This is a genomic window from Caenimonas aquaedulcis (assembly GCF_015831345.1).
In the GTDB taxonomy this organism is placed as follows: domain Bacteria; phylum Pseudomonadota; class Gammaproteobacteria; order Burkholderiales; family Burkholderiaceae_C; genus Ramlibacter; species Ramlibacter aquaedulcis.
The window spans coordinates 568,118-681,483 of record NZ_JADWYS010000001.1 but is presented as its reverse complement, the minus strand read 5'-3'; the positions used below and the strand labels follow the sequence as shown (position 1 = coordinate 681,483).

The window sequence follows — 113,366 nt, the reverse complement described above, 5'->3', positions numbered from 1 at the left end:
TCACGTTGCCCAACATCAAGTGGGGCCTGATCTATGGCGTGATCCTGTGCAACGCGCGCGCGATGGGCGAGTTCGGCGCGGTGTCGGTGGTGTCCGGGCACATCCGGGGGCAGACCAACACGATGCCGCTGCACGTGGAGATTCTGTACAACGAGTACCAGTCGGTCGCGGCGTTCGCGGTGGCATCGCTGCTCGCCTTGCTGGCGCTGGTGACGCTGGCGATCAAGTCGGTGGCGGAGTGGCGGCAGGAACGCGAGATGCGGGCGGCGAATGAAGCGCCCCCAGAAAATCCCGGAGTGACATCATGAGTATCGAAATCCGCAATGTCAGCAAGCAGTTCGGCGACTTCCATGCGCTGCGCGATGTCTCGCTGGACATCGAATCCGGCGAGCTGATCGCGCTGCTCGGCCCGTCGGGCTGCGGCAAGACCACGTTGCTGCGCATCATCGCGGGGCTGGAGACGGCGGACGCGGGCAGCATCCTCTTCTCGGGCGAGGACACGACCTCCGTGCACGTGCGCGAGCGCCAGGTCGGCTTCGTGTTCCAGCACTATGCGCTGTTTCGCCACATGACGGTGTTCGAGAACGTCGCCTTCGGCCTGCGCGTCAAGCCGCGCGGGCAGCGGCCGGGCGAAGCGCAGATCCAGAAGAAGGTGCATGACCTGCTCGGCCTGGTGCAGCTCGACTGGCTGGCCGACCGGTTTCCCTCGCAGCTGTCCGGGGGGCAGCGCCAGCGGATCGCATTGGCACGTGCGCTGGCGGTGGAACCCAAGGTGCTGCTGCTCGACGAGCCTTTCGGCGCGCTCGATGCCAAGGTGCGCAAGGAACTGCGCCGCTGGCTGCGTCGCCTGCACGACGAGCTGCACGTCACCAGCATCTTCGTCACGCACGACCAGGAAGAGGCCCTCGAGGTCGCGGACCGCGTCGTGCTGATGAACGCCGGCAAGATCGAGCAGGTCGGCTCGCCCCAGCAGGTCTGGGACCACCCGGCCAGCCCCTTCGTCTACGGTTTCCTCGGCGACGTGAACACCTTCCACGGCCGCGCCCACCAGGGCGAGGTGCACATGGAGGGCATCCAGTTCGACGCGCCCGAACACGCCGACGCGCAGAACGCCAAGGCCTTCGCCTATGTGCGCCCGCACGACCTCGACGTGCAGCGCTATTCGCCGGGCGAGGGCCTGGACGCCGAGGGCCGCCCGCGCGGGATCGTGGTCCAATTGAGCCGGGCCATCGTCGTCGGGCCGATCGCGCGGCTGGAACTTATTCCCGCCAACGACCACCAACCGGCGGGGAGTGGGCCCGAGAGCCAGGACGCCATCATCGAAGCGCAGATTCCCGCGCAGTTGTTCAACGAGATGGCGTTCAAGGAGGGCGAGACGCTGGTGGTGACGCCGCGCCGCGCCCGTGTGTTCGTCGAAGGCGCCTGACACCGGGCGTCGCGGGGGAAGTGAATTGATCGATTGGTTGGATACCTCGCCGCGGCGCGTGCTGGGCCTCGTCGCGGCGGCCTGCGTCGCCATGCTGGCCTTCGGGCTGTACCTGCAGCACGTCGTGGGGCTGGAGCCCTGCCCGATGTGCATCGTCCAGCGCTACGCGCTGGTGCTGGTGGCGTTGGCGGCAGGGCTCTCCGCATCGTTTCCCAGGCGCGGCGCCTGGGTCGCGGGCAGCGCCGTCATGCTGGTGGCCGCGGGCTTCGGCGCCTTCGTCGCGGCGCGCCAGAGCTGGCTGCAGTGGTACCCGCCCGAGACCGCCTCCTGCGGGCGCGACTTCTACGGGATGATCGAGACCTTCCCGCTCAAGCGCGCGATCCCGCTGATCTTCAAGGGCTCGGGCGATTGCACCAAGATCGACTGGACCTTCCTCGGCGGCTCGATCGCCAACTGGTCCTTCCTGTGCTTCTGCGCCTTCGCGCTCGTGGCGCTGTGGCTGCTGGCACGCCTCGTGAAGCGCAGCGACCCCGCGCCCCTGCTACAGGGCTGACGGGTAGGTTTCCGGGGGCTCCCAGGACGGCCAGGACTCGCCGGGATCCAGCGGCTCGAGCGCGCGGGTTTCATCGATGTGGATCATCGCGTCGAACTGCCCGCCCAGGCGGGTCATGAAGTAGTGGCTTTGCCGCTCCGTCTCCGGGCGGTAGATCACCCCGATCGCGCGCTGCAGGCGCTGCTTCGCATCGACCAGGTCGCGCAGCGCCGCGTTCCCGCGCAAGGGCAGCAGGAAGCGCGCTTCCCCGGTGCGATGGAAGATGTCTTCCCAGCTGTCCGGCAGGCCATCGCGCACGCGCTTGCGCTGCGGGGGCTCGTCCCAGTCGGACGTGGCCGTGACGCTGCCGCGGTGCGTGCTGAACCCGATGAGCACCGCGTCCTGCCCCATGCGTTCGCGCATGAGCTGACCGACGTTCCATTCGCCCATCTCCCCCATCTCCGTGGCGGCGGCGTCGCCCAGGTGCGAGTTGTGGGCCCATACGGCGATGCGCGGCGGGACGTTCGCGTCGGTCAGGTGCCGGCGCAGCGCCACCAGCGTCTCCACCATGTGGCTGTCGCGCAGGTTCCACGAAGACACGCGGCCGCGGAACATGGTGCGGTAATACTCCTCGGCATTGCGCACGAGGCGCGCGTTCTGCTGCGCGAAGAAGGCCTCGTCGCGCTCCATTCCCGCGACGGGCGCGAACCGCGCGACGAGGCTGTTCATCGCGCGCAGCTGCTGCACCGCCTCGTCCTCGCAGCTCGGCGTGAGACCGTAGCTCGCGCCGTAGCCGTAGGCCTGGCTGTCCTCGCGCGCGTGGTCGAAGCAGGCGTAGCGCGCCTTCGCGCGGCGTGCTTCCTCGGGATCGACGCGCGCAAGGTAGGCCAGCACGGCCTGGATCGAGCCGAAGAGGCTGTAGAGGTCGATGCCGTAGAAGCCCACCTGGTCGTGGCCGGGGCGCGAGCGGTTGTAATCGCGCAGCCATTCCACGAAATCGCGCACTTCGGTGTTTCGCCACATCCAGGCGGGGAAGCGCTTGAAGCCCGAGAGCGCCGCGTTCGCGTCCACGTCGTCCGTGGCGCCGCGCACGTACCGGTTGACGCGCCAGGCATCGGGCCAGTCGGCCTCCACCGCGATGGCGCCGAATCGCTTCTCGGCGATGAGGCGCTGCGTGATGCGGATGCGTTCGGCATAGAACTCGTGCGTGCCGTGCGACGCCTCGCCGATCAGCGCGAAATGGGCATCCCCGATGAGCGCGAGCAGCGGATCGTAGTCGTTCGCGGCCCCGCGCAGCGGCACCAGGTGCCCGCGAAGCCGTGCCGCGACGCCGCCGTCGAGGTGGGAGGGCGGATTCATGACAGACATGGGACCACCTTCAATGCGGCGCGGCGCGGTGCTCGCGCCGCGCGCTGTCCAGCAGGCTCCGCACTTCGTCGTCGGTGGCCTGCGGAAATGACCGGTACCAGGCGCCCACGGCATGGAACGGCATGGGCGTCGCGGCGCAGACGAGCTCGTCCACCAGCGGGCGGAGTTCCTCGCAGGACTCTTTCGCGCCCACCGGCACGGCGATCGTGATGCGCAGCGGATGCTGCTGGCGTATCGCTTCCACAGCCGCGCGCATCGTGGCGCCGGTCGCCAGCCCGTCGTCGACCACGATCACGTCCCGGCCGCGCAGCGATATCGCGGGCCGCTCGCCGCGATAGAGCAGTTCGCGCCGGCGCAATTCGTCCTGCTCGCGCGCCACGACACGGGCGATCGCCTCGGGCGGCACGTCGATCCCGGGCAGGGGGTTCATCACACGGATGCCGCCGCTGGCGATGGCGCCCATCGCGTATTCCTCGTGACCGGGAAAGCCCAGCTTGCGCACGACGAAGATGTCCAGCGGGGCGTGAAGTGCGCGGGCCACTTCGGCGGCCACCGCAACGCCACCACGCGGCAGGCCCAGCACCAGCAGGCCGGGCCGCTCGCGCCAGTTCATCAGGCGCTGGGCGAGCGCGCGCCCCGCCTCGGCGCGGTCGGCAAAGGGCACGCGGGCCTCGTCCATCCGGCCAGTTTAGGCGCTGCCGCGCCGGTTGTCAGGCGGCTTTTCCGGGCTGAAGAACGCCCTTGAGCTCCACCCCATTTCCCTCCGGATCGCTGAGGTACAGCGACGGGCCTTCCCCCTCCGCGCCGTAGCGTTTCCCGGATTCGCCTGGCGTCACGCCTTGGCTCGTGAGCCAGCCGCGCAGCGCTTCGAGGTCGAAGGGCGCGATGCGCAGGCAGAAGTGGTCGACGTTGCGGCCCTCGACTCCGGGCCCGGCGCCGCCCGCACGCCCGAGCTTGCCGTCCAGCGGGACCAGGTCGATCAGCGACGAGCCGGCGCGCACCTGGTAGAGCCCGAGCGGTTCCTGCACCTTCTCCATCGTGCAGCCGAGCACGTCCACATAGAAGCGGAGCATAGTCTGCAGGTCGCGCACGCGCAGCACGATGTGGTCCAGCCCGTGGAGGGTGAAGGGCGGCTTCGTCACCACGGCCTCACAGCTTCTTGACGAACACCATGCTCTTGCGGTCCCAGTTGTACTTGCGCTTGCGCGCCTCGGGGAGCCACTCGGGCTCCGCCTGCACGAACCCGCGCTTGAGGAACCAGTGCATGGTGCGGGTGGTGAGCACGAAGATGCTTTGCAGCCCCATCCCCCGCGCGCGCTGCTCGATGCGCTTGAGGATCTTTTCCCCGTCGCCCTGGCCCTGGCTCTGCGGTGACACGGTGAGCGCCGCCATCTCGCCGGTCTTGGCCTCGGGGTAGGGGTACAGCGCCGCGCAGGCGAAGATCACGCCGTCGTGCTCGATGATCGAATAGTTGGCGACGTCGCGCTCGATCTCCGTGCGGTCCCGCTTGACGAGCGTGCCGTCCTTCTCGAAGGGTTCGATCAGCTGCAGGATGCCGCCCACGTCGTCGGCGGTGGCCTCGCGCAGTTCCTCGAGCTTCTCGTCGACGACCATCGTGCCGATGCCGTCGTGCACGTACACCTCCAGCAGCATCGAGCCGTCGGTGGAGAAAGGGATGATGTGGCTGCGCTCCACGCCCGCCTTGCAGGCCTTCACGCAGTGCTGCAGGTAGAAGGCCGTGTCGGTCGGCTGCTGCGCGCTCGGCAACTGGGACAGGAGCCGTTCCGCCGCGGCGAGCGGCAGCTCGGTGTCGATCGGGTTGTCCTCGCTTTCCGGCTCCAGCGGCTTCACGCGGATGCCGGGGATTTCCGTGAGGAAGATCAGCTTGTCGGCCTGCAGCGCGATGGCGATGCTGGTCGCGACCTCCTCCATCGTGAGGTTGAACGCCTCGCCGGTCGGCGAGAAGCCGAAGGGCGACACCAGCACCATCGCGCCGAAATCGAGCGTGCGCGTGATACCGCCCACGTCCACCTTGCGCACCAGTCCCGAATGCCGGAAGTCCACGCCGTCCACCACGCCCACCGGTCGGGCGGTGATGAAGTTGCCCGAGATGACGCGCACCGTGGAGCCCGCCATGGGCGTGTTGGGCAGGCCCTGGCTGAAGGCGGCCTCGATCTCGTAGCGCAGTTGCCCCGCGGCCTCCTGGGCGGAGTCGAGCGCGACTTCGTCGGTGATTCGCATGCCATGCGAGTACTTCGCCTCGTGCCCCTTGGCCTTGAGCTGCTCGTTGACCTGCGGGCGGAAGCCGTGCACGAGGACGATCTTCACGCCCATGCTCTGGATCAGCGCGAGGTCCTGCGCGATGTGCTGCAGCTTGCCCGCCGCAATGGCCTCGCCGGCCATTCCCACGACGAAGGTCTTGCCCCGGTGCATGTGGATGTAGGGCGCCACCGAGCGGAACCAGGGCACGAAGGTGAAGTTGAAGACCGTGGACATCGGGGAAAGTGTACGGCAAGCACCCGATTGTCAGCACGGGGCCGCGCGGGTAAGGTGGCCCCCCATGGACGTCGTCGCGGTCGGGTTCTGGGGAGGGTATTTCGGGAGTGTGGGCCTCATGCTGGCGGGCTCGCTCGCCGCGTTCGCGCGCTCGCAGCAGCGCGTCGCGCTCACCGCGGCGTTGTCGGGCCTCGTCTCCACGCTCTTCGTCGTCGCGTACCTGGGCTGGCTGCCGATCTCCGATCCCGCGGTGGAGGCGCGGCTGCTCGCGCACGTGGCGGTCGCCACCTCGGTCATCCTCGGCCTCATGCTGCTCGCGATGCTGGGGCTGCTGCGCAACCCGGCGACGGCGCGGATCGCGCGCGTGTCGATGGTCTCGGGCGCGGCCCTCGTGCTCGGCGCCGGCTGGATGATGGACCCGCACGCCGCGCTCGCCATGGGTTCCATCGCCGCGTTCACCGTCGGCGTCGCGATGCTCGTGACCTGCGTGCGCAGCGCACGCCGCGGCGACAGGCTCGCCTGGGTCGCCGTCTCGGGCGTGTCGTTCATGCTGATCGCGGTGAGCGGCCTGTCCTGGATCGCACTGAACCGCGACACGGTGCCCTGGCCGGTGCATGCGGTGAGCGCGGTGGCCGGCATGGCCTACCTGTCGATGATGGCGACGGCCTTGTGGAACCGTTACTCCTACCTCATCGAGCTGCGCGAGGTGGTGACGCACGGCGCGAGCTACGACCCCATCACGCGCATGCGCACGCACGCCGAGACCGGCCAGATGGTGGGCCTCGCGTTCTTCCGCCAGCACGACGACGCGTCCCGCGCGGTCGGCGTCATCGTCGTGTCCATCGGCAACCTCTACACGCTGGAGAACCTGCACGGACGTACGGCGCTCAACCATGCGCTCTTCGTGTGCGCGAGCCGCCTGCGCCGCTGCGTGCCGGGCGACGTGGAGATGGGGCGCATGGGCGACGACGGCTTCCTGCTGCTGGTGCGCGGCGCGGCGCAGGCGCCGCGCCTCATCGAGCTCGGGCGGCTGGTCGCCAACCGGCTGGCGCGGCCCGTGGTGCTCAGCACGAGCGCGTCGCCCGCCGGTCTCGAAGCCGGGGAGGCGCATTGGGAAGCGCAGGTGGGGGTCGGCGTGCTTGCGGCGAGCCCGCAGGTGCGCCCCTCGGCCGCCGTCGCGCTGGCACGCGCCATGTCGCGCACGGCCTGGAGTTACGCCAGCCGCATCGCGTGGCGCGACCCGGAGACCGGCCGCGTCGCGGAGCTGCCCACCGATTGATCCTGTTCCGTTGCCCAGCACAACGGCAAGCCAGACGCGATAATCGAGGGCTTTGGACCCCGCTGTCTTGACGTCCCTGAACATCACGTTTCCCGAATCCCTGCCGGTCTCCGGCAAGCGCGAAGAGATCATGGCCGCGATGGCCGCCAACCAGGTGGTGATCATTTGCGGCGAGACGGGTTCGGGCAAGACCACGCAGATCCCCAAGATCGCGCTCGCGATGGGTCGCGGCAAGCTGAACGCGCCCCCCGGGCAGGGCCGCCTCATCGGTCACACGCAGCCGCGCCGCATCGCGGCGTCCAGCGTCGCCAAGCGCATCGCCGAGGAACTGAAGACGCCGCTGGGCGAGGTGGTCGGCTTCAAGGTGCGCTTCCAGGACAGGCTGTCGCGCGACGCCTCGGTCAAGCTCATGACCGACGGCATCCTGCTCGCCGAGACGCAGACCGACCCGCTGCTCAAGGCCTACGACACCATCATCATCGACGAGGCGCACGAGCGCAGCCTCAACATCGACTTCCTGCTGGGCTACCTGCGCGAGATCCTGCCGCGCCGGCCGGACCTGAAGGTCGTCGTCACCTCGGCCACCATCGACGCGGACCGCTTCGCGCAGCACTTCGGCTCCGCCAGGGGCCCCGCGCCGGTGATCTACGTGTCCGGCCGCATGTTCCCGGTGGAACAGCGTTGGCGTCCCTTCGAGGAGTCGCGCGAATACGGCCTGAACGAGGCGATCGCCGACGGCGTCGACGAGCTCTGGGCCGGCGGCGGTGGCGGCGATATCCTCGTCTTCCTGCCGGGCGAGCGCGAGATCCGCGAGGCGGCCGACCACCTGCGCAAGCACCTGGCGCACAAGCCGCTCACGCGCAACGCGGAAGTGCTGCCGCTCTTCGCACGGCTGTCGCAGGCCGAGCAGGACCGCATCTTCGACAGCCACAGCGGCCGGCGGATCGTGCTCGCGACCAACGTCGCGGAGACCTCGCTGACCGTGCCAGGCATCCGCTACGTGATCGACGCCGGCACGGCGCGAGTTAAGCGGTACAGCTTCCGCAGCAAGGTGGAGCAGCTGCTGGTCGAGCCGGTGAGCCAGGCGGCGGCCAACCAGCGCGCGGGCCGTTGCGGACGCGTGGCGGACGGCATCTGCATCCGCCTCTACGACGAGAAGGACTTCGCGGGGCGACCGCGCTTCACCGACCCCGAAATCCTGCGTTCCTCGCTCGCGGGCGTGATCCTTCGCATGAAGTCGCTGCGGCTCGGCTCGGTCGAAGACTTCCCGTTCATCGAGGCGCCGGCCCGCCGCGCGATCGCGGACGGCTACCAGCTGCTCAACGAGCTGGGCGCGGTCGACGATGCGAACGAGCTCACCGCGATGGGCGCGGAACTCGCGAAGCTGCCCCTGGACCCGCGCGTCGGCCGGATGATCCTGGAGGCACGCGAACGCGGCGCGCTCGACGAGGTGCTCATCATCGCGTCGGCGCTGTCGGTGCAGGACGTGCGCGACCGGCCGATGGACATGCAGACCCAGGCCGACCAGCAGCACGCGAAGTTCGACGACGAGAAGAGCGAGTTCTCCGGCTACATCCGCCTGTGGCAGTGGCTGGACCAGGCGCGCGGCGGGCATGGGGAGCACAAGCTGTCCAACCGCCAGTACGAGCAATTGCTGCGGCAGAACTTCATCAACATCCGCCGGGTGCGCGAATGGCGGGACATCCACAGCCAGCTCCATACCGTGGTGGCGGAGCACAAGTGGCGGCTCAATACGCAGCCCGCGAGCTACGAGGACCTGCACAAGGCGATGCTGTCCGGGCTGCTGGGCAACGTCGGCTACAAGCTGGAGGAGGAAGAGGTCTACCTCGGCGCGCGCGGCATCAAGTTCTACCGCCATCCGGGCGCGCACCTGAAGAAGAAGCCGGGCCGGTGGATCGTCGCCGCCGAACTGGTGGAAACCACGCGCTTGTTCGGGCGGGGCCTCGCCAACATCGAACCGCTGTGGATCGAGCAGGTCGCGGGGCACCTGCTCAAGAAGCAATTGCTCGACCCGCACTGGGAGAAGAAGGCCGCGGAGGTCATGTCGCTGGAGCGCGCGACGCTGTACGGGCTCGTGATCTACAGCGGGCGGCGCGTGCCGTTCGCGCGCGTGGATGCGCAGGGCGCGCGCGAGATCTTCATCCGCGAAGGCTTGGTCGCAGGGCAGTGGGAGACGAAGCTGCCATTCCTTGCGGCCAACCAGAAACTCGTGAAGCAGGTCGAGGAGCTGGAGCACAAGTCGCGCCGGCAGGACGTGCTGGTGGACGAGGAACTGATCTACGCCTTCTACGACAAGTTCATCCCGCAAGGCGTCTTCAGCGGCGCGACCTTCGAGCGCTGGTTCCGGGACGCGAGCCGAACCGACCCGCAACTGCTCAAGCTCACGCGCGACGAGCTGATGCGGCACGAAGCGGCGGGCATCACGACCGACGCGTTCCCCAGGACGATCCGCCTGGGCGGCATCGACTGCGCGGCCACTTACCTGCACGAGCCCGGAGATCCACGCGACGGGCTGACGGTGACCGTGCCGCTCTTCGTGCTGAACCAGGTCAGCGAGGACCGCGCGGAGTGGCTGGTGCCCGGCATGCTCAAGGACAAGATCCAGGCGCTGCTCAAGAGCCTGCCGCAAAAGCCGCGCTCACGCTTCGTCCCATTGCCGGAATCCGCGGCGCGCCTCGCACAGGAACTCTCGCAGGTGGAAACCTGGGCCGTGGGCTCGCTCACCGACGCGCTGCTCAAACGCGTGCGCGACGCGACGAGCCTTGACGTGAAGCGCGCGGACTTCAAGCTGGACATGCTGCCGGCGCACCTGTTCATGAACTTCCGGGTCGTGGATGAACATGGCAGGCAGATGGGGACCGGGCGCAACCTGGGCGGGTTGAAGGCGGAGCTGGGTGCGCAGGCGCGTGGGGCGTTTCAAGCCCTGGCGGGCATGAAGGCTGTCGCTCCCTCTCCCTCTGGGAGAGGGGGGGGTGAGGGCAATCGGTCGGCCGCAAGCCCTCACCCCAGCCCTCTCCCGGAGGGAGAGGGAGCAAAACCAAAGGCCGTGGCCGCCGCCCAGCGCTACACCGCCTGGACCTTCGGCGAACTGCCCGAGCTCATGGAAGTGCGCAAGGGCGGCACGAGCCTTGTCGGCTTTCCCGCGCTCGTCGACCAGGGCGACGCGGTCGTCATCGAGGTCTTCGACGAACCCGAGGTCGCCGCGGAGAAACACCGCACCGGCCTCAGGCGGCTCTTCGCGCTGCAGATCCGCGACGCGCTCAAGTACCTGGAGAAGAACATCCCGGACCTCCAGAAGATGGCCGTCGCGTTCATGCCGCTGGGGACGATGGAGGAATTGCGCGAGCAGATCGTCGACGTCGCGCTCGAGCGCGCGTTCCTGCTCGATCCGCTGCCGACGAACGAGGCGGATTTCAAGCGGCGGGTAGAGGAGGGACGTGGGCGTTTGACCTTGATCGCCAACGAGGTCGCGCGGCTGGCGTCCGCGATCCTCGCCGACTTCGCCGCGGCGACGCGCAAGATCAAGGACACCCGCGGCCATCCGGATGCGACAGCCGATGCCGCGCAGCAACTGCAGCGGCTCGTGCCCAAACGCTTCCTGTCGGCGACGCCCTGGGCGCAACTGCAGCATATGCCGCGCTACCTGAAGGCGATCACGCTGCGGCTGGACAAGCTTCGCACGGATGCGGCGCGCGACACGGCGCGCATGGCGGAACTGCGGCCGCAGGAGCAACGCTACTGGCGGCTGGTGGCCGAGCGCAAGGGCGCGGTCGACGACCGCATGCGGGAGTTCCGCTGGCTGCTGGAAGAATTGCGCGTCAGCTTCTTCGCGCAGGAACTGCGCACGCCACAGCCTGTCAGCGTCAAGCGCCTGGACAAGCTGTGGGGGCAGGTGAACAGCTAGGCTGGACCGCTCAGATCTTGCCCATCAGCAGCAGCACGACCAGGATCAGCACGACGAGGCCGAGGCCACCCGAGGGACCGTAGCCCCAGCTGCGGCTGTGGCCCCAGGTGGGCAGCGCGCCGACGAGCAGCAGGATCAGGACGATGAGAAGGATCAACGAGATGGACATGGTTCACTCCCTTTATGTTTGGTGAGAGCTGATCGTTGCACCCGGCCCCCCACGGCTGGGCCGGAAGCCGCCACCGATGAGTGTCAGGCGCGTTCCCGCCGCGCTGTGGGCGGCAAGCTCGTCAGGGGACAGGGCCGAGTTGAAATCCTTGTGCTGTGGATTGCCGCGCCCATGGAGACTTTGGTCCTCGGTACAAAGCCGGGGTGGCAGAGCTGGCCCGCTTGGTCTACCTTGGGGCATGGACCGACGCAGTTTCATCGAGTCTTGCACCGCGGGCGCCGCCTGCATGACGGCCGCCGCGGCGATGCCCGTCATCGCGGCGGATGCACGGGCCAAGCCGTACCAGCGAGCGCTCCTCACGACCCCGCTGGGCGACCCGCTCAAGGCATCCAGCCTGAAACCGCTCACCAACTACGTCTTCCACTATCCCTTCGAGGCGACGCCCGTTTTCCTGCTCGACCTGGGCAAGCCGGCCCTACCGCAGTCGCTCAGCACGCGCAACCGCGACGCCTATGCCTGGCCGGGCGGTGTAGGGCCTGGGCGCAGCATCGTCGCCTTCTCGGCGATCTGCGCGCACCAGCTCGTGTATCCCACCAAGGACGTGAGCTTCATCAGCTTCCGGGACAAGCGGGCCAAGCGCGGCGTACAGGATTCGCTGATCCACTGCTGCGCGGACCATAGCCAGTACGACCCGGCACGCGGCGCCGAAGTGCTGTCGGGCCCCGCGACGCAGCCGCTGTGTGCCGTGCTGCTCGCGCACGACCGCAAGGCCGACACGCTGACGGCCTACGCCACGTTGGGCGGCGAACTTTTTGACGATTTCTTCAGGAAGTACGCCGCCAAGCTGAGCCTGGACGTCGGCCCGAAGGCGCGCAACGCCGTCAGCGGCCAGGCCGTCGTGACCGAGCTGGCGAAGTTCTGCCGCAATCCGGTGCAGTGCTGAAAGCCTAGAGCCGCGCCAGCCGGTCCAGCGCGGTGCGCAGCGTCTCGTCCTTCTTCGCGAAGCAGAAGCGCACCACGCGCTGGTCGAACCCGTTGCCGTAGAAAGCGGACAGCGGGATCGCGGCGACGCCGATCTCGGTGGTGAGCCACTTGCAGAATTCCGCCTCTGGCAGGTCGCTGACGGCGGAGATGTCCACGCACTGGAAGTAGCTGCCCTCGCTGGGCAGCAGCTTGAACTTCGTGCGTGCCAGGCCCTCGCGGAACAGGTCGCGCTTGCGCTGGTAGAAGGCGGGCAGCTCGAGGTAGGGCGTCGGGTCCGCCATGTAGGAGGCGAGTGCGTGCTGCACCGGCGTGTTCACCGTGAACACGTTGAACTGGTGGACCTTGCGGAACTCCGTCGTGAGCGGGGCGGGCGCGGCAACGTAGCCGACCTTCCAGCCGGTCACGTGGTAGGTCTTGCCGAAGCTCGAGACGATGAAGGCGCGCGCCGCCAGCCCGGGGAAGCGCGCGGCGCTCTGGTGGCCGTCGCCGTCGAACACCATGTGCTCGTACACCTCGTCGCTGATCAACAGCACCTCGGTGGGCGCGAGGAGTTCCTCCAGCCGCAGCATGTCCGCGCGCGACCACACGGTGGCGCTGGGGTTGTGCGGGCTGTTGACGAGGATCGCGCGGGTTTTCGGGTTGATCGCCGCGGCGATCCTGTCGAAGTCGGGACGGAAGGTGCCGGGCACGAGCGGCACGCGCACGACGGTGCCGCCGGCGAGTTCGATGTTGGGCACGTAGCTGTCGTAGCAGGGCTCCAGCACGATCACTTCGTCGCCCGGGCGCACCACCGCGAGGATCGCCGTGATGATCGCCTGCGTCGCGCCGGCGGTGACCGTGATCTCGGACGCGGGGTCGTAGCGGCGGCCGTACATCGAGCCGATCTTCGCGGAAACTGCTTCGCGCAGGGATGGCACGCCGGTCATCGGCGGGTACTGGTTCAGGCCCTGCGTCATCGCATCGGTGACGGCCTGCACGAGTTTCGGGTCGCAGTTGAAATCGGGGAAGCCCTGGCCGAGATTCACGGCACCGCGCTCGGCGGCGAGCGTGGACATGACGGTGAAGATCGTGGTGCCCACGGCGGGCAGCTTGGTCTGGAGGGCGGGAGTGTGGGGTGTCATTGGAATACCGACGGTGTCACATGCCGAAGTCGTCGATCTGGCCGCTCATGTGCTTGGCGATGAGGTTGCGGTCCAGCCGGTCGGAGAGAAGCTCCGCGAATTTATAGACGAAGTTGCGCAGGTACGCGCTGCGCTTGAAGGCGACGCGCGCCACGTTCTGGCCGAACAGGTGGCCGAGCGGCCGCACCGCGAGGTCGCTGTTGCTGCCGTCGTCGCGCACCGCCATCTCGGCGACGATGCCGATGCCCAGGCCGAGGCGCACGTAGGTCTTGATGACGTCGGAGTCGATCGCCTCCAGCGCGATGCGCGGCGTGAGCTTCTTCGTCGCGAACGCGCTGTCGATGCGCGTGCGGCCGGTGAAGGACGGGTGGTAGGTGATGATCGGCTCGGCCGCGAGGTCCTCGAGGTGGATGCGCTCCTTCTTCGCGAGCGGGTGCGCGAGCGGCAGGACGAGCACGTGCTGCCACTCGTAGCAGGGCAGGGTGACGAGTTCCTGGTAGTCGGAGAGCGACTCGGTCGCGATGCCGATCTCCGCGATCTCGTCGATCACCATGCGCGCCACCTGGTCGGGCGAGCCCTGGTGCAGGCTGACGTTCACCTTGGGGTACGCCTCGCGCAGCTTCGCCACGGGGACCGGCAGCACGTAGCGCGCCTGGGTATGTGTGGTGGCGATGGAGAGCGTGCCGCTGTCCTGCGCGCTGAACTGCTCGCCGATGCGCTTCAGGTTGCCCACCTCGCGCATGATGAGCTCGATGCTCTTGAGGACGTGCTGGCCGGGTTCTGTGACGCGCTTGAGGCGCTTGCCGTGGCGCGCGAAGATCTCGACGCCCAGTTCCTCCTCCAGCTCGATGATGGCCTTGGACACGCCGGGTTGGGACGTATGCAGCGCCTTGGCCGCTTCCGTGAGGTTCAGGTTGCGGCGCACCGCCTCCTGCACGAATCGGAACTGATGGAGGTTCATGCCGAAATTCTTCTAAGGAAGAAAATCATTATGCCTCAACTGTACTAACGCGGCACAGGGTGCCGCGACGCAATCACTCGAACGCGATGGTCGCCAGCAGGTCCAGCACCCGTGGATCGTCCCCGATGGCGCGCTGCAGCTCGAAGTGGATCTGCGAGTGCGCATCGCGCAGCTCCTGCAGAAGCGCCGGCAGGTCGCGGCGGGCATGCGTGCCGGTGCCGAGAAACATGGGGACGATGCTGATCGTGGTGCGGCCGGCGGCGACGAGCGCCGCGGCGGCTTCGGGGAGCTTCGGCGTGTCGAATTCCAGGTAGGCGCAGCGCACCGGTACGGTCGGATGGCGCTTGGCCAGGCGCGCGGCGACGGCCTCGATGGGACCGCGCCAGAGCGGGTCGCGCGAGCCGTGGCCGAAGAGGATGATGGCTTTGGCGGCGGGCTGCGTCATCGTCGTAACACCAGCCACCCGAAGGCGCCCAGCGAGAACATGGTGTAGATGAGGCCCGGCGCCGCGGCGGTGAGCCAGGGCTGCCAGTTGCGCAGGTTGCCGATGTAGCCGAACACGTTGTTCAGCAGGAAGAAGCTGATGCCGATCAGCACGCCCACGAACACGTAGCTCGTGATCCCGCCCGCACGGAAGTGCAGGTAGGCGAAGGGCAGGGCCAGTACCACCATCACGATGCAGCTGAGCGGATAGAACACCTTGCGCCAGAACTCGATCTCGTAGCGCTGGGAGGTCTGCCCGTTGGCTTCGAGGTGGCGGATGTACTGGAAGAGGTCGATCGTGCTCATGCGATCGGGCTTGAGCAGGGCTACCGACACCATCTCGGGCGTGATCTCGGTCGGCCAGCGCAGCGTGGGGAACTTCGTGCTCTCCACCCGGGCCACTTCGTCCGAATTCGAACTGAACTCGTTGCGGTCGGCGTTCTGCAGCAGCCACGCGCCGTCGTCGGCGAACTTCGCCTGCGGCGCCTGCGTGACCGACACGAGGAAGCCGCGCGAATCGGATTCGAAGATCCGGATGCCCTGCATGTCGCCCTCGGGGCTCAGCGCCTTCACGTTGACGTTGTACGTGTGATAGGGCTGCTTTTCCTTCAGCCACGCGCCGGTCTGCCCGATGCTGATGCGCCCTTCGAGGCGCGCCTTCAGGAGCTGCGCGGTGCGGTCCGCGATGGGGGAGAGGTAGTCGCCCATGGCAAAGGTGAAGACCGTGAACATCAGCCCGAGCGCGAGCAGCGTGCGCAGCGCCCGCCAGGGCCCCAGCCCGCTCGTGCGCAGGATGGTGTATTCCGAGCTTTGCGCGAGCCGCGCCATGACGAAGATGCTGCCGATCAGCACGGCGATCGGCAGGAGTTCGTACAGGTGGTTCGGGATCATCAGCGTCACATACGCGAAGGCCTGCGTCAGCCGGTACGCCCCGCCGCCCCGGCCCACGTTGGGCAGGTCGTCCACGAAATCGAAGAAGAAGAAAAGGGCGAGGAAGCCGACGGCGACGAAGGCCACGGAGGCGACGACTTCGCGGTAGATCAGGCGGCGGATGGTCTTCATGCGGGCGCCTCCGCGCGGACCCGGGGCTTGCGCAGCGCCCAGCTGTTGTGCTGCTTGGCGAGCCAGAGCAGGCCGAACGCGAGAACGCCGCCGTGCAGCGCGATGAGGAATCCCCAGAAGCTCACCTGGCCGCCCGCGATCCAGCTCTGCCCGAGGTTGAGCAGGTTGTAGTAGACGACGAAGGCGAAGAGCGCGAAGACCAGGTTTCCGCTGCGGCCGGCGCGCGGGTTGACGCTGGAGACCGTCACCGCGATCACGACGAAGTTCAGCCCGGCGAGCGCAAGCCCGAGGCGCCAGGCGAGCTCGCCCAGGTTGATGCGGTTGGGTTCGGTGGCCAGCGAGAAGGTCGAGCGCGCCTTGGCCGGCGCGTCGTCGCGCGCGGTGAGCTCGCTGATCCCGATGCGGTTCGCGTACTCCTCGAACTCGCTGATCCTGATTTCCGTGGTGCCGCTCGTGCGCTCCAGCCGCTGGCCGTTCGCGAGCACCAGGAACTGCGCCTCGCCGATGGTCTCGATGTGGCCGCTGCGCGCCGAGGTCACGGTTTCCTTGCCGCGCTCGTTGGTGGAGATGAAGATGTTCTTGCCCGACTTGTTGTCCGGGGTGTCCTTGTCCAGGAAGAACACGCGGTTGCCGCTCGCGGACTCCTGGAACTGGCCCGGCGCGACGCGCTCGAGGTCGCCGCGCTTGCCGTAGCGGTCCTTGAGGTCCTGCGTCTGCTGGTTGGCCCAGGGCCACACGACGAGCGCGAGCAGGGCGACCACCAGGAGCACCGGCCACGCGAAGCGAAAGAGCGGCGAGAGGAAGGCCGAGAGGCCGCGGCCGGCGGAAAACCAGATCACCATCTCGCTGTCGCGGTACATGCGCGAGAGCGTGCCCACGATGGCGATGAAGAGGCACAAGGTGAGGATGGTCGGCAGGTAGCCCAGGACGGTGTAGCCCATCACCATCATCACTTCCTGCGGGTTGACGGAGCCGCGCGTCGCCTGGCCGAGCGTGCGTATCAGCGTCATCGTCATGACGATGGTCACCAGCACCACCAGGGTCGCGCCGAAGCTGCGGGCGAGTTCCTTGCGCAGGGAGGAATGGAATAACATCGGCGCGATCGGAATTTCTTCGAAAGAAAACAGCGGATTATGGACTTCGAACTCAAGACCCTGGGACTCCCGGCCGCCGCCGGCGAGAAATGCGACGCGCTCGTGATGTTGGTCCCGGACGCGTTCAAGCCCGGCAAGGACGTGCTGTCGCGCCTGGCGGGCGATGCCGTCAAGGCGCGCGACCTCGACACCAAGGCCGGCAAGCTGCTGCAGGCCTACCGCAGCACCGGCGTCGCGGCGCCGCGCCTCGTGCTGGCCGGCTGCGGCGACGCCTCGGGCCGCAAGGTCCACACCGCCGTGGTGGCGGCGATGGGAGCGCTGCGCACCTCGGGCGCCAAGCGCCTCGTGATCTGCATGCCGGAGGGCGCGAAGGACGACGCCGTGCGCGCCGCGGTTCTCGCGACGGCCGAGTCGAGCTACGTGTATGTCGCGACGAAGTCCAAGCCCGAGGGCCGCGAACTGCGGCGCGTGGTGATCGGCGTGTCCGACGCCGCGCCCCGCAAGGTCGCGTTCGCCGCGGCGACCGCGGCGGCCAACGGCATCGAGTTCGCGCGCGAACTCGGCAACCTGCCGCCCAACCACGCCACGCCGACGCGCCTGGGCGAAGAGGCGAAGAAGCTCGCCAAGGCCCACGGGATGCAGTGCGAGGTGCTGGGCCCCAAGGAAGTCGCCAAGCTCGGCATGGGCTCCTTCATGGCGGTGGCCCAGGGCTCGGAGGAGCCGCTGCGCTTCATCGTGCTCAAGCACATGGGCGGCTCTCCCGGCGACGCGCCGGTGGTGCTGGTGGGCAAGGGCATCACGTTCGACAGCGGCGGCATCTCCATCAAGCCGGCGCAGGACATGGACGAGATGAAGTTCGACATGGGCGGCGCGGCGAGCGTGCTCGGCACCTTCCGCGCCATCGGCGAGCTCAAGCCCGCGGTGAACGTGATCGGCATCATCGCGAGCTGCGAGAACATGCCCAGCGGCCGCTCGATGAAGCCCGGCGACATCGTGAGGAGCATGAGCGGGCAGACCATCGAGATCCTCAACACGGACGCCGAGGGCCGCCTGATCCTGTGCGATGCGCTCACCTACGCGGAGCGTTTCAAGCCCCGCGCCGTGGTGGACATCGCCACGCTCACCGGCGCGTGCGTGGTGGCGCTCGGCGCCGTGCGCAGCGGCCTGTTCTCCAGCGACGACGCGCTGGCGCAGGCGCTCTCGCAGGCCGGCGATGCCGCGATGGACCCGTGCTGGCGCATGCCGCTGGACGACGAGTACGGCGACGGCCTCAAGAGCAACTTCGCGGACGTGGCCAACGTGGCCGGCCGCGCGGGCGGCGCCGTGACTGCGGCGAAGTTCCTGCATCGCTTCACCGCCGCCTACCCGTGGGCGCACCTGGACATCGCGGGCACGGCGTGGAAGAGCGGCGGGGCGAAGGGCTCCACCGGCCGCCCCGTGGGCCTCCTGTTCCAGTACCTGCTGGACCAGCAGAGCACGGCGCCGGCCAAGTCCGCGAAGGCGGCCAAGCCAACCGGCAAGTCCGTCGGCAAGCCCGCCAAACGCAAGTAGCCTTGCGATGACGGACGTCATGTTCCACTTCAACGCGCCCGACAAGCTCGGGCACGCGTGCCGCCTGCTGCGCAAGGCGGTGGGCTCGGGCGCGAAGGTGGTCGTGACGGGCGAGGCCGGCCTGCTGCGCGAACTCGATGCCGCGCTGTGGACGTTCTCGCCGCTGGAATTCATCCCGCACTGCCTGGGCAATGCGCCGGCCGCCGTCCTGTCCGCATCGCCCGTCGTGCTGACGCAGGCGGCGCGCACGGCGCCCCACCACCAGGTCCTGGTGAACCTCGGCGCCACGGTGCCCGAGGGCTTCGAGCGCTTCGAGCGGCTCATCGAGGTCGTCACCGTGGATGAAGAGGACAGGGGCCGGGGCCGCGAGCGCTGGGCCTATTACAAGGACCGCGGCTACGCGATCACCCGCCACGACCTGTTGTCGAAGGAAGCGGCCTGATGGCGCAGCGGTCCCCGCCCCGGTTCGTGCCGACCCTCACCGAGGTGGTGAGCCCGCAGGTCGAAACGCGCGCGACGGCCGCCTCGGGCCTGAGCCAGGAGCAGGTGATCCAGCGCGTGATGCAGCGCATCGACATCGCGCTCGAGCGCAAGCTGCGCGAGGCGATCGCGCAGACGGTGCTGGAGCAGACGCGCTCCATCGCCCCCGTGCTGCGCGAGGAGATCGAGGCTGTCGTGCGCGAGACAGTGGCCCAGGCCTTCCTCGATGAGCTCGGCCCCACGCCCTGAGCGCGGCGCCGCATTAGCTGCCTTGAGACGCCGCAAATCCGCCTTATCGGCTGCCGACCGGACATTTCCCTATGGCCCGGGTGCGGAAATTGCGATATGTTCGCGCCCGTTGAGCCTTCGATTAATTCTCAACCTTTTTCCTACTCTGGAGATCTCTATGCAAATGAAACTAAAACTGACGGTGGTGGCAGCGCTCGCATCCTTCGCGGGCTTCGCGGCGGCGCAGGATGTGCAGGTCGTCAAGATCGGCCACGTCGCCCCCGTCTCCGGCGCGCAGGCCGCGTACGGCAAGGACAACGAGAATGGCGCCCGCATGGCCATCGAGGACCTGAACGCGCAGAACATCGTGATCGGCGGCAAGAAGATCAAGTGGGAACTGGTCGCCGAAGACGACGCAGCCGACCCGAAGCAGGGCACCGCCGCCGCACAGAAACTGTGCGACGCGAAGGTCGCCGGCGTCGCGGGCCACCTGAATTCGGGCACGACGATTCCCGCGTCGAAGGTCTACAACGACTGCGGCATTCCGCACATCACGCCCTCGGCCACGAACCCCAACCTGACCAAGCCCGGCTACAAGACGACCTTCCGCCTGCTGGCCAACGACAACGCGCTGGGCGCGGGCCTCGCGTTCTACGCCGCCGATGGCCTGAAGCTCAAGACCGTCGCCGTCATCGACGATCGCACCGCATACGGCCAGGGCGTCGCCGAAGTGTTCAAGAACACCGCCAAGTCCAAGGGCATGACGGTGGTCGACGAGCAGTTCACGACCGACAAGGCCGTCGACTTCATGGCCATCCTGACCGCCATCAAGGCCAAGAACCCCGACGCCGTGTTCTACGGCGGCATGGACCCGCAAGCCGGCCCGATGCTGCGCCAGATGGAACAGCTCGGCCTCACGAAGCAGAAGTACTTCGGCGGCGACGGCATCTGCACGATGGACCTGATCAAGCAGGCCGCGGGCGCCAAGACGCTGGAGAACGTGATCTGCGCCGAAGGCGGCGCGTCGCTCGACAAGATGCCTTCGGGCAAGGCCTGGAAGGCCAAGTACGACGCGAAGTACCCGGGCCAGTTCCAGGTCTACAGCCCGTACGTCTATGACGCCGTCATGGTCCTCGTGGACGCGATGAAGCGCGCCAAGAGCGTCGACCCGAAGGTCTACACCGCCGAGATCGGCAAGACCAACTACAAGGGCGTGACGACTACCGTCCAGTTCGAGCCGAACGGCGAATTGAAGAACCCCGCCATGACGCTTTACACGTACAAGGACGGCAAGAAAATCGCCCTGAACTGATCGTTCCGGCGTGATCGCGAAAGCCGCCTTCGGGCGGCTTTTTTCGTTGTAAGCACCTGTAGTTTCCATGCCCTTGTTGGTGTAGGCATCCTCCTACAGCCCGCGCCGGTATTGGGTTTGCGGGCCATCCCCTCGCGCGCGCGGTTGTGATGAGCCATCGAACACAGTACCCTGCGCGCACTTGTTGAAGAGTTGAAAGACGCGCGCGCCCCGGCTGTGGGCGGTCGCGCGCCTGACCTATTGATCGGGGGCTGATATGGAAGTAGTGGCGAAATTGCCGACGGCGGATCAACGCGACAGCGAACTCAAGGCGATCCTCAAGGCGCTCGGCGCCTTCAGGCGGGGCGAGACAGGGGTCACCCTGCCGACCGAATGGGACGGCGTCTACGGAAAGATCGCCGCCGAGTTCAACGAACTCAGCGCGCAGACCGCGCGCACGTCGCAAAAGTTCAAGGCGATCGAATCCGGCCCGCGCGCGGGCACCAAGCCTCGCCGCGTGCCCGACGACAAGCTCTCGGGCTTCTGGCAGGCCGACGTCGGCGCCGTGAATTCGGTGCTCGACGAAATGGACGTGCTAGCCGACCACACGCGCACCTTCCTCGGCGCCCTCACCGACCTCAAGAAAGGAAGCATCTCGGCGCAGCTTCCCCAGGATTGGTCGGGTGTCTTCGGCAAGGTGGCCGACACCTTCAACGACGTGGTCGCGGAGAACGTGCGCATGTCGCACGAGCTCGCGCGCCTGTCGCGCGTGGTCGGCAAGGAGGGCAAGCTCAAGGAGCGGGCGCTCGTGCCCAATGCGAGCGGCTTCTGGCGCGACTCCGCCGAATCGATCAACTCGCTCATCGCCGACCTGGTGCACCCGACGTCCGAAGTGGCGCGCGTGATCGGCGCGGTGGCGCAGGGCGACCTGTCCAAGTCCATGGCACTGGAAGCCGACGGCCGGCCGCTGGAAGGCGAGTTCCTGCGCACCGCGATGATCATCAACAAGATGGTGCAGCAGCTGGGCACCTTCTCCGCCGAAGTGACGCGCGTGGCGCGCGAGGTGGGTACGGAAGGCAAGCTGGGTGGCCAGGCCGACGTGCAGGGCGTGGCCGGCACGTGGAAAGACCTGACGGACTCCGTGAACTTCATGGCCGGCAACCTGACCGCCCAGGTGCGCAACATCGCCGACGTGACGAAAGCCGTGGCGGCGGGGGACCTCTCCAAGAAGATCACGGTGGACGTGAAGGGCGAGATCCAGGAGTTGAAGAACACGATCAACACCATGGTGGACCAGCTGCGGTCCTTCGCCTCGGAAGTGACGCGTGTGGCACGCGAAGTGGGTACCGAAGGAAAGCTGGGCGGCCAGGCCGACGTGCAGGGCGTGGCCGGCACGTGGAAGGACTTGACCGACTCCGTGAACTTCATGGCCGGTAACCTGACCTCCCAGGTGCGGAACATCGCGGACGTGACGACCGCCGTGGCGGCGGGCGACCTGTCCAAGAAGATCACGGTGGACGTGAAGGGCGAGATTCTCGAGCTGAAGAACACGATCAACACGATGGTGGACCAGCTGCGGTCCTTCGCGTCGGAAGTGACACGGGTGGCCCGCGAAGTGGGTACCGAAGGAAAGCTGGGCGGCCAGGCCGACGTGCAGGGCGTGGCGGGCACGTGGAAGGACTTGACCGACTCCGTGAATTCCATGGGCTCGAACCTCACGGCCCAGGTGCGAAACATCGCCGACGTGACGAAGGCGGTGGCGGCGGGCGACCTCTCGAAGAAGATCACGGTGGACGTGAAGGGCGAGATCCTCGAACTGAAGAACACGATCAACACGATGGTGGACCAGCTGTCCTCCTTCGCGTCGGAAGTGACGCGCGTGGCGCGCGAAGTGGGTACCGAAGGCAAGCTGGGCGGCCAGGCCGACGTGCAGGGCGTGGCAGGCACCTGGAAGGACTTGACGGACTCCGTGAACTTCATGGCCGGTAACCTGACCTCGCAGGTGCGGAACATCGCCGACGTGACGACCGCTGTGGCGGCAGGCGACCTGTCCAAGAAGATCACGGTGGACGTGAAGGGCGAAATCCTGGAGCTGAAGAACACGATCAACACGATGGTGGACCAGCTGTCCTCGTTCGCTTCGGAAGTGACGCGGGTGGCGCGCGAAGTGGGTACCGAGGGCAAGCTGGGCGGCCAGGCGGACGTGCAGGGCGTGGCGGGTACCTGGAAGGACCTGACCGACAACGTGAACTTCATGGCCGGTAACCTGACCTCGCAGGTGCGGAACATCGCGGACGTGACGACCGCCGTGGCCGCCGGTGACCTGTCCAAGAAGATCACCGTGAACGTGAAGGGCGAGATCCTCGAGCTGAAGAACACGATCAACACGATGGTGGACCAGCTGTCCTCGTTCGCTTCGGAAGTGACGCGGGTGGCGCGCGAAGTGGGTACCGAGGGCAAGCTGGGCGGCCAGGCCGACGTGCAGGGCGTGGCCGGCACCTGGAAGGACTTGACCGACTCGGTGAACTTCATGGCCGGCAACCTGACGTCGCAGGTGCGGAACATCGCGGACGTGACGACGGCCGTGGCGGCCGGTGACCTGTCCAAGAAGATCACCGTGGACGTGAAGGGCGAAATCCTCGAACTGAAGAACACGATCAACACCATGGTGGACCAGCTGCGGTCCTTCGCGTCGGAAGTGACGCGGGTGGCCCGCGAAGTGGGTACCGAAGGCAAGCTGGGCGGCCAGGCCGACGTGCAGGGCGTGGCCGGCACGTGGAAGGACTTGACCGACTCGGTGAATTCCATGGGCGGCAACCTGACGGCCCAGGTGCGGAACATCGCGGACGTGACCAAGGCCGTGGCGGCCGGAGACCTGTCCAAGAAGATCACGGTGGACGTGAAGGGCGAAATCCTGGAGCTGAAGAACACGATCAACACCATGGTGGACCAGCTGTCCTCCTTCGCATCGGAAGTGACGCGCGTCGCGCGCGAAGTGGGTACGGAAGGCAAGCTGGGCGGCCAGGCCGACGTGCAGGGTGTGGCGGGTACGTGGAAGGACCTCACCGACAACGTGAACTTCATGGCCGGTAACCTGACCTCGCAGGTGCGCAACATCGCGGACGTGACGAAGGCCGTGGCGGCCGGTGACCTCTCCAAGAAGATCACGGTGGACGTGAAGGGCGAAATCCTGGAGCTGAAGAACACGATCAACACGATGGTGGACCAGCTGCGATCCTTCGCCTCGGAAGTGACGCGGGTGGCCCGCGAAGTGGGTACCGAAGGAAAGCTGGGCGGCCAGGCCGACGTGCAAGGCGTGGCCGGTACCTGGAAGGACCTGACCGACAACGTGAACTTCATGGCCGGTAACCTGACGTCCCAGGTGCGGAACATCGCCGACGTGACGAAGGCCGTGGCCGCCGGTGACCTCTCAAAGAAGATCACCGTGGAAGTGAAGGGCGAAATCCTGGAGCTGAAGGCGACGATCAACACCATGGTGGACCAGCTGCGGTCCTTCGCTTCGGAAGTGACGCGGGTGGCGCGCGAAGTGGGTACCGAAGGAAAGCTGGGCGGCCAGGCCGACGTGCAGGGCGTGGCGGGCACCTGGAAGGACCTGACCGACAACGTGAACTTCATGGCCGGCAACCTGACTTCCCAGGTGCGCGGTATCGCGAAGGTGGTGACCGCCGTGGCCAACGGCGACCTCGAACAGAAGCTGACCGTGGAAGCCAAGGGCGAAATCGCCGCGCTAGCCGACACCATCAACTCCATGACGGACACGCTCGCGACCTTCGCCGACCAGGTGACGTCCGTCGCGCGCGAAGTGGGCGTGGAGGGCAAGCTGGGCGGCCAGGCCAAGGTGCCGGGCGCATCGGGCACCTGGAAAGGCCTCACGGAGAACGTGAACCAGCTCGCGGCCAACCTCACGACGCAGGTGCGAGCCATTGCGGAAGTGGCCACCGCCGTGACGCAGGGCGACCTGACGCGATCCATCACGGTGGAGGCCCTGGGCGAGGTGGCCGCGCTGAAGGACACGATCAACGAGATGATCCGCAACCTGAAGGACACGACGCAGGTCAACACCGAGCAGGACTGGCTCAAGACCAACCTCGCCAAGTTCTCCCGGATGCTGCAGGGCCAGAAGGACCTGGTGGCCGTCGGTCACCTGATCCTGTCCGAGCTCGCGCCCGTGGTGGGCGCGCAGCAGGCGGAGTTCTACGTGCTGCGCTACACGCACGAGCAGCCCAAGCTGCGCCTGATGGCGAGCTACGCATCGGACGGCCACGGCTCCTACGGCAAGGAAGTCGACCTGGGCCAGGGCCTGGTCGGCCAGTGCGCGTACGACCGCAAGAAGATCCTGCTCACCTCGTCGATCCCGGAAAGCCTGCGCATTTCGTCCGGCCTCACGGAAGTGGCGCCGCTCAACGTGCTGGTGCTGCCCATCATCTTCGAAGGCCAGGTGCGCGGCGTCGTCGAACTCGCCTCGGTCGAGCGCTTCAACCCGACCCACCAGGCTTTCCTCGACCAGCTGACGGAATCGATCGGTATCGTGATCAACACGATCGAGGCCAACATGCGCACGGAAGACCTGCTCACGCAGTCCCAGTCGCTCGCGCAGGAATTGCAGAGCCGCCAGCAGGAGCTGCAGCAGACCAACGAGGAGCTGCAGGAAAAGGCCCGGCTGCTCGTCCACCAGAACCATGAGGTGGAGCGCAAGAACCAGGAAGTGGAGCAGGCCCGCCAGGCGCTGGAAGACAAGGCCAAGCAGCTCGCCCTGACCTCCAAGTACAAGTCCGAATTCCTCGCGAACATGTCGCACGAGCTGCGCACGCCGCTCAACTCGCTGCTGATCCTGTCGGACCAGCTGTCGAAGAACCCGGACGGCAACCTCTCGCCCAAGCAGGTGGAATTCGCCAAGACGATCCACTCGTCCGGCAACGACCTGCTGATGCTCATCAACGACATCCTGGACCTCTCCAAGATCGAGTCGGGCACGGTGGTGGTGGACGTCAACGAGCTGCGCCTTTCGGACCTGCAGCTGTACGTCGAGCGCACCTTCCGCCACGTCGCGGAGGCCAAGAACGTGGACTTCATGATCCACTCCGGCCTGAACCTGCCGACCTCCATGGTCACGGACGTGAAGCGCCTGCAGCAGATCCTGAAGAACCTGCTGTCCAACGCGTTCAAGTTCACGCACCAGGGCCACGTCACGCTGTCGGTGGAAGAAGCCTTCGCCGGCTGGACGCAGGACAACGAGGACCTCAACCGCGCCCAGCAGGTGCTGGCCTTCGCGGTGTCGGACACCGGCATCGGCATCTCCGGCGACAAGCAGCAGATCATCTTCGAGGCCTTCCAGCAGGCCGACGGCTCCACCAGCCGCAAGTACGGCGGCACGGGCCTGGGCCTCGCGATCTCGCGCGAACTCTCCAAGCTGCTCGGCGGCGAAATCCGCCTGTCCAGCGCGCCGGGGCAGGGCAGCACCTTCACGCTCTACCTCCCACTGGTCTACTCGGGGGTGCGCGGCTCGCGCCGCCCGGCGCAGATCACGGAAGCCCGCAACGACCCCGCCATCCCGCATGCCCGCCGCCCCGTGCGGCCCGAGATCGTCGAGGATGCCGTGGTGGTGGCCGACGAGGGCACGGTCGCCGCGAACGAGGCGGACGACGACCGCGACAGCATCCAGCAGGGCGACCTCGTCCTGCTGATCGTCGAGAACGACCTCGCCTTCGCGCGCTTCCTGCTGGACGCCGCGCGCGCCAAGGGCTTCAAGGGCCTGGTGACGGCGATGGGCGCCGGCGCGCTGACGCTCATGACCCAGTACAAGCCGTCCGCGGTGACGCTGGACATGTACCTGCCCGACATGGACGGCTGGCGCGTGCTCGACCGCATCAAGCAGGACATGGGGGCGCGCCACATGCCCATCTGCGTGATCTCCACCGACGACTCCAAGGAGCGCGCCTTCCGCTCCGGCGCGATCGCCTTCGTGGAAAAGCCCATCCAGTCCAAGGAAGTGCTGGACGCGATGCTCGACAAGCTGCAGTCGTACCTCGCGCGCCCGCAGAAGAACCTGCTGGTGGCGCTGAAGGACGTCGGGGCCCGCCGGGATTTCCTCGCGCAGGTCGAGGATGAGCAGATCCACGTGACGGTGGCCAAGAGCGCGGAAAAGCTGACCGAGGCGCTGGAGGAAAGCCGCTTCGACGCGGTGGTGCTGGAGGACGGCTTTCCCGGCGTCGAGCCGGGCGACGCCCGGCGGCTGCTCGCCGCGCAGGCGGAGATCGGCCCGCTGCAGCTGCTCATCTATCACGGGGGCGGCAAGGAAGCGGGCAAAATCCAGTGGCACTCGGACGATGCCATCAACGTGACCGAGGCGCACACGGTCACCAAGCTCTTCGACAGCACGCTGCTCGCACTGCACCACAATCTCGCGCGGCTGCCGGAGTCCAAGCGCGGGGCGATCAACGCGATCCACGAGTCGTCCAAGCCGCTGGCCGGCAAGCGCGTGCTCATCGTGGACGACGACATGCGCAACATCTTCGCGCTCGCCACCGTCCTGGAAGAGATCGGGATGGACATCGTCTGGGCGGACAACGGCCGGGACGCGATCACGCGGGTGGCGACCGACCCCCAGATCAAGGTCGTGCTGATGGACATCATGATGCCGGAGATGGACGGCATGGCGACGATGAAGGAGATCCGCAAGCTCCCGGCGGGCAAGAACCTGCCTATGATCGCTGTGACGGCCAAGGCCATGAAGGGCGATCGCGAAAAATGCATCGAAGCAGGCGCATGGGACTACCTCTCCAAACCGGTGAACACGCAGGATCTGCTGGCGGTCCTGCGGGCATGGCTGCACCAGTGATCACCAGCGCGGAAGCGACGGCGTCGCAGCAGCTGGGCGGGCAGGAGAAGGTCAACATCCTGGTGGTCGACGACCTGCCGGAAAAGCACGTCGTCTTCCGCAGCATCCTGGAGGAACTCGGCCAGAACGTGATCAGCGCGCGCTCGGGCAAGGAAGCGCTCAAGTTCATCCTGGAGATGGAGTTCGCCGTGATCCTGCTGGACGTCAACATGCCGGACATCGACGGCCTGGAGACGGCCAGCCTGATCCGGCAGTACAAGAAGTCCGCGCAGACCCCGATCGTCTTCATCACGGCGTACGTGGACGAGCGGCAGGCGGCCCGCAGCTACGAGCTGGGCGCGGTCGACTACATCCCGTCACCGGTCGTCCCCGACGTGCTGCGCTCCAAGGTGCGCGTGTTCGTCGAGCTTTTCCGCATGAACCGCCAGCTGCAGCAGCAGGCGGCCGCGCGCGAGGCGCTGGCGCGTTCCGAGGCGGCGCGCGAAGCCGCGGAACAGGCGATCGAGCGCTCCGATTTCCTTTCCCGGGCGAGCCAGTCGCTGTCGCGTTCGCTGAACCTCGAGGACACGATCCAGGCCTTGTTCCCGGTGGCCGTGCCCGTGCTCGGGGACCGCGCGACCTTCGTGCTGGCGACCGACGGGGTGCTCTCCCGCGTCGAACACTACCCGCCGGTGGAGGCCTCGGCACAGGAGATGCCCGCGGGCCTGCGCGCCGCGCTCGACACCGCGCTGGAGACCAAGGTCCTCGAGCGATGGGAAGAGGGCGGCCGGGCTTTCGCGGTCTGCCCGCTGCTCACCAACGGCAAATCGCGCGGCGCGCTCATCCTGGAAGCGCCCGCGGCGGCGATGGATTCGTCGCGCATCTCGCTGGCGCGCGACGTGGTCGCCCGCGCCTCGATCGCCCTGGAGAACGCGCGCCTGTACACGGCGGTGCAGGACGCGGACCGCCGCAAGAACGAATTCCTCGCGATGCTGGCGCACGAGCTGCGCAACCCCCTCGCGCCCATCCGCAATGCCGTGCACATCATGCAGGGCGATGACGTGACGCAGCCCACCATGAACTGGGCGCGCGACGTGATCGGCCGGCAGGCGGACCACATGGCCCGGCTGATCGACGACCTGCTGGACGTCTCGCGCATCGTGCAGGGCAAGGTGGTGGTCAAGCCCGAGAAGCTCACCCTGGCCTCGCTCGTGGAGCGTTCCATCGAGGCGAGCTCGCCCCGGGTCACGGGCCGCGACCAGACGCTGCACGTCGAGTTGCCCGAGGAGGGCGTGGTGCTGCACGGGGATGCGGTCCGACTGGCGCAGGTGCTGTCCAACCTCATCAACAATGCGTCGAAGTTTTCCGGGCCGGGCACGCGCATCGACCTGTCGGCGCGCTATGCGGCGGGCGAGCTCAAGCTCTCGGTCAAGGACCAGGGCGCCGGCATCGACGCGGGCTTCCTGCCGCACATCTTCGACCTGTTCGCCCAGGCGGACCAGTCGCTGGACCGCGCGCAGGGCGGCCTGGGCATCGGCCTCACGCTGGTGAAGCACCTGGTGGAACTGCATGGCGGCCATGTGGTGGCCCACAGCGACGGCGTGGGGCGGGGCACGGAAATCACCGTGACGCTCCCGGCCCAGCTCGAGGACGGGGCGGACGCGCCGTCCTCGGGGCCCGCGTCCCGCAAGGCCGCCGCGGAGGCGGCCAAGGCGCCGTCGCGCATCCTCGTCGTCGACGACCTCGCGGCCTCGGCCGAGACGCTCATGACCTTGCTGGAGATGGAAGGCTATGAAGTGCGGGTCGCCAACGAAGGGATGGAAGCCTTGCGCATCGCCGAGGACTTCCGGCCGGACGTGGTGCTGCTGGACATCGGCCTGCCGGGCATGAACGGCTTCGAGGTCGCGCATCGCCTGCGCCAGCAACCCGAGTCGCGCGATGCGCTCATGATCGCGCTCACCGGCTACGGCGAGGCGGAGAGCCGCACGCGCTCCGCGCAGGCGGGATTCGATTTCCATATGGTCAAGCCCGCGGACGTCAACCTGTTGCTGTCCCTGCTCGCCGATCCGCAGCAAGCGCGGCAGGCGAGGGCGGCAAGGGCGGCGTGACGCACTGCTACAATCGTGGGCTCGCAGGAGAGGTGGATGAGCGGTTTAAGTCGCACGCCTGGAAAGCGTGTGAGGGTTAATAGCCCTCCGCGGGTTCGAATCCCGCCCTCTCCGCCAAGACAAGGTCGCACGACCTCCCAGGAAGCCCCGAAAGGGGCTTTTTTTATGGCGATTTCGTGCCGCTGGATGGCCCTGCTGAGTCTCCTTCTTCCAACGCATGGGCACACATGCGCCGCACAGGCGATTAACATCGCCCGATGCCGCAACACCTGAAAGCCGCCATAGACGCCTGGCACATGGCCGATGCCGATGCGCGCGCCGCCGAGGCGCTCCTGAACCAGGCCTGGGAGCATCAGCTGCAACAAGGCACCCCCGTGCCTCCCGACCTGGTCGATGCGGTGAAGAAGGCGCGAAAGAAGGCCAACGAGCTTCTCAGCACGGCCACGGACCTCATGAGCCCCGACCACTCGAAGGGCAGGCCCTAGCCTTTCGCCGCTTCGCCGCCCGCCTGCGGTATTTCCATCCGCCGGGCTCTGTCTTAGACACACTAAGTGCCGCGCCGGCGCGTTGGGCACGCCTGCATTCGTGACTTTTTACCAACGCCCGGCCGCGGTGGCTGAGTGGCGCGCTTGACTGTCTGTCTAGATGTGTCTAATACTGTCCAGATGTTACTTAGACAGATATAGACGGACTTAGACAGACAACGGATGCCATGCTGACCAGCAAGGAAGTCATCGACCAGACGGGAATCTCCCGCGCGACCCTGAACAACTACATCAGTAGCGGGATCGTGCCGAGGCCCGAGGTACTGCCGCCGGGGCCCGACGACGGGGACGCTCCGCGCATCGGCTATTTCCCCGATGACGTCGTCGCGCGCATCCTGGAAATCCAGCGGCTGAAGGGATTGGGCTGGAGCCTGTCGCGCATCGCCGAACACCTCGCTTCGCCCGGAGCCGCGCCCGCGGTTGCGCCGGCCCGGGCTCCGCTCGTTGCGCCCCCCATGCCGCCCGCGGCGACGCGAGCTGCCCAGGCGCCGGCGCCCGAACGCGGTTCACCGCGCGCCCCCGTGTTGACGGCCGTGGCCGTGCTGGTCGCCCAGCTGGACAGCCCGCATCGCACCTGGGCCGCGCTGCCGCCCGACGAGTACTTCGAGCTGATCAGCCAGGTCTGGTCGGCGGTCGATCCCATCGTCCGCCGGCATCGCGGCGTCCATGGCCAGCATGCCAGCGACAGCATGGTCTGCTACTTCTTTCCCGATGCGTCCGGCAGCTACCTGTGGAACGCGCTGGGTGCATCGCTCGAGATCCGCGAAACGATGCAGGGCATCAGCCAGTCCTGGCTCCTGCGCAAAGGCTGGCCGCTGGACATCCGGCTCAACACCGGCATCGACGAAGGCCAGGAGTGGCTAGGAAATTTGAAGCCGTCGGCGCAGCCCGAGTTCGCGGGCCTCGCGGCCACCATCCGCCGGGCCAGGCGCCTCGCGGACTCGGCGCCCGCCGGCGCCGTCTGGGCGACCAAGAACCTGGTGGCCCGCCTCTCGGCGCGCGAGCGCAACCGGCTTCGTTACGGCGTGCGCCACCACACGGTGGAAGGCGGCGACAGCGTCGTCGTGCCATCGGTTTTCGAGACGCCGAGCGGCTTCGGGGATCTTCCGGCCGCCCCGACCGAATACATCGCCCGGGGACCGATCACGGAAATCCTGGGCATGGTCCCCGACGACGAGGGCGGCCCCATGGCCGCCCCGGCCCACTAGGAAGTTGCAGGAGTACGCGATGGGATGGTTCAAAACAAAATTCGGGAGCAGTTTCTTCGAGCTGTTTTCGACTTCGTCGCCCGCCAACCTGGAAGGGCCGGGCCAGCAGGTCACCATCGAAGACATCCGCCAGCAGATGCTCCTGCTGCTGGACGGCATCAACGAGCCGAACATCCTCAGGCGGGTGCGGTACTCGCTGGACGTGCAGGGGCTCTGGTACCTGCGCGGGGACCTGCTGGGCGTGCTCGCCAACCAATGGGGCGAAGCCGCGGCGCTGGAGAAGATCCACGCGCTGACGCCGATGTTTCGCGGCGCGTTGCCGCGGGGCATGACGTCGCGGCGCAGCTCGCTGAGCACGGGCCATACGGAGCACCCGGGCGACTCGCGCTAGCCGGCCGGCATCCTCTCAGGCCGCTTTCGTCCCCTGCACCATCTTCATCGCCGAGGTGATCAGGGCCGAGACTTCCGTCATGTTGCTCGGCACGATCAGGGTGGTGGTGGCGTCCGCCGCCACCCGGCTGTAAGCGTCGACCGCGCGTTCCGCGACCTTCAGCTGCACCGCCAGTTCGCCCCCCGGCTGGCGGATCGCGGCGGCGATGCGCTCGATCGCGCCGGCGGTCGCCTCCGCCACGGCGGTGATGGACGCGGCCTCGCCTTGTGCCTTGTTGATGATCGACTGCTTTTCGCCTTCGGAACGGGCAATGTAGGCCTCGCGCTCGCCGGTGGCGATGTTGATCTGCTCCTGCCGGCGGCCCTCGGAGGCGGCGATCAGGGCGCGCTTTTCGCGCTCGGCGGTGATCTGCGACTGCATCGCGTGCAGGATCTCCTTGGGCGGCGTCAGGTCCTTGATCTCGTAGCGCAGGACCTTCACGCCCCAGTTCAGCGCGGCTTCGTCGATCGCCTGGACCACCTGCGCGTTGATGATGTCGCGCTCCTCGAAGGTCTTGTCCAGCTCCAGCTTGCCGATCACGCTGCGCAGCGAGGTCTGGGCGAGCTGCGTGACGGCCACGATGTAATTGGACGAGCCGTAGCTCGCGCGCATCGGGTCGGTCACCTGGAAGTACAGGATGCCGTCCACCTGCAGCTGCGTGTTGTCGCGCGTGATGCAGATCTGGCTGGGGACGTCCAGCGGGATCTCCTTGAGGTTGTGCTTGTAGGCGACGCGGTCGATGAAGGGCACGACGAAATTCAGCCCGGGCGCCAGCGAGGCGTGGTACTTGCCCAGGCGCTCGACGACCCAGGCATTTTGCTGCGGCACGACCTTGACGGCGCGCGCCACGAAGATGATGGCGATGACGAAGATGATGATCGCGACGGTCATGGAGTCCCCTTTGTTGTTCAGATCTTTTCGACGACGAGGCGGCTGCCCACGACTTCGCGCACCCGGTGCGCGCCGGTCGCGGCGGTGCCCGGCGCGAACGGCACGACCGTCCAGTTGGCGCCGCGATAACGCACGGAGGCGGTGCCGTCCGGGTTCCAGGCGTCGACCTGGACCGTCTCGCCGACGTCCATGTTGACGTCGCGGTTGGCGGAGGCCGGGCCGGCCGGCTGGCGCGGGCGCAGCAGGTGCCAGGCGGTCACCGCGCCGCCGCCGACGACGGCGGCCACCACGAGCTGGACCGACGTCCCGGCGCCGGCATGGGCGGCGAGGGCCGCGGCAGCGAGGCCGATGGCCAGCATCAGCAGGTAGAAGGTGCCCGTCAGCAACTCGACGGCAACAGCCGTGCCGGCGAGCAGCCACCAGATGGTCGATTCAGCCATGGCCCCTCCTAGGGTCGTCTTGATGTGGCCTCATTTTGGGTCAATTCGCCTGTCGCGCAAGAAGCGGCCCGGTTATTTCATACACTTCGCGCTCGTTTGATTTTTTTCGCTGCTGGCGCCCGACCGGCCCAGCGAAAGGCCCGCCCATGAAGTTCCGCTTTCCCATCGTCATCATCGACGAGGACTACCGCTCCGAAAACTCCTCGGGCCTCGGCATCCGCGCGCTCGCGGCCGCCATCGAAGCGGAGGGTTTCGAGGTGCTCGGCGTCACGAGCTACGGCGACCTGTCGCAGTTCGCGCAGCAGCAAAGCCGCGCGAGCGCCTTCATCCTGTCGATCGACGACGAGGAATTCACGCCCGGGCCCGACCTCGACCCGGCGGTGCTGAACCTGCGCAAGTTCATCGAGGAAGTGCGCCGCAAGAACCTGGACGTGCCGATCTACGTCTACGGCGAGACCAAGACCTCCCGCCACATCCCGAACGACATCCTGCGCGAGCTGCACGGCTTCATCCACATGTTCGAGGACACGCCGGAGTTCATGGCGCGCCACATCATCCGCGAGGCCAAGAGCTACCTGGAAGGCGTGCAGCCACCGTTCTTCAAGGCCCTGCTGGACTACGCGGAGGACGGCTCCTATTCCTGGCACTGCCCGGGCCACTCGGGCGGCGTCGCGTTCCTCAAGAGCCCGATCGGGCAGATGTTCCACCAGTTCTTCGGCGAGAACATGCTGCGCGCGGACGTCTGCAACGCCGTGGAGGAGCTCGGCCAGCTGCTGGACCACACCGGGCCAGTGGCGGCGAGCGAGCGCAATGCGGCGCGCATCTTCAACGCCGACCACTGCTTTTTCGTCACCAACGGCACCAGCACCTCCAACAAGATGGTCTGGCACCACACGGTGGCGCCGGGCGACGTCGTGGTGGTTGACCGCAACTGCCACAAGTCCATCCTGCACGCGATCATCATGACGGGCGCGATTCCCGTCTTCATGAAGCCCACGCGCAACCACTTCGGCATCATCGGCCCGATCCCGCAAAGCGAGTTCGAGCCTGCCGCCATCCGCGCCAAGATCAAGGCGAACCCGCTCCTGCAGGGCGTGGACGCCGACAAGGTCAAGCCCCGGGTGATGACGCTCACGCAGTCCACCTACGACGGCGTGATCTACAACACCGAGACCATCAAGAAGATGCTCGACGGCTATGTGGACACGCTGCACTTCGACGAAGCCTGGCTGCCGCACGCGGCCTTCCACCCGTTCTACGGCGAATACCACGCGATGGGGCGCAAGCGGGTGCGCCCGCGCGAGTCGCTGACCTTCGCGACCCAGTCGACGCACAAGCTGCTGGCTGGCATCAGCCAGGCGAGCCACGTGCTGGTGCAGGATTCGCAGAACCGCAAGCTGGACCGGCACCTCTTCAACGAGGCCTACCTGATGCACACCAGCACCAGCCCGCAGTACTCGATCATCGCGAGCTGCGACGTCGCGGCCGCGATGATGGAGCCGCCGGGCGGCACCGCGCTGGTGGAGGAAAGCATACTGGAGGCGCTGGACTTCCGCCGCGCCATGCGCAAGGTGGACGAGGAATACGGCAAGGACTGGTGGTTCAAGGTCTGGGGACCGGACAAGCTGGTCGAGGAAGGCATCGGCCGCGCCGACGACTGGATCATCAAGGGCGAGGCCCGCACCGCCAAGTGGCACGGCTTCGGCAACCTCGCCGAGGGCTTCAACATGCTGGACCCGATCAAGTCCACCATCGTCACGCCCGGCATGAACCTGAACGGCAAGTTCGACAAGACGGGCATCCCGGCGTCCATCGTGACCAAGTTCCTCGCCGAGCACGGGATCATCGTGGAGAAGACGGGCCTCTACAGCTTCTTCATCATGTTCACCATCGGCATCACCAAGGGCCGCTGGAACACGCTGCTCACCGCGTTGCAGCAGTTCAAGGACGACTACGCGAAGAACCAGCCGATGTGGCGGATCCTTCCGGAGTTCTGCCAGCAGTACCCGCGCTACGAGCGCATGGGCCTCGCGGACCTCTGCCAGCACGTCCACGAGCTCTACGCCCGCTACGACATCGCCCGGCTGACCACCGACATGTACCTGAGCGACCTCACGCCCGCCATGAAGCCGAGCGACGCCTTCGCCTACATCGCGCACCGCAAGACCGAGCGGGTGGAGATCGACCACCTGGAAGGGCGCATCACCACCTCGCTCGTCACGCCGTACCCGCCGGGCATCCCGCTCTTGATCCCGGGCGAGGTGTTCAACAAGAAGATCGTGGACTACCTGAAGTTCTCCCGGGAGTTCAACTCCCAGTGCCCGGGCTTCGAGACGGACATCCACGGGCTGGTCGAAGAGGCGGACGCCCAGGGCGTCGTGCGCTATTACGCGGACTGCGTGAAGGCCTGAGCGGCGGGGCGGGCGGGGCGCCCGCCGCCCGCTCATCCACCGTTGCGGCAGTTCGTCGCGCCGCCGCGCAGTTCGTCGCAACGGGGGTGAAGTCCCGCGCCGGGCTCCCTACAGTCTCCCCATCGGACCACTTTCGAGGTCCCCCTGGAGGAGTTTCATGAGCCAATTCACCCGCGCCGCCCACCCCGCATTTTCGGGCTCCCGCCTGTCCGTCGCCGTCATGGAAGGCGGCATGATGGCCGCCGCCGCGGCCTTCACCGCCGCGATCTGGCTGGGCGTCGGCGCCTTCGCCGTGACGCCCGCGGCCGCCGACACCACGGTGGCGCAGGCGCCGGTGCACGTGACCCTGCCGACCGTCGTGGTGGTGGGTCGCCGCGACGTGGAGGCCACGCCGGTCGCCACCATGGCCGAAAACACCGCCGCGATTGCGGTTACGCTCCGCCAATGAACTCTCCGCGCACCGAATCCGGCGCAGCCCGCGGGTCGATGATCAGCTGGCTGGCGCGCCTGAATACCCAGGTGTCCCAATGGGCGTCGTCGATGTCCTGGTGGCGCCTGATCCTCCTCTTTCTCCTCCTGATCATCGCGGGCAGCATCCTCGCCGAGCTCCTGCACCTCAAGCACGACCGGGTGCGTGTCAGGGGCAGCGACCAGGAGATGGTCGTCACCATCGGCGGCAAGGACGGCATCCAGATCCGCGGCAAGGACGGCGGCCCGCTGATGATCCCGCCGCACCCGCCCGTCCCGCCCGGCGCCGGCAGCACCGACGCGTCCCCGCCGAGCGCCGCGCCCAAGAGCGCGTCCCCCGATGGCGACGAGGACGATGACGAGGACAAGCAGGTCGTGGTGGCCCGCAAGGTGATCACCGCCCGCGGCATCCTGGGCGACATCGGCAGCGCGTTGCTCGTGGTGTTCTTCGCGTACCTGGCCGCCGCCAAGATCGTCGTGCGCAAGGTGGCGCAGGCGGACGCCAAGGTGCGCACCGCCGTCGATGCGGCCGAGCGCGAGGCCATGGAGCGGCAGCTCGTGCAGGCCCGCCTGCAGGTGCTGCAGGCCCAGGTGGAACCGCACTTCCTGTTCAATACGCTGGCCGCCGTCGACTACCTGATCGAAACCGAGCCGAGCCGCGCCTCGAAGATGCAGAAGGCGCTCATCACCTACTTGCGCGGCGCGCTGCCGCAGATGCGCCAGGAGACCTCGACGCTGGGCCGCGAGATGCGCCTGATCCGGTCCTACCTCGAGCTGATCCAGATGCGCATCGAGGAGCGGCTGCGCGTGGAGATCGCGGTGCCGCAGGGGCTGGAGAGTGCGGACTTCCCGCCCATGATGCTGCAGTCCCTGGTGGAAAACGCGATCAAGCACGGCATCGAACCCAAGTCCGAGGGCGGTACCGTGCGGGTGGCGGCCGGCGTGCAGAACGCGCAGCTGTGGGTGGAAGTGAGCGACACCGGCGTGGGCGTGCCCGACGGGGAAATTCTCGATGGGCCGACCTCCGGCACCGGCATCGGGCTGCAGAACATCCGCGAGCGGCTCGCGGTGCTGTATCCCGGCAAGAGCCGCCTGATGTTGCGCTCGGACCCGAACACCGGCACGGTGGTGCGCATCACGGTGCCCTACAACGTGGCGCCCGAGGCTGCACGCATCGACGACGCCGAATTCGCAGGGAAAGCCGCATGAGTGCCGACGTTTCGCCGCCCCTGCGCGCCCTGGTCGCCGACGACGAGCGGCTCCTGCGCGAACAACTGAAGACCCGTCTGGCGCAGGTCTGGCCCGAACTGCAAGTGGTGGGCGAGGCGCGCGACGGCCAGGAGGCCATCGACAAGGCCGAGGAGTTGCGGCCGGACGTCGTCTTCCTGGACATCCGAATGCCGGCCATGACGGGCATCGAGGCCGCGCGCGAGATCGTGACGCTGCAGGGCTGGCAGGGCGAGATCGTGTTCGTGACCGCGTACGACGAATATGCCGTCGCCGCGTTCGAGCACGGCGCGCTCGACTACCTGCTCAAGCCCGTGGAGGCGGAGCGCCTCGCGCAGACCGCCGCGCGCGTGAAGGCGCGCATGCAGGCGCGCCGGGCCGAGGCGCCGGCGCTGGATGCCCCGCAACAGGAAGCCGCGCTGGACAGCCTGCTCGAGAAATTCCTGAGCGCGCAGCGGGCGATGGGCCGCGCCGGCGGCGCGGAGCCGCCGATGCGCTGGATCCAGGCAACGTCGGGCACCACCACCCGCCTCATCGACGTGAAGGACGTGCTGTTCTTCCGCTCGGACGAGAAATACACCCGCGTGCAGACGAAGGACCAGGAGGCTTTCATCCGCACGCCGATCCGCGAGCTCATGCCGCGGCTCGATCCCGAACAGTTCTGGCAGATTCACCGGTCCACGATCGTGAACCTGGGCTGTATCGCGGCAGTCACCCGTGACGATACCGGTCGGCAACGGGTGCAGATCAACGGGCACCCCGAGGTGCTCGAAGTCAGCCGCTCCTTTGCCCACCTGTTCCGCGCTTCCTGAGCGCGGGACAGGTGGCATTTTTTCGAATGAACTAGGGGGTCGCCGGCTCGGCGATCCCGCCGACGACATGGCTGAAGCCGCCGTCGACGTAGGTGATCTCGGCCGTGACGCCGCCCGCGAGGTCGCTCATCAGGAAGGCGGCGACGTTGCCGACGTCCTCGATGGTGATGTTGCGGCGGATCGGCGAGGCTTCCGCCACCACCGACAGGATCTTGCCGAAGCCCTTGATGCCGCTGGCAGCCAGCGTCTTGATCGGGCCGGCGCTGATGCCGTTCACCCGCATGCCCTTCGGGCCCAGCGATTCGGCCAGGTAGCGCACCGAGGCCTCCAGCGAGGCCTTCGCGAGGCCCATGGTGTTGTAGTTCGGCACGGTGCGGACCGCACCGAGGTAGGTGAGGGTGAGGAGGGCCGACTTCGGGTTGAGGTAGGGCAGGGCGGCCTTGGCCATCGCGGGGAAGCTGTAGGCGCTGATGTCGTGCGCGATCTTGAAGCCCTCCCGCGAAAGGCCCTCGAGGAAGTCGCCGGCGATCGCCTCGCGCGGCGCATAGCCGATGCTGTGCACGAAGCCGTCGAAGGTGGGCCAGGTGGCCGAGAGATCCTTGAAGAGCTGGTCGATCTGCGCGTCGTCGCCGACGTCGCAGTCGAAGATCAGCGTGGATCCGAAGTCCGCGGCGAACTCCGTGATGCGGTCCTTGAAACGCTCGCCGACGTAGCTGAACGCCAGCTCCGCCCCTTGCTCCTTGCAAGCCTTCGCGATGCCGTACGCGATGGAGCGGTTGGACAGAACGCCCGTGATCAACAACTTCTTGCCGGAGAGGAAGCCCATGGTTTTCCCGAATCAAAAAAATACCGGGCAGAATTGTCGCATGCGCTTCTGGCTTGTTTTATTGATGCTGCTCGCGGCCCGGTCGGTCACGGCAGCTCCCGGTTATGCGGTGTGGGGTACTTTCAAGTATGCGCCCGGATTCGACCACTTCGACTACGTGAATCCCGCCGCGCCCAAGGGCGGCGAGCTGCGCATGGTCGCGGGCTCGCGGATCTCGACCTTCGACAAGTACAACCCGTATACGTTGAAAGGCAACGCGCCGTCCTTCACCGGCGAGCTGCTGTTCGAGGGCCTCCTCGCGACGCCCTACGACGAGATCGGCGTGGGCTACGGCCTGCTCGCGGAAGACGTGGAGGTGCCGGCCGACCTCATGTCCGCGACTTTCCGCATCCGGCCTGAAGCGCGCTTCCACAACGGCGATCCCGTCAAGGCGAGCGACGTCAAGTACAGCTACGAGACGCTGATCTCGAAATACGCGACACCTTCGTACGCCACGCTGCTGGCGGACGTCGCCGGCGCGGACGTCATCGACGATCGCACCATCAAGTTCCGGTTCAAGAAGACGGACCGGCAGCTGCCGCTCGTGGTGGGTGGCATCCCGATCTTCAGCCCCAAGTGGGGGATGGAAAACGGCAAGCCCAAGCCCTTCGACCAGATCATCATGGACGTGCCGGTCGCCACCGGCCCCTACAAGATCGGCCCCGTGCGCTTCGGCAAGGACGTCACCTTCGTGCGCGACCCCAACTACTGGGCTCGCAACCTCGGCGTGCGCAAGGGGATGAACAACTTCGATCGCATCACGATCAAGATCTACCGCGACAACACCGCCCAGCTCGAGGCGCTCAAGGCGGGCGAGTTCGACCTGATGCAGTTCTTCTCCGCCGGCGACTGGACCCGACGGATGGACAGCCGCCGCGTGCGCAGCGGCGAGATCGTCAAGGAGGAGTTCAAGCACAAGCTGCCCGAGGGCTACTACAGCTACGTGCTGAACCTGCGCCAGCCCAAGTACCAGGACAGGCGCGTGCGCATGGCGCTCGAGCTCGCGATGGATTACGAGTGGATGAACGTGCACCTCTTCCGCGGTGCGTACAAGCGGGTGAAGGGCGTGTTCGGCAATACGGACTGCGAGGCAAATGGCTTGCCCTCGCCCAAGGAGGTGGCGCTGCTCGAGCCCTTCCGCTCGCAATTGCCGCCGGACGTCTTCGGCCCGATGGCCCTGCCGCCCAACACCGACCCACCGAATTCCCTGCGCGAGAACCTGCGCAAGGCGCAGGCGCTGCTGGCCGAGGCCGGGTGGAAACTGCGCGACGGCGCGCTGCGCAACGAGAAAGGCGAGCCCTTCGTCATCGAATTCCTCGACAGCACGGAGGCGCGCGGCGCAACCACGACGGCCGCCTGGCGCCGCGCGCTCGCGCAGCTCGGCATCGATTTCCAGCTGCGCGAGGTCGACTTCGCGCTCTGGCAGGAGCGGCTCGAATCGAACAAGTTCGACATGCTGAGCATCTCCTTTCCCGGCACGCACTTCCCGGGGTCCGACTACGCGGATCTCTTCGGGAGCAAGGCCGCCGACATCCCCGGGTCGGGCAACTACGGCGGCATCAAGAACCCGGCGATCGACGCGCTCGTGGCACGGCTCACCGTCGCGGACAACCGGGACGACTACCTCGCGGCGTGCCGCGCGCTGGACCGCACCATCGCCCATGGTCATTACCTGATCCCGGCCTGGACCACCACCGGCCGGCGCATCGCCTACAGCCCCTGGCGGCTGGTTCGCCCGCCGGTCGTGCCCGCGTACCCGCCCGAAGGCGTCCCCTACATGGACTGGTTCATGACCGTCTGGTGGGCGCGGATGCCGCCCCAAACCGCGAACTGACCGACACCATGGCCGCCTACATCCTCAAGCGCATCCTGCTGATGCTGCCGACACTCTTCGGTGTCCTGCTCATCACCTTCACCGTCACCCAGTTCGTGCCCGGCGGGCCCGTGGAGCAATACCTCGCCGAAGCCAGGCGCGTCGGCGGCGGCGGCGACACCTCGGCCTATCGGGGCGGGCAGGGCGTGAGCCCGAAGCGCATCGAGGAAATCAAGGCGCTGTACGGCTTCGACAAGCCGCCCGCGGAGCGCTTCTGGAAGATGCTCGGCCAGTACGCGCGCTTCGACCTGGGCCGCAGCTTCCAGCAGAACAAGCCGGTCGCGCAGCTCATCGTCGAAAAGCTGCCCGTCTCGATCAGCCTCGGGCTGTGGACCTTCTTCATCAGCTACCTCATCGCGGTGCCGCTCGGGGTGGCGAAGGCGGTGCGCGCCGGCTCGCGATTCGACTTCATCACGACGGTGCTCGTCCTGGTCGGCTACGCGATCCCGGGCTTCGTCCTGGGCCTCTTCCTGCTCGTGATCTTCGGCGGGCAGCTGGAGTGGTTCCCGCTGCGCGGATTGACGTCCTCCAACTGGGACGACCTGAGCTGGGGAGGGCGCATCGCGGACTACCTGTGGCACATCGCGCTTCCGGTGACGGCCATGGTGCTCGGAAGCTTCGCTGTCACCACGATGCTCACGAAGAATTCCTTCCTGGAGGAAATCCGGAAGCAATACGTGCTGACGGCGCGCGCCAAGGGCCTGAGCGAGCGGCGCGTGCTCTGGAAGCACGTGTTCCGCAACGCGCTGATCCCGATCCTCACCGGCTTTCCGGCTGCTTTTATCGGTGCGTTCTTCACGGGGTCGCTGTTGATCGAAACCCTGTTCTCGCTCGACGGGCTCGGCCTGCTGAGCTATGAGAGCGTGATCCGGCGGGACTACCCCGTGGTGCTGGGCGCGCTGTTCGTCTTCACGCTCATCGGCCTCGTCACGAAGCTGATCAGCGACCTGAGTTATGTCTGGGCCGATCCCCGTGTCAAATTCGATTGAACGTCCCGCCGCCAACAGCCCGGGCGCGCGCGCCTGGGGGCGCTTTCGCAGGAACCGCCTCGGCTTCATCAGCCTGGTCATCTTCCTGGCGATGCTGTTCGTCAGCCTCTTCGCCGAGGTGCTTTCGAACGACCGGCCGCTCGTTGTGCATTACAACGGCAGCTACTACTTCCCGATCGCGAAGGACTATTCGGAGAAGACCTTCGGCGGCGACTTCGAATCCACCGCCGACTACCACGACCCCTTCATCCGCAAGAAGATGTCCGAGCCCGGCAACTGGATGCTGTTCACGTTGAACCCGTATGGGTCGAAGACGCTCGCGTACTACTCGAAATACCCGTTCCCCAGCCCGCCTTCGGCCGAGAACTGGCTGGGCACCGACGAACGCGGCCGCGACATGGTGGCGCAACTCCTGTATGGTTTCCGGCTCAGCGTGCTTTTCGGGCTGGCGCTGATGGCGATCGGGCTCGTGCTGGGCGTCATCTCCGGTGCGATCCAGGGCTACTTCGCCGGAAAGATCGACCTGGCCTTCCAGCGCTTCATCGAAGTCTGGGAATCGATGCCGGAGCTGTACCTGCTGATCATCTTCAGCGCGATCTTCGCGCCGAGTGTGGCGCTGTTGCTGATCCTGCTGAGCCTCTTCGGGTGGACCAGCCTGTCGCATTACGTGCGCGCCGAATTCCTGCGCAACCGGCAGATGGACTATGTCCGGGCCGCGCGGGCGCTGGGCGTGGGCAACCAGCGCATCATGTGGCGGCACATCATGCCAAACAGCATGACGCCGGTCGTGACCTTCATGCCGTTTCGCATGAGCGCGGCCATCCTCGCGCTGACCTCGCTGGACTTCCTCGGCCTCGGTGTCCCGCCCGGCACGCCTTCGCTGGGCGAGCTCCTCCAGCAGGGCAAGCAGAACCTGGATGCCTGGTGGATTTCGCTGTCCACCTTCGGCGTGCTGGTGTTGACACTGTGCCTGCTCACCTTCATGGGCGACGCCTTGCGCGACGCGCTCGATCCCCGGAAGGCCGACCGATGAACCTGCTCGAAGTCAACAACCTGAGGGTCGCCTTCGCCGGCAAGGAAGTCGTGCACGGCGTGAGCTTCACCATCGCACCCGGCGAGAAACTCGCGCTGGTCGGTGAATCCGGCTCGGGCAAGACCGTCACGGCGCTCAGCCTGCTGGGCCTTGTGCAGAACGCCGACGTGACGGGGACCGCGCAGTTCACGGGCCTCGAGGGCGGCGCGGCGCGCGACCTCGTGGCGATGCCCGAGCGTGAACAGCGCGCGATCCGCGGCCGCGAGATCGCGATGATCTTCCAGGAGCCGATGACGGCGCTGAACCCGCTGTTTCCCATCGGCGACCAGATCGCGGAGGTGCTGCAGCTCAAGGAAGGCCTTACCAAGCGCGAAGCCTGGGATGCTGCGGTGGAGGCCTTGCGCGCGACCGGCATTCCGGAACCCGAGCGGCGCGCGATGGCGTATCCGCACCAGTTGTCCGGCGGCCAGCGCCAGCGCGCGATGATCGCGATGGCGCTTTCCGGCAGGCCCCGCCTGCTGCTCGCGGACGAGCCGACGACCGCGCTGGATGTGACCCTGCGCTCGCAAATCCTGGACCTGCTGGGCGACGTGCAGAAGCAGAACGGCATGTCGATGCTGCTGATCACGCACGACCTGAACCTGGTGCGCAAGTTCGCCGATCGCGTGGCCGTGATGGAGAACGGGTACCTGGTGGAGCAGGGACCGGTCGACGAAATCTTCGCCAATCCCCAGCACCCGTACACGCGCAAGCTGATCGACAGCCGCCCCGAACGCGATGTCGTGGAGGGCGATGCGCCCGCCGGCGCTCCCGTGATGGACGCGAAGGGGCTGCAGGTCGCCTATCCCGTCTCGCTGCCCGGGGTGAAAGGCTGGTTCCGCAAGGGCGAATTCGTCGCGGTGAAAAACGCCGGCTTCGCGATCCCGGCGGGCCGCACGCTCGGGGTGGTCGGCGAATCGGGTTCCGGCAAGTCCACCCTCGCGATGGCGGCGCTTGGCCTGATCCCGCATCGCGGCGAACTTGGCGTCGTCGGCCGGCAATGGGGCCCCGATGCCGCGGCAAACAAGGCGATCCGGCGGCTCGTGCAGGTGGTTTTCCAGGATCCGTTCTCATCCCTGTCGCCGCGCATGACAGTGGAGGAAATCGTGGGCGAAGGACTGCTCGTGCACGAACCCGGCCTGAAGATCGACGGCCGGCGCGAACGCGTGCTGCAGGCGCTGCACGACGTGGGCCTCACCGAATCCCAGTTCCCGGGCCTCCTGCAGCGCTATCCGCATGAATTCTCGGGCGGGCAGCGGCAACGCCTGGCCATCGCGCGTGCGCTGATCGTGGGCCCGCAGCTCCTCGTGCTCGACGAGCCCACCAGCGCGCTGGACGTGACGATCCAGAAGCAGGTGCTCAAGCTGCTGCAGCGGCTCCAGCGCGAGAAGGGCCTGAGCTACCTGCTCATCACGCACGACGTCGACGTGATCCGCGCGATGGCGCACGACGTGATGGTGATGAAGGACGGGGACATCCTCGAATCCGGGACGGTGGCGCAGGTGCTGGATTCGCCCCGCGAGGACTACACCCGCACGCTCGTCGCCGCCGCTTCCTGAGGACAGGGGATGGCCACCCGGGCTTCGACGACAATCCCCGAATCCGAGGTCGAACTCACGGCCATGCGGGCGCAGGGCGCGGGGGGCCAGAACGTGAACAAGGTGTCCAGCGCCATCCATCTGCGCTTCGACATCCCCAACTCATCCTTGGCGCCGGATCACAAGGAGCGGCTGCTGGCCCTGGCCGACCAGCGCATCACCCGGGACGGCGTGCTCATCATCAAGGCCCAGACGCATCGCAGCCAGGACATGAACCGCGCCGAGGCCTTGGGACGCCTGCAGGAACTGGTGGACAGCGTCGCCGAGCCGCCGCGCATGCGCCGCCCGACCAAGCCGACCTACGCGTCCAAAAGGAGGCGGCTGGAGTCCAAGAACCTGCGTTCGCAGGTCAAGGTCTTGAGGGGCCGGGTGGACGAGTAGCACAGGTGTTCGGGGGCCTGTAACCCCTTGCAAAACAAGGCGTTTCGAGGTACAATCCTTGCTTCACGACCAAACGGGCGGGTAATCACCGCCCGTTTTTTTTGGTCGATCGTTTATTGGCGCAACGCAAGTGCAAGGGGCATCCGAGGCAGTGGCATTCCAGGACATCGTGGAGCAGACGGTAACCGGTCTCGGTTACGACTTGGTGGAGATCGAACGCTCCGCCGGGGGCTTGCTGCGCATCACGATCGACCTGCCATGGAAGCCGGGCCAGCAGCAGTTCGTGAACGTGGAGGACTGCGAGAAGGTGACGCGGCAGCTGCAGTTCGCGCTGGAAGTCGAAGGCGCGGAATACAAGCGGCTGGAAGTGTCGTCGCCGGGGATCGACAGGCCGCTCAGGAGCGAGCAGGATTTCGAGCGTTTCTCGGGCGAACTGGTGGACATCACGCTGAAGGCGCCGATGGGCGCCGCGGCGGCCGGCCAGGTGGCCGCGAACCGCAAGAAGTTTCGGGGCCAGTTGTCGCGCGGAGAAGGCGCGGGCTGGCAGATCACGTGGAGCGACGAGCCGGAAGCAAAGCCGGGTCAGAAGGTGAGCGCCAAGCGGGTGCCGCCTCCGCTGCAGGTGTTGGGATTCACGCTGGACGAGCTGAAGGACGCGCGTTTGGCACCGATCGTTGATTTCAAGGGCAGGAAGCCCAGGCAGTTAGGAGAGTCGTGAAATGAATCGCGAAATGTTGATGCTGGTTGAAGCGATCTCGCGCGAGAAGAACGTCGAGCGCGACGTCGTGTTCGGTGCCGTCGAAGCCGCACTGGCGCAGGCCACCAAGAAGCTCTATTCGGGCGACGTGGACATCCGCGTGGCGGTGGACCGCGACAGCGGCAACTACGAGACCTTCCGCCGCTGGCTGGTCGTGCCCGACGAGGCGGGCCTGCAGAACCCCGACGCCGAAGAACTGCTGATGGACGCGAAGGAGCGCATCGCCGACGTCGAGGAGGGCGAGTACATCGAGGAATCGGTGGAGTCCGTCCCGATCGGCCGCATCGGCGCGATGGCCGCCAAGCAGGTGATCCTGCAGAAGATCCGCGATGCCGAGCGCGAGATGCTGCTCAACGACTTCATGTCGCGCGGCGACAAGATCTTCGTCGGCACCGTCAAGCGCATGGACAAGGGCGACATCATCGTGGAGAGCGGCCGTGTCGAAGGCCGCCTGCGCCGCGGCGAGATGATCCCCAAGGAGAACCTGCGAAACGGCGACCGCGTCCGCGCCATGATCATGGAAGTCGACCTGACGCTGCGCGGCGCGCCGATCATCCTGTCGCGTTCCGCGCCGGAATTCATGATCGAGCTGTTCCGCCAGGAAGTCCCCGAGATCGAGCAGGGCCTGCTGGAGATCAAGAGCTGCGCCCGCGACCCGGGCTCGCGCGCCAAGATCGCCGTGCTCTCGCACGACAAGCGTGTCGACCCGATCGGCACCTGCGTCGGCGTGCGCGGCACGCGCGTCAACGCGGTCACGAACGAACTGGCGGGTGAGCGCGTGGACATCGTCCTGTGGTCCGAGGATCCGGCGCAGTTCGTGATCGGCGCCCTGGCGCCCGCGAACGTGTCCTCCATCGTCGTCGACGAGGAAAAGCACGCCATGGACGTCGTGGTCGACGAGGAAAACCTCGCGATCGCGATCGGCCGCGGCGGGCAGAACGTGCGCCTGGCTTCCGACCTCACGGGCTGGAAGATCAACATCATGGATGCCAACGAGTCCGCCCAGAAGCAGGCCGAGGAAACCACGGTGCAGCGCGCCCTGTTCATGGAAAAGCTCGACGTGGACGAGGAAATCGCCGACATCCTGATCTCCGAGGGATTCACCAGCCTGGAAGAAGTGGCCTACGTGCCGATCCAGGAAATGCTGGAGATCGAATCCTTCGACGAGGACACCGTCAACGAATTGCGGTCGCGCGCCAAGGATGCGCTGCTGACCATGGAGATCGCGCGCGAAGAGAGCGTCGAGGAAGTCTCGCAGGACCTGCGCGACCTCGACGGCCTGAACCCCGCGCTGATCGCCAAGCTCGCCGAAGCCGGCGTGCACACCCGCGACGACCTGGCCGACCTGGCCGTCGATGAACTCACCGATATCACCGGCCAGTCTGCGGACGAGGCCAAGTCCCTGATCATGAAGGCTCGCGAGCACTGGTTTACCACTGCCACCGCGGCCCAAGAGTGATGTGATGGAAGGCACCAGAACACATGTCCAGTACTACCGTCGCCGAGTTCGCCAGCGAACTCAAGAAATCGACCGACACCTTGCTTGAACAACTTCGCAGCGCGGGCGTGGCCAAATCGGCCCCGTCCGACGCCCTGAGCGAAGCCGACAAGCAGAAGCTGCTCGGCTACCTGCAGGCCAGCCACGGCACCGCCACGCCCGAGCGCAAGAAGATCACGCTGGTGAAGAAATCCACCAGTGAGATCAAGCAGGCCGACTCGAGCGGCAAGGCCCGCACCATCCAGGTCGAGGTGCGCAAGAAGCGCACCTTCGTCAAGCGTGACGAAGGCTCCGACACGGCTGTCGTCGAGGCGCCCGAACCGGAGGTGCAGGAGCCCGTCGCCCACCAGATCGACGAAGCGGAATTGACCCGCCGCGAGGAAGAGGCGCGCCGCCAGGCCGAATTCATCCGCCGCCAGGAGGAAGAACTCGCCGAGAAGCGCCGCCTGCGCGAGGAGGCGGAAGCGCGCGAACGCGACGTCGCCGAGAAGGCCGCTGCCGCCCAGCAGGCCGAAGCTGCGAAGGCCGAGACCGGTGCGCAGCCGAAGTCAGCCGCGAAGGCTGTCGTGGACGAAGCCGCCACGGCCGTCGCCAAGGCGCAAACCGAAGCCCGCGAGAAGGCCGCTGCCGAATCGAAGGCCCGGGCCGACGAGGAAGCCGCGCGCGCCGCCGACCTGGGCGAGCGCCGCCGCAAGGCCGAGGCTGAAGCGGCCGCCATTCGCCAGATGATGTCGGCCCCCAAGAAGGTCCTGGTGCCCCATAAGGCACCCGAACCCGTGAAGCCGGTGGCCAAGGCCGACCCGGCCAAGCCGGGCGCCAAGGGCACGTTGCACAAGCCCGCGGTCGGCACCGGCACGGGCCGCCCGCCCGCGCCCGGCGCCGCGCCGGCGGCACCCGGCGGTGCTGGCAAGGAAGTCAAATCCGCCAAGCTGTCGTCCAGCTGGGCCGGCGATCCTGCCAAGAAGAAGGAAATCAAGACCCGTGGCGACAGCACCGGCGGCGTGGGCCGCAACAGCTGGCGCGGCGGGCCACGAGGCCGCCGCGACAGCCGCGACCACCGCGGGGGCGACGACCAGTCGCAAGCCGCACCGGTCGAAGCCCGCGTCATCGAAGTGCACGTGCCCGAGACCATCACGGTCGCGGAACTCGCGCACAAGATGGCGGTGAAGGCCGGTGAAGTGATCAAGGCGCTGATGAAGATGGGCCAGATGGTCACCATCAACCAGCCGCTGGACCAGGACACCGCGATGATCGTCGTCGAGGAAATGGGCCACAAGGCGGTCACCGCCGCGCTGGACGATCCGGAGGCCTTCACCGAGCAGGACGTCGGTGCCGCCGAGGGCGAGGCCCTGCCGCGCGCGCCGGTCGTCACAGTGATGGGTCACGTTGACCACGGAAAGACCTCGCTGCTGGACTACATCCGCCGCGCCAAGGTCGCCTCGGGCGAGGCGGGCGGCATCACGCAGCACATCGGCGCCTACCACGTCGAAACGCCGCGCGGGATGATCTCCTTCCTGGACACCCCGGGCCACGAGGCGTTCACCGCCATGCGCGCCCGCGGTGCGCAGGCGACGGACATCGTGATCCTGGTCGTGGCCGCGGACGACGGCGTCATGCCGCAGACCAAGGAAGCCATCAAGCACGCGAAGGCGGCCGGCGTGCCCATCGTGGTCGCGATCAACAAGATCGACAAGCCCGATGCCAACCTCGACCGCGTGAAGCAGGAACTGGTGGCCGAAGAGGTGGTGCCAGAGGAATACGGCGGCGAGTCGCCGTTCGTGCCTGTGTCCGCGAAAACGGGCGCTGGCATCGACGCGCTGCTCGAACAGGTGCTGTTGCAGGCCGAAGTGCTGGAGCTCAAGGCCCCGGTCGCCGCGATGGCCAAGGGCCTCGTGATCGAGGCGCAGCTGGACAAGGGGCGCGGCCCCGTGGCGACCGTGCTGGTCCAGTCGGGCACGTTGAACACCGGCGACGTGGTGCTCGCGGGCCAGACGTTCGGCCGCGTGCGCGCCATGCTGGATGAAAACGGAAAGTCGATCAAGTCCGCCGGACCCTCGATCCCCGTGGAAATCCAGGGCCTGACCGAAGTGCCGCAGGCCGGCGACGAGTTCATGGTGCTGACCGACGAGCGCCGCGCGCGCGAAATCGCGACCTACCGCGCAGGCAAGTTCCGCAATACCAAGCTGGCCCGCCAGCAGGCGTCCAAGCTGGAGAACATGTTCACCGACATGACCGCCGGCGAGGTGAAGATGGTTCCGATCATCATCAAGGCCGACGTGCAGGGCTCGCAGGAGGCGCTGGGGCAGTCGCTGCTCAAGCTCTCCACCGACGAGGTCAAGGTGCAACTGGTGTATTCCGCGGTGGGCGGCATCAGCGAGTCCGACATCAACCTGGCGATCGCCTCCAAGGCCGTGATCATCGGCTTCAACGTGCGGGCCGATGCCGGCGCGCGCAAGCTTGCCGAGAGCAACGGCGTGGACATTCGCTACTACAGCATCATCTACGACGCCGTGGACGAACTGAAGGTTGCGATGTCGGGCATGCTGGCGCCGGAAAAGCGCGAGGAAGTCATCGGTACCGCGGAAGTCCGCACCGTGTTCGTCGCGTCCAAGATCGGCACCGTCGCGGGTTGCATGGTCACCTCGGGCGCGGTCAACCGCTCGGCGCACTTCCGCCTGCTGCGCGACAACGTCGTGGTCTACACGGGCGAGGTCGATTCGATCAAGCGGATGAAGGACGACGTGCGCGAGGTCAAGGAAGGCTTCGAGTGCGGTATCAAGCTGAAGAACTACAACGACATCAAGGAAGGCGATCAGCTGGAGTTCTTCGAGATCAAGGAAATCGCCCGTACGTTATGACGGGTCAACGGACCGCCTGCGGCGGTCCGACCTTCTGCAAATATGGTCCGTAAAGCTGCCACCACGCCCAACCGCGCCTTCAAGGTCGCCGATCAGATCCAGCGCGATCTGACGGAGTTGATCGCGCGCGAGCTGAAGGACCCTCGCGTGGGCATGGTGACGATCCAGGCGGTGGAAGTCACGCCCGACTACGCGCACGCGAAGGTCTTCTTCAGCGTGCTCGTGGGCGACCCCGCGGAATGCGAGCTGGCGTTGAACCAGGCCGCGGGATTCCTGCGCAACGGCCTGTTCAAGCGTTTGCACATCCACACCGTGCCGACGCTGCACTTCCAGTTCGACCGCACGACCGAACGCGCGGCGGACATGAACGCCTTGATCGCCAAGGCGGTTTCCTCCCGCGCCAAAGAGGACTAGCCATGAACGCGCCACGCACCAGGGTGCAGCGGCGCCCTGTGCATGGGGTGTTGTTGCTCGACAAACCGCTGGGTCTATCCAGCAACAATGCCTTGCAGAAGTGCAAATGGCTGCTGCGCGCCGAGAAGGCCGGCCACACGGGCACGCTCGATCCGCTGGCCACCGGCGTGCTGCCGCTTTGCTTCGGCGCCGCGACCAAATTCAGCCAGCTGCAGCTCGAAGCGGACAAGACCTACGAAGCCACCATCCGGTTGGGCGTGAAGACATCCACCGGGGATGCCGAGGGCGACGTCATCGAACAGCGGGAAGTTCCCGCCATCGACGCCGCGGCGCTGGCACAGCTCGTGCAGCGTTTCAGCGGTGCGCAACGACAAATCCCACCGATGCACAGCGCATTGAAGAAAGATGGCAAGGCACTGTACGAGTACGCACGGGCGGGCGAGGAAGTGGAGCGCGAAGCGCGCAACGTGGTGATCCACGACTTGTCGCTGGCTCCCTCCGGCCCGAGCGAGCTGCGCATGGTCGCACGCGTCAGCAAGGGCACGTACATCCGCACGCTGGGCGAGGACATCGGCGCAGCGCTCGGCTGCGGCGGACACCTCACCTCGCTGCGGCGGACTGCGACAGGGCAATTCGAGATCGCCCGGTGCGTCACGCTCGACGCGTTCGAGGCGATGGACGAGGGCGCGCGCGTCTCGGCCCTGTTGCCCGTGGATTCGCTGCTCGAAGGACATACCCATGTCACCCTCGATCCGGACAATGCCGGACGATTCCTGAGCGGGCTGCGCCGGCGCGGCGATTGGCTGGATGCCGAGCAGGTGGCCGTCTACGGCGACAGTCCCCGCGCGCTTCTTGGCACCGCCCACGCGAAGGGCGGCGAACTCATTCCGGGCAGGCTCCTGAGCCCGCCCGAAGTCGAACAGATTCTGGAAAGCAACACATGACCAACAAGCAAATCCGCAACATCGCGATCATCGCGCACGTCGACCACGGCAAGACCACCATGGTCGACCAGCTCCTTCGCCAGTCCGGCACCTTCGCCGAACACGAAAAGGTGGTCGACACCGTGATGGACAACAACGCCATCGAGCGCGAACGCGGCATCACCATCCTGGCAAAAAACTGCGCGGTGAGCTGGAAGGGGACGCACATCAACATCGTCGACACCCCCGGCCACGCGGACTTCGGCGGCGAAGTGGAGCGTGCGCTGTCGATGGTGGACGGCGTCGTGCTGCTGATCGACGCGCAGGAAGGCCCGATGCCGCAGACGCGCTTCGTGACCAAGAAGGCGCTGGCCCTGGGCCTGCGTCCCATCCTCGTCGTAAACAAGGTGGACAAGCCGGGCGCGCGTCCGCAATACGTCGTCGACGCGGCTTTCGACCTGTTCGACAAGCTGGGCGCGACCGACGAGCAGCTCGATTTCCCCGTGGTCTATGCCTCGGGCATCAACGGCTGGAGCTCCATGGACGAAGGCGCGCAGGGCGAGCAGTGGGGCCCCGACATGTCGGCGCTCTTCGACACCATCCTCGCGCACGTGCCGCCGCACGAGGGCGATCCGCAGGCGCCTCTGCAGCTGCAGATCTCCGCGCTGGATTTCTCCACCTTCGTCGGCCGCATCGGCGTCGGCCGCATCCACTCGGGCACGGTCAAGCCCGGGATGGACGTGCTCGTGTTGGAAGGCCCGGAAGGTTCGGCCATCAAGGGTCGCGTCAACCAGGTGCTGACCTTCCAGGGTCTGGAGCGCGTGCAGGTGACCGAAGCCGGACCCGGCGAAATCGTGCTGATCAACGGCATCGCGGACATCGGCATCGGCGTGACCGTCACGGACCCCGTGAACCCCGCGCCGCTGCCCATGCTGAAGGTGGACGAGCCCACGCTGACCATGAACTTCTGCGTCAACACCAGCCCCCTGGCCGGAAGAGAGGGCAAGTACGTGACCAGCCGCCAGATCTGGGACCGCCTGCAGAAGGAACTGCAGCACAACGTGGCGCTGAAAGTCGCGGAAACCGACGAGGAAGGCATCTTCGAGGTGATGGGCCGTGGCGAACTGCACCTGACCATCCTGCTGGAAAACATGCGGCGCGAGGGCTACGAGCTCGCCGTCTCCAAGCCCCGCGTCGTCTTCAAAACGGTCAACGGCGAGAAGCACGAGCCGATCGAGCTCGTGACCGTGGACATCGAAGAGCAGCACCAGGGCGGCGTGATGCAGGCCCTGGGCGAGCGCAAGGGCGACCTCGTGAACATGGACCCGGACGGCCGGGGCCGCGTGCGCCTCGAATACCGCATCCCGGCGCGGGGCCTGATCGGCTTCACGAACGAGTTCCTGAACCTGACGCGCGGCTCGGGCCTGATTTCCAACATCTTCGACAGCTACGAAGCGCACAAGGGCGAGATCGGCGGCCGCAAGAACGGCGTGCTGATCTCCATGGACGACGGCGAGATCTTCAACTATGCCCTGGGCAAGCTGGACGATCGCGGCCGCATGTTCGTGCGCGCGAACGACCCGGTATACGAAGGCATGATCGTCGGCATCCACAGCCGCGACAACGACCTCGTCGTCAACGCGACCCGCACCAAGCAGCTCACCAACTTCCGCGTGAGCGGCAAGGAAGACGCGATCAAGATCACGCCGCCCATCATGGTCACGCTGGAATACGGCGTCGAGTTCATCGAGGACGACGAACTGGTCGAGATCACACCCAAGTCGATCCGCCTGCGCAAGCGCCACCTGAAAGAGCACGAGCGCAAGCGCGCATCGCGCGAAGTCGCGGCCTGAGAACGGCCCGGCAGCGGTGAGGTGAGGAAGCTTTCCCACGGACAGGCCGTGCTCGGCATGGTCGCGGTGACCCTGATGTGGTCGATCGCGGGCGTGACCACGCGCCACCTGGAGCAGGCGCGCGGCTTCGAGATCACCTTCTGGCGAAGCTTCTTCACGGTGCTGTCGCTGCTGGTGATCCTGCCCTTCTTCCAGGGGCGGGAGGTCTTTTCGCGCATCCGGCACGGCAGGGGCGCCTTCTGGCTTTCCGGACTGTGCTGGAGCGTCATGTTCACCGCGTTCATGATGGCGCTCACGATGACATCGGTGGCGAATGTGCTGGTGACGATGTCGCTCGGGCCCTTCCTCACGGCGCTGATCGCGCGCATCTTCATCGGGCACCGCATTCCCGTGCGCACCTGGGTGGCCATCGCCGTCGCGGGCGGCGGGATCGCCTGGATGTATGTCGCGGACGTTTCCGCGGGCTCTCTCGCCGGTACGCTCGTGGCGCTGTGCGTTCCACTCGCGGCCGCCATCAACTGGACCGTCACCCAGCGCTCGCACGCTCGTGGCGAAAACGTCGATCTCGTGCCCTCCGTTCTGGTCGGCGCCGTGATTTCATCGCTGGTGACCTTGCCGCTTGCGATCCCCTTCCAGGCTTCCGTGCACGACCTCGGTCTTCTGGGGTTGCTGGGGCTGGTGCAACTCGCCATTCCCTGCGCACTTTCCGTCGTGTGCGCGCGCGTGCTCGAGGCTCCGGAAGTTTCCTTGCTGGCGCTGCTCGAAGTGATCTTCGGGATCCTGCTGGCCTGGGCGGGCGCGGGCGAGGTGCCGGGCACGAACGTGCTGACGGGCGGCCTGCTGGTGATGGGTGCGCTGGTCGCGAACGAGGTCGTGGGCTGGCGACGCCGCGCCTGAATCTCAGCGCGTGCGCGATTTCATCGCGCGTTCGACTTCGCGCTTGCCTTCGCGGTCCTTGATGGTGGAGCGCTTGTCATGTTCGGCCTTGCCCTTGGCCAGCGCGATCTCGCATTTGACCTTGCCGTCCTTCCAGTGCAGGTTCAGCGGCACGAGGGTGTAGCCCTTCTGCTCGACCTTGCCGACGAGGCGCTTGATCTCTTCCTTGTGCAACAGCAGCTTCTTGGTTCGGACGGCATCGGGACTCACGTGGGTGGACGCGCTGCGCAACGGGTTGATCTGGCAGCCGATCACGTACAGCTCGCCATCCTTCACGACGACATACCCGTCGGTCAGCTGGACCTTGCCTTCGCGCAGCGCCTTCACTTCCCAGCCTTGCAGCACCATGCCGGCCTCGTATTTCTCCTCGAAGAAATAATTGAAGGCAGCTTTCTTGTTGTCGGCGATGCGACTCGCGGTGTCGGGTTTTTTGGCCATTCACTGACAGATTGTTAACCCCCACGGCTCGATAATCGAGCCTGCCCCGAAGGGGGCTTTGCACAGCTTGGGGCGGCCCGGCGCAGTGCAAGGGTGACAGCGTGTCGTCACTACAATGCCCGCGCGGCCCCGCATTCTCTATGAAAACCGTCCACAAATCCGTCCTCATCTGGTACAGCGCCGAGGAAATGTTCGCGCTGGTGACGGACGTCGCCCGCTATCCCGAGTTCCTGCCGTGGTGCGACCAGTCGAAGGTGCTGGAGCAGGATGCACAGGGCATGCGGGCCGAAATCGGCATTTCCTTCGGCGGCATCCACCAGAAGTTCACGACCCGAAACGATCATGAAGCCGGCCGCAAGGTGCGCATGAAGCTGGTCGATGGCCCGTTTTCGCAGCTGGATGGGGAATGGCGCTTTGTCCCGCTGGGTGAGGGCCAGCGGGCCTGCAAGGTCGAGCTGGACATGCGCTACGGTTTCGACAACGCAGCCTTGGGCGCGCTCGTCGGACCGGTCTTCGACAAGATCGCGGGGAGCCTGGTCGATGCTTTCGTCAAGCGCGCGGAGCAGGTCTATGGCTGAGTCGTCCTTCTTCGCGGTGACCCTCGTGTATTCGGCGGGGCCGCGGCAAGTGCGGGAATGGTCGCTGCACTTGGCCCAGGGCGCGACCGTGGGCCAGGCCATCGAAGCCAGTGGCCTGCGCGAAGAGTTTCCTGAGCTGCCGCAGGAATTGTCCCTGGGGATTTGGGGCCGCAAGGTGCCGCCGCAGCAAGCCTTGCGGGACGCGGACCGCGTGGAGATCTACCGGCCTCTTGGCGTCGATCCGAAGCTCGCGAGGCGCGAGCGGTTCCGCAAGCAGGGAGCCCGCGCGGCGGGGCTGTTTGCCCGCAAGCGCGCGGGCGCGAAGGCCGGCTACTGAACGAAGGTCAGGAGGCGGCCTTGCAGTCGCTGGCGATCACGCCGTCGAGTCGCTTGGCTTCCGCGGCGCGCTGGGCGTCATCGAGATATTCCTGCTCGCCTTTGGCGTTCATGCGCGAGATGCGAACGCCCGAATCGAAAGCCTGCTTGGAACGCTTGGCCCGCGCGCAGTTATCGGCGCGCATGCGCGCGAGTTCTTCCTCCTGCGCCTTCTTCTTGTCCGCCTCCGCGGATTCGGCGGCCTTCTTTTTCGCCTCGAGCTCCTTGTCCTTGCCACTCAGCTGCGGAGCGGGCGGCTTGGGGGGGGTGGCCGCCGAAGCCGCGGATGCTGGCTCCGTGGGCACCATCGAAATCGATTTGCCTTTCACGCCCGACGGTGCGCGCAGGATGTTCTTGGCAGGCAGGTCGGGTGGTGGCGCCTGGTCGCTGAAGACCTTGCGGCCGTCCTTGTCGATCCATTGCCACTGCGCCATGCCCGCGACGGGCACGAGGCAGGCGAGGGTGAGGAGGCAGGCGCGAATCGGTTTCATGGCGCGAGTGTAGCGCCCGGGCCCACGTGTGCGCTACAGGGGCGCGCGCGCCTGTGCGCACTTGGTCACGAAGGGATTCGCCGCCCGCACAGGGTTAGTACCGAGGGGACACGAGTACAATCCGTTTTTTGGAGCTTTGACATGCGCCTCTTAGGAAAAGCGCTCACCTTCGACGATGTGTTGCTGGTGCCCGCGTTCTCCCAGGTCCTGCCCAAGGACACCTCCCTCGCGACCCGTCTCTCCCGCAACATCACCCTGAACCTGCCGCTGGTGTCCGCCGCCATGGACACGGTCACGGAAGCGCGCCTCGCGATCGCCATTGCGCAGGAAGGCGGCATCGGCATCGTCCACAAGAACCTCACCCCGAAGCAGCAAGCCGCCGAAGTGGCGCGCGTGAAGCGCTACGAGTCCGGGGTTCTCCGCGACCCGGTGGTGATCACCCCCGAACATACGGTGCGCCAGGTCTCGGCGATGTCCGAGCAGCTGGGAATCTCGGGCTTCCCGGTGATCGACGGCGGCAAGGTTGTTGGCATCGTGACCGGGCGGGACCTGCGCTTCGAGACGCGCTACGACGTCCCCGTGAGCCAAATCATGACGCCCCGCGAGAAGCTCATCACGGTGCGCGAGGGGACGAGCGCCTCCGAGGCGAAGGCGCTGCTGAACAAGCACAAGCTGGAGCGCCTGCTCGTGATCAACGATGCGTTCGAGCTCAAAGGCCTGATCACCGTCAAGGACATCTTCAAGCAGACCAGCTTTCCCAACGCCGCGCGCGACAGCGCGGGGCGCTTGCGAGTGGGCGCGGCCGTGGGCGTCGGTGAGGGCACCGAGGAACGCGTCGAAGCCTTGGTCAAGGCCGGCGTGGACGCGATCGTGGTCGACACCGCGCACGGCCACAGCAAGGGCGTGATCGAGCGCGTGCGCTGGGTCAAGCAGAACTATCCGCAAGTGGATGTGATCGGCGGCAACATCGCCACGGGCGCCGCGGCGCTGGCACTGGCGGAAGTGGGAGCGGATGCGGTCAAGGTCGGCATCGGCCCGGGCTCCATTTGCACGACGCGCATCGTCGCCGGCGTCGGCGTGCCGCAGATCATGGCCATCGACAATGTCGCCACCGCGCTCAAGGGCAGCGGCGTCCCGCTGATCGCCGACGGCGGTATCCGCTATTCGGGCGACATCTCCAAGGCCATCGCGGCCGGCGCCAGCACGGTGATGATGGGCGGCATGTTCGCCGGCACCGAGGAAGCACCGGGCGAAATCGTCCTGTTCCAGGGCCGCAGCTACAAGAGCTATCGCGGGATGGGCTCCATCGGCGCCATGCAGCAAGGCAGCGCGGACCGCTATTTCCAGGAATCCTCCACGGGCAACCCGAATGCGGACAAGCTGGTGCCGGAAGGCATCGAGGGACGCGTGCCGTACAAGGGCTCGCTGGTCTCCATCGTGTTCCAGATGGCCGGCGGCGTCCGAGCCAGCATGGGCTATTGCGGTTGCGCCACGATCGAGGAAATGCGCAACAAGGCGGAATTCGTGGAAATCACGGCCGCCGGCATCCGCGAGAGCCACGTCCACGACGTGCAGATCACCAAGGAAGCCCCGAACTACCGAGCGGACTGAGGACGATTCTGGCCAGACTTGAAAATCTGGCACGAATATCCTAGAATTTGGCCAGAATCAAACTTCTGGCCAAATCATGCAGCGCACTGGCATCTTCGAAGCCAAGAACAACTTCTCCGCCTTGATCGAGACGGTCGAGCGGGGCGAGGAAGTCCGCATCACCCGCCACGGCAAGGAGGTGGTCCGCATGCTGCCCATGCGCCGCAAGCCGGTCATCACGGACGAGCAGATCACCCGCGAGCTCGACCAGATCGCCAGCCTCCACAAGACGATCAAGCCCGGCCCTTCCTGGCGCGAACTGCGCGAAGAGGGACGTCAGTCATGACCGCGTTCGTCCTGGACGCATCCGTGACCGCGGCGTGGCTCCTGCCCGACGAGGCCAGCGACCACACGCGGCGCCTCTACGCACGCATCCGCCGCGATGAAGTCGAACCCCAGGCCCCGGACCTTTGGCAATGGGAGTGCGCCAACATCGTCGCCAACGGCGTGCGGCACGGCCGCATACCCGCCGCGGCCGTGGAGGGCTTGTGGAGCGTGCTCGAGGCGATACGCCACCGCGTCGATCTGCACGAACTCGCGCCCGCGCAGCACAAGGCCGTGCTGGGGATGGCCATGGACGCGGGCCTGTCCGCTTGCGACGCCGGCTACATGTGGCTCGCGCGTTCCCTCAACCTGCCCCTCCTGACCTTCGACCGCAAGATGGCGTCTGCCGCGCCCGGCTGCGGCGTCAAGCTCCTCGACATCGCCACGATCTGAATCCCATGTCTCACCAGAAAATCCTCATCCTCGACTTCGGCTCCCAGGTCACCCAATTGATCGCGCGCCGCATCCGCGAGGCCCACGTCCTGAGCGAAGTGCATCCCTGCGACGTCTCCGACGACTGGATCCGCCAGTACGCCGCCGACGGCAACCTCAAGGGCGTGATCCTCTCCGGCAGCCACGCCAGCGTCTACGAAGACACGACGGACAAAGCCCCGCAGGCCGTGTTCGAACTCGACGTGCCCGTGCTCGGTATCTGCTACGGCATGCAGACCATGGCGCACCAGTTGGGCGGGAAGGTGGAAGGCGGCCACAAACGCGAGTTCGGCTCCGCCAGCGTCCGCGCAAGGGGCCATACGAAGCTGCTGGACGGCATCGCCGACTTCACCACGTCGGAGGGCCACGGCATGCTCGACGTGTGGATGAGCCATGGCGACAAGGTCACCGAACTGCCGCCGGGCTTCAAGCTCATGGCCAGCACGGACAGCTGCCCGATCGCCGGCATGGCGGACGAGGCGCGCCGCTTCTACGCCGTGCAGTTCCACCCGGAAGTCACGCACACGAAGCAGGGCAGGGCGATCCTGGAGCGCTTCGTCACCGGCATCTGCGGTGCGCGGCCCGACTGGGTCATGCGCGACCACGTGGCCGAAGCCGTGGAAGCCATCCGCAAGCAGGTCGGCGACGAGGAGGTGATCCTCGGCTTGTCCGGCGGGGTCGACTCCTCGGTGGCGGCGGCCCTTATCCACCGCGCCATCGGCGACCAGCTCACGTGCGTCTTCGTCGACCACGGCCTGCTGCGCCTGAACGAGGGGGACATGGTCATGGACATGTTCGCGGGCAAGCTCCACGCGAAGGTCATCCGCGTCGACGCGAGCGAAGCCTTCCTGGGCAAGCTCGCCGGCGTGAGCGAGCCGGAGGCCAAGCGCAAGATCATCGGGCGCGAGTTCGTCGAGGTGTTCAAGGCGGAGGCCGCGCGCCTGAAGGCCGGCCTGGACGGCACGCACAAGGGCGCGAAGTGGCTTGCGCAGGGGACCATCTACCCGGACGTGATCGAATCCGGCGGCGCCAAAAGCAAGAAGGCCGTGACGATCAAGAGCCACCACAACGTCGGCGGCCTGCCCGAACAGCTCGGCCTCAAGCTGCTGGAGCCGCTGCGCGACCTGTTCAAGGATGAAGTGCGCGAGCTGGGCGTCGCGCTGGGCCTGCCGCCGGAGATGGTGTACCGCCACCCCTTCCCCGGGCCGGGCCTGGGCGTGCGGATTCTCGGCGAAGTGAAGAAGGAGTACGCCGACCTGCTGCGCCGCGCGGATGCGATCTTCATCGAGGAACTGCGCAACCACATCGACGCGGAAACCGGCAAGTCCTGGTACGAGCTTACGAGCCAGGCGTTCACCGTGTTCCTGCCGGTCAAGAGCGTGGGCGTGATGGGCGACGGCCGCACCTACGACTACGTCGTGGCGCTGCGCGCGGTGCAGACCAGCGACTTCATGACCGCCGACTGGGCCGAGCTGCCCTACGCCCTACTGAAAAAGGTGTCCGGCCGCATCATCAACGAGGTGCGCGGGATCAACCGGGTCACTTATGATGTGAGCAGCAAACCACCAGCAACCATCGAATGGGAATGAGCCCGTGACGCGCGAAACGAACCCCAGCACCACGGTCGTTTTCGCGGATCTCACCGGCAGCACCGGCGTCTTCGAGGCGCTCGGCAATTCACTGGCCACCCAGGCCATCACCACGCTCACGCACTGGATCGGCAGCGTCTGCATCGCGCACGGCGGGCGCGTGGTCAAGACACTGGGCGATGGCGTGCTGGCCGTCTTTCCTGACGGCAGCTCCGCGATCCATGCCGTGGTGGAACTCCAGCGCATCCACAACCAGCGCCTGCAGGAATGGCCCAACAACCTGCGCATGCGCCTGCAGGTCGGCGTGGCCAGCGGGGAGGTGATCGAGGTCGACGGCGATTGCTACGGCGATGCGGTCAATGTGGCCTCGCGCCTGTCTGACCTGTCAGGCGCCGACCAGATCTGGGCCACCGATACCGTCATCTCCCAGGTGGACGACCCGGGGCCCGGCGTTCGCTTCCTGAGCCTGGGCGCGATCCAGATTCGCGGCAAGACCGAGCCGCGCGTGGTGTACCGCGCCGACTGGCAGGAAGATTCGGAAACCGTCAATCTCACCGCGCCCGCGGCGCTGGAGCACCTCCAGCCCGCGAAGAAGAAAGAGGCCGCGATCGAATTCTGCTGGCTCGACCAGCGTGCGACCTTTGCGAGCACGCAGATGCCGGTGCACCTGGGCCGGGTGGAAGAAGCGGAGTTCGTCGTGAACGACCAGCGCGTGTCCCGCCTGCACGTGCGCGTGGACTGGAAGAACGGCGGTTTCGTGCTCACCGACCTGAGCAGCTACGGCACCTGGGTGCGCTTCCAGGGCAGCCTGAGCGAGGTGGCGCTGCGCCGCGGCGAATGCCTGCTCCATGCCGACGGGGAACTCGCGCTCGGGGCCCCGTTCCATGACTTCACGGTGCCGACCGTGGCCTTCAAGCTCTCGAGCGCCCCCGCCTGAGCGGCTGCACAATTCGCGGATGTACCAGCCTCCCCACTTCAAATCGAAGGACCCGGCCCATGCGGTGCGGCTGATGCGCGAGCATCCCTTCGCGAGCCTGATCTCCATGGACGACACCGGCTTGCCCTTCGTCACGCACCTGCCCTTGCACCTTGAGGAGCGCAACGGCGACTTCGTGCTCCTGGGCCACTGCGCCAAGCCGAATCCCCACTGGCGTTACCTGCAGGCGCGGCCGCGCGCGGTGGTGACTTTCCTCGGGCCGCATGCCTACCAGTCGCCGAAGATCTATCCGGACCTTGCGCGGGTGCCGAGCTGGACGTACCTGGCGATCCATTGCACCGTCGATGCCACGCTGGTCGAGGATCCGCTCGCGAAGGATCGCCTGCTCAAGAAGCTGATCGGGGACCACGAGCCCCCTTACGCCGAACAGTGGCGAGGCCTGGGCGAGGAGTTCGCGCACAAGATGCTGGCCGGCATCGTGGGCTTCGAGTTGAAGGTCACCGAGTTGCAATGCAAGCTGAAGCTCAACCAGCACCGTCCCGAGTCGCATGCGGCGATGAAGGCGATCTATGAACGCGGCAACGAGAACGAGCGCGAACTCGCGTCCTGGATGGACACGCTCGGCATGACGGCCGCCGCACCCGCAGCAGGAGAAAGCACATGAGGATCGTCTTCGGAGTCTTGAGCCTGCTGGTCGTTGTCGCGATCGTGGGCGTGCTCGCCAAGAAACAACTCGGCGCCGTGGCGCCTGCGGCCCCGCCGGCCGCGGCGGCGGCGCCTGGCTCCATGCCGGCCCTCAGCGGAACGCCGCAGCAGCAGGTGCAGCAATTCCAGCAGGCGGTGCAGGGCGCCGTGCAACAGGCGCGTCCGCCGGCCGACGACACCAAGTGAGCGACGCGCGCTTCATGGCGCTGGCGCTGGAGCAGGCGCGCCTGGCCGGCGACAGCGGCGAGGTGCCCGTCGGCGCCGTGGTCGTGAAGGATGGCGTGGTGATCGGCACCGGTCGCAATGCGCCGATCGCCACGCACGACCCGACCGCGCACGCGGAAATCGCCGCATTGCGCGCGGCGGCCGCCGCCGTCGGCAACTACCGGCTGGACGGTTGCGAGCTGTACGTGACGCTCGAGCCTTGTGCAATGTGCGCGGGCGCGATGCTCCACGCGCGGCTGGCCCGGGTCGTGTACGGTGCGGCCGATCCCAAAACCGGCGCGGCAGGTTCGGTGACGGACCTGTTCGCGCAGCCGCGGATCAATCACCAGACACGCGTCGAAGGCGGTGTGCTGGCCTCGGAATGTTCGAAGGTGCTGGCAGGGTTTTTCGCGCAGCGCCGGGAGGACGCGCGCACGGCCGCCTCACCGCTGCGCGAAGACGCCTTGCGAACACCCGATGCACGATTCGACAAGCTGCCCGGCTACCCCTGGGAGCCGCACTACATCAGCGACTTGCCCGCCTTGGCTGGGCTGCGCATGCACTACCTCGACGAGGGTCCGCAGGATGCGCCCGTGACCTGGCTGTGCCTGCACGGCAACCCCGCGTGGAGTTACCTGTACCGGCGCATGATCCCGATCTTCCTCGCTGCCGGGCACCGCGTGATCGCCCCGGACCTGATCGGCTTCGGCAAGAGCGACAAGCCCAAGCGCGTGGAGGCGCACACCTTCAGTTGGCACCGCCAGGTGCTGCTGGAGTTCGTGGAGCGCCTGCAACTGCAGGACGTCGTGCTCGCAGTCCAGGATTGGGGCGGGCTGCTCGGACTGACGCTGCCGATGGAAGCGCCACATCGATACCGCGGCTTGCTGGTCATGAACACGGCCCTCGCGACCGGCGATGCCCCCCTCAGCCCCGGATTCCTCGCGTGGCGAGACATGTGCGCGAAAAATCCCGACTTCGACATCGCGCGCCTTTTCTCCAGGGGCAACCCGCACATGAGCGCCGAGGAGTGCGCCGCCTACAACGCACCGTTCCCGGACAAGGGCCATCGGGCCGCCACGCGGGCGTTCCCGCCCATGGTCCCCGAACACCCGGACTCCGATGGCGCGCCGGTGTCGCGCAGGGCCCGCGACTTCTGGGCGAACGAGTGGTCCGGCCGCACGATGATGGCCGTCGGCGCGCAGGACCCGGTGCTCGGCCTGCCTGTGATGCAGGCGCTCCGGGCCCACCTTCGCGGATGCGGCGAACCGATGGTGATCGGGGAGGGCGGGCACTTCGTGCAGGAACGCGGCGAGGCGATCGCGCAGGCGGCAGTGGGATACTTCCGGCCGTGAAGAAACATATCTACATCTACTCGCCCTCGAGCGCCGTGCGCGACAAGGCCGTCATCCGCCGCGGCGCCGCGCGGCTCAAGGCCCTGGGTTACGAGGTCGAACTCGATGAAGCCGCGCTCGCCACCCACATGCGGTTCGCGGGCGACGACGACACCCGGCTGGCCGCGATCGACCGCGCGGCGGCCAGCGGCGCGGACATCGCCCTCATCACTCGCGGCGGCTATGGACTCACGCGCCTGCTGCCGCGCATCAACTACAAACAGGTCGCCAAAGCCATCAAGGGCGGCACGCAGTTCGTGGGGCTCAGCGACTTCACGGCCTTCCAGAGCGCCGTGCTCGCGAAGACGGGCGCCGTGACCTGGTCGGGCCCGGCGCTCGGGGAAGACTTCGGCGTGGAGGGCGAACCGGACGACATCATGCAGTCGTGCTTCGAAGACCTGGTGAGCGGGCAGGGCGAAGGCACCGGTTGGCAGTTGCCGAAGTCGGAAGCGCAGGCCAAGGTACTCCAGCTGAAGGGCACCCTGTGGGGCGGCAACCTGTCCATCATCGCGTCGCTGGCCGGGACGCCCTGGATGCCCAAGGTCAAGGGTGGCATCCTGTTCCTGGAGGATGTGCACGAGCATCCGTATCGCGTGGAGCGCATGCTGACGCAACTCCTGTACGCGGGCGTGCTGAAGCAGCAGAAGGCCATTGTCCTGGGCCACTTCACCAACTACAAGCCGGCGCCGCACGACAAAGGTTTCCGGCTGCAGACGGTGGTGGACTGGCTGCGCAGCCAGGTCAAGGCGCCAGTGTTCACGCAATTGCCTTTCGGCCACGTCCCGACCAAGGTCGCCCTTCCCGTGGGCGCAACGGTGCACCTCGCGGTCGAGGGCAGGGATGCGTTCGTGTTGTGGGGGCACCGCCACTAGGCGGCCACAAAGTCAGCCCACGAGGGGGCTGGGGCGGGAATCCAGGCTGCCGGGCAGCAGCCCGCGGAACATCTCGGTGATGGATCCCACCTTCTGCCGGGCCGCGACTTCTCCGTGCATGGCTGCCAGGGCACCCATCAGGTCGCCGCGCAAGTACCACAGCGCCTGGATGTCGTTGGCGTAGCGGATGCGCCGCGTGATCTGCGGAAAGTGCCTCATCCCCGTCTCGCCGAGCACCTGGAGCATCGACTCGCGGATGTCCTCGGTGCCCCCGTCCATGACCGATTCGGACGGCGGAAGGGGGTTACCCAACAGGCCGTAGATACTGCTTCTAAGATTCGGTTTCAACCAACGCATTTGGACTTCTGGGTTCCCCTTCGGGATGACCAATCGTGATTGGGAATAACAAGTTAGTCCGACTCTAGCTCGGGCGCAAGGCGTTCCTGTGACGGATTGCACGGAAAACCTGCAGAGAAATCAACGAGTTAGTAACGAAAGGTGGAGCCGTTTCTGAATGTCACCGGGGCGGCCGGGTTTCCATGTACGCCTTCCCGCTCATCCCTCGATGGCAAAGCCGCTGATGGTGTACCTCAGCTCATCGTCGGCGGCACCTTTGATGTAGTCGATGTAGACCTCCCGGAACTCTCCGTGAGGGCTGCCGGCCACGAACCGGACCTGGAGCCCGCGAGCGTACGCGGCGTCTACCGTGGCATAGATGTCGGACATAGAGGGAATCCGCGCGAGATCGGCGGCGTCGACCGGGGTCCCGTCGGAGTAGACGGCCGAGACGACTTGTCCGTCGCGCACCATGACGACTCTGGCACCGCCCCTGGACGGGCACAGGCAGGCTTGGTCCAGTGTGAATCGATAGTCGGAAATGTGGGATGCCTGCCAAGAAGCTTTTGCCGCAATGTAGTCGCCGGGGAGCGGGTCATCTGCGGTGCCGCCTCCGCAACCGGCCACTGAAAGCAGAATCACAAAGGCCAGGATGTAATTTAACATAATATACATCGTATAAAATCACTGGTACGTCACGGTGAACGATGCGACAGCCGACACCGTGCCTGCAGTCACCGACCCGCCGCTTGGCTTGACGTACCCTGCGTAGTACTGGAACACGTTGGTGCCGTCGGTCAAGACAAAGACGTCGTCTTTCGTGGAGTCGATCGCGGTGAAGTCGCCCTTGAGAATCTGTACCCAGACGTTAGACGTCCCGGAGCTGCAGATGACCGTGGTGCTGCCGCCGCTGCAGGCGCTCGAGAATGCCCAAGTCAAATGCGCGGTGTAACCGGCGTTCCCCGCCTCCCCATTGTTTGCCGTGCTGATGCACGACGCGAGCGAGATTTGGAAGCGCGTCTTGCCGACCGCAGAGGAACTGCCCTCGACGCTAGAAGTGCTGACCTTGGGAAGCTGGACGGTTTGCGTACCGCTGAGGACACCGGCGCAGGCGGGAACGAAGATGGGGATGTTAAAAGTGCCCGATGTGGTGAAGACCCCGACGGTTGGGCACCCGCTGCCGCTGATGCACCCGATTCCTCCATAGTTGGCATTGGTGATGCTTTGAGTCCCACGGATCCTGCGCGTGCCCAAAACAAACCTGCCAGAGGACGTTGCGATCAACGTGCAATTCGCGAACTTGGCGCCTTGGGCAGCCACTTCGATATGCGCAGGAAAGATCGTTGTCGTCACCGGAGGGCAATCTCCCTGGGTGGTAAACGTGGGGCTACCGACCATTTGAATATTGATGCCCCTTGCCGTGGTTTGAAATTCGACCGAGGTATTTCCCCAGTTGAAAGTTGCCATCACGCCGCTGTTGATTACATTGTGGGAGTCACAATTCCTGATGGTGATGGTCATGGTGAATGGCCCACTCCCCAGCGGCGTGCCCGCGGGTGTTCCAGGCGGAACGGCGAGAGTGGTGGGGAGCCCCGTCATGGCGGTATCGACGCTTGCGCAATCTGTAGCCAGCACGGGCTGAGCGACCAGGGCCAGCAATGCCAGCGCAAACCTCACCAAGAGCCACCTCGCAGGTAGGGCCCGCTTTACCATCGAGTTCATGTGCGTAGGCGCCAGCGCGTCCATCGTGTGTCGAACTCGACGTTATCGAGGATCGGTCGCCCGGCCGATATGGGCCAGATGGCCGAAAGGTGACCTAGGGCCCAGCTGTTAAGCAACCATCAATGCTTGCAGAACAGGCAAGCGCTTCTGCGCAAACTCCCTCGCCTGCGCGGTCAACTCCGCCAGGTTCTCCGCTGGCGTGGCCAAGGGCTTGCCGTCCTTCACGACCTGCTGGGACTGCGACGAGATCACTGCCCAGGCGTCGCGAGCCCATTCCTCGGGTTGCTTCTTTCCGGCGAAAAGCGAGTTCAGGAACAGCTGGTGGAACCTCGGCGCGGAGATCCCGCCGCCGGTCACCGGGCTGGCCAAGCTGCCGACGTCGTTGCCCAGGGCCGCGCCGTCCACCAGATGCCGGTTCAGCTTGTCGCTCGTGGGCTTCATCCGCCCGGCGGCGTCGGACTCCACCGCGGCGTGGACGCTGCCTTTGCCCGACAACACCATGAGGGCCTGCACCAGCTGCGCGAGGCCTACGCCCCGCTGCGCCACGGCGGCCTCCAGCTGGCGGATCGACTTCGGCTGGTTGTCCGCCAGGGCATCGAGGATGGGCGGATAGATGTCCTCGCTCAGTACCAGCTCGCCTTGCGGGCTCGTCGCCTTCAAGGTCACTTCGGCGCGCGGCTGGAGCAAAACGACCAGTTGCTGGCGCACCCGTTCGACCTGCTCGGTCCCGGTGAGGCGCCGGGGCCCCTTGACCCAGTAGTCCTTGCGGAATCCCTGGTTGATGCAGAAATCCCGTACCGTCTGCTTGAAAGCGGGATCAGGGATCTCAGCCACGAGGGCCTGCTGCTCCGGCGACAAATTGATGGAGTCGACCTGTTCCAGGCAATTCGCCGAGCCGACAAAGGACAGCTTGGCCGGCTCCAGCCAGCGGGACATCCGCTGGAAGGACATCGGCTCCCAATCACGGTTGAAGTACTCGTGGGCCACGTAGTTGCGGTTGTGTGCCCCGATCTTCTTGAGCCGGTCGGCGACGCCCGGGTTGGCCCGCCCGAACGCCGTGTTGGCCGCCATCAGCTTGTCCGCGAAGGCCAGCGCTGCATCGATCCTGGGGATGCGGCCCTGGCCCGGGGCGCCCATCACTTCCGAATGCTGGACCAGCAATTCGCGCACCGGCAGCATCGCGGCCCAGCCGGGCTGCGTGTTGTAGCTGACATAGAGCACGCCGCCGACCTTCAATTTGCGCCGGACGAAATCGGTGATGACCGCGCGGTTCTCGTCGCTGATCCAGCTCCAGATGCCGTGCAGGGCGATGAAGTCCATGGCCGGCAGGTCGGGGCGGGCGCAGAACTCGGCGAAGGATTCGTCGAACAGTTGCGCCCTGGCGCCCGAGGCCTGCGCGAGCGACTGGGCGTAGTGCGCCTGGGACGGATTGAAGTCTGTTCCCCACCAGCGCCCGCCTCCCGCGGCTGCGTGCGCATTGATGCTGACGCCCTGGCCGAACCCCAGTTCGCACGCGGTTTCGACGGCGGGCGGCGCGAAGCCCGAAAACAGGAATGGAAGCCGGATGTTCAGGGGATTGAGCTCGGCGTAATAGCCGTAGGTGTAGCCGATATCGGCCACGTACCCGGAGGTCCAGTCGTCCGTCGTCACCATTTCCCTTTCGGTTGTGCGGCCCGGGCGGACGCCGAGAGGAGTTCCGCGGCGTCGCGGCGGTTGCCGCGTTGCGCGAAGTCCATCGCCGTGAGCCCGAGCTGGTTCTTCAACCCCGGATCGGCACCCGAGTCCAGGAGCAATTTCACCGCCTGGGGCGAGCCGTACTGGGCCGCCATCATGAGCGGTGTCGTTCCATTGGGCGACTCCGCGTCGATGTACGCATGGTTTTCCAGCAGCAGCTCGATGATGGCCAGGTGCCCGCCAGTCGCCGCATAGTGCAATGGCGTCCAGCCCGTCTTGTTCACGTCGGCATTGCGTTCGATGAGGAGTTTCGCGATGTCCAGGTGCCCTTTCAGTGCCGCCATCATCAATGGGCTTTCGTCCTGCGCTGTTCGCGATTCGACCTTCGTCGACGGCCACCGCGCCAGCACCGGGGTGACCTTCATGGAACCTTCGCGCAAGGCCGAAAACAGGCCGGTGAGGCCGTCCGGTCCGGGCGTGTTCGGGTCGAACCCGCGCTGCAGCAGGGCGGTCATCGCGCCCGGATCGTCGCGCTTGATGGCGATGAAAAAATCGTCGTACGAGCCTGCAATGGCCGCCGAAAATCCAATGAAAACAAGGCAATACGCAAGAAACTTCACGTGAGCTTTCATGCGCAAACCCCCTTGAAGAGGCGTTCGAAATTCGCGCTGGTGGCGGCGGCGATGTCCTCGACGGGGACCTGCCGAACCTGCGCGATCTGCATCGCCACGTGCGGTACGTAGGAAGGGTTGTTGGTTTTCCCGCGAAAGGGCACGGGCGCGAGGTAGGGGCTGTCGGTTTCGATCAGCAGGCGGTCCATGGGGACGAAGGCTGCCACGTCACGCAGGTCCTGTGCGCTCTTGAAGGTGAGGATGCCGGAAAACGAAATGTAGAAGCCGGCGTCGAGGGCCGCCCTGGCGACTTCGGCCGTTTCCGTGAAGCAGTGGAACACCCCGCCGGCGCTGCCGGCCGACCCGTCCTCGCCCTCTTCCTTCAGGATCGCGACAGTATCGGCGGACGCCGAGCGGGTGTGGATCACGAGCGGCTTGCCGGTCTGCCGTGCCGCATGGATGTGCGTGCGGAAGCGGGCCCGCTGCCAGTCCAGGTCGGACACGGCGCGGCCGCCCTTGCGCGCTTCCATCTCGTAGTAATCGAGACCCGTCTCCCCGATGGCAACGACCCGCGGGCGCCCTGCCCGCTCCACCAGGTCGGCAACCGTGGGTTCGGTCACGCCTTCGTTGTCCGGGTGGACCCCGACGGTCGACCAGAAGTTGTCGTAGCGCATGGCCAGCGCGTGCACATCCTCGAACTCCTCCAGTGTGGTGCAGATGCAAAGGGCGCGGTCCACGCCGGCCCGGGTCATGGCTTCGCGGATCTGCGGCAGTTGGTCGGCGAGTTCCGGGACGGTGAGGTGGCAGTGGGAGTCGACGTACATGGACAGCGAAGGGGTGGGCGCCGCGGCGGCTTGCGCAGCGCCGGCGCGCTCAGATGGTCTGCGTGGGGCGCTCGGACGCGAGGTGGCCGCCCAGGAGCTCTTCGATCTTGATCTTCAGCAGCCTGGACTTTTCGTCGGCGGGAAAACGAACGCCGACGCCCTGCGTCCGGTTGGCCGCGGCCCGGGCAGGGGTAACCCACGCGACCTTGCCCGCCACGGGGTAGCGCTGGGGATCGTCCGGCAGCGACAGGAGCACGTAGACGTCGTCGCCGAGCTTGTACTCGCGCGTCGTCGGGATGAAGACGCCGCCGTCCGCGAACAGCGGGATGTACGCGGCGTACAGCGCGGCCTTTTCCTTGATGGCCAGCTGGATGACGCTGGGACGCGGCGTGGAGTGCGGTGCGGTGCTCATGGCTTGCGGTTCAGTGCCTTGAGTTTAGGGCCGAGCGGGCCCCGCTCACAAGGGATTCGAGCATGAGTCCCGCATTGAAGGGATGCTCCACGGTGCGCGCGGTGCGCATGAGTTCGCGCGACCAGGCCGCCATGGCGCCGGCCGGGCCAGGCGCTGGAAGGTCCGCCGTTTCGAAAAAGCGAGGCGCCGCGCCGCAGGCCGTCGCGAGTAGGTCGTGGCAAAGCTTCTGCAGCGCATCGAGCGCCTGGGCCGGCGCCCAGCCCGACACCACGGAGACATCGCCGCGCGCAACCGCCTTGGGCAGGCGCGCCCACGCCGCGGGGTCGAGCCCAGCGCGGGCATAGGCCAGGGCATCTTCCGGCCGGCCCCCTGCCGCGCGCAGCAGCTTTTTCGCCACAGCGGGATCGACGTCCTGCCTTTGCAGCCAGGAAAGCGAGTCCTCTTCACCCGGCCAGACCATGGTGTGCGCCAGGCAGCGGCTGCGTATCGTGGGCAGCAGCTGGTGCGCGGCTTCGCTCGCCAGCACGAAGCGCAGGTCCCCGGCCGGCTCTTCCAGCGTCTTCAGGAGGGTATTCGCCGTGACGTGGTTCATGCGCTCCGCCGGGTACACGAGCACCACCTTGCCGCGCCCTCTTCCGCTGGTGCGCTGCGCGAATTCCACGGCGTCGCGCATTGCATCGACCCGGATTTCCTTGCTGGGCTTGCGGTCCTTCCCGTCGATCTCCTTTTGCGCCTTCTCGCCCAGCGGCCACTCGAGCTCCAGCATCAGGGTTTCGGGCATCAGCACGCACAGGTCCGTGTGCGCGCGCACGTCGAACGCGTGGCAGCTGGCGCAATGCCCACAGGCGCCTTGCGGTGTCGGTTCGTCGCACAGCCAAGCTCTGGCGAGCCGGATGGCGAGGCCGTATTGGCCGAGTCCCGAGGGGCCCTGCAGCAGCCACGCATGGCCGCGCTGGGCCAGGAGGCGCTCCGCCTGCGCGGCGATCCACGGCGGACCCGCGTTCACTTCAGCCATCCGCGCGCCTCCAGGCAGGCTTGCACGCTCTGCCACACCGCCTCGCGCGGCCGGTCGGCGGCGATGCGCTCGAACCGGCCGGGGTCGGCTTGCATGCGCGCCTCGTATCCGCTCGCGACCCGCCGGAAGAATTCGACGGGCTGCGACTCGAACTTGTCCGGGACGCGCGCGCCTGCGAGCCGCTGCGCCGCCGTCTCCGGCGCAAGATCGAACCAGAGCGTTACATCGGGTTGGCGCAGGCTGCCGGCGGGCAGGGCCTCGACCGCCTGCACCCAGCGCTCAAGCCCGTGCAGCACGTCGAGATCGAATCCCCGGCCCGCGCCCTGGTAGGCGAAGGTCGCGTCGGTGAAGCGGTCGCACAGCACCACGTCGCCGCGGGCGAGCGCCGGCTCGATCACCTGCAGCAGGTGGTCGCGCCGTGCCGCGAACATGACGAGCGCCTCGGTCAGCGGATCCATCGCTTCGTTCAGCGCCAGGGCGCGCAGCTTCTCGGCCAGCGGGGTGCCGCCGGGCTCGCGCGTCACGGTCACCTGCCGGCCCTGCGTGCGGAACGCCTGCGCGAGGCTCCCGACGTGGCTGGACTTGCCCGCCCCGTCGATGCCTTCGAAGCTGATGAAGACGCCCCTGGTCATGGGCGATTGCGCTGGTACTTGTTCACCGCGCGATTGTGCTCGTCGAGGGAGCCGCTGAACTGGCTCGTGCCGTCCCCCCGCGCGACGAAATACAGGGCCTTGCTTTCCGGCGGCTGCACCGCGGCCAGGAGCGATGGCTTGCCCGGCATCGCGATCGGCGTGGGCGGCAGGCCCGAACGCGTGTACGTGTTCCATGGCGTGTCGGTCTGCAGGTCCTTCTTGTGCAGGTTGCCGTCGAACGACGCGCCCAGGCCGTAGATGACCGTGGGATCCGTCTGCAGCGGCATGCCCGCGCGCAGCCGGTTGGTGAAGACCGACGCGACCATGCCGCGATCGGCCGCCTTGCCCGTCTCCTTCTCGACGATGCTCGCGAGGATCAGCGCCTCGTCAGGCGTCTTCACCGCGGCGCCGGGCGTGCGCTGCGCCCACGCGGCGGCCAGGCGCTTGTCCATGGCGCGCATCGCGCGGCGCAGCACGGCGATGTCGCTGGAGCCCTTGGCGAACGTGTACGTGTCCGGAAAGAAGCGCCCCTCCGGATGCACGCCCGGCCGGCCGAGCATGCTCATCAACGCGTCGTCGTTCAAGGCGCGCGAATCCTGCCTGAGCGCATCTTCCTTCGCAAGCGCCGCCCGCACCTGGCGGATGTTCCAGCCCTCGACGAACGTCACCGCCCGCAGCGACTCCTCGCCGCGTGCGAGCTTGGACAGCAACGTGACCGGGGTGATGCCCGATTCCAGCTCGTAACTGCCCGCCTTGATCTGCCGCCCCTGGCCCGACACGCGAAACCACGCGTACAGCAGGTCGGGATTCACGTCGACGCCCGCGTCCTTCACGGACTGCGCGACGCCGCGCGGCAAGGTGCCGGGCTCGATCGAGAGATCGACGGAAGGCGTGGCGAGGCGCAGCGGTTGATGCACCCACCACCAGCCCGCGACACCGGCTGCGATGGCGGCCAGCGCCGCGAGCAGGAAAACCGTCCCCAGGAATCTGCGCACCGGTTGCTGCCCCTATGCCATCTGTTGAATTGGAGCGACGATGATAATTCAGGCATGACTGATGCCCTGAATGGTGTAACACCGCTGAGCCACCTCGGCGTGATCGTGGTCGAGGGCGACGACGCCGCGACCTTCCTGCAAGGCCAGATGACGCAGGACTTCGCGCTCCTGGACATGGCCCATGCGCGGCTGTCCGCGTATTGCACGGCCAAGGGGCGGATGCAGGCGAGTTTCATCGGCATCCGGACCGCCCCCACGGCATTCCTGCTCGTGATGAGCCGCGACATCCTGGCGCCCACGCTGAAGCGCCTGTCCATGTTCGTGCTGCGCGCCAAAGCCAGATTGCGCGACGCAACGCCCGACCATGCGCTGTACGGTGTCGCCGGCGACGCAGTGACGCGGAACCTGCCGGCCGCCGGCGAGCCGTGGGACCGCATGGACATCGGCCCTGCAAGCTTCGTGCGCCTGTACCCGGCCGACGGCCAGGCGCGTGCCCTGGCGATCGCACCGGCTGGCAGTGCGCCGCCCGAGGGCGCCACGATGGACGAATCGCGCTGGCAATGGGGCGATGTGCGCGCGGGTGTCGCCACCATCACCGCGCCCATCGTCGAGGCACTCGTGCCGCAGATGCTGAACTACGAATCGGTCGGCGGCGTGAACTTCAAGAAGGGGTGCTACCCCGGGCAGGAAGTCGTGGCGCGCAGCCAGTTCCGCGGCACGCTGAAGCGCCGTGCTTGGCTTGCGCACGGCGACGCGCCTATGTCTGTGGGCCAGGAGCTGTTCCATGATTCGGATGCGGAGCAACCCTGCGGCGTGATCGCGCAGGCCGCTGCCGCGCCGGCGGGAGGCTGGGACGCCATCGTGTCCCTGCAATTGGCCGCCACGGCCGGCGGCGCCGTGACACTGGGCGCGCCCGACGGCCCGCGCCTGCTGTTGCAGCCGCCTCCTTACCCGCTGCTCGCCGACGTCTGAGGGCGCGGCGCGGCGGGCACCGCGCCCGGCACGCGCATCTTCGCTGCGTAGTCCGCCGGCATCTGCTGCAGCACGCCCTCGCGCCGCGCCGGCGGGATCAAGGCGAGGCCTTCCCGGTACGCGGCCACCGCCTTGTCCGGCGCCTTGGCGCGCAGCGCATACATGTCCCCGAGTTGAAGCCAGCCTTGCACCGCGCTCTGCGGCCAGCCTTCGATCTTCAGGCGCATCGCCCTATCGGCGAACGCGTAGTCCCCCGCACGATCCGCCAGCACGAAAGCGGCGCTCGCGAGGTCGAAGTCCACGATGCCCTGGCCGATCGACTCGCGTGCGCGCTGCAGGGCCTGCGCCTCTCGGCCCGTGCGGCTGAGCAGCACGACCTCGAGCGAGCGCACCGCCGGTGCATTGGGCTGGATGCGCTGTGCGCGCTCGAAGTAGCGCTGGGCGACGTCGGGCTGGCCGATGCTCAGGTACCCCCGCGCCACGTTCGCAAGGATCGCGACGACATTGGGCCGCGAGGACAGCACACTCTCCCAGATCCAGATGGCGTTCTTCCAGTCGCCCCAGCGCGCGAGCTCGTCGGCCACCATCGGCGTGATCTTGCGGTAGTGCGGATTGAGCGCGACGCCGTCCCGGATGAGCGCGAGCATCTCCTCCTTTTTCGGGTTCCAGCGCGGATCGTTCGGGTTCGCGGAGCCCGAGATCGTCAGGGCAATCTTGGTCGCCGAGACGATCTTGCGTTCGCTCTCGGCCGCGTGCAGCGTGATGTAGGCCGCGAGGGCCAGACAGCCGATGGCCGAGCCGATCAATGGATTCGCCATGGCCGGGTTCCAGCGCATGCGCATGGCGGACCAGCGACCCGCGATCCCGAGCCGCGCGTCCGACGCGGCGATGCCCGCGAGGCACAGCGAGAACAGGGCGCCGGTCGCGGCCATGCGCCACGGAAAACCCACGTTGCTCACGATCATCAGCGCGAGCAGGCTGCACAGGAACATCGCGCGCCACGGCGCATCGGCGCGTTCTTCGGGGGTGGCGGCCCTCCAGGTGCGCCACGCCGACACCGCCAGCCAGGCCGCCAGGCCGATGAGGAACAGCCATCCCGCGACGCCGTATTCCGCCAGCAACTGCAGGAATTCGTTGTGCACGTAGTAGTCCGTTTCGAGCTGCGTACCGGCGGCCTGGTACAACGGGATCTCGCTTTCCCAGGCGCCCGCCCCCACGCCCTGCAGCGGCCGGCGCTCGATAACGTTCATCGTCGCCTTCCACATCACCATGCGGATGCCCAGCGATGGGTCGCTGGCGGAGATCGACCCGGTGCGCTTGAAGCCGCGCTCCAGCGCCGTGAGTCCCCTGCCCTCCTCCGCGATGCGCGGATCGCCGGTCGGGATGGAGCCCAGCCCGGCCACGGTGCCGACAAGCAGGCCCGCAGCGAGCACGCGCAGTCCGCGGTTCCACTGGAACATGGCCAGCTGTCCGCGGGAGCGCCAGGCGATCGCAGGCAGCACGATGCCCAACTGCAGCCACAGCGCGATCAATGCGCTGCGCGTGCCCGTCATCAGGATGGCGGTGATCACGAATGCCGTGCTGGCGGCCAGCAGCGCGATCACCGAGCTCTTGCGCGCCCGCGCGAGGAGCATCGCCGAGAACGGCAGCGTGCACACTGCGAACTCGGCGAAAAAATTGCGGTTGACGAAGGTGGAGGCCGGGTGCGGGCCCTGGGGGAAGAAGCTGAACTCCGTCCAGAACTGCAGCGCCGCCCAGAGCGAGGTGAGGACGGCGCCGGCGTGGATGCCCCAGGCCAGCGTGGGCAGCCGGTCGCGGGCCAGCGTGTTGAGCCCGAGCCACGCGAGCAGGCTGAAGATGAACCAGCGGATCGACTCGACGCCGCCCAGGAAGGTATGTGACCAGGCCATGCTGCCCAGCGCGTAAGCCATGAGCAGCAGCGGCAGCCACAGCACGGCGTGCCAGCGCAGAGGGCGGCCGCTGCGGCGCAGGTCCCAGAAGAACATGAGCGCCGCGCCCAGCACCGCGATGGAGACGACGATGGACTTCAGCGTGTCCTGCAGCATCTCCTCGTTGGGCACGCCGATGGCCGGCGCCACGAACATCATCAGCGCGAACACGGCGACGATGCCCGCGCCGGCTTCGGGAGGGAGGTTCTGCGAGGGCGCGGCAGCGGGCGGCGCTGCAACGGCGGGGGCTGGACCTTCCGCCCGGGGCTTCCTCTTTCGCGCCATCGGTCAGCCCACCACGAGCGGGCGTGCCATCTCGATATGGGCGATGCCGGCTTCCTCGAAGGGTTCGCCGCGCGGCTTGAACCCCAGGCCCAGGTAGAAGTCTTCCGCGCTGCGCTGCGCGTGCAGCATGACTTCCCAGTCGCCGCGCGCGGACGCTGCTGTCATGAGCGCCTGCAGGACCTGCCGTCCGACCCCGGCGCCGCGCAAGGCACGGTGCACCGCCATGCGGCCGACGCGCGCGATGCCCGGTTCGTGCTGCAGCAGCCGCCCGGTGGCCACGGGCTGGCCGAGCCGGTTGTAGGCGACGGCGTGGAGGGCGACCGCGTCGCCATCGTCCCATTCCATCTCCGCCGGAATCTTCTGCTCCTGCACGAAAACCTCCGTGCGCAGGCGCCCCGCGTGTTCGCCGAGGTCTTTCCAGCGCCCGGTATCGACTCGGACCATGGCCTCGCCCGCCTCGTAGCCGAGCAGCGTTTCGCGCAGCGCCTGCGGGATCGGGCGCGAGGTCTGCGTCGCGGGATCGGCGAAGACGTAGATGAGCTCGCACGTGATGAGCAGCTGGTCGCCGCAGAAGATCGCACCGGTGAACGTCATCGACGAGTTGCCGAGCTTCGCGCACTTGAGCGCGACGTCCAGCCTGTCGTCCATGCGCGCCGAGGCGTGGAATTCGACCGTGGCCTTCTTCACGTAGAGATCGCCGCCCAGCTGGTGCATTGCCTCCTCGTACGGCAGGGCCAGCGCGCGCCAGTAGTCGGCGACGGCCGTGTCGAAGTACATGAGGTAGTGCGCGTTGAACACGATCTTCTGCATGTCCACTTCGGCCCAGCGGACCCGCAGGCGGTGGAAGAACCGGAAGTCTTGTCTTTTCATGGTGTCAGGGCGGACGCGAGGGCCCGCGCGGCGTCGGAATGGGCTTGTCTGGCTTCTGGAAGTGCACGGCCCATCTTGATGAATTCGTGGGTGACACCGCGGTAGATCTCCAGATCCACGGCGACGCCGGCAGCCCGGAGTTTATCCGCGTACGCGATGCCGTCGTCCACTAGCGGGTCGCACTCGGCCAGGCCGAACCAGGCCGGCGCCACGCCTTCCACGTCGGGCGCCTCGAGCGGCGCGAAACGCCAGTCGGCGCGGTTGCCTCGCGCGATGAACTGGTCGAAGAACCAGTCGATGTGTTCCTGCTCAAGCACGAGGCCCTGCGCGTATCGCGTGTGCGACGGCGCGTCGGTGGTGGCGGCGCAGCCGGGATAGAAGAGCAGTTGCAGCGCGACAGGCAACCCCGCATCGCGCGCGAGGATCGCGCAGGTGGCCGCGAGCGTGCCCCCCGCGCTGTCGCCGCCCACGGCCATCCTGTCCGTGCGCAGTCCGCGCTCGCCGCCGTGCGCACCGAGCCACTGGAGCGCATCCCATGCGTCGCCGAACGCGGTCGGGAACCTGAATTCGGGCGCGAGGCGGTAACCCACCGACACGACCGCGCATCCGCTCAACCGGCTCAGCTCGCGGCACAGGATGTCGTGCGAATCGATGCTGCCGATGGTGAAGCCGCCCCCATGGAAGTACATCAGCGCCGGTAGTTTTTCTTCGCTGGGGGCATAAAGCCTGGCGGGAATTGCGTAGCCATCGGACGCCGCGATGCGGAAGTCCTCGACACGGGCGAGCGGCGCCTTGGGCACTTCGAGCACGCCGGAGCCCTTTTCATAGGACGCCTTGGCGTCGGCCGCGGTCTGCGTATGGATGGGCGCGTAGCCCGCGCGCGCCATGCGTTCGAGCACGGAGCGCATGGCGCGCGTGAGTTGCGGGTATTCGGGAAGGAAAGTCACGAAGGCGTAAGGTGAAGCGGGCTTTGCATCCTAACCATTCATCATGAAGAAGTCACAAACAAGGACTGAGTGACGAATCGATGCGGAGATGATCGGAGCCCCTCAACAACAAATGCAAAACCGAGATGCTTGTTTCCGCGTTTCCCCGCAAGTCGCAAATAGCCGCAGCCGTCGCCGCACTGGCGCTGGCCGCGGCGGTGAGTACCGCCCATGCCACCTTCCCCGGCGAGAACGGCGTCATCGTGTTCGACAATCCCGTCAACTCGATGATCGGCAGAGTCGCCCCCACGGGCGGAGCTCCCACCTATGTGCTGACCACGGTGCTGTCGTCCTCCGGCCCGACCGCCACCATCAGCCGCCAGGTGCGTTATGCCAGCAGCTGGGGACCAGGCTTCGTCAACGTCACGGTGCCCAGCGCCCTGCCTTCCACCACTGACATTGCCCTGACGCTCACGCCCTCGGGCAACGCGCAGCTGATGTACACCGATCAGCACGGCGCGTGGTTGCAAGAGCGCAGCAACCCGATCCAGGCAGCCTCCTGGACATCGGCGGTGCCCAACACCTCGATCGCCACCGGGGCAACCACCGCCTCCATCTCCGCGCCAGCGAGCGGCACCGGTCCCAGCGCCGCTGTGTTCGTTCGCGCCTCGGCTCAGTAGGCCGCCGGCAAACTGCGGGTATTAGAGGAGGCACGGGCGAGCGCCGTGGCGGTACAGTGGGGCTTTCCACCGTACCGCGCGGACACGCCATGGCCTTCATCTACTACCTGACCCAGATCCAGTTCGACTTCGGCGCCGTCAAGCTGCTGAAGCAAGAATGCGAACGCGTGGGCATCACGCGCCCGCTCATCGTCACCGACGCCGGCGTCAAAGCCGCCGGCGTGCTGCAAAAGGCGCTGGACGCTCTGCCCGGTATGCCGGTCGCGGTGTTCGACCAGACGCCGTCCAACCCGACCGAAGCCGCCGTACGCGCGGCAGTGGAGATGTACAAGTCCAACCGGTGCGACGGCCTGATCGCCGTGGGAGGCGGCTCGGCGATCGACTGCGCCAAGGGCGTCGCGATTTCAGCCACGCACGAAGGACCGCTCACGCAATACGCCACCATCGAAGGCGGCTCTGCGCGCATCACCGACAAGGCGGCGCCGCTCATCGCCGTGCCCACCACCAGCGGCACCGGCAGCGAAGTCGCCCGCGGCGCGATCATCATCGTGGACGATCACCGCAAGCTCGGCTTCCATTCCTGGCACATCCTGCCCAAGGCGGCGATCTGCGACCCGGAACTCACGCTCGGCCTGCCGCCCAAACTCACGGCCGCCACCGGCATGGACGCCATCGCGCACTGCATGGAAACCTTCATGGCGCCGGCGATCAATCCACCCGCCGACGGCATCGGCCTCGACGGGTTGGAGCGCGGCTGGGCGAATATCGAGCGTGCGACGCGCAATGGCACCGATCGCGAGGCGCGCTTCAACCTGATGAGCGCGTCGATGCAGGGCGCGATGGCATTCCAGAAAGGCCTCGGCTGCGTGCATTCCCTGAGCCACAGCCTCGGCGGCGTCGACCCGCGCCTGCACCATGGCACGCTGAACGCGATGTTCCTGCCAGCCGTGATCCGCTTCAATGCGCAGGCCGAATCGGTGCGAAAGGAAAAGCGGTTGGAGCGCATGGCACACGCGATGGGCCTCGGCTCGGCGGGCGACATCCCCGAAGCGATCAAGGACATGAACGCGCGCCTGGGCCTGCCCACGGGACTCGCCGCCATGGGCGTGGAGCGCGGCATGTTCGAGCAGATCATCAAGGGTGCGCTGGCCGATCACTGCCACAAGACGAATCCGCGCATCGCGACCGCGCAGGACTACGAAGAGATGCTCGCCGCATCCTTGTAGGGCGCGGCGGGCCGCCCCTGCATCACACGCTTGCCCCAGCGCCGCAGCGGAGATTCGAACCATCGCTCGCTCGCGGCCGCCGTGAGGCAGCTCAAGGCGAGAACCCCCGCGAGAATGGCCAGCCGGGCGGGCCATGCAAGCGACGCGGGCTCGGTGGCGGTGATGCGCGGCAACACGAACCACGCGAACCCGAAGAAAAAGATCGGATGCAGCAGGTAGCATCCATAGGTAATGTCGCCCAGCCATGAGGCGACCGGTGCCAGCCGGCCCTTCACATTCACCTGGCCGCTGAGGAACACGACGAGGAAGCACGCGCAGAACAGCACCGTCCCGCGCCAACCGAGCAACTCGTCGCCTTGCAGCGGCGCATTCAGCGACACGAGCAACAACCCCATCGCCAGCCAGAGCCCGAACCCATGGGCCATCGACAACGGCGCAGCGCCCGAACGCCGCCAATGCCCGATCACGCAGCCGCCAAAGAAGTAAGCCGCGAAGGCCGGCACCTGGTGATAGGCAACCGCACTGGCCGCATAGCCCGCCGGTGATCCGGCTGTGTGCAGGACCCACCCTGCCTGCAACAGCACCAGCAAGGTGCCTGTGGCCACACACCATACGGGCTTTCGCAGCGCGGCCAGAAGCAGGGGGAACACAAGGTAGTAGACGAACTCGATGCCGAGGGACCAGCCGCCCACGAGCAGCGCCCACACGGCGGGATCGTCGAAGCCGAAAGCGAAACTCGCGTTGAGCGCGAACCGGCGCGGCAACTGGTCCACCCACTGCCCGTTGCGCAGCGACAGCATCGCAACGAACACCACACACAGCAGGATGTAGAGCGGCGCGAGCCGCAACCACCGTACGAGGATGAACGAGGCGGCCTCGCGTGGCGTGGACAACTTTCCCTCGTAGTTGTAGGCGAGGCTCGCGCCCGAGAGGATGAAGAACATGTAGACGCCGTAGCTGCCCAGTGTGTTCACCGCAGCGATGTCCTGCCAGTACATCAGGTGATAGGACGCAACGCCCAGCGCGCACAACCCGCGCAGCAGGTCCCAGCCGAGGATGCGTCCGGAGCCGGGAGAGCTCACAGCGGCTCCACTCGCGACATGTCGGGCCGCGCAAGCCATTGCGCGAACTCATCGGCCAGTTGCCGGCTCGCCTGCGCGGCCGCCGTCCAGGCCTTCACCCGCGATGCGAGATCTGTCCCGAAACGCGTGAAATCCGTGCGATCCGGAAGCTTGCCACCCGGCAGTGTCTTCACCCAGTGCGGGTCCGGCGCGAGCACGATGGTGTTGTCCAGGAAATGCGTCGCGCCGTGCCGCCACTTGAGGCCCTTGTCCAGCCAACCCGGGACGACCGACTTCTGGAAGTGCGGATACAGCACCAGCCCTCTGCCTTTCGAGGCGTTGTAGTTCAGGTGCAGGTGGTAGTCGGTGATGCCGCCGTCCCAGTAGGCACCCGGCGGCGCGCCGGGAATGTCGTGGATGGCCTTCAGCACGAAAGGAATCGAGCAGCTGGCCTGCAACGCCGCGTTGAAGTTCGATTCGGTGAGCGCGACCTGCCGCGTGCGGTAGTCCGTCGTGCCAAAGGGGAGGAGCGCAGGTGATCCGTCGCCGGGCGTCGAGAACACCACGCGTTCCAGCCAGGCGCCCATCGACTTGCGGTGGATTGAATTCGTCAGGAACGCACCGAGATAGCCCAGCGGCGTACCCACACGGTGTTCCCGGCGGAGCACGTGGCGGCCACGCGATGTGACGATGTGCAGCCGGTAGCGCGGATGTGCCAGCACCTCCCCGACACGGCCGCCGTAGAACGATTGCAGGCTTTCCCCGAAGCGCTCGCTGACGTGCGCCGCGGTCGGTGTCCTGCGGCCGGGCTCCAGCGCGTAGTCCTGCGAGATGTAGTCACGCTCCAGCCGCTCGAAGGCGGCCACCGGATCGTCCAGGCAAGCGGTGGCCATGCGCCATGCGCCGATCGAGGCGCCGACGAGGTGTACCGGTTGCGTGGAGGTCGCCAGCCACTCGCCAAAGATGAACCGGTCGAGCGGGCCGAGGATGAGCCCCTTGGGACCGCCCGCCGCCCCGGGGACGACAGCGACATCCGCCGCCTGCAGGCCATGGCGCTCGAGATGCGCCCGCGCCTGCGGCCCGGCATAGATGCGAAGTGCGGTCATGTGCCGATTCTCTCAGGCCCGCAACTTCACTTCTCGCGCCCCTTCCATCATGAAAAGGTCACGCAACGATCAGCCATTCAAAAAGGCACCGCCGTAATGATGCGATTGCCCCCACCACCCCAAGGACCATCCAATGCCTGCTTCTGCACTTGTCTCCAGAGCGCGGATATCCGCCGCCGTTGCCGCACTGGCCCTGGCGGGCGCGGCCGGCAGTGCCCCCGCCACTTTCCCCGGGACCTGCTACCTGGGCTCATCGGCAGGCCATGACGTCCCCTTGCCGGCAGGCGGTGGAGGTGGCGAATTCCTTGTGAGCCGCTGCGCGGTCACCTACATGCCCGATGCCGGCAAGGCTGGCGGGGTGCGCATGCAGGCCATTGCCATCGGCTCGGACGGCCGGGTCTATCACAGCGCGCAGGCCGACTCGAGCGCGCGCTGGTCGGCATGGAAGATCGTGCCCGGCCGGGATGGCGCGGGCGCGGGACTCTTCGCCAGGAAGATCGCGATTGCGGGCAGCAAGGACGGCAGCTCGGAGATCGTCGTGGTCGCCCAGGACGGTGGCGTGTACCACACGGTGCGCGACGCACATGGCGCCTGGTCCGGTTTCCAGCCGCTCGAAGGGCCGGACGGCCCCGCTTTTGCTGCGCGCGACGTCGCCATCGCCATCGGCGGGAGTAGTGCCGTCATGCCCGGCACCGCACAGGTCGTCGCCAGCGGCCTGGCTGGCGGCGTCTTTCACCTCGCCGGCACGCGTACCGGCGCCCGCTTCCAGCCCGTGCCGGGTGCTGCGGAGATGGACGCCGACCAGCTGGCGATCGCGGCCGCGGAAGACGGCACGGCCCATTTACTGGCGACGGTCAACACCGGGTCCGGCAGCAGCGTCCAGCGCCAGTTCCGCGACGCCTCCGGAAGGTGGGATCCGTCCTTCGTGAAAGTGTCCCTGCCGCTTTCGTCCGTGCCGTACAACATTGCGCTGACGCTCTCGCGGGCGGGTCACGCGCAACTTCTGTACACCGACCAGAGCGGAGCCTGGCTGCAGGAACGCAGCGATCCGTCGTCCGCCAGCTCGTGGAGGACGGCGTTTGCCAGCAGCTTCGTCGCCCCGGCCGCCGTCACCGCATCCATCTCGGCCCCTCCCGGCGGCAGCGGGGGCAGCGCAGTGCTCTACGTTCGCAGGCCGGCGCCGTAGAGATCCGCGCCGCCGCGCCGGCTATTTCCGCAGGCCTTGGAGCTTCGCGAAAGCGCCAGCCATCGCGGTGTTGACCGGTGCGTTCTGCGGGGCACGCTGGCCGCGCCCCGCACCTTCGTATTTGTTCTCGCGCGGTCCGTCACGGCGCGCGGGCGCATCGCCGAGTTTCATGGACAGGCCGATGCGCTTGCGCGCGACGTCCACTTCCATCACCTTCACCTTGACGATGTCGCCGGTCTTCACGACTTCCCGCGCGTCGTTCACGAACTTGTGGGAGAGCTGGCTCACGTGCACCAGGCCGTCCTGGTGCACGCCCAGGTCGACGAACGCGCCGAATGCGGCAACGTTGCTCACGGTGCCTTCGAGCACCATCCCCTCGCGCAAGTCGGCGATGTCTTCCACGCCCTCGTTGAAGCGTGCGACCTTGAAGTCGGGGCGCGGATCGCGACCGGGCTTTTCCAGCTCACCGAGGATGTCCTTCACCGTGATGACGCCGAACTTCTCGTTGGCGAACAGTTCCGGCTTGAGAGTCTTGAGCATCTCCGCGCGGCCCATGACTTCGGCCACCGGCTTGCCGGTCGCAGCCAGCATCTTCTCCACCACGGGATAGGTCTCCGGGTGCACGCCTGTCATGTCCAACGGGTTCTCGCCACCGCGGATGCGCAGGAACCCGGCGCTCTGCTCGAAGGTCTTCGCGCCCAGCCCACTCACTTCCAGCAGCTGTTGCCGGCTGCGGAAGGCGCCGTTCGCCTCGCGCCAGCGCACCACGGCCTTGGCGACGCTGCCGGACAAGCCCGACACGCGCGACAACAGCGGCACGCTCGCGGTGTTGAGGTCCACGCCGACGGAGTTGACGCAGTCTTCCACCACCGCTTCCAGCGTGCGCGCGAGCTCGCTCTGGTTCACGTCGTGCTGGTACTGCCCGACACCGATGGATTTCGGGTCGATCTTCACCAGTTCCGCCAGCGGATCCTGCAGGCGCCGCGCGATGCTCGCGGCGCCGCGCAGGCTCACGTCGACGTCCGGCATTTCCTGCGACGCGAACTCGCTCGCCGAATACACGGACGCACCCGCCTCGCTCACCACCACGCGTTGCAGCCCGGGCAGCTCGTCGCCGGCGCGCTTCATCAGGTCGGCCGCGAGCTTGTCGGTTTCGCGGCTGGCCGTGCCGTTGCCGATCGCGATCAGCGACACGCCATGTTTGCGGCACAGCAGCGCCAGGGTGTGCAACGACCCTTCCCAATCGCGCCGGGGCTCGTGAGGAAAGATCGTCGCGGTGTCCACCAGCTTTCCCGTCGCATCCACGACGGCGACTTTCACGCCGGTGCGGATGCCCGGGTCCAGCCCCATCACCACGCGAGGCCCGGCAGGCGCGGCCAGCAGCAGGTCGCGCAGGTTGTCGGCGAATACCTTGATCGCGACCCTCTCCGCGTCCTCGCGCAAGCGGGCAAACAGGTCACGCTCGCTGGACAGCGACAGCTTGACGCGCCACGTCCATGCGACGCACTTGCGCAGCAGGTCGTCGGCGGGGCGGCCCTGGTGGCTCCAGCCGATGTGCAGGGCGATCTTGCCTTCGGCGATGGACGGCTTGCCCGGCTCCGGCTCGACCGGCAGCGACAGCTTCGCATCCAGCACCTCGAGCTGCCGGCCGCGAAACACGGCGAGCGCGCGATGCGACGGCACCCGGCCGACCGGCTCGTCGTAGTCGAAATAGTCCCGGAACTTCGCGACGTCCGGATTGTTCTCGTCTTTGCCTGTCGCCAGCTTAGACTTGAAGAGCCCCTCGCTCCACAGCCACTCGCGCATACGCTGGACGAGCGCCGGGTCTTCCGCCCAGCGCTCGGACAGGATGTCGCGCGCGCCATCGAGCACGGCGGGCACGGTCGTGAAGTCTTCCCCGCCCTCGCCTTTCTCCGCCTTCACGAAGGCTTGCGCCTGCACGGCGGGATCGAGCGTGGGGTCGGCGAACAGCATGTCGGCGAGCGGCTCGATGCCGGCTTCGCGCGCGATCTGCCCTTTGGTGCGGCGGCGCGGCTTGAAGGGCAGGTACAGGTCTTCCAGTTCCTGCTTCGTCGGCGCGGCCTCGATCGCGGCGAGCAGTTCGGGCGTGAGCTTGCCCTGCTCCTCGATGCTTTTTCGCACCGCCTCGCGCCGGTCTTCCAGCTCCCGAAGGTAGCCCAGCCGTTGCTCGAGTTCCCGCAGGTGGATGTCGTCGAGGCCACCCGTGGCCTCCTTGCGGTAGCGGGCGACGAAGGGGACGGTCGCGCCCCCGTCCAGCAGGTCCACGGCGGCCTGCACCTGGTGCTCGCCGACGCGGAGTTCCCCGGCGATCTGGCGGATGATTTTTTTCATTGGCTAGGACAGCAATTTCGAAGGACGCGGGAGTTTGCCACACCCTCGGACAGCGGGACGGCATGCCCGCTGACACGCAGCTCGGCAGGTCTTCCCAAGAATGAACCATCGAATCAAACAGGGAGATAGAACATGCGTGCGCGCCTCATTTTCATCGTCGTGGTCGCCTTTCTCGCCGCCGCCTTCGCCGGTCTCAACTGGTCCGAGTTCAACCGCGCGGCGCCCTTGAGCTTCGGGGCGTTCGTCACCGATGCGTCGCTGGGCATGGTGATGCTGTTCCTGCTGGGCCTGACATTGCTGGTGTTCCTGCTGAGCAGCGCGGTCCACGAGTCCCGGTTCGTCCTTCATTCCCACCGCCACACCAAGGCCCTGGACGCCCAGCGCGCCCTCGCCGAGAAGGCCGAAGCATCGCGCTTCACCGACCTGCGTGCGCAGCTGGAGACGCACCTGCGCGAGACGCGCCAGCGCGAGTCGATCGTCTCGGCCGAGTTCGAGAAGACGCTGCAGCAGAATCACCGGGAGCTGCGCGCGCAGATGGAGCAGATGCACCGCGCGCTAGCCACGCGCCTGGGCGAGCTGGAGTCCCGGCTCGACGGCCGGCAGGCCCTGGCGCCCGAGGTGGTCGATGTCGCGCCGCGCAATCCGGTGAAGCTGTAAGAAGCGCCATCCTGGCGCGACCCACGGGGAACGACCCGAAGGACGCGCCATGCACCCCCTCCTCCACACACTCGCCGGGACAGCGATGTCCTGCCTCGCCGCAGGAGCGCTTGCGGCCACCGCTTGCCGCGTCGAGTCTCCCGCCAACCTCGTGCCCGTCATCGAGCTCTACACCTCCGAAGGTTGCAGTTCGTGCCCGCCGGCGGACCGCTGGCTCTCCAGCCTCAAGCCTGCCGCAGCGTCCGGCCGCGCCGTGGTCCAGGCGTTCCACGTGGGCTACTGGGACTACATCGGATGGGCGGACCGCTTTGCCAGCCCGGCGCACACCCAGCGCCAGCGCGAAGTTTCCGCGCGCAACGGCCTGACCGGCATCTACACCCCGCAACTCGTACGAAACGGGCGGGACTTCAAGGACTACGCACAGGCTGTCGCCGGCGGGGAGGCCGCGCGCGCCCGCATCGAGTTGCAGCGCCTGGCCGACGATGCTTTCGAGGCCACGGTGTCACCGGCGCCGGACGTCTCCACGTGGTCGGCCTACTGGACCGTCACCGAGAACGGCCATAGCAGCAAGGTGAAGGCGGGAGAGAACCAGGGTGAATTCCTGCAGCACGATTTCGTGGTGCGCCAATATGTACAGGCAGGGGACTATCGCGGCGGCGCCAAGCTCACGCTTCGCAGCGTCCCCGCCTCGGCAGGGCACCCGCGGCAGGTGAACCTGGTGGTGTTCGATCCGCGGTCAGGCCGCCCGCTGCAGGCGCTTTCGCTGGGATGCTGATGCCGGTGGGCGGACCTGTGCTCGCGCCTGCACGCGTGCCTGCTCGCCTTCCTCGTACAGCCAGTGGACGAAATCGCGCGCGTCGCTGTTGCCCTGGGCATGGGGCGCGAGCGCCACGTAGTAGCCGCGCCGCGTGGCGGCCTTGCCGCGAAACGGTGCGACCAGCTGTCCCGAACGCAGCAGCTCCGCGAGCAAGGGCAGCCGCCCGATCACGACCCCCTGCCCCGCCACGGCGGCTGCGACGGCGTCGGCGTATTGCGTGAAGCGAAGCGTGTTGGCCATCTTCAGGCCCTGCACACCCATCACCTGGAACCACGGCTCCCAGTCCACCGTCAAGGCCTCGCCTTGAGGCATGTCGACCGCGAGCAGCGTGTGCAGCGACAGGTCCGTGGGCTTCTTCAGGGGGCGGCGCGCGTCCTGCAACAGGCCCGGCGCGCACAGGGGCTGGACTTCCTCCTCGAAGAGCGCCGGCCCCTCGCCCATGCTGCTCGGCACGAAGCGCACCGCGACGTCCACGCCCGCCCGGGAAAGATCGAGGATTTCCAGCGTCGCGGACATGCGCACGTCCACCTGCGGGTGCGCCGCCGTGAAGCGCGACAGGCGCGGGATCAACCAGAGCGATGCGAAGCCCGGCGTGCAGGTGATCGCGACCTGGCGTGGCGCCGTCCTCGCATGGAGCAGCGCCGCGGCGTCGCGCAGGCGCTCCATGCTGTCGTCGACGGCGCGCTGCATGACGCGACCGGCTTCCGTCAGCGCCAGGGAGCGATGCAGGCGCTCGAACAGCGGCGTGCCCAGGCTGGCTTCGAGTTGCTGGATCTGCCGGCTGACCGCGGACTGGGTGAGGAACAGCTCGTCGGCGGCCCGCGTGAAGCTCAACGTGCGAGCCGCGGCCTCGAAGGCCGGGAACAGGTCCCAGCGCAGTTTCACATTCTCCGTACGCATGCGAGGCATTCCGAATCACCGTTTGAGCAGGGTGGATCGCCCCAGTATATTCATTTGCATACGGAATGCGAAAGGATCCCCCCATGAACGCCACCCCTGCCACCCGCCATGTCCCGGTCGCGCGCCGCGGCCTGCTGAACATCGCCGATGCCGCCGGCGTCCAGGTGCGCTGCGAGCAAGGCTCCGTATGGCTCACCCTGGACAACGACCCGCGCGACATCGTCCTCGAGGCGGGCGATGCGTTCCACACCGACGAGCACGGGCTGATGCTCGTGTACGGGCTGGAAAATTCGACCGTGAGCGTCCGCGAGCCACGGCGTGGCCTCGGCCAGGCGTTGCGCGCGATGACGCGGTTGTCGCTCCAGCCGGCCTGAGCAGGCCGGTCCGGCCTCGGGCAGGCCGGTCCGGCCTCGGGCAGGCCCTAAACTGCCCGCATGGAGAAAATCCGCGCGTTCCTGCGCCATACACTGACCGCCCTGCTGGCGCTGGTGCTGATTTTCGAGGAGTGGGGCTGGGAGCAGCTGGCCGCCCTGCTCGCGCACCTCGCGAAGCTGCCCTTGTGGGGGCGGGTGGAACGGTGGATCCAGTCCCTGCCGCCATGGGGCGCCCTCGCGACCTTCTTCGTGCCTGCCGCGGCCCTGCTGCCGATCAAGTTGCTGGCGCTCTTTTTCATCGGCCGCGGCCATGCGTTCATGGGGCTCGTCGTGCTGCTCGCCGCCAAGGTGCTCGGCACGGCGATCCTCGCGCGGCTCTTCACCCTCACCCAGCCCACGCTCATGCGGCTGCCCTGGTTCGCCCGCTGGTACCCGCGCTGGAAGGCGTGGAAGGACGGCGTGATGGACCAGGTTCGCAGGTCGCCGATGTGGCTCACGGTCGGGCGGTGGAAGGCGCTCGCGAAAGCGCGCTGGGCCGAACTGCGCCGCGGCATGAAGCCTTGATCGCGCGCCGGGCCTAGTCGAACAAGCCCGGCTGCGGCCCGAGCTGCGCCTTCTCGGTCTGCAGCATGCGCAGCTTGGTCGCCACTCCACCCTCCGCGGAAAAGCCGCCGCCGGCATTGCCCGCCGCGAGCACGCGATGGCACGGGACGATGGGCGCGAAGGGGTTGTGGCCGAGCGCCTGGCCCACGGCACGCGCCGCGCCGGGCTCGCCGAGCCGATGGGCGATCTCGCCATAGGTCAGCGTGCGGCCGGGTGGAATCGCGCGGGTGATCTCGTACACGCGCTGCTGGAACGCGGGAACGTCCGCCATGTCCAGTTCCACGTCGAGGAGCGGATCGGGCGCGCCCGCGAGCATCGCCCGCACGCGTCCCACGATGGCGTCCATGTGGGGCGGCACCGGCGCTTCGACCGCCTTCGGAAACCGCTGCAGCATGCGGCGCCGCGTGCCCTCCGCATCGCCTTCGGGCAACTGCGCGCCGGCGATGCCTTGCGGACCCCAGGCCAGGCCGCAGGCGCCGATGGCGGTCTCGAAGATGCAGAAGCAGGTCGCGCCGCCCACCGAGCCCTCCTCAGGCCGCTTCGGCCTTTCGCAGCACGTAGCCGACGCGCGGGAAGTGCACGTGGACGACGCCCGTTCGCGCGTCTTCGCGCTGCAGCGTGTAGTGCGTGCGCGTCGCCGCGATCAGCACCCCTGCCGTGGGTTCGGGGCCGAAAGTCTCGGCCGTCACCGTCACCGCGCTGCCCAGGGGAATGCCGTGGTCGTCCTGGAATGCGCTGTCGACCAGCAGGTTCTGCCCGGGGGGCATCGGCTCCGCGTTCTTCGCCACCGTGACGGCGTCCGCGCTGTTGAGCTTGTCGTGGATGCCGTGGCCGATGGCGGCGATGCGGTCCATCCATTCGCCCACGGCAGGCGTCGCATTGAGGATGTCGGCCATGACGGGCACCTGCACCCGTGTGTACCAGAGCGCGTGGTAGGCCGCGAAATCGGCGACGCAGGGATCGGTGCCGAAGAGGAAGTCGTGCTCCTCCGCCATGTGGGCGATACGGCGCAGGTAGGAGCGATACGACGAGGTCGCGTCGCCCGGCCGCAGGCGGATCATGTTGGCGCTCATCGCCTTGCGGTCCTCGCTGAAAGCCTTCGCCGCCTCGGGCGGCGCCTTCGCGAACACCTGCGCCGCGCCCTTGGGCTGAAGGTTGTAGCCCATCGCGGCCCAGAAGAGGCTGGTGTCGGCCCACTGCGCGAAGATGCGCGACACGCCCTTCAGGTGCGGCGGGTACAGCGTGGGTTCCGCGTGCACATGTTCCAGCACGTCGCAGATCAGGGCGCTGTCGCAGTAAATGTCCGCGCCGACCTGCAGGATGGGCGTCTTGCGGTAGCCGCCCGTGAGCGCGAGCACGTCGGGCTTGGGCATGATCGCCGGGATGGTGACCGACTTCCATGCGAGCTTCTTGTAGCCGAGCACGGCGCGGATCTTCTCGGAGAAGGGCGAGCTCGGGTAGTGGTGCAGGATCAGGTCGGTCATGGAAGTCCTTGGGGGGAACGCATATCAGCAGGGCATGGCGCGGTCGATGATCGCGTCGAACGCGGTCGCGGCGCCCAGGGTGCCGAAGGCCTGCCCCCAGTTGCCCGCGATGCGCGAGTCGCAAAAGGCGGCGAAGACTTCGGCGGGCGCCGCCTGGCAGAGCAGGCTCGCCTGCACCGCGAGCGCGACGTCCTGGGCCAGGCGGCGGGCTTCGACTTCCGTGGCCATCTCCTCGACACGCACGGGCAGTGCCGCCACCAGCCGGTCGAGCGCGGGATGCGCGCCGCGCGCCGGGGAGAGCTCATGCGCGAGCGCGGCGCCCGCATCCGCCTTGCGCAGCGCGCGCAGGAGATCGAGCGCCATGATGTTGCCCGCGCCCTCCCAGATCGAATTGAGCGGCATTTCCCGGTAGATGCGGGCCATGACGCCTTCGCCGCCCTCCTCCACGTACCCGTTGCCGCCCAGGCATTCCATTGCTTCCTGCGCGAAGTGGCTGCCGCGCTTGCAGATCCAGAACTTCGCGATCGGCGTGAGCAGGCGGGCCATCGCATCCTCGTCTGCGTCGCCCCGGCGATCGAAGGCGCGCGCCAGGCGGATGGCGAGCATCGTCGCGGCCTCGGATTCAAGCGCCAGGTCCGCCAGCACGTTGCGCATCAAGGGCTGGTCGATGAGCCGTTTGCCGAAAGCCTGCCGCTGGGAAGTATGGTTCAGCGCGATGGACAAGGCCTGCCGCATGAGGCCGCTCGTGCCCAGCGCGCAATCCAGCCGCGTCATGGTGCCCATCTCCAGGATCTGGGGAATGCCGCGGCCCTCGTCGCCTACCAGCCAGGCGCTCGCGCCATGGAACTCGACCTCGGAGCTTGCGTTGGCTTTGTTGCCGAGCTTGTCCTTCAGGCGCTGGATGCGGATCGCGTTGCGCGAGCCCTCATGGAGCACGCGCGGCAGGAAGAAGCAGCTGAGGCCCGCGGGCGCCTGTGCGAGCACGAGGAACGCGTCGCACATCGGCGCCGAGAAGAACCACTTGTGGCCCGTGATGTGGTAGCGCTTGCCCCAACCGTCCTCGCCGTCGGCGATGGCCTGCGTCGTGTTGGCGCGCACGTCCGAGCCGCCCTGCTTTTCCGTCATGCCCATGCCCATGGTCACGCCGGCCTTGTCGCGCCAGGGCTTCAGCGCGGGATCGTATTCGCGGCTGGTGAGTTTCGGGCCCCAGTCCGCGTAGATCGCGGCATTGCTTCGCAAAGCAGGCGTCACCGCATAGGTCATGGAGACCGGGCACAGGATCGAGGGCTCCAGCTCCGTGAACATCATGAAACCCGCGGCGCGCAGGACATGGGGCGATTCACCCCGGCCCGTCCAGGCCGTCCCGTGCAGCCCGGCGGAAGTCGCCGCCTTCATCAGCACGTGATAGCTCGGATGGAACTCCACCTCGTCCACACGCCGCCCGAACCGGTCATGGCTGTGCAGCTGCGGGCCATGCACGTTCGCGAGCCGCGCGTGCATCTGCATCTCCGCACTGCCGGCCAGCCCCCCAAGCCGCGAGAGCTCCGTCGTCTCCAGCCCGGGCGCGTTGAACTTCAGCGCGTCGCGCAGCGCGCGGTTGCCGTCGAACAGGTCGTAGTCCGCCAGCGGCTCCGGCTGGTTGAAGACCTCGTGCGTCGCGTGCATCGCAGGGCCCCCGGCTCAGACCAGCTTGACCAGCTGCTTGCCGAAGTTGCGGCCCTTCAGCAGCCCGAGGAAGGCTTCCGGCGCGGACTCGATGCCTTGCGCGATGGTCTCGCGGGGACGCAGCTTGCCCGTGGCGACCAGCGTGCCGAGTTCCTTCAGCGCCTCCGGCCAGATGTCCATGTGCTCGCTCACGATGAAGCCTTCCAGCTTGACGCGGTTGGTCAGCAGCAATTGCGGATAGGACATCGGCATCGGCTTGCCGTCGTAGCCCGCGATCATCCCGCACAGCGCGATGCGCGCGAACGCGTTCAGCCGCATCATGACCGCGTCCAGCACCATGCCGCCCACGTTCTCGAAGTAGCCGTCGATGCCGCCGGGGCACGCTTCCTTGATGGCCTTCGACAGCGAGGCGGCGTCCGCGTGCTGCCGGTAGTCGATGCACGCGTCGAAGCCGAGTTCCTCGACCGCGTATTTGCACTTCTCCGCACCGCCCGCGATTCCGACGGCGCGGCAATTGCGCGCCTTGGCGAGCGCGCCGAATGCGCTGCCCACCGCGCCGGTTGCCGCGCTCACGACCACCGTCTGTCCCGCCTTGGGCTCGATGATCTTGACGAGCCCGTACCAGGCCGTGACGCCGGGCATGCCGACGGCGCCGAGATAATGCGAAAGCGGCACGTGCGTGGTGTCGACTTTGCGCAGCGCGCCCGGCTGGTCCGCGCTGGCGACGCTGTACTCCTGCCATCCGCCCATGCCGACGACCTTGTCGCCGACCTGGTACTTGGGCGATTTGCTCTCGGCGACTTCGCCCACGGTGCCGCCCCCCATCACCTGCCCCAGCGGCTGCGGCTGCGCATAGCTCTTCGCGTCGTTCATGCGGCCGCGCATGTACGGGTCGAGGCTGAGGAAGTGGTGGCGCACCAGCACCTGCCCTTCCTGCAGCGCCGGCGTCTCGGAGGTCACGAGCTTGAAGTTGCCGGCGGTGGCTTCGCCCTGCGGGCGGTTGTCGAGGTGGATCTGCTTGTTGGTCGGCATGGTGTCTCCTGGGGTGCGCTCAATCTGTCGAAATGACGTTCAGCGGGTTCGTGCTCTTCGGCCCCGTGGGCAGGCGCCTCACGTATTTGAACGTGCCGGTGGCGTGCGCGCAGGGCTTGCCTTCGGCGTCGTAGAGGGTGGCTTCGGTGAATGCCATGCTGGCGGTGCGGTGCATGAGGTGGCCCTTGCCCACGAGCTTGCCGCGCGCGGCCTGCATGAAGCTGGTCTTCATCTCGATGGTCACCACGCCCATCTCCTTGTCGACGCTGCGGGCGGCGACGGCCATGGTGACGTCCAGCAGGGTCATGCTCGCCCCGCCGTGGACGACGCTGAACGAATTGAGATGCTCGGGCTTCGGGTCGTAGTGGATCTCCGATCGCCCACCCTCGAAGAGCTCCAGTTCGAAGCCCAGGTGATGGACGAAGGGAATGTCGACCCCGAATTTCATGCGCTAGCCTCCCGTGATCACGCTGACCCCGCCGTCCACCGCGAGCCATTGCCCCGTGATGTGCTTGCCGGCATCCGAAGCGTACAGCAGCGTGATGCCCTTGAGGTCCTCGTCGTCGCCCAGGCGCCGCAGCGGCGCGTGCGCCGCGAGCTTGTCCGTTCCCAGGTGTTCGAGCACGCCCTTGGTCATGCGGCTCGGGAAGAAGCCGGGGCAGATCGCGTTCACCGTGATGTTGTACTTGCCCCATTCGCAGCCCAGCGCGCGCGTGAAGTTGATGACGGCGCCCTTGGACGTGTTGTAGGCGAGCGTCTGCATCTCCGGCGGGTTGCCGCCCAGCCCCGCGATGGAGGCGATGTTGATGATGCGGCCGTACTTCGCCGGGATCATGCTGTGCTTGGCGATGTGCTGCGACAGGATGAAGTAGCCGCGCACGTTGAGGTTCATGAGCTTGTCCCACGCCTCGACCGGGTGGTCTTCGGCGGGCGCGCCCCAGGCGGCGCCCGCATTGTTCACGAGGATGTGGACGTCGCCCATGCGCTCCATCGTCTCGCTCGCGAGGCGGTGGATTTCTTCTTCCTTCGCGCAGTCGGCCGCGATCCAGCGCGCGTCGATGCCCGCCGCCTGCAGTTCGGCGGCGGCCTCCTCCAGGTCGCCGGCCTTGCGCGAGCTGAGCATGATCTTCGCCCCCGCCTCGCCGAGGGCGTGCGCCATCTGCAGGCCGAGGCCGCGGGAGCCGCCGGTGACGAGGGCCGTCTTGCCCTCGAGGTTGAAGAGTTGCTGGACCGTGCGTGTCATGAGGATGTCCTTGTGGTGGGTTCAGGGGCCGGCGCGCATCCGGGAGCGCACCCAGACGAGCAGCGCGCCGATGGCGGCGATGAGGACGCCGATGACGATGAGCCACCAGCCGGTTGCCGGGTCGCTTCCTTTCGTCGCGAGGCCGATGATGGCTGCGAAGAGCCCGCCGTAGATCAGCATCCACACCAGCCGTTCGACCCACAGGATGGCGCGTGGCGATGACATCAGAAGGCCTCCTCGGGCATGTCCGCGCACGTCGGGTCGCGGCTGGCCGCGACTTGCAGCCAGGCGCCGATCTTGGGCAGCTCGTAGTGGAAGAAATAACGCGCCGCGCGCAGCCGCCCCTCGTGCGCGGGATCGTTCGAATTCGCGGGCACCGAGAGCGCCACGTCCAGCCAGATCCATGCGATGACAGTGTGGCCGAAGGCCTGCATGTAGGGGACCGCGTTCGCGAGCGCCTCCGCCGGGTCGCCGGTGGACCAGGCGGCTTTCGTGGCGTCCGCGACCTGCGTGAGCGCCTCGCCGAGCGCGGTCGCGTAGGCCGCGAGGTCGGCGCGGCTTCCTGCGCGCGCCATCGTCGCGCGCATGCGTCCGGCCAGCAGTTCCAGCCCCTGCCCGCCTTCCATGCGCACCTTGCGGCCCAGCAGGTCCGCAGCCTGGATGCCGTGCGTGCCCTCGTGGATCATGTTCAGGCGGTTGTCGCGCCAGTACTGCTCCACCGGGAAGTCCCGGGTGTAGCCGTAGCCGCCGTGGATCTGGATCGCGAGCGAATTGGCTTCCAGGCACCACTCGCTCGGCCAGCTCTTGGCGATGGGCGTCAGAACCTCGAGCAGCAAACGCGCTTCGTTGGCCACATCGGGTTCGCCCGTATGTTGTTCGTCGACGAGCCGCGCGCAGTAGAGCGCGAGGGCTAGCGCGCCTTCGCAGTACGACTTCTGCGCCAGCAGCATGCGCTTGATGTCGGCGTGTTCGATGATGCGCACCTGCGGCCGCGAAGGGTCCTTGCCGGCGGGCCCCACGGGCCGGCCCTGCGGCCGGTTCTTCGCGTACTCAAGCGACGCGGCATAGCCTGCCATTCCCAGCATGACGGCCGCCATGCCGACGCCGATGCGTGCCTCGTTCATCATGTGGAACATGCAGCGCAGGCCTTCGTGCGGCCGGCCGACGAGATAGCCGACGGCGCCCGCCCTGCCATCCACCTTGAACTTGCCTTCGCCGAAGTTGAGCAGCGTGTTCGTGGTGCCGCGCCAGCCGAGCTTGTGGTTCAGGCCGGCGAGCGCGACGTCGTTGCGCGCGCCGGTGAGTCGCCCATCTGCGTCCACCAGCTTCTTGGGCACGATGAAGAGCGAGATGCCTTTGGTGCCGGGGATGATCTTGCCGTCCGGCCCCGGGATCTTCGCGAGCACGAGGTGGATGATGTTCTCGGTGAGCTCATGCTCGCCCGCCGAGATCCACATCTTGTTGCCCGTGAGGCGGTAACGCGGGCCGAGCGGGTCATTTTCGAATCCCTCACCGTCCGGCACCGCGCGCGTCACGATGTCCGACAGCGACGAGCCCGCCTGCGGCTCCGACAGGCACATCGTCCCCGACCAGCGCCCGGAAAATTCATTGAGCGCGAAGACCTGCTTCTGCAGTTCGGTGCCGTGCACCATCAGCAGGTTGGCGTTGCCCACCGTGAGCATGCCGGAACCCATGCTGACCGAAGCCATCGCGAAGAAGGTGTGCGCCGCCGACTCCACGGTATAGGGCAGCTGCATGCCGCCGATGGCGTAGTCCTGCGCGGCGCTGAGCATCCCGGAAGCGGCGAACGCATCGTAGGCCTCCTTGGAACAGGCCGGCAGGATGACCTTTTCGCCGTCGAAGCGCGGCTCCTCGATGTCGAGGGTGCGGTTGTGCGGTGCGTACTTTTCCCGCGCGATGCGCTCGCAGGTGTCGAGCACCGCGTCGAATGTTTCGCGCGAGTGATCGGCGAAGCGCGGACGTCCGGTCAACTGCTGGGCGTGCAGCCAGTCGTAGAGCAGGAAGTCGAGTGTTTGGCGCAGCGGCATCGTATTCCTGGAGCTTCAAGTCGGGCTTGACCGGACGCAGAAGTCGCAGAAGCCACGCAGAATTTCGCAGAAAAAATTTAAATGGACTTTTCTGGGCTTTCTTCTGCGTAACTTCTGCGAATTCTGCGTCCTTGCCCTGAATTCGGTATTTCAGAGCACTTCGAAGATCCCCGCAGCCCCCATCCCGCCGCCAATGCACATCGTGACCCCGACGCGCTTCGCCCCGCGGCGCTTGCCCTCGATCAGCGCATGGCCCGTCAGGCGCTGGCCCGAGACGCCGTAGGGGTGGCCCAGCGCGATCGCGCCGCCGTTCACGTTCAGCTTGTCGTTGGGGATGCCCAGCTTGTCGCGGCAATAGATCACCTGCACCGCGAATGCCTCGTTCAACTCCCACAGGTCGATGTCGCCCACCTTCAGGCCGAGCTTTTTCAGCACCTTCGGCACCGCGAACACCGGGCCGATGCCCATTTCGTCGGGCTCGCAGCCCGCCACCGCGAAGCCCAGGAAGCGGCCGAGCGGCTTCAGGTTGTGCCTGCTCGCGTACTCCTCGCTCACCACGACGCAGGCGCCCGCGCCGTCGGAGAACTGGCTCGCGTTGCCCGCGGTGATCACGCCGCCCGGCAGCGCGGAGCGGATGCCGCTGATGCCTTCCTTGGTCGTGCCCTCGCGCGTGCCCTCGTCCTTGCTCACCGTGACTTCCTTGGTGCGCAGGCCCATCACCGCATCGGCGACGCCGGCCTGCACGGTGATCGGCGCGATCTCCGCATCGAAGCGGCCTTCGGCCTGCGCCGCACAGGCCTTCTGCTGGCTCGCGGCGCCGTATTCGTCCATCGCGTCGCGGCTGATGTTGTAGCGCTTGGCGACCTGCTCGGCGGTCTGCAGCATCGACCAGTAGATCTCGGGCTTGACCTTGTCGAGCTCGGGGTCCTTCATCATGTGCGTGTTCATTTCCTGCTGCACGCAGGAGATGCTTTCGACGCCGCCCGCGACGTACACGTCGGCCTCGCCCGCAAGGATGCGCTGCGCGGCGAGCGCGATGGTCTGCAGGCCGGACGAGCAGAAGCGGTTGACGGTCACGCCCGACACGGTGACGGGCATGCCGGCGCGCAATGCGATCTGGCGCGCGATGTTGGCGCCGGTCGCGCCCTCGGGGTTGGCGCAACCCATGATCACGTCCTCCACTTCGGCGGCGTCGATGCCGGCTCGCTGCAGCGCGTGCTTGACGGCGTGGCCGCCCAGCGTCGCGCCGTGCGTCATGTTGAAGGCGCCCTTCCAGCTCTTGGCCAGGGGCGTGCGGGCGGTGGAGACGATAACGGCGGAAGTCATGACGGTGGCCTTTCTAGGACGAAGCGGAAACGGATGCCGGCGCAGCCGAGGCGTTGCGCAGGAGCTGGTGATAGAAGCGGACGAGCTCCGCCAGGTTGGACGTGGCGATGCGCTCGTTGGTGCCGTGGAAGCGCGGCAGGTCCTCGGGCTTCGCGCGCACGGGCGAGAAGCGGTAGACGTGGTCGCTGATGGCGGAGTAGTAGCGCGAATCGGTCGCGCCGATCATGAGGCCCGGCGCGACGATCGTGCCGGGGAACAGCGAGCGCACGGTGCGGTTGACGAGCCGGTAGGAATCCGACTGCGTGGGCGAGATCGGCGACGGTTCCGCGCCGCCGTCGAGCGCCTTGAGTTCGAACTTGTCGTTCGCGACCTTGGCCTTCACGTGCTGCATCACCGAGTCGCGCGTGTCGCCCGGCAGCAGGCGGAAGTTCACCGTGGCCTCGGCGTTGCCGGGAAGCACGTTGTCCTTGTTGCCGGCGTTGACGATGGTGAGCGCCGTGGTCGTGCGCAGCATCGCGTTGGTACTGGCGCCCTTTTCCAGCTGCGCCTGTACCAGCGGGCCGAACAGCCAGAGATTGGACAGCGCCACGCGGCCGAAGCCGCTCATCTCGGGCGCGACGGTCTGGAACATCTCGCGGGCGACGCCGCGGATGGCCGCGGGCAGCTGCTCGTCGTCGAGCCGCCGCAGCGCCGCGCTCATCATCCCGATCGCGCTCTGCCCCGCGGGAGGCGGCATCGAGGAATGCCCCGGCGTGGCCGGCACCTTGAGCACCACCGACATGTAGCCCTTCTCGGCAATGCCGATCAGCGCCGCGGGCTGGTTCAAGCCCGGCATGATGCCGTCGGTAATGAGCAGGCCCTCGTCGATCACGAAGTCGAGCCGCACGTTGCGCGACTGCAGCAGCTTGACGATCTGCGCCGCGCCGCGCAGGCCGCCCACTTCCTCGTCGGCGCCGGACGCCAGGTAGATCGTCTGGCGCGGCTTGAATCCCTCTCCCACCAGCATTTCGAGCGCCTCGAGTTGCGAGATCAGGTTGCCCTTGTCGTCCCAGGCGCCGCGGCCCCAGACGAAACCGCCTTTCGTCTCGCCGGCGAAGGGCGAAGCCTTCCAGTTGGGCTCGGTCCCGGGCGCGATCGGCACGACGTCCTGGTGCGCCATCAGCATGATGGGCAGCGCCTTCGGGTCGCTCCCGGGCCAGGTGTACAGCAGGCTCAGGCCGCCCACCACCTCGCGTCGGAGCGTGGCATGGACCTTGGGGAAGCGCTGTTCGAGGTACGCATGGAACTTGCGGAATTCTTCCGCGTTGAGCTGCGCATCCTCCAGGCTGGAGACGGTCTGGAAACGGATCGCACCCGCGAGCTTGTCCGCTACGGACCTTTCGTCCACCGCCACCGGCGGCGCGGCGGGCACGTCCAGCTGGCGCGAGCCCTGGCGCCACGTGTTCACGGCCACGGCGGCCGCGAGCAGCAGCAACAGTCCCAGCACCAGCCAGAGCGCGCGCTTGATCACGACGCGATCAGCCGTTGAAGGTCTTGCCTTCGGCCACGAGCTTCGCGAGCAGCGGCGCAGGCTCCCAGAAATTCGCGTCGTCGCGCGGGTTCTTCTGGAAGCGCTTCATCGCCTGTGCCACGTTGAAGAGGCCCACCTGGTCCGCGTAGAGCATCGGGCCGCCGCGCGAGAACGGGAAGCCGTAGCCCGTGATGTAGACCATGTCGATGTCGCCGGCCTTGGACGCGATGCCGTCCTCCAGGATGTGCGCGCCTTCGTTGACGAGCGCGAACACCAGGCGCTGCACGATCTCCTCGTCGGAAATCTTGCGCGGCGTGATGCCGAGTTCCTTGCGGTGGTCCTCGATCATCTTGTTGACCAGCTCCGAAGGAATCGCGTCGCGCTTGCCTTCCTTGTAGTCGTACCAGCCCGCGCCCGTCTTCTGGCCGAAGCGGCCGAGCTCGCACAGCTTGTCGGCGGTGCGGCTGTACTTCATGTCGGCGCGCTCGGTGGCGCGGCGCTTGCGGATCGCCCAGCCGATGTCGTTGCCCGCGAGGTCGCCCATGCGGAACGGGCCCATCGCGAAGCCGAACTTCTCGATCGCCTTGTCCACCTGCTGCGGCGTCGCGCCTTCATCGAGGAGGAAGCCCGCCTGGCGGCTGTACTGCTCGATCATGCGGTTGCCGATGAAGCCGTCGCACACGCCGGAGACGACGGCCGTCTTCCGGATCTTCTTGGCAACCGCCATCACGGTGGCCATGACGTCCTTGCCGGTCTTCGCGCCGCGCACGACTTCCAGCAGCTTCATGACGTTGGCCGGGCTGAAGAAGTGCAGGCCCACGACGTCCTGCGGACGCTTGGTGAAGGAGGCGATCTTGTTCACGTCGAGCGTGGAGGTGTTGGACGCGAGGATCGCGCCGGGCTTCATCACTTCGTCGAGCTTCTCGAACACCTTCTGCTTGACGCCCATCTCCTCGAACACGGCCTCGATCACGAGGTCGGCGTCCTTCAGGTCGTTGTAGTCGAGCGTGGTCGTGAGCAGGCTCATCGTCTTCTCGTACTTGTCCTGCTTGAGCTTGCCCTTCTTGACCTGGGCTTCGTAGTTCTTGCGGATGGTCGCGATGCCCTTGTCGAGCGCCTCCTGCTTCATCTCCAGCATCTTCACCGGGATGCCCGCGGAGAGGAAGTTCATCGTGATGCCGCCGCCCATGGTGCCGGCGCCGATCACGGCGACCTGCTTGATCTCGCGTTGCGGCGTGTCTTCCGGCACGTCGGCGATCTTGGAGGCGGCGCGCTCGGCCATGAAGAGGTGGCGAAGCGCACGGCTCTCGGGAGTGAACATGAGTGCGGTGAAGATCTCCCGCTCGTAAGCCATGCCATCGTCGAACTTCTTCAGCGTCGACGATTCGACGGCGTCGACGCACTTCTCCGGCGCCGGCAGGCCCTTGGCCATGCCCTTGACCATGTTGCGCGCGAACTGGAAGTACGCATCGCCCAGCGGGTGCTTGGACGGCAGGTTGCGCACCAGGGGGAGCGGGCGCACATCGGCGACGGAGCGCGCGAAGGCCAGCGCTTCCTCGGCGAGCGATTCGGGCGAGGACGCCATCTTGTCGAACAGCTTCTGGCCGGGCTGCTGCGCGAGCAGTTCGCTCTTCACGGGCTCGCCGCTCACGATCATGTTGAGCGCTGTCTCCACGCCCAGCACGCGCGGCAGGCGCTGCGTGCCGCCGGCGCCGGGGATGAGGCCGAGCTTCACTTCGGGCAGCGCGACGTTGGTGCCCGGCGCCGCGATGCGATAGTGGCAGCCGAGCGCGAGCTCGAGGCCGCCGCCCATGCACACGGAATGAATGGCCGCGACGACGGGCTTGGCGGAATTTTCGACCGCGATGATGACGGAAAGCAGGTTCGGCTCGGCGAGCGCCTTGGGCGTCCCGAACTCCTTGATGTCCGCGCCGCCGGAAAACGCCTTGCCGGCGCCGGTGATGACGATGGATTTCACGGAGGCATCGGCGTTGGCTTTCGCCAGCCCGTCGGTGAGGCCGAGGCGCGTGGCATGCCCGAGCCCATTGACGGGCGGGTTGTTCATCGTGATCACCGCCACGTCACCGTGGACTTTGTATTCAGCGCTCATGGGTCGCTCCTGGGGAATGGGAAACTGCACGAAAAGAACGGTCGTTCGTTTTTGATTTTAGAACGCTATGGTGCGCCGACCTAGGCGCTTTGTCACGGCGGGGACAAATGCGGGGCCGGACAGCCGGACGCAGAAGTCGCAGAAGTTACGCAGAAAGAAGCCCAAAAAAATCCTTTGGAATCTTTCTGCGAAATTCTGCGTGGTTTCTGCGACTTCTGCGTCCTTGAACCCGAATGCGAAGGCTAAACCTCCAGCCACTCCTTGCGGATATACGCATCCGCACGCAGCGAATCCGGCGTGCCCTGGAACACGATGCTTCCGTGCCCCATCACCAGCGCGCGGTCGGAGATCGCCATCGCGATGGTCAGCTTCTGCTCGATCAGCAGCACCGAGATCCCGCGCTCCTTCAGCTTCTGCAGGTACTGGCCCACCAGCTCCACGATCTTGGGGGCGAGGCCCTCGGTCGGCTCGTCGATGATGATCAGGTCCGGGTCGCCCATCAGCGTGCGGCACAGGGTGAGCATCTGCTGCTCGCCGCCGGACAGCACGCCCGCCTCCGTATGCTGCCGCTCCTTCAGGCGCGGAAACATCTCGTACATGTCGTCGAAGGTCCAGCGGCCCTTCTGCTTGGCGCTCTTCTGGCCGAGCATGAGGTTCTGGTGCACCGTGATCTTCGGGAAGATGTCGCGGTTCTCCGGGACGTAGCCGATGCCCAGGTGCGCGATCTCGTAGGGCTTGCAGCCCAGGGTCTGGCGGCCTTTCCAGTCCACCGTTCCGGTGCAGTCGACCATGCCCATGATGGCCTTCGCCGTGGTCGAGCGGCCGGAGCCGTTGCGCCCCAGCAGCGCGACGATCTCGCCCTCCCCCACGTCGAACTCCACGCCGTGCAGGACGTGGCTCTTGCCGTAGAAGGCATGGAGATTCTGTACTTTGAGCATGTCAGTGATTGGCTTGTGCGTCGGCGACGTGGGAGCCGAGATAGGCCTCCTGCACGCGCTGGTTGGCGCGCACGGCCTCGGGCTGGTCGTACGCGAGGATTTCGCCATAGACGACCACGGCGATCTTGTCGGCCAAGCCGAACACCACGCCCATGTCGTGCTCGACCGTGAGCAGGGTCTTGCCGATCGTCACTTCCTTGATGAGCTCGATGAAGCGCTTGGTCTCGCTCTTGCTCATGCCGGCCGTCGGTTCGTCCAGCAGGATGACCTGCGCGCCCCCGGCGATCGTGATGCCGATCTCCAGCGCCCGCTGCTCGGCATAGGTGAGGTTGATCGCCAGGATGTCCCGCTTGCGGTCGAGCTTGATCATGTGCATCAGCTGCTCCGCGCGCTCGTTCGCATCGTCGAGGTCCGCCAGGAATTTCAGGAAGGTGTAGCGGTAGCCCAGGCTCCACAGCACCCCGCAGCGCAGGTTCTCGAAGACGCTGAGCTTGGGGAAGATGTTGGTGATCTGGAAGCTGCGCGACAGGCCCAGGCGGTTGATCTCGAAGGGCTTCTTGCCGTCGATGCGCTGGCCGTTCAGCAGCACCTCGCCGCTCGTGGGCGCGAATCGCCCGCTGATGAGGTTGAACAGCGTGGACTTGCCCGCGCCGTTGGGGCCGATCACGGCGATGCGTTCGCCCGCCTTCACCGCCAGGCTGCAGCCGCGGATGATCTCCGTCTTGCCGAAGCTCTTGCGCAGGTCTTTGAGTTCGAGGGCGGGGACTGTCACAGGTTTTGCCTTCGCTTCATTTCCAGCTCGATATATTCCTGGATTTCGCCCCACTGGTGCAGGAAGTGGCGGCGCGTGACCTCGAACAGGCCGATGCCCGTCAGCATAACGAACACGCAGCCGAACCAGCTGTTGACGCCCTTCGCGTCCAGCGTCATGCCGAGGAAGTGCAGTTGCGGGCCGAGGGCGGCGTTGAGCTTCAGGTGGTAGACCATCTCGATCATCGACGCGGCGCCCAGCAGCGCGATGAACGCCGTGAACGCCAGTGCGAGGTAGCTCACCCAGAGTTCCTTCAGGCGGCCGAAGGCGGCGACACGCAGGTTCATCATGATCAGGCTGGCGATGCCGCCGGGCGCATACATCACCATGAAGAGGAAGACCAGGCCCAGGTACAGCAGCCACGCCTTGGTGAATTCGGACAGCAGCACGAAGGCCAACACCATGAGGATGCCGCCGATGATCGGGCCGAAGAAGAAGGTGGCGCCCCCGAGGAAGGTGAAGAGCAGGTAGGCGCCGGAGCGCTGCCCGCCGACGACCTCGGACGTGACGATCTCGAAGTTCAGCGCCGCGAGGCCGCCCGAGATGCCCGCGAAGAACGCCGCGATGATGAAGGCGATGTAGCGCACCTTCTGCGTGTCGTAGCCCACGAATTCCACGCGCTCCGGGTTGTCGCGCACCGCGTTGAGCATGCGGCCGAGCGGCGTGCGCGTGAAGGCGAACATGAGCGCGGTGCAGGCGAAGGTGTAGACCGCGATCAGGTAGTACAGCTGGATCTGCGGGCCGAAGGTGATGCCGAAGCGCGCCGGTCCCGCGACGCGGTTGCCGTTGATGCCGCCCTCGCCGCCGAAGAATTCGGGGAACATCAGCGAGCTCGCCCACACCAGCTCGCCGATGCCCAGCGTGATCATCGCGAAGGGCGTCGCGGCCTTCTTCGTGGTGACCCAGCCGAAGACGACGGCGAACAGCATGGACGCGACGCCGCCGGCGATGGGCACGAGGCTCACCGGCAGCGGAAAGCCGTTCTTGCTCACGAGGTTCAGCGTGTGCATCGCGAGGAACGCGCCCAGCCCCGAATACACGGCGTGCCCGAAACTGAGCATGCCGCCCTGCCCCAGCAGCATGTTGTAGGAGAGGCAGACGATGATGGCGATGCCCATCTGGCTCAGCAGCGTCTGCGACAGGCTGCTGGTGAACACCAGCGGCGCCACGAGCAGCACCAGCGCGAACAGGCTCCAGAGGATCCAGCGGCCGATGTTGTGCGGCTTGAATTCGTAGTAGGCGGCGCTCATCCTTCCCTCGTCCCCAGAAGGCCCTTGGGCCGGAAGATCAGGACCAGCACGAGGAACATGTACGGCAGGATCGGCGCGATCTGGCTGATCTTGAGTTTCCACAGCGCATAGCCGAAAGTCTGCGGCGTGATGTCCAGGCCGGCCGACGACGCCGCGCCCATGAGCGAGCTGTCGATGCCCACGGCGAAAGTCTGGATGACGCCGATCAGCAGCGAGGCGACGAACGCGCCCGACAGCGACCCCATGCCGCCGACCACCACCACCACGAAGATCACGGAGCCGACGGTTGCCGCCATCCCCGGTTCGGTGACGAAGGCGTTGCCGCCGATCACGCCCGCGAGCCCCGCGAGCGCGGCACCTCCGCCGAAGACCAGCATGAAGACGCGCGGCACGTTGTGCCCGAGCGCCTCCACCGTGTCGGGGTGCGTGAGCGCCGCCTGGATCACCAGGCCGATGCGCGTGCGCGTGAGCAGCAGCCAGATCGCGATCAGCATGAGGATCGCGACGAACATCATGAAGGCGCGGTAGGCGGGAAAGGCGGTGCCGTAGATCTTGAAGAGCGGCCCGTCCAGCAGCGCCGGCACGCGGTAGTCCACCGAGCTCGTGCCCCAGATCAGCTGCACCATCTCCAGGATGATGAACGAGAGCCCGAACGTGATGAGCAGCTCGGGCACGTGCCCGAACTTGTGCACGCGCCGCAGGCAGTACTTCTCGAAGGCGGCGCCGAGCACCGCGACCAGCAACGGCGCGACGAAGAGCGCCGGCCAGAAGCCCACGAGCTGCGTCGTGCTGTAGGCGAAATAGGCGCCCAGCATGTAGAAGCTCGCGTGCGCGAAGTTGAGCACGCCCATCATGCTGAAGATGAGCGTCAGCCCGGAGCTGAGCATGAACAGCAGCAGCCCGTAGCTGATGCCGTTCAACAGCGATATGGTGAAGAATTCCATGGATCCCCTGCGGACAGGAAAAGAGCCCGTTCACCCCGGGGGCGAACGGGCTCCGGCGATTGGCCCGGAGCGCGCGAGCCCCGCGCTCAGGAGGCGGACGGCCGCTTCATCTGGCAGCTGGTCGGCGTGCTCGAGACGTAGGGGTCCATCTGCTTGATCGGCACGAAGGTGTAGCCGGTCTTCTCCACGCTGTACTCGCCCTTCTTGGCCTTTTGCCACTTGGTGATGTACATGGTCTGCTGCAGCTGGTGGTCGGACGCGCGCATCGTCACGTCGCCGGCGAAGCTCTTGACCTGCAGGCCTTCCATGGCCTTGGCCACCTTCGAGGGCTCGGTGCTGCCGGCCTTGGCGATCGCCGCGCCGAGCAGCGAGATGCCGTTGTAGGTGGCGAAGGTGTAGTAGTCGTCGTCGAACTTCTTGAAGAACTCCGCGCCCATCGCGCCGAGCTCGCCCGTGTGGTTGGCGTGGCCGTACGCCACGACGTAGACCTCGCTGTCGCCGCCCGCGGCGAGCGCGGTGGGCGTGCCGGTCACGCCGGCGTAGTAGGTGTACATCGGGATCTTCAGGCCCGCGTCGTTCAGCGCCTTCACGAGCAGCGTCAGGTCCTGGCCCCAGTTGCCGGTCACGATGGTGTCGGCGCCGGACTGCTTGATCTTCGCGACGTAGGGCGCGAAATCCTTCACCTGGCCGATCGGGTGCAGGTCTTCGCCGGCGATCTTGATGTCGGGACGCTTGCGCGCGATGCCTTCCTTGAAGTACTTGGCGACCTGCTGGCCGTGCGAGTAGTTCTGGCCGATGATGTAGACGCTCTTGACCTTGGGCTGGTCCTTGATGAAGGCCGTGAGCGCCTCCATCTTCATGGACGTGTCCGCATCCAGGCGGAAGTGCCAGTAGTCGCACTTCTCGTTGGTCATCGCGGGATCGACGGCCGCGTAGTTCAGGTAGATCAGTTCCTTGCCCGGGTTGCGCTCGTTGTGCTTGGAGACCGCGTCCAGGATCGCGAGGCCGGCGCCCGAGCCGTTGCCCTGCGTGACGTAGCGGAAGCCCTGGTCGATCGCAGCCTTGAGCGTGTTCAGGCTTTCCTGCGGGGAGCCCTTGTTGTCGAAGCCGACGACTTCGAATTTCACGCCGGCCGGGTTCTTCGCGCCCGACATGCGCTCGGCCGCGAACTGCCAGCTCTTGAGCTGGTTCTGGCCGACGTTGGCGAACGGCCCGGACAGCGGGTCCATGAAGGCGATGCGCACCGTCTGGCCGGCGAGTGCACCGGCAGGCGCACCGGCTTTGGCGGGCGCCGGCTTGGCGGGGGTGGCCTGCAGGGCGAACAGCGGGCCTGCGAGGGCCAGCACGGATGCGGCGGCAACGAGTCTGAATGCGAACTTCATTGATGTCTCCTGGTAAATCCGACAGCGGGCAGGGTAGCTTTTTTTGTGCGGTGCAACGCTCAGGGATTGCCCCTAAGCGCGCCGGTTCCTATCGCGCAGGTGACACGGGCCTCAGGTGTTGGGCAGCTTGTAGTCCTTCAGCATTTCGCGCAGCCGCGTCTTGAGCATCTTGCCCGTGGCGCCGATGGGAATCGCATCGACGAAGACGACGTCGTCGGGGATCTGCCACTTCGCGGTCTTGCCCTCGTAGAACTTGATCAGCTCCTCGCGCGTCACCTCCGCGCCGGGCTTCCTGACGACCGCCACGATCGGCCGCTCGTCCCACTTGGGGTGCTTCATGCCGACGCAGGCGGCCATGGCCACGGCCGGGTGCGCCACGGCGATGTTCTCCACGTCGATGGAGCTGATCCATTCGCCGCCGGACTTGATCACGTCCTTGCTGCGGTCGGTGATCTGCATGTAGCCGTCGGCGTCGATCGTCGCGACGTCGCCGGTCGGGAACCAGCCATCGACCAGCGGCGAGCCGCCCTCGCCCTTGAAATATTCGCGCACCACCCAGGGGCCCCGCACGTAAAGGTCGCCGGAGGCCTTGCCGTCCCACGGCAGCTCCTTGCCGTCCTCGCCGACGATCTTCATGTCGACGCCGAAGATGGCGCGCCCCTGCTTCAGGCGGATGCGCATCTGCTCCTCGGGCGACTTTTCGAGGTCCTTGTTCTTCAGGGTGCACAGCGTGCCGAGGGGGCTCATCTCCGTCATGCCCCAGGCGTGGAGCACCTCGACGCCGTAGTCCTCGCGGAAGGCATTGATCATGGCCGGCGGGCAGGCCGAGCCGCCGATCACGGTGCGCTTCAGCGTGGAGAAACGCAGGCCGCCCGGCTTCATGTGGCCCAAAAGCATCTGCCAGACCGTCGGCACGCCCGCGGCGTAGGAGACCTTTTCCGACTCGATCAATTCATAGATCGACTTGCCGTCCATCGCGGGGCCGGGGAAGACCAGCTTGCAGCCGGTCAAGGCCGCCGAATACGGGATGCCCCAGGCGTTGACGTGGAACATCGGCACCACGGGCAGCACGGAGTCGCGCGCCGAAAGGCACATGACGTCCGGCAAGGCCGCCGCGTAGGCATGCAGGATCGTGGACCGGTGGCTGTAGAGCGCGGCCTTCGGGTTGCCCGTCGTGCCGCTCGTGTAGCACATGCTCGATGCGGAGTTCTCGTCGAACTGCGGCCACGCGTAGGTGCCGGGCTGCCCGCCGATCCAGTCCTCGTAGGCCACGAGGTTGGGCACGCCGCTGTCCTGGGGCAGCTTGCCGCTGTCGCAAAGTGCGACGAACTCGCGGATCCCCGGGCAGCGCGCGTGCACCGCCTGCACCAGCGGCAGGAAAGTGAGGTCGAAGCAGAGCACCTGGTCTTCGGCGTGGTTCGCGATCCAGGCGATCTGGTCCGGATGCAGGCGCGGGTTGATGGTGTGCAGCACGCGGCCGGAGCCGCTGACCCCGAAATAGAGCTCCAGGTGGCGGTAGCCGTTCCAGGCCAGCGTGGCGACGCGGTCCGAGAACTTCAGGCCCATGGCGTCCAGCGCGTTGGCCGCCTGGCGGGCGCGCTTCGCCACATCCCTCCAGTGGTAGCGGTGAAGGTCGCCCTCGACTCGGCGCGAGACGATCTCGCCCTCGCCGTGGTGCTTTTCGGCGAAATCGATCAACGACGAAATCAACAGCGGTTGGTCTTGCATCAAACCCAGCATCGAAACTCCTGGCGGCATGTAGTTGGCGGATGCTAGTGCTTCATGCCCGTGCTTTCCATCCGGCAACACCCGGGGGGGCGGCAACCCTGCGCCGGCACCGGCGCGTCGAACCGGGGACAATGCGGGCATGACAGAAATCGCGGAATCCGCCACGGCCGAGCTTGAATTGGGCGCGCCGTGGCGCAACAGTTTCCATACGCTGGGGCCGGCGTTTTTCACGGAACTGCGCTCGACTCCCCTGCCCGAGCCCTACGGCATCTCCGTCAATGCGCTGCTCGCACGGGAGCTGGGGCTGGATGCGGAGGCCCTCGCCTCGCCGGCCGGCGTTCTGGCGCTCACGGGCAACGCCCTGATCCCCGGGTCGCAGCCGCTCGCCAGCGTCTACAGCGGCCACCAGTTCGGGGTGTGGGCGGGCCAGCTCGGCGACGGCCGCGCCATCCTGCTGGGCGAGATCGACACGCCCGCCGGCCCGCGCGAACTTCAGCTCAAGGGCAGCGGAAAAACGCCCTACTCCCGAATGGGCGACGGGCGCGCCGTGCTGCGCTCGAGCATCCGCGAATACCTGGGCTCGGAAGCCTTGTGGGGCCTGGGCATTCCCACCACACGCGCGCTGGCTGTGACGGGCTCCGATGCCCCGATCCGCCGCGAGGAAGTCGAGACCGCCGCGGTGGTGACGCGGGTCGCGCCCAGCTTCATCCGCTTCGGGCACTTCGAGCATTTCGCGGCGCGCGACCAGCACGCCGAGCTCAGGCAGCTCGCCGACTACGTGATCGGCAGGTTCTACCCGGACTGCCTGGCAACCGGCAAGTTTTCCGGCAACCCCTACGCGGCATTCCTCGAACAGGTCAGCGAGCGCACGGCGGCGATGGTCGCGCAGTGGCAGGCGGTGGGCTTTTGCCATGGCGTGATGAACACCGACAACATGAGCATCCTGGGCCTCACGATCGACTACGGCCCCTTCCAGTTCCTCGATGCCTTCGTGCCCGGGCACATCTGCAACCACAGCGACGAGCAAGGCCGCTATGCCTACAACAAGCAACCGAACGTCGCCTACTGGAACCTTTTCTGCCTCGGCCAGGCGCTGCTGCCGCTGATCGGCGACCAGGAGATGGCGCTGGCAGCGCTGGAGTCGTACAAGGCGGTGTTCCCGCGCGAGCTGGAATCGCGCATGCGGGCCAAGCTCGGCCTGGCGGACGCCCGGGATGGGGACCGCGCGCTGATCGAGGACATCCTGAAGCTGCTGGCCCAGGACGGCGTGGACTACACGATCTTCTGGCGCCGCCTGTCCCACGCGGTGGCGGACGGTCCCGGGGAGGCCACACGGGACCTGTTCCTGGACCGCCCGGCGTTCGACGCCTGGCTCGCCCGCTACATCCCCCGGGTCGAGGAAAGCGGCCGGGGCGATGCCGGGCAGCGCATGCTGCGCATCAATCCCAAGTACGTCCTGCGCAACCACCTGGGCGAACTCGCCATCCGGCAGGCGAAACTCGGCGACTATTCGGGGGTCGAAGGCTTGCTCGCGCTGCTGCAGGCCCCATTTGACGAACACCCGGCCCATGAAGACAAGGCCGGGTTCCCGCCCGACTGGGCTTCCCACATCGAAATCAGCTGCTCCTCATGACCTACCCTGTCGAAAAAACCGAAGCCGAGTGGAAGGCCCTGCTCGCGCAAAAAGGCGCCGAGCCCGGCGCCTTCCAGGTCACCCGCCACGCCGCCACCGAGCGGCCCTTCACGGGCAAGTACGAGACCGTCTGGGCCGACGGCAGCTACCACTGCATCTGCTGCGGCGCCAAGCTGTTCGACTCCGGCACCAAGTTCGACGCCGGCTGCGGCTGGCCGAGCTTCTCGCAAGCCGTGCCGGGCGCGATCAAGGAAATCCGCGACACGAGCCACGGCATGGTGCGCGTCGAGACCGTCTGCGCGAATTGCGGCGCGCACCTGGGCCACGTGTTCCCCGACGGCCCGACGGACACCGGCCTGCGCTACTGCATGAATTCCGCCTCGCTGGACTTCACCCCCCAGGACGGCAAGTGATCGCGCCATGAAACTGCTGCTCGATTTCTTCCCCATCATCCTGTTCTTCGTGGCGTTCAAGCTCGGGGGCATCTACGTCGCGACCGGCGTCGCGATCGCCGCCACGATCGCGCAGATCGCCTACCTGCGGTGGCGCACCGGCAAGGTGGAGCCGATGCAGTGGGTGAGCCTGGGGGTGATCATCGTGTTCGGCGGCGCGACGATCGTGGCGCACAACGACACCTTCATCAAATGGAAGCCCACGGTCCTCTACTGGCTGATGGGCGGCGCGCTGCTGGCGGGCCAGGTGATCTTCAGGAAGAACCTGCTCAAGTCCGTCATGGGCTCGCAGCTCGAATTGCCGGACAACGCCTGGCGCACCATGAACTGGAGCTGGATCGCGTTCTTCGCGATCATGGGCGTCGTCAACCTGTGGGTCGCCTTCAATTTCGACACCGACACCTGGGTGAACTTCAAGCTGTTCGGCGGCATGGGGTTGATGGTCCTGTTCGTCATCGGCCAGGCGCTCTATCTCGGGCGCTACATGAAGGCCGACGAAGCGCCCGGGCCCTGACGATGGGGACCGGAATCACCGCCGATGCGCTGCACGCGCGGCTCGCGGAACTCCTCGCGCCGAGCTCGCTCGAAGTGATCGATGAGAGCGCTGCACATGCGGGCCACGCGGGCTCCGACGGAACCGGTTCCGGCACCCATTTCCGGGTGCGGATCGCCTCCCCCCGCTTCGATGGCCTAAGCCGTGTTGCACGCCATCGCCTTGTGTATGATGCGCTGCACGATTTCGTGGCCCGGGGCCTCCATGCCCTCGCCATCGAGACGTTTTCCCCTTCTTCCTGACTTCCAACGGACTCTCCCATGAAGCAAGCTTTCCGGCCCGCGCTCGCGGCTGCCATCCTGACTCTTGCCCTGCCCGCCTTCGCGCAGAACCTGGCCATCGTGAACGGCAAGGCCGTGCCCACGTCCCGCATGGAGCAACTCGCGGCGCAGATGGCCCGCCAGGGCCAGCCCATTTCCGTCGAGCAGCAGGGCCAGCTCAAGGAAGCGATCATCATGCGCGAAATCTTCGTGCAGGAAGCCCAGCGCCGCGGCCTGGATGCGACCGACGATTTCAAGGTGCAGATGGACCTCGCGCGCCAGACCATCCTGATGCGCGAGCTGCTGACCGACTACCAGAAGACGAACGCGGTGACGGACGCCGACATCAAGGCCGAATACGACCGCTTCGTCGCGGCCAGCGGCGGCAAGGAATATCGCGCACGCCACATCCTGGTGGAAAAGGAAGACGACGCCAAGGCGATCATCGCGCAGCTCAAGAAGGGCGCGAAATTCGAGGACCTCGCCAAGAAGCGTTCGAAGGATCCGGGTTCGGCGGTCAACGGTGGCGACCTCGACTGGGCGTCCGCCGCGAACTGGGTGCCGGAGTTTTCCACCGCGATGGTCAAGCTGAACAAGGGCCAGGTCACCGACACGCCCGTGAAGAGCGAGCATGGCTGGCACGTCATCCGCCTCGACGACATCCGCGAGGCGCAGCTGCCGAAGATGGAGGAACTGCGCCCGCAGATCGCCCAGCAGCTGCAGCAGCAAAAGCTCGCGAAGTTCCAGGAGGAATTGCGCGCCAAGGCGAAGATCGAGTGATCGAGTGACCGGCCGGGCTGGTCCCGGTGTCCCCCAAAAGCGGCCCCGCGGGGCCGCTTTTTCGTTCAAACCACCAGGAAGTCCGCGGCGGTCAGCGGCCCGGCGAGGCCCGTGAGGGTCAGCGTGGCGAACTGGATCGCCGCCGTGCCGCCGGCACCATCGGCGTCGTAAAGCAGCGCACCGTTGTTCGTGTTGAAAATGATCCGGACAGCCGCGGTGGATGCCGCTGAACTGCCCGCGGCCTGGAAGGCTGCCACCGACAGGGGCCCGTCGCCCAGTGCGGAAAAGACGCTGTTGTCCAGCGCGATCGTGTCGTCCGCGGCATTGAAGTCGGTGATCCTGTCCGCGACGTATTTGACGGGCACGGTGCTGAACCGGAACGTGTCGGCGCCCGCACCGCCGGTCAAGGTGTCCGCACCCTGGCCTCCGTCGAGAATGTCATCGCCGGTGCCGCCCAGGAGCCTGTCGTTGCCCTCGAGCCCCGAGAGGAAGTTGGCGAGGGCATTGCCCACGAGCAGGTTGTCGAGTTCGTTTCCGGCCCCGTCGATGTTGGCCAGGCCGGCCAGCGTGAGGTTCTCGAGGTGGGGGCCCAGGGTGAAGCTGACCCTGCTGATGGCGGTATCGGTCCCTTCGCCGGCCAGTTCGATCAGGGTGTCGCCTGCGTCATCGATCGAATAGCGGTCGTTGCCGGCGCCGCCCGCCATGGTGTCAGCGCCCCCGGCGCCGTTCAGGGAATCGTCGCCCATGCCGCCATCGAGGCGGTTGGCGACGCCGTTGCCCGTCAAGGTGTCGTTGAAGTCGCTGCCGACCGCGTTCTCGATGGACAGCAAGGTGTCGATACCCCCGCCACCCGTGACCTGGGCGGCGGTCGAAGCGAGGCTGACCACCACGCCGGCGGTTGCGCCGGCGTAGCTGGCCGTGTCGATGCCGAGGCCACCCTCGAGCCTGTTGATGCCGGTTCCACCGTCGAGCCTGTCGTCGCCTGCGGCGCCCTTGAGCGTGTCGTCGCCTGCGCCGCCGGACAAGGTGTCGTTGCCGGCAAGCCCGCTGATCGCCTCGGCCTCGGCGCCGCCCACGATCGAATCATTGCCACTCGTTCCGTTCCTGACCAGCGGCACGTTTCGCGGCCCGTCCTGGAAATTCAGCAACTCCACGTTCCTGAGCGTATCGGTCCCATCACGGCCGGGAGACTGGTCGGCGATGGAAAAGTCGCGCGTCGCCGCGTTGTACGTGATGACGTAATCCGCGAAGTTGCCCCGGTAATAGGCCGTGTCGGAAAGCCCCGCTCCGCCGTCGATGCTGTCGTCGCCTTCGTCGCCGATCAGCGTGTCGTTGCCGTCGCCGCCAAGAAGCGTGTCGTCCGCGCCCATGCCGCCGAGCACGTCGTTTCCTTCGGAGCCGATGATGCTGTCCAGGCCCGCGCCGCCAAAAAGCGTGTCGTTGGACGGTGTGCCGGAAAGGACCAGGCCATCGCCTGCGTGGGGAACCAGCTGGCCGAAGGTCTTGGGCCCGTCGAAGAAGTTGAAGGTCTCGACGCTCTTGACCACATCCGTGCCGTCGCGGCCCGGGGACTGGTCGACGATGGTGTATTCGTGCGTCGCCGCGTCGTACGTGATGACGTATTCCGCGAAGTTGCCCCGGTAAAAGGCCGTGTCGGAAGTTCCCGCCCCGCCATCGATGTTGTCGTCGCCTTCGTCGCCGATCAGCGTGTCGTTGCCGTCGCCGCCAAGAAGGGTGTCGTCCGCGCCCATGCCGCCGAGCACGTCGTTTCCTTCGGAGCCGGTGATGCTGTCCAGGCCCGCGCCGCCGAAAAGCGTGTCGTTGGATGGCGTGCCGGAAAGGACCAGGCCATCGCCCGCGTGGGGAACGAGCTGGCCGAAGGTCTTGGGCCCGTCGAAGAAGTTGAAGGTCTCGACGCCCTTGACCACATCCGTGCCGTCGCGGCCCGGGGACTGGTCGATGATGGTGTATTCGTGCGTTGCCGCGTCGTACGTGATGACGTAATCCGCGAAGTTGCCCCGGTAAAAGGCCGTGTCGGAAATTCCCGCCCCGCCATCGATGTTGTCGTCGCCTTCATCGCCGATCAGCGTGTCGTTGCCGTCGCCGCCAAGAAGGGTGTCGTCCGCGCCCATGCCGCCGAGCACGTCGTTTCCTTCGGAGCCGGTGATGCTGTCAAGGCCCGCGCCGCCGAAAAGCGTGTC

Annotated in this window: 105 protein-coding genes and 1 tRNA gene (1 of these 106 cut by a window edge); 56 read left to right on the top strand and 50 right to left on the bottom strand. The window is 66.9% G+C overall.

The genetic code is table 11. The annotated features are described in order from the left end of the window. The 3 genes in view from cysW to I5803_RS03100 are tightly spaced (at most 25 nt apart) and all read left to right on the top strand, a layout consistent with a single transcriptional unit that may run on beyond the window. A protein-coding gene (gene cysW, locus I5803_RS03110) for a sulfate ABC transporter permease subunit CysW (RefSeq protein WP_196984956.1) crosses the window boundary here: on the top strand, positions 1–308 show its 3' end. Its footprint begins 577 nt before the window's first position; 308 of the gene's 885 nt are visible here — the last part of the coding sequence; the start codon falls outside the window, past its left edge; it ends in the stop codon at positions 306–308. After that, on the top strand, positions 305–1,426 hold the full coding sequence (locus I5803_RS03105) for a sulfate/molybdate ABC transporter ATP-binding protein (protein WP_196984955.1): 1,122 nt from the start codon (positions 305–307) through the stop codon (positions 1,424–1,426). The genes cysW and I5803_RS03105 overlap by 4 nt, the downstream gene beginning before the upstream one ends. Positions 1,427–1,451: 25 nt before the next feature. Further along, complete coding sequence (locus I5803_RS03100) at positions 1,452–1,979, top strand: disulfide bond formation protein B (protein WP_196984954.1); 528 nt, start codon at positions 1,452–1,454, stop codon at positions 1,977–1,979. Here the strand turns inward: I5803_RS03100 and I5803_RS03095 are convergent. From I5803_RS03095 to argA, 4 genes are read right to left on the bottom strand one after another with little or no spacing between them, the layout of a single operon-like run. After that, positions 1,968–3,317: an erythromycin esterase family protein gene (locus I5803_RS03095; protein WP_196984953.1), complete on the bottom strand. Its 1,350-nt coding sequence runs from the start codon at positions 3,315–3,317 to the stop codon at positions 1,968–1,970. The genes I5803_RS03100 and I5803_RS03095 overlap by 12 nt on opposite strands. 19 nt (positions 3,318–3,336) lie before the next feature. Further along, entirely contained in the window at positions 3,337–4,005 is a 669-nt protein-coding gene (locus I5803_RS03090) for a phosphoribosyltransferase (protein WP_196984952.1), read from the bottom strand. A gap of 31 nt (positions 4,006–4,036) precedes the next feature. After that, positions 4,037–4,468, bottom strand: coding sequence for a VOC family protein (locus tag I5803_RS03085; RefSeq protein WP_354001614.1), 432 nt, complete (start codon positions 4,466–4,468; stop codon positions 4,037–4,039). Between the two features lie 7 nt (positions 4,469–4,475). Next, positions 4,476–5,822 (bottom strand): amino-acid N-acetyltransferase, encoded by a 1,347-nt coding sequence (gene argA, locus I5803_RS03080; protein WP_196984951.1) that lies wholly within the window; start codon positions 5,820–5,822, stop codon positions 4,476–4,478. A 64-nt stretch (positions 5,823–5,886) separates the two neighbouring features. Between argA and I5803_RS03075 the strand changes: the two genes are divergently transcribed. Further along, positions 5,887–7,101, top strand: coding sequence for a 7TM diverse intracellular signaling domain-containing protein (locus tag I5803_RS03075; protein WP_196984950.1), 1,215 nt, complete (start codon positions 5,887–5,889; stop codon positions 7,099–7,101). Between the two features lie 130 nt (positions 7,102–7,231). Further along, on the top strand, positions 7,232–11,026 hold the full coding sequence (hrpA, locus tag I5803_RS03070) for an ATP-dependent RNA helicase HrpA (RefSeq protein WP_231402546.1): 3,795 nt from the start codon (positions 7,232–7,234) through the stop codon (positions 11,024–11,026). Between the two features lie 10 nt (positions 11,027–11,036). Here the strand turns inward: hrpA and I5803_RS03065 are convergent, their stop codons facing one another. Then, positions 11,037–11,195, bottom strand: coding sequence for a DUF3309 family protein (locus I5803_RS03065; protein ID WP_196984949.1), 159 nt, complete (start codon positions 11,193–11,195; stop codon positions 11,037–11,039). 238 nt (positions 11,196–11,433) lie between these two features. Here I5803_RS03065 and I5803_RS03060 point away from each other — a divergent pair, with 238 nt between their 5' ends. Next, positions 11,434–12,138 carry a Rieske (2Fe-2S) protein gene (locus I5803_RS03060; RefSeq protein WP_196984948.1) on the top strand — a complete coding sequence of 235 codons (705 nt, stop codon included), beginning with the start codon at positions 11,434–11,436 and terminating at the stop codon, positions 12,136–12,138. Between the two features lie 4 nt (positions 12,139–12,142). Here the strand turns inward: I5803_RS03060 and I5803_RS03055 are convergent, their stop codons facing one another. The 5 genes from I5803_RS03055 to lptF all read right to left on the bottom strand — a co-directional run bounded on the left by I5803_RS03055 (position 12,143) and on the right by lptF (position 16,900). Then, a complete protein-coding gene (locus I5803_RS03055) occupies positions 12,143–13,300 on the bottom strand; it encodes a pyridoxal phosphate-dependent aminotransferase (RefSeq protein ID WP_196984947.1) in 1,158 nt (385 codons plus the stop codon). Between the two features lie 16 nt (positions 13,301–13,316). Continuing rightward, positions 13,317–14,261, bottom strand: coding sequence for a CysB family HTH-type transcriptional regulator (locus I5803_RS03050; RefSeq protein ID WP_196984946.1), 945 nt, complete (start codon positions 14,259–14,261; stop codon positions 13,317–13,319). A gap of 73 nt (positions 14,262–14,334) precedes the next feature. After that, positions 14,335–14,706: a sirohydrochlorin chelatase gene (locus I5803_RS03045; protein WP_196984945.1), complete on the bottom strand. Its 372-nt coding sequence runs from the start codon at positions 14,704–14,706 to the stop codon at positions 14,335–14,337. After that, positions 14,703–15,806, bottom strand: a complete 1,104-nt coding sequence (gene lptG, locus I5803_RS03040; protein ID WP_196984944.1) for an LPS export ABC transporter permease LptG — start codon at positions 15,804–15,806, stop codon at positions 14,703–14,705. Before lptG ends, I5803_RS03045 begins: the two co-directional genes overlap by 4 nt. Then, positions 15,803–16,900, bottom strand: coding sequence for an LPS export ABC transporter permease LptF (lptF, locus tag I5803_RS03035; protein ID WP_196984943.1), 1,098 nt, complete (start codon positions 16,898–16,900; stop codon positions 15,803–15,805). The genes lptG and lptF overlap by 4 nt, the downstream gene beginning before the upstream one ends. Positions 16,901–16,939: 39 nt before the next feature. Here lptF and I5803_RS03030 point away from each other — a divergent pair, with 39 nt between their 5' ends. The 10 genes from I5803_RS03030 (at position 16,940) to I5803_RS02985 (ending at position 31,540) form a co-directional block, all read left to right on the top strand. Then, complete coding sequence (locus I5803_RS03030) at positions 16,940–18,451, top strand: leucyl aminopeptidase (protein ID WP_196984942.1); 1,512 nt, start codon at positions 16,940–16,942, stop codon at positions 18,449–18,451. Between the two features lie 7 nt (positions 18,452–18,458). Beyond that, the gene (locus tag I5803_RS03025; protein ID WP_196984941.1) at positions 18,459–18,893 is read left to right on the top strand and encodes a DNA polymerase III subunit chi; all 435 of its coding nucleotides are present in this window, start codon (positions 18,459–18,461) and stop codon (positions 18,891–18,893) included. Continuing rightward, positions 18,893–19,180, top strand: coding sequence for a hypothetical protein (locus I5803_RS03020; RefSeq protein ID WP_196984940.1), 288 nt, complete (start codon positions 18,893–18,895; stop codon positions 19,178–19,180). The genes I5803_RS03025 and I5803_RS03020 overlap by 1 nt, the downstream gene beginning before the upstream one ends. Positions 19,181–19,337: 157 nt before the next feature. Next, a complete protein-coding gene (locus tag I5803_RS03015; RefSeq protein WP_196984939.1) occupies positions 19,338–20,471 on the top strand; it encodes a branched-chain amino acid ABC transporter substrate-binding protein in 1,134 nt (377 codons plus the stop codon). A 256-nt stretch (positions 20,472–20,727) separates the two neighbouring features. Next, positions 20,728–27,309 carry a HAMP domain-containing protein gene (locus I5803_RS03010; RefSeq protein WP_196984938.1) on the top strand — a complete coding sequence of 2,194 codons (6,582 nt, stop codon included), beginning with the start codon at positions 20,728–20,730 and terminating at the stop codon, positions 27,307–27,309. Further along, complete coding sequence (locus I5803_RS03005) at positions 27,294–29,396, top strand: hybrid sensor histidine kinase/response regulator (protein ID WP_196984937.1); 2,103 nt, start codon at positions 27,294–27,296, stop codon at positions 29,394–29,396. The genes I5803_RS03010 and I5803_RS03005 overlap by 16 nt, the downstream gene beginning before the upstream one ends. A 26-nt stretch (positions 29,397–29,422) precedes the next feature. After that, positions 29,423–29,513: transfer RNA gene (locus I5803_RS03000), tRNA-Ser, on the top strand. Positions 29,514–29,653: 140 nt separating this feature from the next. Then, positions 29,654–29,881 (top strand): hypothetical protein, encoded by a 228-nt coding sequence (locus I5803_RS02995; protein ID WP_196984936.1) that lies wholly within the window; start codon positions 29,654–29,656, stop codon positions 29,879–29,881. A 227-nt stretch (positions 29,882–30,108) separates the two neighbouring features. Then, on the top strand, positions 30,109–31,149 hold the full coding sequence (locus I5803_RS02990) for a hypothetical protein (protein ID WP_196984935.1): 1,041 nt from the start codon (positions 30,109–30,111) through the stop codon (positions 31,147–31,149). Between the two features lie 19 nt (positions 31,150–31,168). Beyond that, positions 31,169–31,540: a hypothetical protein gene (locus I5803_RS02985; protein ID WP_196984934.1), complete on the top strand. Its 372-nt coding sequence runs from the start codon at positions 31,169–31,171 to the stop codon at positions 31,538–31,540. 15 nt (positions 31,541–31,555) lie between these two features. Here I5803_RS02985 and I5803_RS02980 read toward each other — a convergent pair whose 3' ends face one another. Together I5803_RS02980 and I5803_RS02975 are read right to left on the bottom strand one after the other, a co-directional pair. Further along, the gene (locus tag I5803_RS02980; protein ID WP_196984933.1) at positions 31,556–32,470 is read right to left on the bottom strand and encodes an SPFH domain-containing protein; all 915 of its coding nucleotides are present in this window, start codon (positions 32,468–32,470) and stop codon (positions 31,556–31,558) included. Between the two features lie 17 nt (positions 32,471–32,487). Then, positions 32,488–32,910: an NfeD family protein gene (locus I5803_RS02975; RefSeq protein WP_196984932.1), complete on the bottom strand. Its 423-nt coding sequence runs from the start codon at positions 32,908–32,910 to the stop codon at positions 32,488–32,490. 146 nt (positions 32,911–33,056) lie between these two features. Between I5803_RS02975 and I5803_RS02970 the strand changes: the two genes are divergently transcribed. The 4 genes from I5803_RS02970 (at position 33,057) to I5803_RS02955 (ending at position 37,828) form a co-directional block, all read left to right on the top strand. After that, on the top strand, positions 33,057–35,321 hold the full coding sequence (locus I5803_RS02970; RefSeq protein WP_196984931.1) for an arginine/lysine/ornithine decarboxylase: 2,265 nt from the start codon (positions 33,057–33,059) through the stop codon (positions 35,319–35,321). A gap of 157 nt (positions 35,322–35,478) precedes the next feature. After that, entirely contained in the window at positions 35,479–35,769 is a 291-nt protein-coding gene (locus tag I5803_RS02965) for a hypothetical protein (protein ID WP_196984930.1), read from the top strand. Beyond that, positions 35,766–36,998: a sensor histidine kinase gene (locus I5803_RS02960; protein ID WP_196984929.1), complete on the top strand. Its 1,233-nt coding sequence runs from the start codon at positions 35,766–35,768 to the stop codon at positions 36,996–36,998. The genes I5803_RS02965 and I5803_RS02960 overlap by 4 nt, the downstream gene beginning before the upstream one ends. Beyond that, positions 36,995–37,828, top strand: coding sequence for a LytR/AlgR family response regulator transcription factor (locus I5803_RS02955; protein ID WP_196984928.1), 834 nt, complete (start codon positions 36,995–36,997; stop codon positions 37,826–37,828). Before I5803_RS02960 ends, I5803_RS02955 begins: the two co-directional genes overlap by 4 nt. Positions 37,829–37,859: 31 nt before the next feature. Here the strand turns inward: I5803_RS02955 and fabI are convergent, their stop codons facing one another. After that, complete coding sequence (gene fabI, locus I5803_RS02950) at positions 37,860–38,654, bottom strand: enoyl-ACP reductase FabI (RefSeq protein ID WP_196984927.1); 795 nt, start codon at positions 38,652–38,654, stop codon at positions 37,860–37,862. Positions 38,655–38,694: 40 nt separating this feature from the next. On the opposite strand from fabI, the gene I5803_RS02945 reads away from it, so the two are divergent. The 12 genes from I5803_RS02945 to I5803_RS02890 all read left to right on the top strand — a co-directional run bounded on the left by I5803_RS02945 (position 38,695) and on the right by I5803_RS02890 (position 53,806). Beyond that, complete coding sequence (locus tag I5803_RS02945) at positions 38,695–40,527, top strand: extracellular solute-binding protein (RefSeq protein ID WP_196984926.1); 1,833 nt, start codon at positions 38,695–38,697, stop codon at positions 40,525–40,527. An 8-nt stretch (positions 40,528–40,535) separates the two neighbouring features. Further along, entirely contained in the window at positions 40,536–41,555 is a 1,020-nt protein-coding gene (locus tag I5803_RS02940) for a microcin C ABC transporter permease YejB (protein WP_196984925.1), read from the top strand. Continuing rightward, positions 41,521–42,588, top strand: a complete 1,068-nt coding sequence (locus I5803_RS02935; protein WP_196984924.1) for an ABC transporter permease — start codon at positions 41,521–41,523, stop codon at positions 42,586–42,588. The genes I5803_RS02940 and I5803_RS02935 overlap by 35 nt, the downstream gene beginning before the upstream one ends. Continuing rightward, positions 42,585–44,186, top strand: coding sequence for an ABC transporter ATP-binding protein (locus I5803_RS02930; protein ID WP_196984923.1), 1,602 nt, complete (start codon positions 42,585–42,587; stop codon positions 44,184–44,186). The genes I5803_RS02935 and I5803_RS02930 overlap by 4 nt, the downstream gene beginning before the upstream one ends. 9 nt (positions 44,187–44,195) lie before the next feature. Beyond that, positions 44,196–44,606, top strand: coding sequence for an alternative ribosome rescue aminoacyl-tRNA hydrolase ArfB (gene arfB, locus I5803_RS02925; protein ID WP_196984922.1), 411 nt, complete (start codon positions 44,196–44,198; stop codon positions 44,604–44,606). Positions 44,607–44,757: 151 nt separating this feature from the next. Continuing rightward, positions 44,758–45,324, top strand: coding sequence for a ribosome maturation factor RimP (gene rimP, locus I5803_RS02920; RefSeq protein WP_196984921.1), 567 nt, complete (start codon positions 44,758–44,760; stop codon positions 45,322–45,324). Position 45,325: 1 nt separating this feature from the next. Then, positions 45,326–46,822: a transcription termination factor NusA gene (gene nusA / locus I5803_RS02915; protein WP_196984920.1), complete on the top strand. Its 1,497-nt coding sequence runs from the start codon at positions 45,326–45,328 to the stop codon at positions 46,820–46,822. 23 nt (positions 46,823–46,845) lie between these two features. Continuing rightward, entirely contained in the window at positions 46,846–49,719 is a 2,874-nt protein-coding gene (gene infB, locus I5803_RS02910) for a translation initiation factor IF-2 (RefSeq protein ID WP_196984919.1), read from the top strand. Between the two features lie 42 nt (positions 49,720–49,761). Further along, complete coding sequence (gene rbfA, locus I5803_RS02905) at positions 49,762–50,133, top strand: 30S ribosome-binding factor RbfA (RefSeq protein ID WP_196984918.1); 372 nt, start codon at positions 49,762–49,764, stop codon at positions 50,131–50,133. 2 nt (positions 50,134–50,135) lie between these two features. Then, positions 50,136–51,077: a tRNA pseudouridine(55) synthase TruB gene (truB, locus tag I5803_RS02900; protein WP_196984917.1), complete on the top strand. Its 942-nt coding sequence runs from the start codon at positions 50,136–50,138 to the stop codon at positions 51,075–51,077. Further along, a complete protein-coding gene (gene typA, locus I5803_RS02895) occupies positions 51,074–52,909 on the top strand; it encodes a translational GTPase TypA (RefSeq protein WP_196984916.1) in 1,836 nt (611 codons plus the stop codon). The genes truB and typA overlap by 4 nt, the downstream gene beginning before the upstream one ends. 57 nt (positions 52,910–52,966) lie before the next feature. Next, positions 52,967–53,806, top strand: a complete 840-nt coding sequence (locus tag I5803_RS02890) for a DMT family transporter (protein WP_196988437.1) — start codon at positions 52,967–52,969, stop codon at positions 53,804–53,806. Between the two features lie 3 nt (positions 53,807–53,809). Here the strand turns inward: I5803_RS02890 and smpB are convergent, their stop codons facing one another. After that, on the bottom strand, positions 53,810–54,283 hold the full coding sequence (gene smpB / locus I5803_RS02885) for an SsrA-binding protein SmpB (RefSeq protein ID WP_196984915.1): 474 nt from the start codon (positions 54,281–54,283) through the stop codon (positions 53,810–53,812). Between the two features lie 140 nt (positions 54,284–54,423). Here smpB and I5803_RS02880 point away from each other — a divergent pair, with 140 nt between their 5' ends. Both I5803_RS02880 and I5803_RS02875 read left to right on the top strand, forming a co-directional pair. After that, entirely contained in the window at positions 54,424–54,861 is a 438-nt protein-coding gene (locus tag I5803_RS02880; protein ID WP_196984914.1) for a type II toxin-antitoxin system RatA family toxin, read from the top strand. Next, positions 54,854–55,198: an RnfH family protein gene (locus tag I5803_RS02875; RefSeq protein WP_196984913.1), complete on the top strand. Its 345-nt coding sequence runs from the start codon at positions 54,854–54,856 to the stop codon at positions 55,196–55,198. The genes I5803_RS02880 and I5803_RS02875 overlap by 8 nt, the downstream gene beginning before the upstream one ends. 7 nt (positions 55,199–55,205) lie before the next feature. Here the strand turns inward: I5803_RS02875 and I5803_RS02870 are convergent, their stop codons facing one another. Then, positions 55,206–55,727 carry a DUF4124 domain-containing protein gene (locus I5803_RS02870; RefSeq protein ID WP_196984912.1) on the bottom strand — a complete coding sequence of 174 codons (522 nt, stop codon included), beginning with the start codon at positions 55,725–55,727 and terminating at the stop codon, positions 55,206–55,208. A gap of 141 nt (positions 55,728–55,868) precedes the next feature. Between I5803_RS02870 and guaB the strand changes: the two genes are divergently transcribed. From guaB to I5803_RS02825, 9 genes are all read left to right on the top strand, one after another. Further along, positions 55,869–57,338, top strand: a complete 1,470-nt coding sequence (gene guaB, locus I5803_RS02865; RefSeq protein ID WP_196984911.1) for an IMP dehydrogenase — start codon at positions 55,869–55,871, stop codon at positions 57,336–57,338. 76 nt (positions 57,339–57,414) lie between these two features. Continuing rightward, positions 57,415–57,663, top strand: a complete 249-nt coding sequence (locus I5803_RS02860) for a type II toxin-antitoxin system Phd/YefM family antitoxin (protein WP_196984910.1) — start codon at positions 57,415–57,417, stop codon at positions 57,661–57,663. Continuing rightward, positions 57,660–58,094 carry a type II toxin-antitoxin system VapC family toxin gene (locus I5803_RS02855; RefSeq protein WP_196984909.1) on the top strand — a complete coding sequence of 145 codons (435 nt, stop codon included), beginning with the start codon at positions 57,660–57,662 and terminating at the stop codon, positions 58,092–58,094. The genes I5803_RS02860 and I5803_RS02855 overlap by 4 nt, the downstream gene beginning before the upstream one ends. 5 nt (positions 58,095–58,099) lie before the next feature. After that, positions 58,100–59,722, top strand: a complete 1,623-nt coding sequence (gene guaA / locus I5803_RS02850) for a glutamine-hydrolyzing GMP synthase (protein WP_196984908.1) — start codon at positions 58,100–58,102, stop codon at positions 59,720–59,722. Positions 59,723–59,726: 4 nt separating this feature from the next. Further along, positions 59,727–60,659, top strand: a complete 933-nt coding sequence (locus tag I5803_RS02845) for an adenylate/guanylate cyclase domain-containing protein (protein WP_196984907.1) — start codon at positions 59,727–59,729, stop codon at positions 60,657–60,659. Between the two features lie 19 nt (positions 60,660–60,678). Beyond that, positions 60,679–61,323 carry an FMN-binding negative transcriptional regulator gene (locus I5803_RS02840; RefSeq protein ID WP_196984906.1) on the top strand — a complete coding sequence of 215 codons (645 nt, stop codon included), beginning with the start codon at positions 60,679–60,681 and terminating at the stop codon, positions 61,321–61,323. Beyond that, positions 61,320–61,550 carry a hypothetical protein gene (locus tag I5803_RS02835; protein WP_196984905.1) on the top strand — a complete coding sequence of 77 codons (231 nt, stop codon included), beginning with the start codon at positions 61,320–61,322 and terminating at the stop codon, positions 61,548–61,550. The genes I5803_RS02840 and I5803_RS02835 overlap by 4 nt, the downstream gene beginning before the upstream one ends. Next, a complete protein-coding gene (gene tadA / locus I5803_RS02830; RefSeq protein WP_196984904.1) occupies positions 61,547–62,920 on the top strand; it encodes a tRNA adenosine(34) deaminase TadA in 1,374 nt (457 codons plus the stop codon). Before I5803_RS02835 ends, tadA begins: the two co-directional genes overlap by 4 nt. Beyond that, a complete protein-coding gene (locus I5803_RS02825; RefSeq protein WP_354001613.1) occupies positions 62,917–63,831 on the top strand; it encodes an LD-carboxypeptidase in 915 nt (304 codons plus the stop codon). Before tadA ends, I5803_RS02825 begins: the two co-directional genes overlap by 4 nt. 12 nt (positions 63,832–63,843) lie before the next feature. On the opposite strand, the gene I5803_RS02820 is transcribed toward I5803_RS02825, so the two are convergent. The 10 genes from I5803_RS02820 to mltG form a co-directional block, all read right to left on the bottom strand. Continuing rightward, positions 63,844–64,110, bottom strand: a complete 267-nt coding sequence (locus I5803_RS02820) for a hypothetical protein (RefSeq protein ID WP_231402325.1) — start codon at positions 64,108–64,110, stop codon at positions 63,844–63,846. Between the two features lie 276 nt (positions 64,111–64,386). Continuing rightward, on the bottom strand, positions 64,387–64,833 hold the full coding sequence (locus I5803_RS02815) for a DUF6174 domain-containing protein (protein WP_196984901.1): 447 nt from the start codon (positions 64,831–64,833) through the stop codon (positions 64,387–64,389). A gap of 18 nt (positions 64,834–64,851) precedes the next feature. Then, on the bottom strand, positions 64,852–65,688 hold the full coding sequence (locus I5803_RS02810; RefSeq protein WP_196984900.1) for a fimbrial protein: 837 nt from the start codon (positions 65,686–65,688) through the stop codon (positions 64,852–64,854). A gap of 309 nt (positions 65,689–65,997) precedes the next feature. Next, on the bottom strand, positions 65,998–67,542 hold the full coding sequence (locus I5803_RS02805) for a class I SAM-dependent methyltransferase (protein WP_196984899.1): 1,545 nt from the start codon (positions 67,540–67,542) through the stop codon (positions 65,998–66,000). Beyond that, positions 67,536–68,195, bottom strand: coding sequence for an ankyrin repeat domain-containing protein (locus I5803_RS02800; protein WP_196984898.1), 660 nt, complete (start codon positions 68,193–68,195; stop codon positions 67,536–67,538). Before I5803_RS02800 ends, I5803_RS02805 begins: the two co-directional genes overlap by 7 nt. Then, positions 68,192–68,998 (bottom strand): TatD family hydrolase, encoded by an 807-nt coding sequence (locus I5803_RS02795; protein WP_196984897.1) that lies wholly within the window; start codon positions 68,996–68,998, stop codon positions 68,192–68,194. The genes I5803_RS02800 and I5803_RS02795 overlap by 4 nt, the downstream gene beginning before the upstream one ends. Before the next feature lie 49 nt (positions 68,999–69,047). Beyond that, positions 69,048–69,410 (bottom strand): PilZ domain-containing protein, encoded by a 363-nt coding sequence (locus I5803_RS02790; RefSeq protein ID WP_196984896.1) that lies wholly within the window; start codon positions 69,408–69,410, stop codon positions 69,048–69,050. Between the two features lie 10 nt (positions 69,411–69,420). Further along, positions 69,421–70,425 (bottom strand): DNA polymerase III delta subunit-related protein, encoded by a 1,005-nt coding sequence (locus tag I5803_RS02785; RefSeq protein ID WP_196984895.1) that lies wholly within the window; start codon positions 70,423–70,425, stop codon positions 69,421–69,423. Then, positions 70,413–71,057 carry a dTMP kinase gene (gene tmk / locus I5803_RS02780; RefSeq protein ID WP_196984894.1) on the bottom strand — a complete coding sequence of 215 codons (645 nt, stop codon included), beginning with the start codon at positions 71,055–71,057 and terminating at the stop codon, positions 70,413–70,415. The genes I5803_RS02785 and tmk overlap by 13 nt, the downstream gene beginning before the upstream one ends. Further along, positions 71,054–72,052: an endolytic transglycosylase MltG gene (mltG, locus tag I5803_RS02775; protein WP_196984893.1), complete on the bottom strand. Its 999-nt coding sequence runs from the start codon at positions 72,050–72,052 to the stop codon at positions 71,054–71,056. The genes tmk and mltG overlap by 4 nt, the downstream gene beginning before the upstream one ends. 54 nt (positions 72,053–72,106) lie before the next feature. Between mltG and ygfZ the strand changes: the two genes are divergently transcribed. Further along, positions 72,107–73,024 (top strand): CAF17-like 4Fe-4S cluster assembly/insertion protein YgfZ, encoded by a 918-nt coding sequence (gene ygfZ / locus I5803_RS02770; RefSeq protein WP_196984892.1) that lies wholly within the window; start codon positions 72,107–72,109, stop codon positions 73,022–73,024. Here the strand turns inward: ygfZ and I5803_RS02765 are convergent. The 3 genes from I5803_RS02765 to I5803_RS02755 are packed head-to-tail and all read right to left on the bottom strand — an operon-like array spanning position 73,000 to position 77,036. Continuing rightward, entirely contained in the window at positions 73,000–75,258 is a 2,259-nt protein-coding gene (locus I5803_RS02765; RefSeq protein WP_196984891.1) for an O-antigen ligase family protein, read from the bottom strand. The genes ygfZ and I5803_RS02765 overlap by 25 nt on opposite strands. A 3-nt stretch (positions 75,259–75,261) precedes the next feature. After that, positions 75,262–76,128, bottom strand: coding sequence for a YbgC/FadM family acyl-CoA thioesterase (locus I5803_RS02760; protein ID WP_196984890.1), 867 nt, complete (start codon positions 76,126–76,128; stop codon positions 75,262–75,264). Beyond that, positions 76,125–77,036 carry an alpha/beta hydrolase gene (locus I5803_RS02755; RefSeq protein WP_196988436.1) on the bottom strand — a complete coding sequence of 304 codons (912 nt, stop codon included), beginning with the start codon at positions 77,034–77,036 and terminating at the stop codon, positions 76,125–76,127. The genes I5803_RS02760 and I5803_RS02755 overlap by 4 nt, the downstream gene beginning before the upstream one ends. 164 nt (positions 77,037–77,200) lie before the next feature. On the opposite strand from I5803_RS02755, the gene I5803_RS02750 reads away from it, so the two are divergent. Continuing rightward, a complete protein-coding gene (locus I5803_RS02750) occupies positions 77,201–77,734 on the top strand; it encodes a hypothetical protein (protein ID WP_196984889.1) in 534 nt (177 codons plus the stop codon). Between the two features lie 89 nt (positions 77,735–77,823). Then, the gene (gene gbd, locus I5803_RS02745; RefSeq protein WP_196984888.1) at positions 77,824–78,960 is read left to right on the top strand and encodes a 4-hydroxybutyrate dehydrogenase; all 1,137 of its coding nucleotides are present in this window, start codon (positions 77,824–77,826) and stop codon (positions 78,958–78,960) included. Here gbd and I5803_RS02740 read toward each other — a convergent pair. Both I5803_RS02740 and I5803_RS02735 read right to left on the bottom strand, forming a co-directional pair. Beyond that, on the bottom strand, positions 78,930–80,042 hold the full coding sequence (locus I5803_RS02740) for an acyltransferase family protein (RefSeq protein WP_196984887.1): 1,113 nt from the start codon (positions 80,040–80,042) through the stop codon (positions 78,930–78,932). The genes gbd and I5803_RS02740 overlap by 31 nt on opposite strands. Beyond that, a complete protein-coding gene (locus tag I5803_RS02735) occupies positions 80,039–81,127 on the bottom strand; it encodes a phospholipase (RefSeq protein WP_196984886.1) in 1,089 nt (362 codons plus the stop codon). Before I5803_RS02735 ends, I5803_RS02740 begins: the two co-directional genes overlap by 4 nt. Before the next feature lie 133 nt (positions 81,128–81,260). Between I5803_RS02735 and I5803_RS02730 the strand changes: the two genes are divergently transcribed. Further along, positions 81,261–82,313, top strand: a complete 1,053-nt coding sequence (locus I5803_RS02730) for a PLL family lectin (RefSeq protein ID WP_196984885.1) — start codon at positions 81,261–81,263, stop codon at positions 82,311–82,313. A 21-nt stretch (positions 82,314–82,334) separates the two neighbouring features. On the opposite strand, the gene I5803_RS02725 is transcribed toward I5803_RS02730, so the two are convergent. Beyond that, complete coding sequence (locus I5803_RS02725) at positions 82,335–84,665, bottom strand: Tex family protein (RefSeq protein WP_196984884.1); 2,331 nt, start codon at positions 84,663–84,665, stop codon at positions 82,335–82,337. Positions 84,666–84,797: 132 nt separating this feature from the next. Here I5803_RS02725 and I5803_RS02720 point away from each other — a divergent pair, with 132 nt between their 5' ends. Continuing rightward, positions 84,798–85,322 (top strand): hypothetical protein, encoded by a 525-nt coding sequence (locus tag I5803_RS02720; RefSeq protein WP_196984883.1) that lies wholly within the window; start codon positions 84,798–84,800, stop codon positions 85,320–85,322. A 49-nt stretch (positions 85,323–85,371) separates the two neighbouring features. After that, complete coding sequence (locus I5803_RS02715; RefSeq protein ID WP_196984882.1) at positions 85,372–86,097, top strand: DUF1223 domain-containing protein; 726 nt, start codon at positions 85,372–85,374, stop codon at positions 86,095–86,097. Here I5803_RS02715 and I5803_RS02710 read toward each other — a convergent pair. Then, complete coding sequence (locus I5803_RS02710; protein WP_196984881.1) at positions 86,059–87,039, bottom strand: LysR substrate-binding domain-containing protein; 981 nt, start codon at positions 87,037–87,039, stop codon at positions 86,059–86,061. The genes I5803_RS02715 and I5803_RS02710 overlap by 39 nt on opposite strands. An 83-nt stretch (positions 87,040–87,122) precedes the next feature. On the opposite strand from I5803_RS02710, the gene I5803_RS02705 reads away from it, so the two are divergent. Together I5803_RS02705 and I5803_RS02700 are read left to right on the top strand one after the other, a co-directional pair. After that, the gene (locus I5803_RS02705; protein ID WP_196984880.1) at positions 87,123–87,413 is read left to right on the top strand and encodes a DUF2917 domain-containing protein; all 291 of its coding nucleotides are present in this window, start codon (positions 87,123–87,125) and stop codon (positions 87,411–87,413) included. A gap of 60 nt (positions 87,414–87,473) precedes the next feature. Continuing rightward, entirely contained in the window at positions 87,474–87,977 is a 504-nt protein-coding gene (locus I5803_RS02700; RefSeq protein WP_196984879.1) for a hypothetical protein, read from the top strand. A gap of 13 nt (positions 87,978–87,990) precedes the next feature. Here the strand turns inward: I5803_RS02700 and I5803_RS02695 are convergent, their stop codons facing one another. The 17 genes from I5803_RS02695 to I5803_RS02615 all read right to left on the bottom strand — a co-directional run bounded on the left by I5803_RS02695 (position 87,991) and on the right by I5803_RS02615 (position 107,499). Beyond that, positions 87,991–88,536 (bottom strand): methylated-DNA--[protein]-cysteine S-methyltransferase, encoded by a 546-nt coding sequence (locus I5803_RS02695; RefSeq protein ID WP_196984878.1) that lies wholly within the window; start codon positions 88,534–88,536, stop codon positions 87,991–87,993. Between the two features lie 10 nt (positions 88,537–88,546). Beyond that, on the bottom strand, positions 88,547–89,500 hold the full coding sequence (locus I5803_RS02690; protein ID WP_196984877.1) for a glutathione S-transferase family protein: 954 nt from the start codon (positions 89,498–89,500) through the stop codon (positions 88,547–88,549). Between the two features lie 24 nt (positions 89,501–89,524). Next, positions 89,525–91,165, bottom strand: a complete 1,641-nt coding sequence (locus tag I5803_RS02685) for an isovaleryl-CoA dehydrogenase (protein ID WP_196984876.1) — start codon at positions 91,163–91,165, stop codon at positions 89,525–89,527. A gap of 15 nt (positions 91,166–91,180) precedes the next feature. After that, positions 91,181–92,197 (bottom strand): NADP-dependent oxidoreductase, encoded by a 1,017-nt coding sequence (locus tag I5803_RS02680; RefSeq protein WP_196984875.1) that lies wholly within the window; start codon positions 92,195–92,197, stop codon positions 91,181–91,183. Positions 92,198–92,216: 19 nt separating this feature from the next. Next, positions 92,217–92,645 carry a PaaI family thioesterase gene (locus tag I5803_RS02675; protein WP_196984874.1) on the bottom strand — a complete coding sequence of 143 codons (429 nt, stop codon included), beginning with the start codon at positions 92,643–92,645 and terminating at the stop codon, positions 92,217–92,219. Positions 92,646–92,648: 3 nt separating this feature from the next. Then, on the bottom strand, positions 92,649–93,440 hold the full coding sequence (locus I5803_RS02670; RefSeq protein ID WP_196984873.1) for an SDR family oxidoreductase: 792 nt from the start codon (positions 93,438–93,440) through the stop codon (positions 92,649–92,651). Positions 93,441–93,461: 21 nt separating this feature from the next. After that, the gene (locus I5803_RS02665; protein WP_196984872.1) at positions 93,462–93,665 is read right to left on the bottom strand and encodes a hypothetical protein; all 204 of its coding nucleotides are present in this window, start codon (positions 93,663–93,665) and stop codon (positions 93,462–93,464) included. After that, the gene (locus tag I5803_RS02660) at positions 93,665–95,488 is read right to left on the bottom strand and encodes an acyl-CoA dehydrogenase (RefSeq protein ID WP_196984871.1); all 1,824 of its coding nucleotides are present in this window, start codon (positions 95,486–95,488) and stop codon (positions 93,665–93,667) included. Before I5803_RS02660 ends, I5803_RS02665 begins: the two co-directional genes overlap by 1 nt. Positions 95,489–95,638: 150 nt before the next feature. Further along, on the bottom strand, positions 95,639–96,814 hold the full coding sequence (locus I5803_RS02655) for an acetyl-CoA C-acyltransferase (RefSeq protein ID WP_196984870.1): 1,176 nt from the start codon (positions 96,812–96,814) through the stop codon (positions 95,639–95,641). A 13-nt stretch (positions 96,815–96,827) separates the two neighbouring features. Continuing rightward, a complete protein-coding gene (locus I5803_RS02650) occupies positions 96,828–98,324 on the bottom strand; it encodes a M20 family peptidase (protein ID WP_354001612.1) in 1,497 nt (498 codons plus the stop codon). Positions 98,325–98,331: 7 nt separating this feature from the next. Next, positions 98,332–100,434 (bottom strand): 3-hydroxyacyl-CoA dehydrogenase NAD-binding domain-containing protein, encoded by a 2,103-nt coding sequence (locus tag I5803_RS02645; RefSeq protein WP_196984869.1) that lies wholly within the window; start codon positions 100,432–100,434, stop codon positions 98,332–98,334. Between the two features lie 242 nt (positions 100,435–100,676). Continuing rightward, complete coding sequence (locus tag I5803_RS02640; protein WP_196984868.1) at positions 100,677–101,372, bottom strand: ABC transporter ATP-binding protein; 696 nt, start codon at positions 101,370–101,372, stop codon at positions 100,677–100,679. A gap of 1 nt (position 101,373) precedes the next feature. Further along, entirely contained in the window at positions 101,374–102,144 is a 771-nt protein-coding gene (locus I5803_RS02635) for an ABC transporter ATP-binding protein (protein WP_196984867.1), read from the bottom strand. Next, positions 102,141–103,433, bottom strand: coding sequence for a branched-chain amino acid ABC transporter permease (locus I5803_RS02630; protein ID WP_196984866.1), 1,293 nt, complete (start codon positions 103,431–103,433; stop codon positions 102,141–102,143). Before I5803_RS02630 ends, I5803_RS02635 begins: the two co-directional genes overlap by 4 nt. Further along, the gene (locus I5803_RS02625) at positions 103,430–104,377 is read right to left on the bottom strand and encodes a branched-chain amino acid ABC transporter permease (protein ID WP_196984865.1); all 948 of its coding nucleotides are present in this window, start codon (positions 104,375–104,377) and stop codon (positions 103,430–103,432) included. Before I5803_RS02625 ends, I5803_RS02630 begins: the two co-directional genes overlap by 4 nt. Before the next feature lie 86 nt (positions 104,378–104,463). Next, positions 104,464–105,759, bottom strand: a complete 1,296-nt coding sequence (locus I5803_RS02620; protein ID WP_196984864.1) for a branched-chain amino acid ABC transporter substrate-binding protein — start codon at positions 105,757–105,759, stop codon at positions 104,464–104,466. Between the two features lie 111 nt (positions 105,760–105,870). Beyond that, on the bottom strand, positions 105,871–107,499 hold the full coding sequence (locus I5803_RS02615) for a 3-(methylthio)propionyl-CoA ligase (protein WP_196984863.1): 1,629 nt from the start codon (positions 107,497–107,499) through the stop codon (positions 105,871–105,873). A 127-nt stretch (positions 107,500–107,626) separates the two neighbouring features. On the opposite strand from I5803_RS02615, the gene I5803_RS02610 reads away from it, so the two are divergent. Genes I5803_RS02610 through I5803_RS02590 form a run of 5 tightly spaced genes read left to right on the top strand, consistent with a single transcriptional unit; the run spans position 107,627 to position 111,165 of the window. After that, the gene (locus I5803_RS02610) at positions 107,627–109,120 is read left to right on the top strand and encodes a protein adenylyltransferase SelO (RefSeq protein WP_196984862.1); all 1,494 of its coding nucleotides are present in this window, start codon (positions 107,627–107,629) and stop codon (positions 109,118–109,120) included. Further along, the gene (msrB, locus tag I5803_RS02605; RefSeq protein WP_196984861.1) at positions 109,117–109,533 is read left to right on the top strand and encodes a peptide-methionine (R)-S-oxide reductase MsrB; all 417 of its coding nucleotides are present in this window, start codon (positions 109,117–109,119) and stop codon (positions 109,531–109,533) included. The genes I5803_RS02610 and msrB overlap by 4 nt, the downstream gene beginning before the upstream one ends. Positions 109,534–109,540: 7 nt before the next feature. Further along, complete coding sequence (locus I5803_RS02600) at positions 109,541–110,086, top strand: septation protein A (protein ID WP_196984860.1); 546 nt, start codon at positions 109,541–109,543, stop codon at positions 110,084–110,086. Between the two features lie 2 nt (positions 110,087–110,088). Next, complete coding sequence (locus I5803_RS02595; RefSeq protein WP_196984859.1) at positions 110,089–110,367, top strand: BolA family protein; 279 nt, start codon at positions 110,089–110,091, stop codon at positions 110,365–110,367. Between the two features lie 18 nt (positions 110,368–110,385). Next, on the top strand, positions 110,386–111,165 hold the full coding sequence (locus tag I5803_RS02590; RefSeq protein ID WP_196984858.1) for a peptidylprolyl isomerase: 780 nt from the start codon (positions 110,386–110,388) through the stop codon (positions 111,163–111,165). Between the two features lie 65 nt (positions 111,166–111,230). Here I5803_RS02590 and I5803_RS02585 read toward each other — a convergent pair. Next, a partial coding sequence (locus tag I5803_RS02585; RefSeq protein WP_255553362.1) for a calcium-binding protein occupies positions 111,231–113,366 on the bottom strand: 2,136 nt, incomplete at its 5' end.

Excerpts from the sequence above, each read along its gene's own strand:
- I5803_RS02700 (WP_196984879.1), top strand. The coding sequence starts at position 87,474 with ATGGAGAAAATCCGCGCGTTCCTGCGCCATACACTGACCGCCCTGCTG.
- I5803_RS02960 (WP_196984929.1), top strand. The coding sequence starts at position 35,766 with ATGAACTCTCCGCGCACCGAATCCGGCGCAGCCCGCGGGTCGATGATC.
- I5803_RS02620 (WP_196984864.1), bottom strand. The coding sequence starts at position 105,759 with ATGAAGTTCGCATTCAGACTCGTTGCCGCCGCATCCGTGCTGGCCCTC.
- I5803_RS03015 (WP_196984939.1), top strand. The coding sequence starts at position 19,338 with ATGCAAATGAAACTAAAACTGACGGTGGTGGCAGCGCTCGCATCCTTC.
- I5803_RS02955 (WP_196984928.1), top strand. The coding sequence starts at position 36,995 with ATGAGTGCCGACGTTTCGCCGCCCCTGCGCGCCCTGGTCGCCGACGAC.
- I5803_RS02600 (WP_196984860.1), top strand. The coding sequence starts at position 109,541 with ATGAAACTGCTGCTCGATTTCTTCCCCATCATCCTGTTCTTCGTGGCG.
- I5803_RS03025 (WP_196984941.1), top strand. The coding sequence starts at position 18,459 with ATGACGGACGTCATGTTCCACTTCAACGCGCCCGACAAGCTCGGGCAC.
- I5803_RS02795 (WP_196984897.1), bottom strand. The coding sequence starts at position 68,998 with ATGTACGTCGACTCCCACTGCCACCTCACCGTCCCGGAACTCGCCGAC.
- msrB (WP_196984861.1), top strand. The coding sequence starts at position 109,117 with ATGACCTACCCTGTCGAAAAAACCGAAGCCGAGTGGAAGGCCCTGCTC.
- I5803_RS02810 (WP_196984900.1), bottom strand. The coding sequence starts at position 65,688 with ATGACCATCACCATCAGGAATTGTGACTCCCACAATGTAATCAACAGC.
- I5803_RS03075 (WP_196984950.1), top strand. The coding sequence starts at position 5,887 with ATGGACGTCGTCGCGGTCGGGTTCTGGGGAGGGTATTTCGGGAGTGTG.
- I5803_RS03065 (WP_196984949.1), bottom strand. The coding sequence starts at position 11,195 with ATGTCCATCTCGTTGATCCTTCTCATCGTCCTGATCCTGCTGCTCGTC.
- I5803_RS03020 (WP_196984940.1), top strand. The coding sequence starts at position 18,893 with ATGGCGCAGCGGTCCCCGCCCCGGTTCGTGCCGACCCTCACCGAGGTG.
- I5803_RS02685 (WP_196984876.1), bottom strand. The coding sequence starts at position 91,165 with ATGCACGCGACGCACGAGGTCTTCAACCAGCCGGAGCCGCTGGCGGAC.
- smpB (WP_196984915.1), bottom strand. The coding sequence starts at position 54,283 with ATGGCCAAAAAACCCGACACCGCGAGTCGCATCGCCGACAACAAGAAA.
- I5803_RS03105 (WP_196984955.1), top strand. The coding sequence starts at position 305 with ATGAGTATCGAAATCCGCAATGTCAGCAAGCAGTTCGGCGACTTCCAT.
- I5803_RS02765 (WP_196984891.1), bottom strand. The coding sequence starts at position 75,258 with ATGGCGCGAAAGAGGAAGCCCCGGGCGGAAGGTCCAGCCCCCGCCGTT.
- I5803_RS03045 (WP_196984945.1), bottom strand. The coding sequence starts at position 14,706 with ATGACGCAGCCCGCCGCCAAAGCCATCATCCTCTTCGGCCACGGCTCG.
- I5803_RS02725 (WP_196984884.1), bottom strand. The coding sequence starts at position 84,665 with ATGAAAAAAATCATCCGCCAGATCGCCGGGGAACTCCGCGTCGGCGAG.
- I5803_RS02690 (WP_196984877.1), bottom strand. The coding sequence starts at position 89,500 with ATGACCGACCTGATCCTGCACCACTACCCGAGCTCGCCCTTCTCCGAG.
- I5803_RS02805 (WP_196984899.1), bottom strand. The coding sequence starts at position 67,542 with ATGGTGACGACGGACGACTGGACCTCCGGGTACGTGGCCGATATCGGC.
- I5803_RS02645 (WP_196984869.1), bottom strand. The coding sequence starts at position 100,434 with ATGAGCGCTGAATACAAAGTCCACGGTGACGTGGCGGTGATCACGATG.
- I5803_RS02720 (WP_196984883.1), top strand. The coding sequence starts at position 84,798 with ATGCGTGCGCGCCTCATTTTCATCGTCGTGGTCGCCTTTCTCGCCGCC.
- I5803_RS03050 (WP_196984946.1), bottom strand. The coding sequence starts at position 14,261 with ATGAACCTCCATCAGTTCCGATTCGTGCAGGAGGCGGTGCGCCGCAAC.
- infB (WP_196984919.1), top strand. The coding sequence starts at position 46,846 with ATGTCCAGTACTACCGTCGCCGAGTTCGCCAGCGAACTCAAGAAATCG.
- I5803_RS02990 (WP_196984935.1), top strand. The coding sequence starts at position 30,109 with ATGCTGACCAGCAAGGAAGTCATCGACCAGACGGGAATCTCCCGCGCG.
- guaB (WP_196984911.1), top strand. The coding sequence starts at position 55,869 with ATGCGCCTCTTAGGAAAAGCGCTCACCTTCGACGATGTGTTGCTGGTG.
- I5803_RS02800 (WP_196984898.1), bottom strand. The coding sequence starts at position 68,195 with ATGAAAGCTCACGTGAAGTTTCTTGCGTATTGCCTTGTTTTCATTGGA.
- I5803_RS03010 (WP_196984938.1), top strand. The coding sequence starts at position 20,728 with ATGGAAGTAGTGGCGAAATTGCCGACGGCGGATCAACGCGACAGCGAA.
- I5803_RS02735 (WP_196984886.1), bottom strand. The coding sequence starts at position 81,127 with ATGACCGCACTTCGCATCTATGCCGGGCCGCAGGCGCGGGCGCATCTC.
- I5803_RS02615 (WP_196984863.1), bottom strand. The coding sequence starts at position 107,499 with ATGCTGGGTTTGATGCAAGACCAACCGCTGTTGATTTCGTCGTTGATC.
- I5803_RS02680 (WP_196984875.1), bottom strand. The coding sequence starts at position 92,197 with ATGCCGACCAACAAGCAGATCCACCTCGACAACCGCCCGCAGGGCGAA.
- I5803_RS02785 (WP_196984895.1), bottom strand. The coding sequence starts at position 70,425 with ATGGCTGAAGTGAACGCGGGTCCGCCGTGGATCGCCGCGCAGGCGGAG.
- I5803_RS02640 (WP_196984868.1), bottom strand. The coding sequence starts at position 101,372 with ATGCTCAAAGTACAGAATCTCCATGCCTTCTACGGCAAGAGCCACGTC.
- I5803_RS02595 (WP_196984859.1), top strand. The coding sequence starts at position 110,089 with ATGGGGACCGGAATCACCGCCGATGCGCTGCACGCGCGGCTCGCGGAA.
- I5803_RS02665 (WP_196984872.1), bottom strand. The coding sequence starts at position 93,665 with ATGTCATCGCCACGCGCCATCCTGTGGGTCGAACGGCTGGTGTGGATG.
- rbfA (WP_196984918.1), top strand. The coding sequence starts at position 49,762 with ATGGTCCGTAAAGCTGCCACCACGCCCAACCGCGCCTTCAAGGTCGCC.
- I5803_RS02945 (WP_196984926.1), top strand. The coding sequence starts at position 38,695 with ATGCGCTTCTGGCTTGTTTTATTGATGCTGCTCGCGGCCCGGTCGGTC.
- I5803_RS03030 (WP_196984942.1), top strand. The coding sequence starts at position 16,940 with ATGGACTTCGAACTCAAGACCCTGGGACTCCCGGCCGCCGCCGGCGAG.
- I5803_RS02675 (WP_196984874.1), bottom strand. The coding sequence starts at position 92,645 with ATGAAATTCGGGGTCGACATTCCCTTCGTCCATCACCTGGGCTTCGAA.
- I5803_RS02630 (WP_196984866.1), bottom strand. The coding sequence starts at position 103,433 with ATGAGCGCCGCCTACTACGAATTCAAGCCGCACAACATCGGCCGCTGG.
- I5803_RS02935 (WP_196984924.1), top strand. The coding sequence starts at position 41,521 with ATGTCTGGGCCGATCCCCGTGTCAAATTCGATTGAACGTCCCGCCGCC.
- I5803_RS02610 (WP_196984862.1), top strand. The coding sequence starts at position 107,627 with ATGACAGAAATCGCGGAATCCGCCACGGCCGAGCTTGAATTGGGCGCG.
- I5803_RS02835 (WP_196984905.1), top strand. The coding sequence starts at position 61,320 with ATGAGGATCGTCTTCGGAGTCTTGAGCCTGCTGGTCGTTGTCGCGATC.
- I5803_RS02860 (WP_196984910.1), top strand. The coding sequence starts at position 57,415 with ATGCAGCGCACTGGCATCTTCGAAGCCAAGAACAACTTCTCCGCCTTG.
- I5803_RS02965 (WP_196984930.1), top strand. The coding sequence starts at position 35,479 with ATGAGCCAATTCACCCGCGCCGCCCACCCCGCATTTTCGGGCTCCCGC.
- I5803_RS02985 (WP_196984934.1), top strand. The coding sequence starts at position 31,169 with ATGGGATGGTTCAAAACAAAATTCGGGAGCAGTTTCTTCGAGCTGTTT.
- I5803_RS02625 (WP_196984865.1), bottom strand. The coding sequence starts at position 104,377 with ATGGAATTCTTCACCATATCGCTGTTGAACGGCATCAGCTACGGGCTG.
- I5803_RS02715 (WP_196984882.1), top strand. The coding sequence starts at position 85,372 with ATGCACCCCCTCCTCCACACACTCGCCGGGACAGCGATGTCCTGCCTC.
- gbd (WP_196984888.1), top strand. The coding sequence starts at position 77,824 with ATGGCCTTCATCTACTACCTGACCCAGATCCAGTTCGACTTCGGCGCC.
- hrpA (WP_231402546.1), top strand. The coding sequence starts at position 7,232 with ATGGCCGCGATGGCCGCCAACCAGGTGGTGATCATTTGCGGCGAGACG.
- I5803_RS02875 (WP_196984913.1), top strand. The coding sequence starts at position 54,854 with ATGGCTGAGTCGTCCTTCTTCGCGGTGACCCTCGTGTATTCGGCGGGG.
- I5803_RS02995 (WP_196984936.1), top strand. The coding sequence starts at position 29,654 with ATGCCGCAACACCTGAAAGCCGCCATAGACGCCTGGCACATGGCCGAT.
- I5803_RS03090 (WP_196984952.1), bottom strand. The coding sequence starts at position 4,005 with ATGGACGAGGCCCGCGTGCCCTTTGCCGACCGCGCCGAGGCGGGGCGC.
- I5803_RS02660 (WP_196984871.1), bottom strand. The coding sequence starts at position 95,488 with ATGCCGCTGCGCCAAACACTCGACTTCCTGCTCTACGACTGGCTGCAC.
- I5803_RS02890 (WP_196988437.1), top strand. The coding sequence starts at position 52,967 with ATGGTCGCGGTGACCCTGATGTGGTCGATCGCGGGCGTGACCACGCGC.
- guaA (WP_196984908.1), top strand. The coding sequence starts at position 58,100 with ATGTCTCACCAGAAAATCCTCATCCTCGACTTCGGCTCCCAGGTCACC.
- I5803_RS02930 (WP_196984923.1), top strand. The coding sequence starts at position 42,585 with ATGAACCTGCTCGAAGTCAACAACCTGAGGGTCGCCTTCGCCGGCAAG.
- I5803_RS02870 (WP_196984912.1), bottom strand. The coding sequence starts at position 55,727 with ATGAAACCGATTCGCGCCTGCCTCCTCACCCTCGCCTGCCTCGTGCCC.
- I5803_RS02840 (WP_196984906.1), top strand. The coding sequence starts at position 60,679 with ATGTACCAGCCTCCCCACTTCAAATCGAAGGACCCGGCCCATGCGGTG.
- I5803_RS02655 (WP_196984870.1), bottom strand. The coding sequence starts at position 96,814 with ATGACTTCCGCCGTTATCGTCTCCACCGCCCGCACGCCCCTGGCCAAG.
- I5803_RS02705 (WP_196984880.1), top strand. The coding sequence starts at position 87,123 with ATGAACGCCACCCCTGCCACCCGCCATGTCCCGGTCGCGCGCCGCGGC.
- I5803_RS02755 (WP_196988436.1), bottom strand. The coding sequence starts at position 77,036 with ATGCGCTCCGTGCTCGAACGCATGGCGCGCGCGGGCTACGCGCCCATC.
- argA (WP_196984951.1), bottom strand. The coding sequence starts at position 5,822 with ATGTCCACGGTCTTCAACTTCACCTTCGTGCCCTGGTTCCGCTCGGTG.
- I5803_RS03060 (WP_196984948.1), top strand. The coding sequence starts at position 11,434 with ATGGACCGACGCAGTTTCATCGAGTCTTGCACCGCGGGCGCCGCCTGC.
- I5803_RS02940 (WP_196984925.1), top strand. The coding sequence starts at position 40,536 with ATGGCCGCCTACATCCTCAAGCGCATCCTGCTGATGCTGCCGACACTC.
- I5803_RS02710 (WP_196984881.1), bottom strand. The coding sequence starts at position 87,039 with ATGCGTACGGAGAATGTGAAACTGCGCTGGGACCTGTTCCCGGCCTTC.
- lptF (WP_196984943.1), bottom strand. The coding sequence starts at position 16,900 with ATGTTATTCCATTCCTCCCTGCGCAAGGAACTCGCCCGCAGCTTCGGC.
- I5803_RS02980 (WP_196984933.1), bottom strand. The coding sequence starts at position 32,470 with ATGACCGTCGCGATCATCATCTTCGTCATCGCCATCATCTTCGTGGCG.
- ygfZ (WP_196984892.1), top strand. The coding sequence starts at position 72,107 with ATGACTGATGCCCTGAATGGTGTAACACCGCTGAGCCACCTCGGCGTG.
- I5803_RS02590 (WP_196984858.1), top strand. The coding sequence starts at position 110,386 with ATGAAGCAAGCTTTCCGGCCCGCGCTCGCGGCTGCCATCCTGACTCTT.
- I5803_RS02750 (WP_196984889.1), top strand. The coding sequence starts at position 77,201 with ATGCTTGTTTCCGCGTTTCCCCGCAAGTCGCAAATAGCCGCAGCCGTC.
- tmk (WP_196984894.1), bottom strand. The coding sequence starts at position 71,057 with ATGACCAGGGGCGTCTTCATCAGCTTCGAAGGCATCGACGGGGCGGGC.
- I5803_RS02670 (WP_196984873.1), bottom strand. The coding sequence starts at position 93,440 with ATGACACGCACGGTCCAGCAACTCTTCAACCTCGAGGGCAAGACGGCC.
- arfB (WP_196984922.1), top strand. The coding sequence starts at position 44,196 with ATGGCCACCCGGGCTTCGACGACAATCCCCGAATCCGAGGTCGAACTC.
- lptG (WP_196984944.1), bottom strand. The coding sequence starts at position 15,806 with ATGAAGACCATCCGCCGCCTGATCTACCGCGAAGTCGTCGCCTCCGTG.
- I5803_RS02815 (WP_196984901.1), bottom strand. The coding sequence starts at position 64,833 with ATGTTAAATTACATCCTGGCCTTTGTGATTCTGCTTTCAGTGGCCGGT.
- I5803_RS02730 (WP_196984885.1), top strand. The coding sequence starts at position 81,261 with ATGCCTGCTTCTGCACTTGTCTCCAGAGCGCGGATATCCGCCGCCGTT.
- I5803_RS02975 (WP_196984932.1), bottom strand. The coding sequence starts at position 32,910 with ATGGCTGAATCGACCATCTGGTGGCTGCTCGCCGGCACGGCTGTTGCC.
- I5803_RS02760 (WP_196984890.1), bottom strand. The coding sequence starts at position 76,128 with ATGAAAAGACAAGACTTCCGGTTCTTCCACCGCCTGCGGGTCCGCTGG.
- I5803_RS03055 (WP_196984947.1), bottom strand. The coding sequence starts at position 13,300 with ATGACACCCCACACTCCCGCCCTCCAGACCAAGCTGCCCGCCGTGGGC.
- I5803_RS02855 (WP_196984909.1), top strand. The coding sequence starts at position 57,660 with ATGACCGCGTTCGTCCTGGACGCATCCGTGACCGCGGCGTGGCTCCTG.
- typA (WP_196984916.1), top strand. The coding sequence starts at position 51,074 with ATGACCAACAAGCAAATCCGCAACATCGCGATCATCGCGCACGTCGAC.
- I5803_RS02820 (WP_231402325.1), bottom strand. The coding sequence starts at position 64,110 with ATGGACGGGGGCACCGAGGACATCCGCGAGTCGATGCTCCAGGTGCTC.
- I5803_RS03095 (WP_196984953.1), bottom strand. The coding sequence starts at position 3,317 with ATGAATCCGCCCTCCCACCTCGACGGCGGCGTCGCGGCACGGCTTCGC.
- nusA (WP_196984920.1), top strand. The coding sequence starts at position 45,326 with ATGAATCGCGAAATGTTGATGCTGGTTGAAGCGATCTCGCGCGAGAAG.
- truB (WP_196984917.1), top strand. The coding sequence starts at position 50,136 with ATGAACGCGCCACGCACCAGGGTGCAGCGGCGCCCTGTGCATGGGGTG.
- I5803_RS02790 (WP_196984896.1), bottom strand. The coding sequence starts at position 69,410 with ATGAGCACCGCACCGCACTCCACGCCGCGTCCCAGCGTCATCCAGCTG.
- I5803_RS02880 (WP_196984914.1), top strand. The coding sequence starts at position 54,424 with ATGAAAACCGTCCACAAATCCGTCCTCATCTGGTACAGCGCCGAGGAA.
- I5803_RS02970 (WP_196984931.1), top strand. The coding sequence starts at position 33,057 with ATGAAGTTCCGCTTTCCCATCGTCATCATCGACGAGGACTACCGCTCC.
- I5803_RS03005 (WP_196984937.1), top strand. The coding sequence starts at position 27,294 with ATGGCTGCACCAGTGATCACCAGCGCGGAAGCGACGGCGTCGCAGCAG.
- fabI (WP_196984927.1), bottom strand. The coding sequence starts at position 38,654 with ATGGGCTTCCTCTCCGGCAAGAAGTTGTTGATCACGGGCGTTCTGTCC.